At 40.4% G+C, this 115,343-nt stretch carries 95 protein-coding genes, 3 tRNA genes and 1 pseudogene (1 of these 99 running past the window's edge); 36 read left to right on the plus strand and 63 right to left on the minus strand.

The features are described 5' to 3' along the window. The 4 genes and pseudogenes from DRF67_RS10205 to DRF67_RS21790 form a co-directional block, all read right to left on the minus strand. Positions 1–1,344: pseudogene (locus DRF67_RS10205) on the minus strand (hypothetical protein); the annotation flags it as partial. Beyond that, positions 1,302–1,547 (minus strand): hypothetical protein, encoded by a 246-nt coding sequence (locus DRF67_RS10210; RefSeq protein WP_115928208.1) that lies wholly within the window; start codon positions 1,545–1,547, stop codon positions 1,302–1,304. The gene DRF67_RS10210 and the pseudogene DRF67_RS10205, both read right to left, overlap by 43 nt. A 2-nt stretch (positions 1,548–1,549) precedes the next feature. Then, positions 1,550–2,188: a T9SS type A sorting domain-containing protein gene (locus DRF67_RS21785; RefSeq protein ID WP_228435778.1), complete on the minus strand. Its 639-nt coding sequence runs from the start codon at positions 2,186–2,188 to the stop codon at positions 1,550–1,552. A 149-nt stretch (positions 2,189–2,337) separates the two neighbouring features. Beyond that, on the minus strand, positions 2,338–3,171 hold the full coding sequence (locus tag DRF67_RS21790; protein ID WP_228435779.1) for a hypothetical protein: 834 nt from the start codon (positions 3,169–3,171) through the stop codon (positions 2,338–2,340). A gap of 337 nt (positions 3,172–3,508) precedes the next feature. Between DRF67_RS21790 and DRF67_RS10220 the strand changes: the two genes are divergently transcribed. Continuing rightward, on the plus strand, positions 3,509–3,889 hold the full coding sequence (locus tag DRF67_RS10220) for a helix-turn-helix domain-containing protein (RefSeq protein WP_165851777.1): 381 nt from the start codon (positions 3,509–3,511) through the stop codon (positions 3,887–3,889). An 804-nt stretch (positions 3,890–4,693) separates the two neighbouring features. Here the strand turns inward: DRF67_RS10220 and DRF67_RS10225 are convergent. From DRF67_RS10225 to DRF67_RS10260, 8 genes are all read right to left on the minus strand, one after another. After that, positions 4,694–4,778: transfer RNA gene (locus DRF67_RS10225), tRNA-Ser, on the minus strand. 217 nt (positions 4,779–4,995) lie between these two features. Next, entirely contained in the window at positions 4,996–5,490 is a 495-nt protein-coding gene (locus DRF67_RS10230) for a hypothetical protein (protein ID WP_115928210.1), read from the minus strand. A gap of 227 nt (positions 5,491–5,717) precedes the next feature. Continuing rightward, the gene (locus DRF67_RS10235) at positions 5,718–6,311 is read right to left on the minus strand and encodes a hypothetical protein (protein WP_115928211.1); all 594 of its coding nucleotides are present in this window, start codon (positions 6,309–6,311) and stop codon (positions 5,718–5,720) included. Between the two features lie 3 nt (positions 6,312–6,314). Continuing rightward, positions 6,315–11,111 (minus strand): RHS repeat-associated core domain-containing protein, encoded by a 4,797-nt coding sequence (locus DRF67_RS10240; RefSeq protein ID WP_115928212.1) that lies wholly within the window; start codon positions 11,109–11,111, stop codon positions 6,315–6,317. Between the two features lie 18 nt (positions 11,112–11,129). Beyond that, positions 11,130–12,383 (minus strand): tetratricopeptide repeat protein, encoded by a 1,254-nt coding sequence (locus DRF67_RS10245; protein WP_115928213.1) that lies wholly within the window; start codon positions 12,381–12,383, stop codon positions 11,130–11,132. Between the two features lie 5 nt (positions 12,384–12,388). Further along, complete coding sequence (locus DRF67_RS10250; protein ID WP_115928214.1) at positions 12,389–14,551, minus strand: type VI secretion system Vgr family protein; 2,163 nt, start codon at positions 14,549–14,551, stop codon at positions 12,389–12,391. A 232-nt stretch (positions 14,552–14,783) separates the two neighbouring features. Then, the gene (gene tssD, locus DRF67_RS10255) at positions 14,784–15,197 is read right to left on the minus strand and encodes a type VI secretion system tube protein TssD (protein ID WP_115928215.1); all 414 of its coding nucleotides are present in this window, start codon (positions 15,195–15,197) and stop codon (positions 14,784–14,786) included. A 351-nt stretch (positions 15,198–15,548) separates the two neighbouring features. Further along, the gene (locus DRF67_RS10260) at positions 15,549–16,052 is read right to left on the minus strand and encodes a DinB family protein (protein WP_115928216.1); all 504 of its coding nucleotides are present in this window, start codon (positions 16,050–16,052) and stop codon (positions 15,549–15,551) included. Between the two features lie 186 nt (positions 16,053–16,238). On the opposite strand from DRF67_RS10260, the gene DRF67_RS10265 reads away from it, so the two are divergent. Beyond that, positions 16,239–17,390, plus strand: a complete 1,152-nt coding sequence (locus DRF67_RS10265) for a tetratricopeptide repeat protein (protein WP_115928217.1) — start codon at positions 16,239–16,241, stop codon at positions 17,388–17,390. Between the two features lie 769 nt (positions 17,391–18,159). After that, entirely contained in the window at positions 18,160–18,501 is a 342-nt protein-coding gene (locus DRF67_RS10270) for a nuclear transport factor 2 family protein (RefSeq protein WP_115928218.1), read from the plus strand. Positions 18,502–18,573: 72 nt separating this feature from the next. Here the strand turns inward: DRF67_RS10270 and DRF67_RS10275 are convergent, their stop codons facing one another. From DRF67_RS10275 to DRF67_RS10305, 8 genes are all read right to left on the minus strand, one after another. Then, positions 18,574–19,134 (minus strand): DUF6624 domain-containing protein, encoded by a 561-nt coding sequence (locus DRF67_RS10275; protein ID WP_115928219.1) that lies wholly within the window; start codon positions 19,132–19,134, stop codon positions 18,574–18,576. Between the two features lie 4 nt (positions 19,135–19,138). Beyond that, positions 19,139–19,564, minus strand: a complete 426-nt coding sequence (locus tag DRF67_RS10280) for a GNAT family N-acetyltransferase (RefSeq protein ID WP_115928220.1) — start codon at positions 19,562–19,564, stop codon at positions 19,139–19,141. A 56-nt stretch (positions 19,565–19,620) separates the two neighbouring features. Next, on the minus strand, positions 19,621–20,172 hold the full coding sequence (locus DRF67_RS10285) for an AAA family ATPase (protein WP_115928221.1): 552 nt from the start codon (positions 20,170–20,172) through the stop codon (positions 19,621–19,623). A 26-nt stretch (positions 20,173–20,198) separates the two neighbouring features. Next, entirely contained in the window at positions 20,199–21,203 is a 1,005-nt protein-coding gene (locus DRF67_RS10290) for an MsnO8 family LLM class oxidoreductase (RefSeq protein WP_115928222.1), read from the minus strand. Positions 21,204–21,396: 193 nt separating this feature from the next. Continuing rightward, positions 21,397–21,561: a bacteriocin-like protein gene (locus tag DRF67_RS21530; protein WP_165851778.1), complete on the minus strand. Its 165-nt coding sequence runs from the start codon at positions 21,559–21,561 to the stop codon at positions 21,397–21,399. 95 nt (positions 21,562–21,656) lie between these two features. Beyond that, positions 21,657–23,153 carry a sodium/proline symporter PutP gene (gene putP / locus DRF67_RS10295; protein WP_115928378.1) on the minus strand — a complete coding sequence of 499 codons (1,497 nt, stop codon included), beginning with the start codon at positions 23,151–23,153 and terminating at the stop codon, positions 21,657–21,659. 121 nt (positions 23,154–23,274) lie between these two features. Continuing rightward, positions 23,275–25,842 (minus strand): M1 family aminopeptidase, encoded by a 2,568-nt coding sequence (locus DRF67_RS10300; RefSeq protein WP_115928223.1) that lies wholly within the window; start codon positions 25,840–25,842, stop codon positions 23,275–23,277. A gap of 123 nt (positions 25,843–25,965) precedes the next feature. Then, a complete protein-coding gene (locus tag DRF67_RS10305) occupies positions 25,966–27,261 on the minus strand; it encodes an Ig-like domain-containing protein (protein WP_115928224.1) in 1,296 nt (431 codons plus the stop codon). A gap of 235 nt (positions 27,262–27,496) precedes the next feature. Here DRF67_RS10305 and DRF67_RS10310 point away from each other — a divergent pair, with 235 nt between their 5' ends. Further along, the gene (locus tag DRF67_RS10310) at positions 27,497–28,381 is read left to right on the plus strand and encodes a cupin-like domain-containing protein (protein WP_115928225.1); all 885 of its coding nucleotides are present in this window, start codon (positions 27,497–27,499) and stop codon (positions 28,379–28,381) included. Between the two features lie 873 nt (positions 28,382–29,254). Next, positions 29,255–29,803 carry a TetR/AcrR family transcriptional regulator gene (locus tag DRF67_RS10315; RefSeq protein WP_115928226.1) on the plus strand — a complete coding sequence of 183 codons (549 nt, stop codon included), beginning with the start codon at positions 29,255–29,257 and terminating at the stop codon, positions 29,801–29,803. A gap of 2 nt (positions 29,804–29,805) precedes the next feature. Here the strand turns inward: DRF67_RS10315 and DRF67_RS10320 are convergent, their stop codons facing one another. Further along, positions 29,806–30,405, minus strand: a complete 600-nt coding sequence (locus DRF67_RS10320; protein WP_115928227.1) for a hypothetical protein — start codon at positions 30,403–30,405, stop codon at positions 29,806–29,808. Between the two features lie 161 nt (positions 30,406–30,566). On the opposite strand from DRF67_RS10320, the gene DRF67_RS10325 reads away from it, so the two are divergent. Continuing rightward, positions 30,567–31,139 carry a Crp/Fnr family transcriptional regulator gene (locus tag DRF67_RS10325; protein ID WP_123912722.1) on the plus strand — a complete coding sequence of 191 codons (573 nt, stop codon included), beginning with the start codon at positions 30,567–30,569 and terminating at the stop codon, positions 31,137–31,139. A gap of 67 nt (positions 31,140–31,206) precedes the next feature. After that, positions 31,207–31,590 (plus strand): nuclear transport factor 2-like protein, encoded by a 384-nt coding sequence (locus DRF67_RS10330; protein WP_115928229.1) that lies wholly within the window; start codon positions 31,207–31,209, stop codon positions 31,588–31,590. A gap of 95 nt (positions 31,591–31,685) precedes the next feature. Here DRF67_RS10330 and DRF67_RS10335 read toward each other — a convergent pair whose 3' ends face one another. Then, entirely contained in the window at positions 31,686–33,944 is a 2,259-nt protein-coding gene (locus DRF67_RS10335; protein ID WP_115928230.1) for an excinuclease ABC subunit UvrA, read from the minus strand. A 50-nt stretch (positions 33,945–33,994) separates the two neighbouring features. On the opposite strand from DRF67_RS10335, the gene DRF67_RS10340 reads away from it, so the two are divergent. Continuing rightward, on the plus strand, positions 33,995–34,417 hold the full coding sequence (locus DRF67_RS10340) for a MarR family winged helix-turn-helix transcriptional regulator (RefSeq protein WP_115928231.1): 423 nt from the start codon (positions 33,995–33,997) through the stop codon (positions 34,415–34,417). 126 nt (positions 34,418–34,543) lie between these two features. Here the strand turns inward: DRF67_RS10340 and DRF67_RS10345 are convergent, their stop codons facing one another. The 8 genes from DRF67_RS10345 to DRF67_RS10380 all read right to left on the minus strand — a co-directional run bounded on the left by DRF67_RS10345 (position 34,544) and on the right by DRF67_RS10380 (position 44,930). Beyond that, positions 34,544–35,260, minus strand: coding sequence for a sterol desaturase family protein (locus DRF67_RS10345; protein WP_115928379.1), 717 nt, complete (start codon positions 35,258–35,260; stop codon positions 34,544–34,546). A 168-nt stretch (positions 35,261–35,428) separates the two neighbouring features. Then, a complete protein-coding gene (locus DRF67_RS10350; protein ID WP_115928232.1) occupies positions 35,429–35,698 on the minus strand; it encodes a hypothetical protein in 270 nt (89 codons plus the stop codon). Positions 35,699–35,776: 78 nt separating this feature from the next. Beyond that, a complete protein-coding gene (locus DRF67_RS10355) occupies positions 35,777–37,123 on the minus strand; it encodes a S41 family peptidase (RefSeq protein ID WP_115928233.1) in 1,347 nt (448 codons plus the stop codon). A 6-nt stretch (positions 37,124–37,129) separates the two neighbouring features. Further along, complete coding sequence (locus tag DRF67_RS10360) at positions 37,130–37,873, minus strand: hypothetical protein (RefSeq protein ID WP_228435780.1); 744 nt, start codon at positions 37,871–37,873, stop codon at positions 37,130–37,132. 161 nt (positions 37,874–38,034) lie between these two features. Further along, the gene (locus DRF67_RS10365; RefSeq protein ID WP_115928235.1) at positions 38,035–38,958 is read right to left on the minus strand and encodes a T9SS-dependent choice-of-anchor J family protein; all 924 of its coding nucleotides are present in this window, start codon (positions 38,956–38,958) and stop codon (positions 38,035–38,037) included. A 75-nt stretch (positions 38,959–39,033) separates the two neighbouring features. Further along, complete coding sequence (locus tag DRF67_RS10370) at positions 39,034–40,326, minus strand: hypothetical protein (RefSeq protein WP_115928236.1); 1,293 nt, start codon at positions 40,324–40,326, stop codon at positions 39,034–39,036. 316 nt (positions 40,327–40,642) lie between these two features. Further along, positions 40,643–43,933, minus strand: coding sequence for a TonB-dependent receptor (locus DRF67_RS10375; RefSeq protein WP_115928237.1), 3,291 nt, complete (start codon positions 43,931–43,933; stop codon positions 40,643–40,645). A gap of 55 nt (positions 43,934–43,988) precedes the next feature. Then, a complete protein-coding gene (locus DRF67_RS10380) occupies positions 43,989–44,930 on the minus strand; it encodes a FecR family protein (RefSeq protein ID WP_228435781.1) in 942 nt (313 codons plus the stop codon). Between the two features lie 251 nt (positions 44,931–45,181). On the opposite strand from DRF67_RS10380, the gene DRF67_RS10390 reads away from it, so the two are divergent. After that, positions 45,182–45,805, plus strand: coding sequence for an RNA polymerase sigma factor (locus DRF67_RS10390; protein WP_115928240.1), 624 nt, complete (start codon positions 45,182–45,184; stop codon positions 45,803–45,805). Positions 45,806–45,846: 41 nt separating this feature from the next. Here DRF67_RS10390 and DRF67_RS10395 read toward each other — a convergent pair whose 3' ends face one another. After that, a complete protein-coding gene (locus tag DRF67_RS10395; protein ID WP_115928241.1) occupies positions 45,847–46,467 on the minus strand; it encodes a helix-turn-helix transcriptional regulator in 621 nt (206 codons plus the stop codon). A gap of 194 nt (positions 46,468–46,661) precedes the next feature. Here DRF67_RS10395 and DRF67_RS10400 point away from each other — a divergent pair, with 194 nt between their 5' ends. The 6 genes from DRF67_RS10400 to DRF67_RS10425 all read left to right on the plus strand — a co-directional run bounded on the left by DRF67_RS10400 (position 46,662) and on the right by DRF67_RS10425 (position 50,266). After that, positions 46,662–47,291 (plus strand): superoxide dismutase, encoded by a 630-nt coding sequence (locus DRF67_RS10400; protein WP_115928242.1) that lies wholly within the window; start codon positions 46,662–46,664, stop codon positions 47,289–47,291. A gap of 32 nt (positions 47,292–47,323) precedes the next feature. Continuing rightward, entirely contained in the window at positions 47,324–47,824 is a 501-nt protein-coding gene (locus tag DRF67_RS10405) for a DUF2480 family protein (protein ID WP_115928243.1), read from the plus strand. A gap of 6 nt (positions 47,825–47,830) precedes the next feature. Then, a complete protein-coding gene (locus DRF67_RS10410; RefSeq protein ID WP_115928244.1) occupies positions 47,831–48,400 on the plus strand; it encodes an NADPH-dependent FMN reductase in 570 nt (189 codons plus the stop codon). Between the two features lies 1 nt (position 48,401). Continuing rightward, positions 48,402–49,454 (plus strand): NAD(P)/FAD-dependent oxidoreductase, encoded by a 1,053-nt coding sequence (locus tag DRF67_RS10415; protein WP_115928245.1) that lies wholly within the window; start codon positions 48,402–48,404, stop codon positions 49,452–49,454. Positions 49,455–49,459: 5 nt separating this feature from the next. Beyond that, on the plus strand, positions 49,460–49,783 hold the full coding sequence (locus DRF67_RS10420) for a 2Fe-2S iron-sulfur cluster-binding protein (RefSeq protein WP_115928246.1): 324 nt from the start codon (positions 49,460–49,462) through the stop codon (positions 49,781–49,783). 135 nt (positions 49,784–49,918) lie between these two features. After that, on the plus strand, positions 49,919–50,266 hold the full coding sequence (locus DRF67_RS10425; protein WP_115928247.1) for a 4Fe-4S dicluster domain-containing protein: 348 nt from the start codon (positions 49,919–49,921) through the stop codon (positions 50,264–50,266). A gap of 174 nt (positions 50,267–50,440) precedes the next feature. On the opposite strand, the gene DRF67_RS10430 is transcribed toward DRF67_RS10425, so the two are convergent. The 4 genes from DRF67_RS10430 to DRF67_RS10445 all read right to left on the minus strand — a co-directional run bounded on the left by DRF67_RS10430 (position 50,441) and on the right by DRF67_RS10445 (position 54,918). After that, positions 50,441–51,382, minus strand: coding sequence for a ketopantoate reductase family protein (locus DRF67_RS10430; RefSeq protein WP_115928248.1), 942 nt, complete (start codon positions 51,380–51,382; stop codon positions 50,441–50,443). Positions 51,383–51,446: 64 nt separating this feature from the next. Beyond that, entirely contained in the window at positions 51,447–52,028 is a 582-nt protein-coding gene (locus DRF67_RS10435; RefSeq protein ID WP_115928249.1) for a Crp/Fnr family transcriptional regulator, read from the minus strand. 131 nt (positions 52,029–52,159) lie between these two features. After that, on the minus strand, positions 52,160–52,966 hold the full coding sequence (locus DRF67_RS10440) for a class I SAM-dependent methyltransferase (RefSeq protein WP_115928250.1): 807 nt from the start codon (positions 52,964–52,966) through the stop codon (positions 52,160–52,162). Positions 52,967–53,256: 290 nt separating this feature from the next. Next, on the minus strand, positions 53,257–54,918 hold the full coding sequence (locus tag DRF67_RS10445; RefSeq protein ID WP_115928251.1) for a GIY-YIG nuclease family protein: 1,662 nt from the start codon (positions 54,916–54,918) through the stop codon (positions 53,257–53,259). 155 nt (positions 54,919–55,073) lie between these two features. Between DRF67_RS10445 and DRF67_RS10450 the strand changes: the two genes are divergently transcribed. Beyond that, positions 55,074–55,631, plus strand: coding sequence for a GNAT family N-acetyltransferase (locus DRF67_RS10450; RefSeq protein WP_115928252.1), 558 nt, complete (start codon positions 55,074–55,076; stop codon positions 55,629–55,631). A 74-nt stretch (positions 55,632–55,705) separates the two neighbouring features. Here DRF67_RS10450 and DRF67_RS10455 read toward each other — a convergent pair whose 3' ends face one another. From DRF67_RS10455 to DRF67_RS10500, 8 genes are all read right to left on the minus strand, one after another. Continuing rightward, the gene (locus tag DRF67_RS10455; protein ID WP_115928253.1) at positions 55,706–56,245 is read right to left on the minus strand and encodes a hypothetical protein; all 540 of its coding nucleotides are present in this window, start codon (positions 56,243–56,245) and stop codon (positions 55,706–55,708) included. A 316-nt stretch (positions 56,246–56,561) separates the two neighbouring features. Further along, entirely contained in the window at positions 56,562–59,600 is a 3,039-nt protein-coding gene (locus DRF67_RS10465) for a reprolysin-like metallopeptidase (RefSeq protein ID WP_115928255.1), read from the minus strand. 1,582 nt (positions 59,601–61,182) lie between these two features. Next, positions 61,183–62,607 (minus strand): tetratricopeptide repeat protein, encoded by a 1,425-nt coding sequence (locus DRF67_RS10475; RefSeq protein ID WP_123912723.1) that lies wholly within the window; start codon positions 62,605–62,607, stop codon positions 61,183–61,185. A 112-nt stretch (positions 62,608–62,719) separates the two neighbouring features. After that, positions 62,720–64,153, minus strand: a complete 1,434-nt coding sequence (locus DRF67_RS10480) for a tetratricopeptide repeat protein (RefSeq protein ID WP_123912724.1) — start codon at positions 64,151–64,153, stop codon at positions 62,720–62,722. A 934-nt stretch (positions 64,154–65,087) separates the two neighbouring features. Continuing rightward, positions 65,088–65,160 (minus strand) — tRNA-Lys (locus DRF67_RS10485). Between the two features lie 367 nt (positions 65,161–65,527). Further along, entirely contained in the window at positions 65,528–66,508 is a 981-nt protein-coding gene (locus DRF67_RS10490) for an alpha/beta hydrolase (RefSeq protein ID WP_115928380.1), read from the minus strand. A 242-nt stretch (positions 66,509–66,750) separates the two neighbouring features. Further along, a complete protein-coding gene (locus DRF67_RS10495) occupies positions 66,751–67,548 on the minus strand; it encodes a glucose 1-dehydrogenase (RefSeq protein ID WP_115928259.1) in 798 nt (265 codons plus the stop codon). 24 nt (positions 67,549–67,572) lie between these two features. Next, positions 67,573–68,292, minus strand: coding sequence for a dihydrofolate reductase family protein (locus DRF67_RS10500; RefSeq protein ID WP_115928260.1), 720 nt, complete (start codon positions 68,290–68,292; stop codon positions 67,573–67,575). Between the two features lie 111 nt (positions 68,293–68,403). Between DRF67_RS10500 and DRF67_RS10505 the strand changes: the two genes are divergently transcribed. After that, positions 68,404–69,225 (plus strand): helix-turn-helix domain-containing protein, encoded by an 822-nt coding sequence (locus tag DRF67_RS10505; protein ID WP_115928261.1) that lies wholly within the window; start codon positions 68,404–68,406, stop codon positions 69,223–69,225. A gap of 90 nt (positions 69,226–69,315) precedes the next feature. Here the strand turns inward: DRF67_RS10505 and DRF67_RS10510 are convergent. The 4 genes from DRF67_RS10510 to DRF67_RS10525 form a co-directional block, all read right to left on the minus strand. Then, positions 69,316–69,388, minus strand: a tRNA-Lys gene (locus tag DRF67_RS10510). Between the two features lie 407 nt (positions 69,389–69,795). Next, positions 69,796–71,388 carry an efflux MFS transporter permease gene (locus tag DRF67_RS10515; protein ID WP_115928381.1) on the minus strand — a complete coding sequence of 531 codons (1,593 nt, stop codon included), beginning with the start codon at positions 71,386–71,388 and terminating at the stop codon, positions 69,796–69,798. Then, positions 71,381–72,445: an HlyD family secretion protein gene (locus DRF67_RS10520; protein ID WP_115928262.1), complete on the minus strand. Its 1,065-nt coding sequence runs from the start codon at positions 72,443–72,445 to the stop codon at positions 71,381–71,383. Before DRF67_RS10520 ends, DRF67_RS10515 begins: the two co-directional genes overlap by 8 nt. A 5-nt stretch (positions 72,446–72,450) precedes the next feature. Continuing rightward, complete coding sequence (locus DRF67_RS10525; protein WP_115928263.1) at positions 72,451–73,773, minus strand: TolC family protein; 1,323 nt, start codon at positions 73,771–73,773, stop codon at positions 72,451–72,453. Positions 73,774–73,906: 133 nt separating this feature from the next. Between DRF67_RS10525 and DRF67_RS10530 the strand changes: the two genes are divergently transcribed. The 7 genes from DRF67_RS10530 to DRF67_RS10560 all read left to right on the plus strand — a co-directional run bounded on the left by DRF67_RS10530 (position 73,907) and on the right by DRF67_RS10560 (position 79,713). Next, the gene (locus DRF67_RS10530; protein ID WP_115928264.1) at positions 73,907–74,719 is read left to right on the plus strand and encodes an AraC family transcriptional regulator; all 813 of its coding nucleotides are present in this window, start codon (positions 73,907–73,909) and stop codon (positions 74,717–74,719) included. Between the two features lie 88 nt (positions 74,720–74,807). Continuing rightward, a complete protein-coding gene (locus DRF67_RS10535; protein ID WP_115928265.1) occupies positions 74,808–75,239 on the plus strand; it encodes an RrF2 family transcriptional regulator in 432 nt (143 codons plus the stop codon). Positions 75,240–75,296: 57 nt separating this feature from the next. Beyond that, positions 75,297–75,752, plus strand: coding sequence for a hypothetical protein (locus tag DRF67_RS10540; protein ID WP_115928266.1), 456 nt, complete (start codon positions 75,297–75,299; stop codon positions 75,750–75,752). Then, the gene (locus DRF67_RS10545) at positions 75,749–76,171 is read left to right on the plus strand and encodes a c-type cytochrome (RefSeq protein WP_115928267.1); all 423 of its coding nucleotides are present in this window, start codon (positions 75,749–75,751) and stop codon (positions 76,169–76,171) included. Before DRF67_RS10540 ends, DRF67_RS10545 begins: the two co-directional genes overlap by 4 nt. A 42-nt stretch (positions 76,172–76,213) precedes the next feature. After that, on the plus strand, positions 76,214–76,939 hold the full coding sequence (gene ric, locus DRF67_RS10550) for an iron-sulfur cluster repair di-iron protein (protein WP_115928268.1): 726 nt from the start codon (positions 76,214–76,216) through the stop codon (positions 76,937–76,939). A 12-nt stretch (positions 76,940–76,951) separates the two neighbouring features. Further along, on the plus strand, positions 76,952–79,195 hold the full coding sequence (locus DRF67_RS10555; protein ID WP_115928269.1) for a nitric-oxide reductase large subunit: 2,244 nt from the start codon (positions 76,952–76,954) through the stop codon (positions 79,193–79,195). A gap of 65 nt (positions 79,196–79,260) precedes the next feature. After that, on the plus strand, positions 79,261–79,713 hold the full coding sequence (locus DRF67_RS10560) for a hemerythrin domain-containing protein (RefSeq protein WP_115928270.1): 453 nt from the start codon (positions 79,261–79,263) through the stop codon (positions 79,711–79,713). 68 nt (positions 79,714–79,781) lie between these two features. Here the strand turns inward: DRF67_RS10560 and DRF67_RS10565 are convergent, their stop codons facing one another. From DRF67_RS10565 to DRF67_RS10620, 11 genes are all read right to left on the minus strand, one after another. Then, positions 79,782–83,267: a glycosyltransferase family 117 protein gene (locus tag DRF67_RS10565; protein WP_115928271.1), complete on the minus strand. Its 3,486-nt coding sequence runs from the start codon at positions 83,265–83,267 to the stop codon at positions 79,782–79,784. Positions 83,268–83,552: 285 nt separating this feature from the next. After that, on the minus strand, positions 83,553–84,341 hold the full coding sequence (locus DRF67_RS10570; RefSeq protein WP_115928272.1) for an SDR family oxidoreductase: 789 nt from the start codon (positions 84,339–84,341) through the stop codon (positions 83,553–83,555). A gap of 95 nt (positions 84,342–84,436) precedes the next feature. Then, the gene (locus DRF67_RS10575; RefSeq protein ID WP_115928273.1) at positions 84,437–84,826 is read right to left on the minus strand and encodes a RidA family protein; all 390 of its coding nucleotides are present in this window, start codon (positions 84,824–84,826) and stop codon (positions 84,437–84,439) included. A gap of 105 nt (positions 84,827–84,931) precedes the next feature. After that, on the minus strand, positions 84,932–85,495 hold the full coding sequence (locus tag DRF67_RS10580) for a Crp/Fnr family transcriptional regulator (protein WP_115928274.1): 564 nt from the start codon (positions 85,493–85,495) through the stop codon (positions 84,932–84,934). Between the two features lie 69 nt (positions 85,496–85,564). Continuing rightward, positions 85,565–86,380 (minus strand): DUF3347 domain-containing protein, encoded by an 816-nt coding sequence (locus DRF67_RS10585; protein ID WP_115928275.1) that lies wholly within the window; start codon positions 86,378–86,380, stop codon positions 85,565–85,567. 52 nt (positions 86,381–86,432) lie between these two features. Then, positions 86,433–86,921, minus strand: a complete 489-nt coding sequence (locus DRF67_RS10590) for a hypothetical protein (protein WP_123912725.1) — start codon at positions 86,919–86,921, stop codon at positions 86,433–86,435. Positions 86,922–87,081: 160 nt separating this feature from the next. After that, positions 87,082–87,690, minus strand: a complete 609-nt coding sequence (locus DRF67_RS10595; RefSeq protein WP_115928277.1) for a TlpA family protein disulfide reductase — start codon at positions 87,688–87,690, stop codon at positions 87,082–87,084. Positions 87,691–87,880: 190 nt separating this feature from the next. Next, on the minus strand, positions 87,881–89,602 hold the full coding sequence (locus tag DRF67_RS10605; protein WP_115928279.1) for an ABC transporter ATP-binding protein: 1,722 nt from the start codon (positions 89,600–89,602) through the stop codon (positions 87,881–87,883). Next, entirely contained in the window at positions 89,599–90,342 is a 744-nt protein-coding gene (locus DRF67_RS10610) for a DUF6796 family protein (protein ID WP_115928280.1), read from the minus strand. The genes DRF67_RS10605 and DRF67_RS10610 overlap by 4 nt, the downstream gene beginning before the upstream one ends. Before the next feature lie 79 nt (positions 90,343–90,421). Beyond that, positions 90,422–91,234: a siderophore-interacting protein gene (locus tag DRF67_RS10615; RefSeq protein WP_165851779.1), complete on the minus strand. Its 813-nt coding sequence runs from the start codon at positions 91,232–91,234 to the stop codon at positions 90,422–90,424. Positions 91,235–91,321: 87 nt separating this feature from the next. Next, positions 91,322–93,076 carry an ABC transporter ATP-binding protein gene (locus DRF67_RS10620; protein WP_228435782.1) on the minus strand — a complete coding sequence of 585 codons (1,755 nt, stop codon included), beginning with the start codon at positions 93,074–93,076 and terminating at the stop codon, positions 91,322–91,324. Positions 93,077–93,214: 138 nt separating this feature from the next. Between DRF67_RS10620 and DRF67_RS10625 the strand changes: the two genes are divergently transcribed. From DRF67_RS10625 to DRF67_RS10640, 4 genes are all read left to right on the plus strand, one after another. Beyond that, complete coding sequence (locus tag DRF67_RS10625) at positions 93,215–94,195, plus strand: helix-turn-helix domain-containing protein (protein WP_115928282.1); 981 nt, start codon at positions 93,215–93,217, stop codon at positions 94,193–94,195. Between the two features lie 660 nt (positions 94,196–94,855). After that, on the plus strand, positions 94,856–97,186 hold the full coding sequence (locus tag DRF67_RS10630; RefSeq protein ID WP_115928283.1) for a TonB-dependent receptor: 2,331 nt from the start codon (positions 94,856–94,858) through the stop codon (positions 97,184–97,186). A gap of 3 nt (positions 97,187–97,189) precedes the next feature. After that, on the plus strand, positions 97,190–97,993 hold the full coding sequence (locus DRF67_RS10635; protein ID WP_115928284.1) for a DUF4249 domain-containing protein: 804 nt from the start codon (positions 97,190–97,192) through the stop codon (positions 97,991–97,993). A 253-nt stretch (positions 97,994–98,246) separates the two neighbouring features. Then, positions 98,247–98,642 (plus strand): VOC family protein, encoded by a 396-nt coding sequence (locus DRF67_RS10640; protein ID WP_115928285.1) that lies wholly within the window; start codon positions 98,247–98,249, stop codon positions 98,640–98,642. A gap of 542 nt (positions 98,643–99,184) precedes the next feature. Here DRF67_RS10640 and DRF67_RS10645 read toward each other — a convergent pair. Then, positions 99,185–99,838 (minus strand): response regulator transcription factor, encoded by a 654-nt coding sequence (locus tag DRF67_RS10645; RefSeq protein ID WP_115928286.1) that lies wholly within the window; start codon positions 99,836–99,838, stop codon positions 99,185–99,187. After that, entirely contained in the window at positions 99,838–101,523 is a 1,686-nt protein-coding gene (locus DRF67_RS10650) for a sensor histidine kinase (protein WP_228435783.1), read from the minus strand. Before DRF67_RS10650 ends, DRF67_RS10645 begins: the two co-directional genes overlap by 1 nt. A 694-nt stretch (positions 101,524–102,217) precedes the next feature. On the opposite strand from DRF67_RS10650, the gene DRF67_RS10655 reads away from it, so the two are divergent. Both DRF67_RS10655 and DRF67_RS10660 read left to right on the plus strand, forming a co-directional pair. Then, the gene (locus tag DRF67_RS10655; protein ID WP_115928383.1) at positions 102,218–103,357 is read left to right on the plus strand and encodes a vWA domain-containing protein; all 1,140 of its coding nucleotides are present in this window, start codon (positions 102,218–102,220) and stop codon (positions 103,355–103,357) included. Positions 103,358–103,433: 76 nt separating this feature from the next. Continuing rightward, on the plus strand, positions 103,434–104,888 hold the full coding sequence (locus DRF67_RS10660; RefSeq protein WP_115928288.1) for a sigma 54-interacting transcriptional regulator: 1,455 nt from the start codon (positions 103,434–103,436) through the stop codon (positions 104,886–104,888). Between the two features lie 180 nt (positions 104,889–105,068). Here the strand turns inward: DRF67_RS10660 and DRF67_RS10665 are convergent, their stop codons facing one another. Then, positions 105,069–105,863, minus strand: coding sequence for a helix-turn-helix domain-containing protein (locus tag DRF67_RS10665; RefSeq protein ID WP_115928289.1), 795 nt, complete (start codon positions 105,861–105,863; stop codon positions 105,069–105,071). A gap of 131 nt (positions 105,864–105,994) precedes the next feature. On the opposite strand from DRF67_RS10665, the gene DRF67_RS10670 reads away from it, so the two are divergent. The 6 genes from DRF67_RS10670 to DRF67_RS10695 all read left to right on the plus strand — a co-directional run bounded on the left by DRF67_RS10670 (position 105,995) and on the right by DRF67_RS10695 (position 113,243). Further along, positions 105,995–107,323 carry a TolC family protein gene (locus DRF67_RS10670; protein WP_115928290.1) on the plus strand — a complete coding sequence of 443 codons (1,329 nt, stop codon included), beginning with the start codon at positions 105,995–105,997 and terminating at the stop codon, positions 107,321–107,323. A gap of 11 nt (positions 107,324–107,334) precedes the next feature. Continuing rightward, positions 107,335–108,378 carry an HlyD family secretion protein gene (locus tag DRF67_RS10675; protein WP_115928291.1) on the plus strand — a complete coding sequence of 348 codons (1,044 nt, stop codon included), beginning with the start codon at positions 107,335–107,337 and terminating at the stop codon, positions 108,376–108,378. Positions 108,379–108,383: 5 nt separating this feature from the next. Further along, positions 108,384–109,973, plus strand: coding sequence for an MFS transporter (locus DRF67_RS10680; RefSeq protein WP_115928292.1), 1,590 nt, complete (start codon positions 108,384–108,386; stop codon positions 109,971–109,973). A gap of 208 nt (positions 109,974–110,181) precedes the next feature. After that, the gene (locus DRF67_RS10685; RefSeq protein ID WP_115928293.1) at positions 110,182–111,006 is read left to right on the plus strand and encodes an AraC family transcriptional regulator; all 825 of its coding nucleotides are present in this window, start codon (positions 110,182–110,184) and stop codon (positions 111,004–111,006) included. 69 nt (positions 111,007–111,075) lie between these two features. After that, positions 111,076–112,197, plus strand: coding sequence for an agmatine deiminase family protein (locus tag DRF67_RS10690; RefSeq protein ID WP_115928294.1), 1,122 nt, complete (start codon positions 111,076–111,078; stop codon positions 112,195–112,197). A 101-nt stretch (positions 112,198–112,298) separates the two neighbouring features. Continuing rightward, a complete protein-coding gene (locus DRF67_RS10695; protein ID WP_115928295.1) occupies positions 112,299–113,243 on the plus strand; it encodes an MBL fold metallo-hydrolase in 945 nt (314 codons plus the stop codon). Positions 113,244–113,329: 86 nt separating this feature from the next. On the opposite strand, the gene DRF67_RS10700 is transcribed toward DRF67_RS10695, so the two are convergent. Next, the gene (locus tag DRF67_RS10700; RefSeq protein WP_165851780.1) at positions 113,330–115,138 is read right to left on the minus strand and encodes a serine hydrolase; all 1,809 of its coding nucleotides are present in this window, start codon (positions 115,136–115,138) and stop codon (positions 113,330–113,332) included. Between the two features lie 67 nt (positions 115,139–115,205). Further along, positions 115,206–115,343, minus strand: the end of a protein-coding gene (locus DRF67_RS10705; RefSeq protein ID WP_115928297.1) for a DUF2071 domain-containing protein. Its footprint extends 582 nt past the window's final position; only the last 138 of its 720 coding nucleotides appear in the window; its start codon lies beyond the right edge, outside the window; its stop codon occupies positions 115,206–115,208.

Here is a 115,343-nt window from a genome sequence, read left to right on the forward strand (position 1 = left end):
TATTTTATGCCGATTTCCCATATTCGGAGAATCAGTACAATCCCTTGAATTAAAACTCCCAAAGCCTTCTATTTTTATTTGTTGTATAGTCGGCGTTTGAATGGAAAATGTTTTGGAAATTCCCGATTCCTCACTCTTAAGAACAAGTCCTTGATGAATGTTTACAGGATCAGGTTGTATTGTGGCCCAGTCATAATAGGAGTTAGGTTCGTATTCTATTAAAGTATATCCTTTAGTTGGATAAATAATTTTACTTAAAACCCCATAAACAGACTTGGTGTGATCAGGTTCCCGATCTGCACCACCATAGCTGATATTATCTAAATAATGCAGGTTTTTTGGTAATATATTGGTATTGGATTTTCCATTAAAATATCCCCAATGGTCCTGCGAAAAAGACAGTCTTGCTGGAAATAAATTGGCCTGTATATACTCAAATTTATAATCTTTTGACTTAGTAAGAGAATTTATTGAATTCAGAAACAGTCTGTTATTTGCAGTCTTGTTAAACTGAAAAGTAAGTTTTTCAATGATTTTTGCATTATAATAATGAGTGAGTACAGTTTCTCCAATGTTAAAATCAAATTCAATTTTTTCATTGTGCCGGTTACTGGTTATTCTTTTGAGTTTTTTACCGTTAATGCTGATTACATTGGATAGTATTGGTCCTAAATTTGGTGATTTTGCATAGGTTTTAGGTACAATATCTCCCGCTGGTGTATAGTCACAATCTTCCTGCATTGCGGGTTCAGAATACGATAAGGTTTGTGATTTTGATATGGTATATTCTTTTCCATCAGTCTCATATTCAAATATAAGCTGTTCCCCGTTAGCATCTTCAATTTTTGTAAGAAACCATGCTGTTATGGATAGTGGAGAAGGAAGCGAATGTGTGCCGCCACCGACTTTCGTATAAGTTTCTTCAATGGCTTTAAAATAATAGGTAATCCCCTTGGAATCCTTCATGACAAAATAGGGATTATATTCAATATCATGTAAAATCTCAAACTTAAGATTATCTTTACTCAAGAGTTCTATTTGGCCTTTGTTATTAATAACAAATTGTCCACTTATATTTCCTGCATTGAAGGAAAATAAATCGGCTTCAGTATCTTTATTAAGGTTACCTGCATCATAAAAAAATTGGGCAACTTTCGGATCAGAAGATCCAGCATTAAGATTTTCAGGAATTGGTAACTTAGAATATGCAAAATCATCCTTATGCCGTACTATTCTATTAATCACACCTCCCGCAATCAATGCCCAGCCAAGTCCAAACTGTCCATCTTTTTCATCGACCCTTATCCCACTCGTGGTATAAGATAGGGACAAGTCTGTTCCCAAATTGCTCCTTTAAAATGCAGTAGAGGAATACTTATATTGGGAGATCCTGTGAACTCTCCAACTTCCAAGCCCCCAAAACTACCTAAAGAATAGGCTTCAGGTGATGGTGGGGTAATATTGGGCAGTAAATTTTCATCACCTAATTGAGCCGTATAGGTATGAGCCACCATTAATGCAGCGGCTAAAATTATTTTCTTCTTCATGGTTATTTTTTAATCAGTTTAGCATTTGCTGTTTTATTCGTATCTGTTTTTATCGTCACCAGATAAGCCCCCTGCACTAAAGCCTGAGTATTTATTTTAGTCACTTTATTCTTGGTCTTCAAGTTCTGTAGCTGTCTTCCGCTCATGTCATACACCAGGATGTCTGCTTCTTTAAAATCGAAGCCGATTTCTACGTAGGCGTAGTCGGATACAGGATTCGGGTAGATCTTAATGTCATATTTAACGATCAGGTCATTCACCTGTTGATCACCCAGTTTCACGATCTTCCAGTTTTCTTTACCCAATTCTTCGGCACTGGTGCCGGCTAGGATAATGGAACCGTCACGATTTAATTTCAAGTCTGAAAGCCTCTCTTCTTTTTTTCTGGACTCGCCGCTTACGTGTTTTCGCCACTGCTCGTTTCCATTTCCATCCACATACAGCATCCAGAACGTCTCATCATCTTTTTCTATTCTTCCTTCTGCCTGGGTATAGCCGCCCAACAAAAACCCCTTTGTTAAGTCTTGGTTCCTGGCGCTTGTATCTTGACTCTGAATTACACTCATTCCCATCAGGATATCCCTGTTTTTGAAATTGTAGGATTTCTGCCACTGCTCCTCGCCTCGTTCATTTAAGGCCATCACCCAAAGGTCGGTCCCTTCTTCGATGCCTACGGATTTATTGCCGGATCTTTCGGATCTGGATTCGCCACCGATGATAAAGCCACCAGGGGTTGAAGCTAAAGTTCTGATATGGTCATCGCCTTTTCCGCCGTAGTTCTTTTCCCATTCTACTTTGCCAGTTTTGTCCAGCTTAACGATCCAGTAGTCTCCTTCGCCATAGTTTCTGTAGTTTTTTGTACTGATGTAAAATGTCGGGTGTCGGGTGTACCTGAGTTGCCGGTACTTTGCACATTGGACATTGTACCTTGTACAGCCGAGCTCCTCGAATAGATCCCCAACAACGCTCCGCCATCTTTCGTGGGAATCATTTTCTCTACTTCATCCAGTCCTTTTCCTCCTAGAATCAATTGGGACAGTTCTTTTCCGTCTTTGTCAAGCCGGGTAATCCATACGTCTTTGGAGCCATAGCCTTGGGCCGAGTTTTGGATGTTTCCGGCCACAAAGAAACCAAGGTCTGTGGTTTGGATAACGGCTTTAGCTTCTTCATCGGCAGTGGAGCCTAAGGTTTTCTGCCACAATTCATCTCCGAATTCATTGATCCGGATCAGCCAGATGTCGGATCCGCCTTTGGAATCGTCTTTTTTATCGAGGCCCTTCCCTGAATACGAGGTGCCGGACACCAAAAATCCACCGTCCTGGGTAGCTACCGTAGAAGACAGGTAATCATGATTTTGGCCAGAGATGTACTTCTCCCACATCCCATTCCCTTGTTGATCAAGCTTAATCAAATGAAAGTCGTAACCATTATTCTGTTTACCAGCTTGTTTTTTGTTACTTTGTATCGAGCTACCAGTTATAAGATACTGCCCGTCGATGGTGGTCGTGATTTGACTTAGAAAATCCTGTGTGTTGGACTGGATGTCTTTTTGCCAGACAATTTCCTGACTATAGAGATTTATTATGGTGCATAGCATTAGCGCACCGATGTAGTGTTTTTTCATGAGCATTTTGTTTTTTAGTTGTGGTAAAACTAAAATAAATTTTAGATAATTATATGGGGGATTTCCCCATATTTATTTGAAAGGATGTATTTGTTTAATAAGTTTCTCTAATTTTTGAATCTATTACAAAGCTACAAGTCCGTAACGACAGAAGTTGTCGTGTTATCTTATAAGTTAGTTTTTTGGTTACAATTACTTATGGCTAATGTATCAACTATTTCTGCCAACTGTGAAATGTTTTGGTTATAAATTGGTTATAAATTTAATAACCACAGGTTATAATTTTAGGATACATCATATTATATATTTTCATATTTTAGCTTTTGAAAATATATCTATGACATCACTTGGAACCAAACTGGCAAGGCTTCGGCAAAAAAAAGGCTACTCACAAAAGGAAGTAGCTGATTTACTCCATATCTCACAACCCGCTTATCACAAATGGGAAACAGATGCTACGAAACCAGGAGCAGAATCAGTTACGAGGTTATGTGAGATTTATGAAATTGAAATAAGTGATCTAATGGAAGATATACCTACATTCAATATCACCAATAATGATTGTACAATCCAAAACATTGGTAATCCAAATTCAAATTTTTATGCTGAATCACCTGATCTGATAAAAGGAGTTTTAAAAAATCAGGAAGCGATTACAAGCTTACTAAATGTACAAAATCAGTTAATTGAAGCGTTAATAGACCGACTAAAAGCATAAAAAGAGACTTAAACTTTTGTTATTTATTATCGTGCCGATATCAAGGCAGGTTTATACTTTGAATAGAATTTATTATTCTTCATTTAATAATTAACTAAAGACTAAAAGACATTAAATGCTTCAATCATATCCAACTAGAAACGGCACAGGAATTTCAATATTTGGACATTATGGGAATTTTAAGATCTGCAGAACACGAAAGTAAGGACCGATATAAAGGTAAAGAAACGTAGCCGTTATAAATGTGACTCGATTGGAAGAGATGATGAGGAAGAAATTTCAATTTAGGTTTTCTATTTTTTTGCAACTTCCTATAAACAGCATTTTTTAAACGAAGGATATCTGGCTTTACCAACGTACAGACCACATTATTAATCCAAAATTAAATAGCAAATCATTCTATGAAAGCAATACAAAATCCCGGCTGCTTGTGACAATCGGGATCGTATAATATATTATCTTATTTTAAGCTATACTTTAAAATTTACTATTATTATTTTTCCATGTTGTAATTTCTTCTGTTTTTTGTTGGGTAAGTTGTGCTTTCTCAAAAGATAAATTAAGCATAATAATAAATTTTAATAATTAGCTTCTTTGAACCGACCTATCTCTATTCATTTGAAAAAAGATAAAACAGTTTCAATTTTGAGATTTTTTGAATGATACATCAGTCAGCTTTGACCTAAAATTTGCCAAAGTGGAGATGATTCAGGAAATTATTATCCCATTATATAAGAAATCCAGGGAAGAAAATTTTAATAAAAAAAACCTACTGGTAATCAGTAGGTTTACATTTAGTACTTGCGGAGAGTGAGGGATTCGAACCCCCGGACCTGTTACAGTCAACAGTTTTCAAGACTGCCGCAATCGACCACTCTGCCAACTCTCCTTCAACTCCGGTCATCCCGTCGTTTTCAGTGGTGCAAATATAGAAAGTTTTTGATAACTGACAAAATATTTTTTTAAAAAAAGTAGTATTTCTCCCACTTAACAAGGAAATTAATTATTCTGAAAACCAGAAAACCCTACAGGAGTATCTATACCTCAACATTTTAAATACATTGCGTTTCATGTTTTGCATCTGAAAAAATGATCAACCTGGGCCTTTAAGCGTAATAATATTCAGTAGAGAGGTCACCACTGAAGTCCGGCTGACTTTCTTTTTTCTGCATATTGAGTTCAAAAAGCTTTTCGTCATCCTTATTTCCCCCTTTTATCTGTAAAGAATACCATCCATTTTCGAGGTTGAGTGTGATGCTGTTTTCGTCATTAATAGACGTCAGATCCTGTAAATAACCAATACCCACTATTTTCATTTGATTATTGGTGGTTTGAAATATCCATCCCCGGGACTCAACCGCTACCTCGCTATGATGCAGGGCGTGTTCACCATGCACGGAAATACGAAATGCATAATAATCTTCTTCTACGCCTATAATGGGGATGGCAATTCCCTGCTTTGTTATTTCATCTCCATGCTCATTTTCTACAAAATATTTTAAAATGTTATCACCCGGGAGGTGATGTTCCTGTAAATATTGTGTTAAAAGTTCCGGACTGTAGATCACAAAACCTTTACGTTCAGAGAATATTTTCTTCATAGTATATGATATGATTTGATTGGTTTATATTTCTGCATCATTCGGGACCCTTACAAAAACGGTCCATTTGTTCTGGCAAGGTTTTGCTGATATTTTACACCAGAAACGCGACCCGCATAGCCTATCACAAATGACGGGTCCACAAATCTTCAGTCCTGATCTTTTGTGATGTTCTTTAACAGCTGATCTTGATCGCGTATCTTTTGACACCACTACTTCCGGTATGTTCAGCTTATTGCATTTTCAGCATTAAAGGCTATGAATTCTTCTCTTGACAAGCCTTCGATCCTATTCAACAGGTTATCTTCTGCGTTGAGCTCTCTCTCGTAAAATTCGTCAAGGTAATCTTCACTTTCTTCGTCGGAACTGTCCGGATTATTGGTGAAAAACTCCTCCGATTTCAGATAATTAATAATATCAAGCGTATAGTCAATCGTTGATTTCACCTTACTTTCATCTCCCCTGATTATTTTAATGCTATTTAAGCTTATTAAAACAATATTAACTGCAATGGCAGCCTGATAACTGCTGTACTCATCATCTTCAGGAGCAAGGCTTTCTACGTTTTTTTCAAAAGTGTCCAACTGCGTAGCATCAAACGTACCATTAGAGAATATCGTATTGAGGATATAGCCTGAAAATTCAGTAAGAACAGCACTTCCATTTTTAAAACGCTGGGAATAATCATAGGTATCATCTTTCAATTCTTCTTCAAATAGAGCGTATAAGCTTTTGCTTCTGTTAAGGCATGATAGATTAAATTTTATTTTATTCGCTGTGCTTAAGTTTAATGCTTTTTCTTTAATGGCATTCTCGTTCATAGTCTATTTATATTTTGGTTGATATTTACCACCAGGTACATGGTACTTGCCACCCTCCTGTCTGTTTTTACTAGGTTTACCTGTGGTTCCTTGTTCAAATTTAACATTATTATTTTTCATATGATGTTCACAATCTATACAAACTTTGGTACTCGGTTCTATGTCTTTAATCCCTTTGTTAGCATTAATGAGGGCTTCCTCGGCGTGAACGTCATCCATTTTACTTTGAATGACTGTTACCCCCATATCCTTAGCCCATTGTTTTATCTGTCTGGGTACATAAGGCTTGCTGGATGAAACATAGTAGTTTCCATCTGCATCTACCCCTACAGCCGTCACACTGAATCCTTTTCCGTCTCCTAAGGTACTGTGTGCATCTCTTACCAGTTCCTGTAAAAAGTTAACAGGATCATTGTGTAATCCTAAAATATCTACCCACGTATTGCAATCGTTTACATACGCATACAGGGTGTCATTATTTCCCTTTAAACCGATAGGATCTTTAGACAGATATATACCGGAAGCGGCATCATAATATCTCCATCTGTTATAATAAAGTCCTTCCAGCTCCTGGTCTTCATATTGTCCCAACTGCCTGAACGGAATAAAATCCCTGCGTCCTTTTACATTGTTGAGATTTCCATAGATATCAAATTCTGCACTCCAGATCAGCTCGCCACTATCGGTGTAGGCCTGTACCGGTCTGCCAATATAATCTGATACAATACTGTAGCGCTCCCCATTTATAATTTTAGCGCACGGGACATAGATTCCTCTTTCATAGATCCAGGTTACCACATTATCAGTCGTTTCCTTTTCAGAAACAAATTGATTATCAGCATTAATGCTGTTTTTAGGAACATCCTCTATATCATAACTCCATTCATGCAGAAGGAGATTGGCATCCCAAACATAACGGGTTATTTTCCGGAGTCCGGTTTTTGAAACCCTTCTTCCCAATGCATCATATTCGAAGCTTACCTCTCTGCCGTCCGGGCGTTTTACAGTGGCCAGCATTCCCTTGGCATTCCAGGAATAAGCCCAGTCTCCGGATTCCCATTCGGGATTTTGGAGGTCTGTGGAATTGTCTTGTAGTACATCCGGTAATGCTGCCCCGTCCCGTAGTTTGGGACCGTTCAGCCAGTCTGAAGCAATAGTTTTATAGTAAGGATGGCTGCTCTCCCGGTCATCTGTTTTTTCTGGTTTGAAATTATTAATCTGCCGTTTGCTTTTTAACAATAGGTTTCCTTCTCCATCATAATGATAAAACCAGTTTTTATCCCGTATCAGCTGCCCTCCTTTACCATACACGCGGTCGGTCCTTCCGGCACTTTCATATACACATCCGGTAGCATCGGGATTTTTAAACTGTACGTCGCCGTTTGAATGTTCCGCAGCGATCAGACTCCTAAAAGCATCATAATCGAATCTGGTTTTTCTGCCACTCACTCTGTCCAGTACATGCAACAACCGGCTGCCAGCTCCCCAGTCGTACTCTTTGTGGAAAGCGGTATTTGTTTTGTTGACGTTAATTTTCTGGCTTACCGGCATTCCTAAATGATCAAATTCAAAGGTACTTTCTATCCCACCCGTCATTTCGCGGGAGTACCTTTGTCCGTTACGGTCTATATTAATATTCAGCTGCCATGGCATTTGAACATGCTGAGCTGCCGCGGTCACTGTCTCGAGCTGGCCAAGATCATTGTAAGTGTAATCGACTTCTGCGCCCAGGCTGCTCCTAAGTCCTGTAAGGTTTCCCTGGCTGTCATATTCATAATGAATCGACTGTTCCCCTTGTTTCTCGCTGGTGACCAGTCCCAGTTTATTTCTCTGGAAGGCAACGCTGCTGTTTTCGTTGTCTGCCTTTATGAGAAGCCCGGAAGTATCATACTGATAGGCCTCCCAGGTTCCGTCAGGATAATGCGTCTGCGTCAGTCTTCCACTCAGATCATATTCATAAAAGGTATCATTTCCGTGAGATGTTCTGCTTTGTGTAACCCAACCGTCTTTATTTCTTACAAAGAATTTTTTCTGGCCGTCAAAACCTGTTTCTTCAGTGATCTCGTTATTAAGGTTTCTTTCAAATTGGTAGATTTCGCCTTTTTCATTGGTAATACTCATTAAATTTTCATACGCATCATACCCAAAAATTAAGGTTTCTTCTTTTTTATGGGTTTGGGAATTCCGGCGGACCTGGCGTTTCAGGGTTCCCATTGGGGTATAGCTCATGAGCCATTCTGCGTGGCCATCGGTAGCATATACAGGTAAATCATATGCATCGTAACGGAGCTTTAACGGTAACTGTCCGTTTTCATTAATCTCTACTGCCCTTCCCATCTTATCTCTGCTAATCAGGGTTCTGATGAGAGGTTTCGGACTGAACAAGAGCAGCCTTCCATAGTCATCATATTTCCAGTATTGCTCAGGTCCGGCATTACTGATCAGCTGGATAAGCTGTCCCCTCTGATTATACTGGTAACGCGTGATAAGATCTTCTCTGATGCTTCTTTCGGGAATTCTCTCCCCGTCAGCATATTCATAATGAACGCTTTCTTCCGTAGGATCGGTATAGCTGATCAGCTTTCCTTCATCATCATAATTCCATTTTTCTGAAGCACCCGATGGTGAAAAGCGTGCGGTTATCTGTCCGAATTCATTGTACTGATAATGGTATTCTTCACCATCTGCGGTGTGGAAGATTTTGATATTTCCCATCTCATCATAGGTATATCCTTGTACTCTTCCTTCCGGAGTGCCGGCCATTTTCAGCTCGTTGTGCGCGGTAAAGTCATACCAGCTTTCACCACCTTCTCCATCTACGATTTTATAGACCAGAAAATTTTCATCATAATGATACTGTTCGGTCTTGTTGTCCTGTTTCGGATAGATCACTTCTGTAAAACCTTCTTCTTCGTCATAACGAAGTCTTCCTTCCATGTAGCCCTCCATTCCTCTGGTATGAACTACCCTTCCCTTTTTGTCATACTCCCAGGTGTAGATCATTTCATTCCTGTTGGTCCTTCTGACCACACGATTTTCATCGTCATAGGCGAAGACAATGGCTTTTTTATGAATATCCCATACATGCGTAAGATTTCCCCGTTCGTCATAATGGTAACGAACCTGCAGATCTCTCTGATCTTTATAGCAATAGTATACTTCCGTTACTTTTTTGAGCTCGGGATGGATCACTGTTTCTATTCTGAATCCACTTCTGACATCTTTAATGCTTTTCAGCACAATGCTTCGGTCCTGATATTCATAATCCCTGATTGTTCCGTCACCGTATTCGATACGGATGACTTTATAGAGAGGGCCTTCTGTAGGATGAAGAAAGCGTTTGTAGGTATAGACATCCGTTCCTTTGCGGATCACCCAAATACTGCTATCAGGTCTGTACTGCCATATTTTCTGGTCCCTGAAATAGGTCATTTCCTCTCCGATCTCCGGTGCCGGAATCAACATGGCTATATTTTCATCAGGATGCATCCATCCGGCAAACCGGTTATTTTCTTCGGGTAGAATAAACAAGTCATGATTGCTGAACACCCCATTTCCTAAGGGACCAAAATCGTAGGGCCTGTCGCTGTGCCACCTGTTTCTCCAGGATAAAGGAGTACTTCCATGAATTTCAAAATCATCCCACTCGAAAACCATTGCTCCGGTAGCAAAATTGACAGGTTCAAAGCCCCAGTGACATAGCTTTTTAGACAATGCATTGGCAAATTTAAACTTGCTGAAAGGCGCTTTTTTAAGAATACTGTTATTGAATTTTTTTAACCCTGATGCTCCTAGTTTTCCCATTTTTTTGGTTAAACTTCTCATCAGGAACATTCCTGCAAGGCGCATCAGCATTTCCCCGGCAGTATATACATGCGGCACAAAAGCACCGCCCACCAGTACAGGACCACCCGTATTGATCTGAATATACATGCTGGAAAAATTATTATAGAATGCAAAATAGGCAAGCGGATTTTTCTTTGGCTTATTCGGCATCGCCGGCAGCATGGTCATTCCAAAGGGAAACCCCATACAGGTAAGCACCTGCTGCGGCTGGTTTCCACTCATTTTGCTTCCCTGTGCCAGTACCGTTTGTGATCCGTAATAGACTTCACCTTCATGAGGAGCTTCCTGGAGAAAAGGAATCAGGTAAACGGGAATCAGGGAGGTAACATGACGGAAAGGAATCACCACCCCCATGACACTTGTCGTCGTGGTTGCCTTATGTCTGCCATGGACAAAAATAGAGCCTCCCATTGGGATACTTTCAGGAAGGGACGGAAATGCATCTCTCGCAAACTGCGGAATCGGAATGGTGATGGTAATATAATCCATCACATCAAAAACAATCCCGATAAACGGATGAGGTAACGGCAATGGAATAAGCATAAATGAAGGTGGCGGCGGAATGAGGGTCCAGTGGATATCAATCGCCAGCACAATATCAAAATGCTTACTGGTATGCTGGATGGCAGTAGAAGCAAGCGTTGGGGTATTTACCTTAATCAGCTTTACCTTACTTTCCGGGGTGGCCTTTTCTGCGGTGACAGCTCCGTCTCCACCTCCTCCACCACTGCTTTTCTGTGCCTGCCCGCTGTCTCCTCCTCCGGTTACAGATTTTACCATAGAAACAGGATTCAGGGAATCGAAATTATTCTTCATTCCGTTTTTCCATCCCTGGGTGGTTTTGTCCCCGCTTACTGACGTAACGTCAGCATTTACCTTCCAGGAGCGGTCCGGGTTCATATCCGGCTTGGCTACCTTTATGGGCTTAACTATTTTTTTATTCTGATCGGCCATGATGTTTTTAATTTGAGATTACCCTGCTTTTGGTCGCTCCACACTCACCCTCCAGTCATTTCCAAAATAAGTATTCATTTCGCTTTCCAGCGCTGTTTTTTTATCATTATCACCTTCGTACTTCAGGAAAAGCAAAGAAGCTACAAACCGTATACTACTCTGTTCTCTGGCTGCAGGTTCCATCAGTCTTGCTATTTCAAGGCATTTTTCGAAATACCTGATCATTTTATCTTTGGTCAGGACCGTATCACTTAAGGTCCCTATGATTCTGTAACATTCAATCGCCATGGCATGTTCTCCAATGGACAAAGCTCCTTCTGCAGCTTTTTCAAATGCTTTTTCAGCTTTTGTTTTTTTTGAATTTCCCAGCAGATAGCTTCCATAGTTCATTTGCATCTGAACTTCCAGCGGTGAGTTGGGTTCTACTTCTTCAAAAAGGATTCTGTAGGTATCTTCAGCCCTGTCTTTCCTTTTATCGGCTACATACGCCTGAATCAGCATAAAGTAGGCGGAGATCTCCCCCTGCTTGTTTTTCTGCTCTTTTGCAAGTTTTACGGCCGTTTTAAGAGCGTGTTCTGCTTCCCTGAACCTTCCTTTACTTAAGTGATTGCTTGCAATGAGAATCTGCTGCTGAAAGTCTGTATCTGCACTATTTTTTTTGCGGTTGGTATGTGCCGCTGTATTCTGCATCAGCTGATGAATATCCACATCTACTCTGAAGCTGTACGCTGAAGAATTCTGAGGTAAGGTTTTATAGGTATGATGTTCCGTCCACACCAGTTTTATATCTTTATTTCCTGATTTTTCACAGATTTCACACCATTCTTTCACCCAATGGGACAGTTCGCCGATATCACTGATCCTTACGGGAGCGATATAGAGATAGATCCTGGAATCCTGAATGCCGGGAAAGTTCTTTTTCAGCTCGAGTAATGGATAAAATGCTTTATAGGCATCAGTTTTCAGCTTCTGATCCGGAACACTGAGGTCCCAAGCCGGCATACTGCCCTCACTTTTTGCCAGAATTTCATAATATTCTTTCCATTCGTCCCATAATGTTTGCCCGAAGGAATCCATTCCGTTAAACTCCTGGTAGTGAAGCAAAAAAACATCATCTTCATCATCAGACAGTTTCGATTTGATGAATCCATCAAAAAGATCGGTTTCATGTTTTTCGCCTATACAGATGAGCATAGGTTGGTCTTCACTTTTTGAAACTACTTTCTGCCATTGTCTTTTCAGTTTCACGAGCTCCAAATCTACAGGATTCATCAGCTTTAATTTAATTTTACGGTTCCACTTACAATATTGGTTTCACTTCCGCCTCCAATATTGATTTTACTGCCGCTGCTGAGATTGGCTTCGGTATCGCCTCTCATAGACAGTGTTTTGGTCCCCACATCGAGGGTGTCGGATTTAATTCCGACTCCTGAAGTGGGATCGCCATCTTCAGGGCCAACGCCGATCCCGACACTCGCCGTTCCGCCCACACCAATATTATCACCCTGTACAAAAATTTCTTTTCCTTTGATCTGAATATTTCCATCTTTGTCCATAAAAATAGAGCTGCTTCCACACGTAAGGGTGATCGAAATTTTGCTGTCTACACTTATGTTTCCTGCTCCGTCCAGAAAAACACTGTTTTGATCTTTATCTTTTACAGTAATCCCTCCTGCATCGTCCAGGCTCATCGTATGGCCGCTTTTGCTGCTCAGACTTTTGATATTATTTCCGGAGCCACCGCCACCGCCTACTCCCCCATGAAACATGCCACCCATGACAAACGGCCGGTCGGGATGCTGGTGTGCAAAATTGACCACTACCTGGTCTCCCTCTTCAGGGATTGCCATGAACCCCCGGTTCTTACTTACTTTTTCACTTCCACCCCCGTCCGGTGTCATTACCCGGATGTATTCCGTTGTAGTGGAGCCATTCTGCCAGTCAAACTGAACTTTCACCCGCCCTTGATTGAGAGGGTCCGTATTGGAAATAACTTTGGCAAACTGGGCATCTGCTTTCGGGGTATGAAATTCCGGACGCGGAATAAATCCTGTATCTGAGGCTATTGCATCAAATGTTCCCGTATAATATCCACGGGCGTCCACTTCATGGTACATATCGGTAATCATGAGTTTGGTAAAGTAGGTGGTCTCATTGCTTTCGGCTTTACGCATTTCAATATCAGCGATGCAACCTGGATAAAGGAATGGAACTGTGGTAGTTCCGGAGATAACAAATACCTCCGAAGCTTTGCTTCCCGCCGTTCCTTTTTGTGAAGTTTCCACATCCATAAAAGAGACAGCCTTGATGGGAGCGACTCTTAACGAAGGGGTTGTAAAAGTTTTTTCTGAGATTTCATAAGCCCGTCTGGCAATATTCGACGTATGATTAATCTTTGAGTTTCCAGCGGTTAGTTTTTCATTTTTACTGCTGTTGTATCCGTAAAATGAAGGATTTACGTGCTGGGCTTTCATTTTTATTTTTACATCGCTTACACTGCTGCCATAGGTAAGCTTTACCGGTTTTTCCTGAGGAGGAAGTTTTCCGAAATGAAGCACTTCCCCATCATAGTAAAACTGTTCTCCATACGCTTCTGCAATTCTTGCCAGATAGTTGTAGTGGGTTTCTTCATATTGGGAACTGTACGAGATATTCCCGTGGTTAGAATCCACCCTGAAGTCAAATGAATTCTGGCCCAGACCTTCTTTAATCACCTGATCGGCAATGCTGTTCAGGCTGATTTCCTGTGCTCCACCAAAGCTCTGAATGTGAGGTGCGGCATCTAAAAGAACAGTAGGACTGGATCCTGTAAGAATAATATTTCCCAGGCTTCCTTTTTCCTGGCTGAAGCCTACTTCGGTGATGACTCCTACGAAATTTCTTTCAGGACCGTCTTCCACATCTTTGTATCTGAAAATAACGGTTATTCTTTTTCCAAGAAAATTCTGGGCTTCTTCAAGATTATGGTTTTCAGAGCTGCCCAAGGTATCATGAGCCAGCAGCAGATCAAATTCATGATGTTTTACAGCACTTTGTTTCAGCTTGAAATGTTTGAAATGCCTGATCACTTTTCCATCGATAACGATCTCAAGCTTTACAACACGGTTGATTCCTGCCACCTGGTTCCCGGGTATGGTATTCGCATTGTAAATTCCGGATGTGGGCTGCTTAGCCCATACTTTATCTTCTACAAGCGTGGGAGTATTAGGCTGTCTGACCTGGTTCATAAACATCTGGGATGAATTTTGCATCATTCCCGTATAAGCCTGGGCCTGAACCATTTTTTCCGTTGCTTTCTTAACTGTTCCAGAGGATTTCTCCTGTAATTTCTCTGTTGTTTTACCTACAGCCTGCTCTGTAAAAGCTTCCTGAACTCCTTTTACAGCAGATATTTTATCTTTGGAAACAGGCATTTTGGGTGAATGTTCATCCTGAAACATAATGGTAATATTTTGATTGATTGGGGTGTCAAATTTTTTAATGCTAAAATTGACCTGAAATAAAGCTCAGATCTATTTTTCAAATTTATATTTCACGTCCGGTACTGGTACGTGGAATACAGATCATGATATCAGAAGCTCTGATATCAGTATAAGCAAAAAACAGAATAGCACATTCAATGGGAGCGGGCTATTCTGTATCAAATACTTATTTATGGGAAATTTATCAAAATTACATCGCTACTGCCGGCCACAGACCGTCATACTCAGAATTCGCGTAGTTGATCTTTTCTGCGCTTATGATAAAGCTGATCAGCATACTATTGCTGTCTACCGCATCAAAGTCAACTTCATGCTGGATTACGTAACCATTTTCCCATTTCAAGGTGGTTAATGTTCCTTCTTCATGGGATTTGTTGAATGTAACCTCTCCGCTTGTCGGTTTGTACTTTCCGTTCAGCAGGGTTTCAAGGATATCAGACTTCTCAGTAGCTTCTACTGTAAGTTTGATCAGTGCATTGGAAGGATCAGATGCTACCCGCCCGGAAACATCCGTAGATCGGGATACACTGTAGTTTAATTTTAATAGTTTCTGTCCTTCTCCGCCGTTGAATTTTAAGATTCCTCTTGAATTTTGTTCAGCCATGATCAGTAAATTTTAATGTTAATAATATTTTGTAATTGGGTGATTGTATTAGCAAAGATAAAGCGGTTCCAGATATCCAAAAAATTTTCAGACCTCAATTTGAAATTTTGTCGTAGTTCTACGACTTTTAGTGTTAAAAAAATTAACAAAAAAGATAAACAACCTTCACAAAACACTACATAATAAGCCAATACAATTAAACAAAAATTATATTTTGAGACTAAATTTTACACTTAAATGGGAAATACTAACCATTAAAAGCGTTGAAAACAGCATATATCGAACTATTTTCTAAGGAATAGACAAAGCTCTTTTTACGACCTGAAAGCCCTGTGTTTTTATTCAAAAAAACTATAATCTAATGCTCATGTCCTGCACCTCTTCTGCAGAGAACCCATAGATCTGGGGTGTTTTTACGTCCAGCATATTCAGATAAATATACAGCTCACCTCTATGATGGATCTCATGCTCTATCATGGCCCGGAGCCATTTCCACACCGAAATTTCGTTGTTGGCCGGGGTAAGGCATTTTCTATGCAGGTCCTCATCAGAAAACCCGTTAATGATCCCCAGGGTCTGGCTGTGCATTTCATTAAAGAAGGCTATCGTATTTTCAAGGCCATCTGCCAGGTCTTTTCCGCATCCGGGATAAGCACTTTTTCTTCCTGAAATTGTTTCACCATACATATATCTTTCAATCGATGCAATATGCCTTATCTGGTCACCCACAGTAAATTTGCCCGGTTTATAAGAAAAATTGAGATGTTCGGGGCGAACTACTGCAATCAGTCTGTTTGTTCTGGCTCTTATCTTTTCATAGTAATCAAGGAACGATTGTACGGTGCTTATTTCCATTATTAATATTTTTTTTACAGTGCTATACAGATGTTTTTCTCTAGTGTGAAGATAAGAAATCTTGGAGATGTCGTACTGATTTTTTAAAGAGTTAGGTATTAGAAATACTAAAAGGTCATCAGTGACCGATTAAAAAACTTGCCAGGTCAGCAAATAACTGATATTTTAGTAAAAACGATAACCTGCATGAAATTATATTTTCTTTTATTTCTGATTGTATTCAACTTCAAAAACACGCACGCTCAATCTGCAAAAATGGATACCAGAAAACTGCTTGAATTTTACGAAACGCAGCGTTACGGAGATGCTGCAAGATATTTACAAAGTATATATCCTGAAGACACCGGGGATGTCAAAGTGCTCACTAAGATCGCTTACTGTAATATGATGGCTGGAAAACTGCCGGAAGCAGAGAAAAATTATCTTAAAGCATATGCTATTCAACCTGACAACCTGCCTATTCTGTTCAGTTTGGCTCATATCAATTCAAGAAGAGGGAATATTGTGAATGCAAAATCTTACCTTCAAACAATCATCGGGCTGGACAGTCTTAATTTTAATGCCTATAAACAGCTTGCCGCCTATGAAAATAAACCCGAATCTAAAGTAAACCTATTAAAAAAAGCCAATAGCCTGAATAATGCTGATCCGGATACTGCTTATGACCTTGCGATGGCTTACCATGCTCTAAAGCAATATCAGCCGGCCTACGAGGTTTTGAAAACGGCAATTGCTTCTGATCCCGAAAATTATACTCTGCAACAGGCTCAACTGTCTGTATCCAACCAGCTGGGTAAATATCAGGAGGTTGTTGATACAGGCGAAAAACTTGTGAAAAATAATACTGATCCCAATATCATCAATGAAATGGGAAAAGCCTATTTTTATCTGAAAGAGTATCAGAAATGTGCGGATGCTTACAAAATGCTGGAAGAGCTCGGTATTCAGAATGAAGGAACATTATATTATATAGCATTAAGTTACCGGGAACTGAAAGATGATGATAAAGCTGCTCTGTATGCCCAAAAGACAATTGACGAAGCTATTTCAGATTATACCCCAATTTATTATGCTACACTGGCAGGTATTTACGAAAATAAAAATCAGTTCAATGATGCTTTGGAGGCATATAAAAGAGGGCTGACCTTCGGAAATAATACTCTTATCTATTATCGCCTTGGACTGCTTTATGACCTTCACATAAAGCAGCCTAAGAATGCACTGACCTACTACCATCTTTATCTTAAAAACAAACCGGAACAGGAAAAGGAAAAAGAGCAGATTGCTTATGCGAAAGCCAGAATCGCTTCTTTAAGCGGTGTAAAACAGACGCGGTAATAAATATTCTTTATTAACTGCGCTTCATATGGATACTGCTGAAATAGGATCAAGTACAAAAGTTGTGGAGAAACGATTTTTTTCCTATTATACTTTTGCCTTGAAATCGAAGATTCGACGGAGTCAAACAAAAGTATACAAAAATTCAAGACTGGAATCATCCGCTAAAAATTGACCTTGCCTCCTAAAATTTCCAAACTCGCATGGATTCTACATTGGTTATTCGACTCAATAAAGTGGCCATGCTCAGATACTGGAAATTTTTTAACGGATTCAAGATCAATTTTGCCTCTGACTTTTTATTTTTTATTTGTATCGGCGAACCTTAAAAGGTTTATTAACGCTCCTGATTCCTAGGTCGATTAAAGAATACTTACAACTATTTTTCATCGTTCTTATTGGGTTGAAAGCCGATTAGAAAAAAAACCGAAAATATCCTCAAACATCTGTGGAAATTTGTTCCATCTATGGTTATTTTTTTACTTACACATTAAAATCGAAGATCACCTCCCTTGAGTTGATGAACGTTATTTCTACTGAGTAAAACAGTGATTGGTATACAATCCCAATATAATTTTCTATTCATATTAGTTCAACTTTTTGCTTGCCCCACAACTTTTGAGACTGATCCTGAAATACAAGATTTCCATTTTAAAAATCTTGCGTCATCTATATAAAGTGAGAAATAAATACCAGATATTTTGTGATTATAGTCACAAGTAGGCAAACCGGATATCCCTTAATTTTGGATAAAACAAAAACCGCACTTATGGACAATGCAACCAATACCGTAGTAGAACAGTTTATTCAGTATTTGAACGAAGAAAGCTTCGACCATGCTGAGAAATGCCTGAATCCTGATTTTAAATTCATTGGAGTAATGGGGAAAAGAGAGGGTGCTTCCGTGTACATTCAGGATATGAAGAAAATGAAATTTAAATATGAAATCCTGAAGACCTTTACGTCCGGGGAAGATGTGTGCCTCTGGTACCATATTGATATGGGCCGTAAAACCCTGCCTGCATCGGGATGGTATGAAGTGAAGGAAGGAAAAATTCATTCATTAAACGTACTGTTTGATCCCAGACCCTTATTGAGTGATGATGTATAATTCATACCCATAATGAAGCGGCCGATCCAGAGGATCGGCCGCTTCATTTAGCAGTATTAACAGTAAAGCGTTTTATACAATCCACCCTACTTTGCACCGCCATTCATTATACGCAGGATCCCTGTTGTCAATCTGAGCAATATCTTCAGACTGAGGAATTTTATTGAGCTCATCCGCAGATATAGCGGGCAGGCCAACCTTTTCACGCTCTTCATTCAGTCTTTCTTTGTTTTCTACCGGGTAAATTCCCTCCGGGATAAGCTGTGTTCCATATTTCTGCGGCTTACTTTGGAAAACCATGATCCTGTCATATAGATAGGCTTTATGAACAGGGTTGATATCCTCAGTATTCTCCTCCATCATCCGCAAACATGCCATCATAAAATCCGGTTCGCCAATAGAATGCTGTATGATCAGCCATGCAGCATCACTGCCCTCTTTTCCTACTTTCGACAGGGTCGGAAAGCCGATCTCATCGATCACTTCTCTCAGCCGTTTTGCATTCGCTCTGTGCACCTCTTCCATTTCAGGATGATAGCCACCAGCCAGCTTGCCGCCGGCTGCAAGTTTTTCCCTCACCGAAAGGTCATGGGCTGCAAGGTCTGTCAGCTCTTTTGCCAATTCAATATTCATAATGCTAAAGTATTTTCATGAGGTATTTCGGTGATTCCGTATATCCTTGTCTGTCATAAAACTGATGGGCTTTTTCACGATTTGCATGGCAATGCAGCTCTATCCGGTTGCAGGCGCGTTCTCTAGCTATTTTTTCACAATATTCTTCCATAAGCCTGCCGGTTCCAAGACTCCTGTGATCTTTATCCACCGAAAAATAGCTGATCCTTGCAAAATCCCCTTCCACAGCAATCTGTGGAATAATATGAACGGATATAAAAGCGATGACTTTTGCTTCAGAATCTTCTGCTACGATAAGGTATTCATCAGGATCCTCCAAAAGTTTTTTTATTTTCCCGGACAGGAATTCTGTTGTATCAGGATAGCCCAGCTGGTCGAGCAGATCTGCAATAGCTTCCTGATCTTCCTCTTTCATTTTTCTGAGATTCATTGTTTGTTTTAGAATATATTTTAACCCATTTAATTAATAAGCCTGATCAGCCCTCTCTACCGGATCCTGTCAAGAATAAACCCGGCTCTCACACCTACCTTCGCCTTGGGAACTTCTACGACAGTATAACCATAGTCGGTATAGATTTTTTTCATGCATTCAAAAGTGGATACTGCCACTTCAAAAGTCTGTTTTCTTTCCAGATCATTTTCGTAAATGTCTTTCCACGGGGGAAGGATAAAAATGACTTTGTTGTAAGCCATTTCACGCGCCCTTATTTCCATTTCCTGTGGTACCGGAATATTTTCGAGCTGAAGATAGCCAATGGTATCCAATATTCCCCGGTCAAAGAATACCGTTTCTGTGCCGGCGATCTCTTTTAGTTTCCGGTAGGAAGTCACAGAAGCATCAAACATAAGGTCAGCAAAAAGCTTTTTATTAAGCCATGGCAAAGCCTCTCCACCTGCCGCCGCCTGCTCTATGATGATTTTCCGGCCTTCTTCGGGCACAATCCGAAACCCAAGTCTGCTCAGTTCTTCCACTAATGTAGTTTTACCAGCTCCAGGGCCTCCTGTAATAACATAAAATTCTGAACTTGTACGTTCCATTAATACTATTGTTTACTATAAAAAACTTAATGAGATAATTGGTTATGAAGGATTATATTTTTAAACGTGTTCATACGGTCTTCTTCACTATACATATTGCATAATATCAGAAGATCACGGGTGTTGTATTTTTCTGAGATCTGCTGTAATCTTGGGTAAATAGTCTGTGGAGTTTCTATGATAATACGATCTAAAACAGTAAAAAACTCTTCCTCATCCTTGCTTCCCAGAATTCTCTGTTCTACGATTTCAGGAGGGAGTACCACCTCCGGGCTCACCAGCTGCCTGGACTGTAAAAACTGATAGGCCATCCCGTACGCATTCCGTCTTGCTTTCTCTATATTTTCTGCCACCGACACGGCTACTGTAACCTGTAATGAGGCAGTGGAATGCAACAGGCTTTCTTCAAAATCAGCAATATAGGCATCTGTATTTTCACTTCCGTATTCACTGTTCATAAAGGCGGCAAAAGAGTATCCCACACCGTGCCTGGCCGCTTCTTTTGCAGAAGTCATTCCGGAGCCCAGCCAGGTAATTTCGGGTAACTTCTGAAGGTTCACTGGTTGAGCAATAAGTCCTTCATACTCTCCTTTTTCTTCCTTCAGATATCTGATAATTTCTTCCAGCTTGGTTTCAAGGTTAGATAAAACAACCGGCTTATGGTTGTTCAATGCCATTACTGCATCTTTTAATCCGCCGGGAGCTTTACCCAGACCAAGGATAAAACGTCCGGGATATAAGGTGGTCAGGAATTTGGTCCACTCGGCTATTTTATAAGCAGAATAATTCCTCATCATAATTCCTGCCGTTCCCACTTTGATTCTTTGGGTCCTGCTCAGGACGGTCGCAGCCAGGAGCTCCGGGCTTGAACTTCCATAGGCCTCTACGCCATGGTGCTCAGAGTACATCACACTATTGAATCCTGCTTCTTCAGCCCATAAGGCAAGGTTGATAGAATTGGCCAGTGCAGCGGCTGACGTGCTGCCCATTGTGACCGGTGACTGATCCAAAATGCCTAATTTCAGCTTCATATGTTCAAATAGATTTTCCCAGTGAAGGTATGAAAAAAGCGTTAATGACTACTCTAACTCCAGTTTTTAGGTTTTTGCATAGTCTCTGATACTTTGATCGTAATGAAAAGCCGGTCTGTAATCAATGCTGATTTCATTTTGTATACATAAAAAAATCCTTCCGCAAAACTGGAAGGATTATTCTGTAAGAAGGTTATGCACACAAAAGATCTCCACAACCGCCTCCGCCGCCGTTTCCGTTCTTGTAATAGCATATGGGTGTAGGACATCCGCAGTCCTTACACTCACTTGCTGCAGGTGGGCGACCCCCTGTGATTGATTTTAAATTTTCTCTTCTGATTTTCTTTAAATTTTTCATAATAAGTTAGTTATAATTTGAAGAGGTAATTTACTAAAAATATATCACGGTCAATGAAAATATGTTATTATTTTGCCGTACGGGTAAAATACAGTTTATTCCTTCATTATTGTATTGACCTCATTAAATTCGTTTTCAATAACCGGATCCGGTTTATAAGTCAGTAGAGAAACGATAATATTGGTAAGCAGGGAAAGCGTGAACCCCGGGATGATTTCGTACCAGTCTTTCAACGGATGCTGAAGATACACCCATGCCAGCACGGTGATTCCACCCACCAGCATTCCGGCTAACCCACCCTGCCAGGTTGTTTTTTTCCATAAAAGGGAAAGAAGGATCAATGGTCCGAACGCCGACCCAAAACCTGCCCAGGCATTTCCTACCAGATTGAGAATACTGTCTTTCGGATCTAATGATAAAAGTACGGCAATCACAGCTACCAGCAATACAGAAAGCCTGCTGGCGATCAGCAATTGCTTAGAGGTTGCTTTTTTATTCAGGAAAGCTTTATAAATATCTTCTGTCAATGAACTGGAAGTCACCAATAACTGGGAAGAAATAGTACTCATCACGGCCGCCAGAATTGCGGTAAGCAGGAACCCGGCAATAAACGGATGAAATAAAATACGGGAGAAGTAGATGAAAATAGTCTCTGCCTCCGTTTTTGACCCGTCAAATTTCACCATAGTTTCCAAATCAAATTTTTGCAGATAAGCAATTCCTACCAAGCCTATGGCTAAAGCTCCGGCCACAGTGAAAATCATCCATGTGATTCCAATTCTTCTTGCTTTTACTAGATCTTTCGGATTATCGATCGCCATAAAACGAACCAGAATATGCGGCTGACCACAATACCCCAGCCCCCAGGCTAATAGCGAAACGATGCTTACCGTAGTTGTACCCCTGAATAAATCAAGATATTTGGGATCTTTAGCTTCAATCAGTGAATAGGTTTCTTCTACCCCTCCAATCTGGGTGATGGCCACGATAGGTACAATCACCAATGCCAATACCATAATGGTTCCCTGAACAAAATCGGTAAGACTTACCGCGAGAAACCCACCTAAGAAGGTATATAAAACCACGACCAGGCTGGTCACCAACAGTCCCAGTGTATAATCCATTCCAAAAGCTGATTCGAACAGTTTTCCTCCGGATACCATCCCTGCTGAAGTATAGAGGGTAAAAAATACCAGAATAAAAATAGAAGATGTAATTTTTAGCAGATGATTTTTATTCTTGAATCTGTTTTCGAAAAATACGGGTAAGGTAATGGCATTCTGGGCCACTTCCGTATAGATCCTCAGTCTTGGAGCGACAATAATATAATTAAGAAATGCCCCGATCGTTAACCCAATTGCAATCCAAGAACTGGAAATTCCGGATAAATACATCGCTCCGGGAACTCCCATCAGCAACCAGCCGCTCATATCTGCGGCACCGGCTGACAGCGCTGTAACTGCGGCACCCATTTTGCGTCCTCCAATTAAAAACTCTTCTGAATTACTTGTTGATTTTCTATAAGAATATATGCCTATCCCTATCATTAGCAACAGATATAACCCCACAGAAATCCCTTCATATACTTGCATATCATTTTTTTTATGAGCCCGAAGATAGTTATTTTTTAAAAAACAGAATCTGTCTAAGGCACTCATATGAGTATCTCAAAGCCCTTCCTGTAATAAAGGACTTTGAGATTTTGATATCCATCTATTTCACCAGCTTTTGAGCCCTCTTCAGATTATCCGTTGCCTGCAGAATTTTATTTTTCAAAATTGGATTATAGTCGGGATGTTGTGACAGGAACTGATTCACCACTTCAAGAGCTTTTGGATCCTGATAACTGCTGAATGTGGAGCGCAGCCAGTTATCTGGGAAGAAGATATCACCTGTTTGTTGTATTTCCTGCAACAGCTCCAAAGTCTTCGGAAGATACTGCACAGAGGTCTGTTGTCTCAGCGGATGGTGCAAGTAGCCCAGCGCAGCTCCTACCGCAGATTCATTGGCCCTGTTCTGCCTTTGTATAAGACCGTTGAAAAAATCGTCACGTGTCTTCTGATCTGATGAAGCCGCCTGCATAATGATTTTAAAACGGTTGATACGATCCGGATTCTTGATTCTGGTCAGTTGTTCCTGCAATAAACCACTATTGTCCGGATTTCGTAAAGATAAGGAAAGAGCAAGGCTTGTAAAATCCTCATCATTGAGCGACACCTCTTTTGGCGGAGTCTGGGATTTCCAGATGGTATGCAGGTTATCATACGCCTGCCGGGTTCTAAATACCCCCTGATAGCTGTCAAATAGAATTTTCTTGTTATTTTTTGCCGTTTGAGTCTGGATTGCTTTCCAAATAACGTTTTCCAGACCTGCCGACTCTTGCAGCCGTATATTTTCAGGTAAGAAATTCCAATATATTGCAGAAATATATCCGGTAATCAGTCGCAGGTTCAGCTCGGTAGTTTCTTTTGATATTTGTTCTGCAAGGAAACGGAATGTATCCTGTGGAGTCGTTCCCGAACCGTTAAGCATATTTTCATACAGCGAAATATAGGCACTGGCACGGGCTATCGGATCTTTTATCGAAGAGAACTCAGGCATCATGGCTTTATCTGTCTTAAACACGCCGTATCCTGTTCCTGATGAGTTTTGCAGGACAAAAAGCGGTTTTGTCTTGCCTTTCAGTTCTGCTATTTCCTGATGTTCTCCAGATAATTTTACCTTTACTTTTTCTACTTTATCTCCATAGAATAAACTGATCTCAAACTCTTGCGGCCAGATCTTTTGTTCTTTTCCATATTCAGGATGTTGAGAGACCGTAAAACGTTTAATGGTGTTGCCATTGTATTGTACATTATAATCAATAATGGGTCTGCCCGGGTCATTCACCCATACTTTATTCCAGCTCTGGAGATCTTCCGGGGTATGTTTATCCAGAATGGCAATCAGATCCGGCCATGTGGCATTGCTGTAGGCATATTTTTTAAGATATTCGCTCACTCCTTTTTTGAAATTTTCTTCGCCTGTCAACAGTTCCAGCTGACGCATCATAATAGGAGCTTTATTGTAAATAATAGGGCCGTACATCATACCTGCATTTTTCAGGTTATCCAGGACCTGCCGGATCGGATTGGCTCCTAATGTACGGTCTACCCCATAAGCGGCAGGAAAATGAGTCGTTAAAAATTTCAGACCATATACCGTCTGATCAGAAGAAGCTCCGGTACTTTTATCCGCCATAAAATTGGCAAAGACTTCTTTCATCCATACATCATTGAACCAATCCATCGTTACCATGTCCCCGAACCAGAGGTGGGCAACTTCGTGGGCAATAAGATTGGAACGGTTATTCAACTGATTTTGGGTCGCATTCTGATCTAAAAACAGGGTGGAATTCTGAAATAAGATGGCTCCGGGGTGCTCCATTCCTCCGAACTGAAAATCCGGGATGACCACCATTCCGTGCTTTTGGAAGGGATGTGTGATTCCTGTCCATTTTTCATAATAATCAAGAGAATTTCGATACAGGGTAAAAATAGAATCCATGCTGTTTTTGATCTTCACGGAATCGGTTTCGCGGTATAACATTCTGGAATCCTGCTGGCTGATTTTTTCTGTAAAATTTTTAAAATCGCCGGCAGCAAAAGAAAACAGATAGGTGGGAAGCAGGTCCGACTGGGCAAACTCCAGGGTTTTCTGTCCTTTCTGAATCGTTGTTTCTTTAAGTTTGCCATTGGCAATGGCACTCCATTTTTCAGGAATCGTTAACGTTAAAGAATACTTCGCTTTCAGGTTAGGCTGATCGAAACATGGAAACATGGTTCTCGCGCGATCCGGCACAAATAAAGCATACAGGTATCCGTCACGTCTGTTCAGGGCGCCGTTTCCGGCAAGAAAATTAAAATGAATCTGGTTGGCTCCGGATTTCAGATATTTTGCATCAATGATGATATGTTCGTTTTCAACTACAGGTTTTATGGATTGACCGTTCACCGAAACAGCAATCAGAGAAGAAGGATCTTCTTTAAAATCAATCTGCAGCGGAGCATTATTTTGTTTCTTAAAATCGAAAGAGAGAACCTCTGTTCCAGAGATTCTTTCTGATTTATTTTCAGGAATTTTCAGCTGAAGATTATATGTAATTTCACTGAGTGTATTTTTTCTGAATTGAGCAAGCTCATAAGAAACTCCGGCTTCTGTTTGAGGTAAAGATTTCATTTGGGCATGATATCCACTATTGAAAGCGACTAAAAATACTGCGAGTATACCTGTTTTTTTCATAATTCAAATATAAGGATTGGAATTGTGATGCAAAACAAAACCCTTGCAATAGCGAGGGTTTGTTTTTATGACGGGTACCGGTATCACTGAAAGTGATTGATCTTCCTGTTTTTGTACACTCATTTACTTGGTTCTGAATTTCACATGGACCTTCTCTTCTTTCAGAGGATATCCGTCTTTCGAGCTGAATTTCTTATTGGTCAGTATAAATTCATATTCTTTGTCAGCTTTAAGATCAGCTCCTAAAACAAGGGTTTTATCGTTATTTTCCAACCCGATTATCTTAGTGATCGGAAAGTTTTCTTTTCCTTTATCAGAAAAACTGATCGAGTACTGGTTGGGAATGATTTCTTTTGAGAAGGTTATTTTAATTTCTTTGGTGTCCGCATCTACCTGTAGAGAACCATTCGCAGGTTCTGTTTTTACAATATCTACACTATTTTTACGGTATGCGGCGATCAGTTTATTCTTGTCAATTTTCTCTTTGAAAAATTTCGATTTTTCAAGAAAGTTTTCAACGGCATGATCATCACTGTAGTTCAGTTCAATAATATCTTTTACCGCCTTTTTTTTATCAATAGCATGGTGATAATACGATTTGCAGATTTCATATCCTATATAATATCCCAAATCTGCGCGCTCCCCTTTTTCTTTTCCATTGTAAAGCCAGTTGGCAAAACTGTTTCCAAACATTTCTTTTTTGAATAAAGCTTTAGTCTCCTCTGCATGAGCCGTTCCATATGCCATATATTTGGTCTGAAGAGGTTTCTGCATAACGGTTTCAGCAATGAAATCACAGGACCCTTCTTTTATTGAGTGATTCAAAAGCCTGTTGCTGCTCCCGTTTTGCTGGGTATGGATATATTCATGAATGTTCAAAAAGACAATATTATCGAGTGACTGGTGGGCAAAAAATCCATCGAGCCAGCTTCCCCGGAATTCCGAAACATCAGTATCTGGAGTGCCTGTTGCAATTTCGGTTCCTACCAACACCTTGTTGCCACTTACCGTCCCACCGGAATTGAGTGCGCCAATAGTAAAATACATTTCGGCTTCTTTGAGATCGGGATAAAGTTCTTTGAGCTTGTTCACTGAGCTGTTCATTTCGGCAGCTTTATCCTTTACACTCAAGGTATTCGGCCTGATTGAATTCCAAAACTTCGGATAGCTGTCGATCGTCTTCACAAAAACAGTATCAGTATATGCTCTTGCCTCCATAAATGCTTTGAGTCCTTTTGTTCCTTTGCCGATGTAAAGCTTATTTATCAGACTTATTTTTTCAGAAAAATCATCTGTTTTATTAATATGGTCATAGGCATTCCAAAAATTGTCTATATCAGAGGTGAAAACAGCAGTGGAATTCTGAGCGTACATTCCCGCAAAAGCAAGGGAAAAGATAACAGTAATGATTCGTTTCATGGAAATTATTAAAGGCGACAAGTATACGCACAATTCTATGATTTTACAACACCTATTGTTAAAGGGCAGGTCTTTAATTTTTCGTATAAACAAAGGAAAAAATCATTTTTATATAATAATAGGCATCAGGGCCGGAGTTCCTGATTTTATTTATTTATATTAATTCCAAATAAATCATATCCTACTTTATCAATTTTCATAAATATTTAATAATTTTGTCTGATAATTTAAACGAATGGGAATATTCCTTAAACCAATTGATATTGTAGATGACATTTCACAAGAAGATTTCCGTGAAAAATATCTAAAGCCATGTAAGCCAGTGGTAATCAAGAATATGGCAAAGAAGTGGCCGGCATATCAAAAATGGACAATGGAGTACATGAAAGAGGTGGTGGGCGATGTAGTGGTTCCTTTATATGACAGTGCAAAGGCTGATCCTGCAGCCCCCATCAATACCCCAACCACACAAATGCCTTTTGGAGACTATGTCGATATGATCCAGCGGGAGCCAACTGATCTGAGAATCTTCTTTTTCGATCCGATTAAATTTGCCCCGAAACTACTGGATGATTATATTCCGCCCAAGAATCTGATGGGTGGATTTCTGGATAAGTATCCAAGCATGTTTTTTGGAGGTAAGGGTTCTGTGACATTCCTGCATTATGATATTGACATGCCTCACATCTTCCATACTCACTTCAACGGAAGAAAGCATGTTCTCCTTTTTGAATACAAATGGAAAACCCGTCTGTATAAGCTTCCTTATGCAACGTATGCCCTGGAAGATTACGATATCTCTAATCCTGATTTTGAAAAATTTCCTGCACTGGATGGTATTGAAGGTATTGAATGCTATCTGGAACATGGCGATACTCTGTTCATGCCTACCGGCTGGTGGCACTGGATGAAATACCTGGATGGTTCATTTTCTATTTCTCTTCGGGCATGGGATAAAAGCTGGGCGGTAAAGGCACATTCTCTATGGAATCTGACTGTACAGCGTAACTTTGATAACTTCATGAAAGCCCGGTACAAAAAAAGGTATATGGACTGGAAAGAAAGAAAAGCTGTTGAAAAAGCCAATATTGCTTTAAAAAGAGGACTTCCGAAGAAATAACGTCCATCATATTCACCGTGACGTAACACCTTATACTATTCACCGGCTATATAAATTTACTCATATCAATAAATTTTCTTACCATAGCCGGTGAATATTTTCAAAAAACGCATACTGGGTTCTTGATGGAGTCACCCGTTAAAATTCGAGATTAAGTCCTAAGATCTCAAAAACTTCCTCTTTTTTCACACAAATAGTGTAACTCTGCTCAGACGCTGGATTTTTTAACGGGTTCAAAACAAATTTTATTAACGCTCCTTATTCCCAGGTCAACCAACGGTTTACTCACTGCCGCTTTCTTACGATCGACCGCCAAAAATCTTAAGCAAAATATGCTAAAAAATCTGTGAAAATCTGTGAAATCCGTGGGAAACTTCATTTTTATCGCTTATATTTTGCCTTGAAGTAAAAGTATACAAAAGTTCAAGACTGGAATCATCCGCTAAAAATTGATCTTGACTCCTAAAATTTCCAAACTCGCATGGATTCATATTTAGTTCTTCGATTCAATATTCCAGCCATGCTCAAACACTGGAAATTTTTTAACGGATTCAAGACCAATTTTGCCTCTGACTTTTTATTTTTTTATTTGAATCGGCGAACCTTAAAAGGTTTATTACGCTCCTTATTCCTAGGTCAACCAAAAGTGTACTTACGGCCGCTTCCTTACGATCGACCGCCAAAAGTATTAAGCAAAATATGCTCAAGAATCTGTGAAATCTGTGAAATCCGTGGGAAACTTCATTTTTATCGCTTATATTTTGCCTTGAAGTAAAAGTATACAAAAGTTCAAGACTGGAATCATCCGATCGTATACAATTGGCAATTTTTTCCTTTTTATATTTTATTTACATTTGTGCAAATCTTTACCTTATGCCCCGACCCCGCGAACGGATACTAGACACAGCAATGATCCTCTTTCACCAACAGGGTTACAACAATACCGGCATCAACCAGATCATTGAAGATGCTGCTGTTTCAAAAGCAAGTTTTTATCAGCACTTCAGGTCTAAGGACGATCTATGTATTGAATTTCTGGATAAACGATATGCATACTGGGTTTCAGAACTGCAAAACTTTATATCTGATGCTGAAACCGTTGAAGAAAAGTTTTTGAAATCCTTTGATTTTCTGATCCACATGAATAAAAAAGAAAATTTCAGGGGCTGCAGCTTTCTGAACATTTTATCTGAAATACCGGTTGAGAAGACAGACCTTCATCATGTCATCCGGCAGCACAAAAAAACGTTGCGGGATGCCTTTAATACAGATATTAAGGATGATCTGATCTCAGACCACATCTACCTTCTTTTTGAAAGCTGCATCCTTACGAGCCAGCTCTACAGATCTAATGAACTTATTGAAAAATCTAAAACCATTGTCAAAGATATTCTCCACGATTCACTAAGGAAAAACGAATAGACTCACATTTTTTGCTGGGCAAAAAAGGCTGCTATTAATTTTGAGCTTTCGCCGGCAGTTCTCAGATTGATGATTTCTCCTTTTTCATCAGTTGTAAAATGTCCTTTAAAGGCTTCGGGCATTCTTTCATATTGTTTATCTGCCTGCTCCATCAATTCTTTAAGTGAGGCATAATGATACTGCTGAACCAGAAAAGGCAGAGCATTTTTTCCTCTGAGCAATTCATATTCCTGATAATTGTAGGGAGTAGTCTCTTCCCTCTTGGCCAATACTGCTTTAAGCTTACTTACTAATTTTTCTATTTCTTTCTCTTCAGCAAACTGAGCAAGCCCGCGCAAAGCATATATTTTCATATCCAGGAACCTTTCCTTTTTATAGGCGGCTTCAAAAAAAGCCTTTAGTTCAGGCGCTTTATGGTCATACAGGAGTTTCAGTATTTTATTGCGGTAGTCAATCTGTTTCGTTGCGCCGTAGAGTTTCATTAACGTCTGAATATGCTCCGGACCGATAGTATTCTGATCCAGTTCAAAGAGCGCGTTCCTGAAATCAATATGGCGTTCATTTACTTTTTCATCGGTTAAGATCTGCGGAAATAAGCTCATACAGGGTAGAAATTGGAATCTTTATTGTTTACTTATGCAAATTGGGAAAAATATTTAAATCGACCTATTGTAATACTATATAATTTAGATAATGATTGAAGTCCAGCCGTATTAACGTTTAAACGCGAGAGATCTTATTATTAAGTCTTTAATTATTCTACTTGGAAAACTGTTTTATTATCTTTGTCATTATCATTGCCATGCATATACCAGATCTTACTGCCTTGTTAAAAACTCACCTTCATGTACTCCCTGAAGTTCAGTATCCTGCAAAAAAAATTCTCCTTAGCGAAGGGGAAATTTCTACCACCCTGTTTTTTGTAAAAAATGGTGCCTTGAGAGAGTTTTTTATTCACGATGGTAGGGAACTGACCTTGGAGTTCATTACGGAAAATCAGGCCGTAGCTTCTTTTGACAGCTTTCTGAATGAAAGCAAAAGTGAATTTGTCATTGAAACACTGGAGCCTGTTACAGTGTACGAACTAAAAATAGGCACATTCCGGAAACTGCTGGAAGATCCAGACTTTCAACAACAGTTTAATATCCTTTTTTACAGACGTTTCGGGGAGCTCAGTAAGCGGCTGGTTTCCTTTATTAAAGATTCTCCCCAAAAACGGTATGAAAATCTCCTGAACAGCCGGCCAGAGCTTCTTCTGCGTTTCCCACAGCATTATATTGCCTCTTATCTGGGTATTACCAGTGTTTCCCTGAGTAGAATCCGGAACCGAAGGTGATTTCTTTACAATTGTTATCGTTTAACGATTGTTACCGGCTATAACTTTGCATCAAATTACATACAATATGATCCATTTTATCCGTCAGGTATTCACTCATGTTTTAGAAAATCCTGTATTTGACGAGTCACTGATTGAACAATACTTTTCAAGAGATTACGTCCAAACCGTCGACCACCAGCAATTGCATTATGAAGAATTTGTTCTGCACATCAAAAAGCTGAAAGAAAAAGTTGCAGAACAGCATATCGACATCGTAAGCTATGCAGAAAACGGAGATTCGATTTTTACCCGGCATATTGCCAAATCATTCCTAAAGGACGGAAGCTATGCTCTGCACCAGGTGATGGCAGAATTTACCATCCGGGACCAAAAAATTGTACGATGCAATGAACTCACTCTTTTATTGGAAGGAAATCACGCTGAAAAAAATCTGGGATCTGAGATATAGAAATAAGAATCTTGTCATCAGCTGATATTAGGATCAATTGGTTTGAAAAAGATGATGATGCATCTACTTCACCCATGTCAATTGATCCTAATGGTTTATATATCATGTTCCATATGTTTTCGCAGAAATTCAGCAGTGGATGATTTTTTATCGGTAAGCAACTGTTCAGGAGTTCCTTCAAACATAATTCTGCCTCCGTATTTTCCTGCCTCCGGACCGATATCTATAATCCAGTCTGCCTGGGCAATAATATCAAGGTTATGTTCAATGACAATCAGGGTATTGTCCTGGCTGACGAGGGTATTAAAAAAAGAAAGCAGCTTTTGGGTATCCTTCGGGTGCAGTCCCGTACTGGGTTCATCCAGAACAATAATCTGGCTGGTATTTTTAAGCTCTTTGGTCAGCTTCAGGCGTTGTCTTTCTCCACCTGAAAAGCTGTCCAGCCTTTGGCCCAGCGTAAGATAATCCAGTCCCAGTCTGATCATCGTATCTAAGCTTTTGAGAATAAGCTCATCAGTAAAAAAATGTACCGCTTCTGAAACGGTCATATTCATAATTTCCACAATAGTTTTTTGATGATAGAGGTAGTCTAAGACTTTAGGATCAAAACCGGAGCCGCCGCATACTTCACAGGGCTGCTCGATGTCGTCCATGAAGGCAAGATCTATTTTTTCGACACCTAATCCTCTGCAGTTTTTGCAGCCGCCCTCGCTGTTCCTGCTGAACAGCTTGTCTGAGACCCCGTTCGCCTGGGCAAAAAGCTTTCTTATGTAATCAGATATATTTAAATAGGTCAGCAGGTTGGAGCGGATACCCGCTGCAAAAAGAGACTGATCTATAACTGTCAGGTCATCATAAAAATCTGGCAGCACACGGTTGATCAAAGTACTTTTCCCCGAGCCGGCCACTCCTGTCACTACAGTCATCACGCCTTTCGGGATTTCCACACTGATATTTTTAAGATTATAAAGACTGGCATCTTTTATTGTCAGATATCCCTTTGCTTTCCTGCTCTTTTTCTTAATAGATGGTTTTTCTGCAAAATAAGCCCCTGTTTTTCCGGCCGAATTTCTAAGTCCTTCAAATGTTCCTTCATAAACTACTTCCCCGCCATTTTTCCCTGACCCCGGGCCCATATCGATGATCCAGTCTGCCATTTTGATGATATCGGGGTCGTGTTCCACAATTAAAACAGAGTTTCCTTTATCTTTAATCTGCTGAATAATGGATACGATCTTCTGTAAATCTTTAGGATGAAGACCGATACTGGGCTCATCGAAGATATACAGCAGATCAACAAGGCTGTTGCCCAGGTTTCTGACCATTTTTATACGCTGGGATTCACCTCCGGAAAGCGTGTCCGTCCTTCGGTCCAATGTCAGATACTGAAGACCGATCGTAACGATATTCCTGAGTTTCGTGAGAAGTTCTTTGATGACGGTTTCATAGGTTTTTGATTCCAGACCTGCAATGAATTCTGTAAGCTCTTCGATAGAAAGGGCCGTACAGTCGGCAATGTTCTTTCCTTCAATGCGGCATGATAATACTTTCGGATTCAACCTTTTTCCTTCACATGAGGGACAGGTTTTGGTAACCACCACATTCTTCAGCGCGTCTTTCCTTGTTATATTTTCTTTAGAATCTTTGGTAAGAAATGCCTTTTCAATTCGTGGGATAATTCCTTCATATTTTACGGTTTTTCCCCAGTCTTTATCAGGATGTCTGGGTTTATGTTCTTCGGCATGCAGCAGCATCTCCCACTCTTTGGCAGTATAATCCTTTATTTTTTTGTCGTTATCAAAATATCCTGACATGGTATACCTTGTGAGGCGCCATCCTCCCGGCTGGAAAGTCGGAAATCTTACGGCGCCTTCATTCAGAGACTTTGCCTGATCGATCAGATTATCTATATTCAGGGTCTGGATGAATCCCAGTCCCTCACATTCCGGGCACATTCCCTGAGGATTGTTAAACGAAAATACATTGGAATATCCTACAAAAGGTCTTCCCATTCTTGAAAAAAGCAGTCTCAATGCGGCATAAACGTCGGTAGCAGTTCCTACCGTAGATCTTGCATTTCCGCCCAATCTCTTCTGGTTGATAATGATGGGAACATTCAGGTTTTTAATTTTATCCACATCAGGAATACCATAATGCTGCAGACGGTTTCGTACAAAACTGTTCTGGGTTTCATTGATCTGCCTCTGGGCCTCCGCTCCAATGGTTTCAAAAACCAGAGAAGATTTGCCGGAACCGGATACCCCCGTAAAAACCACAATCCTGTTTTTTGGAATTTTTATGGAAATATTTCTGAGATTATTTTGCCTGGCATTGGTAATTTCTATATTTTCCATTTTAAAATGATTAACTTTATTAATTATTAACTAAGTTAAGTAAATATTTTATGAAACCTATTGAAAAAGAGTTTTTTAACACGTTTACAGAATTTCAATGCCTGATTCTGGCTCATATGAACAGAGGTGATATCAACGGGGTAACGGCAGCCCATTACAATATCATTGAGTTTATTGCCCGGAAAAATAAAGTGACCGGAACCGAAATATCATCAGCCTTTAAGATCAGCCATGCAGCGATTTCGAAACAGTTAAAATTTTTACTCGCCCACGATTTTCTTACCCAGCATCAGGATGAAAAAGACCGCAGAAAATTTAATCTGTCGGTGACTGCAAAAGGAAGGTTCCTGGTAGAAAATTCTGAAACGTTCAGGGAACATATGACCCGCCAGACCTCCGCAATATTGAGTGCTGCTGAACTGAAGCAGCTTAATGATTTGCTGAGCAAGGTTCTGACGCATATACAATTTTAACTATTCCAGCCTTGTCTCCCATTCCAATCTTTATGACAAAAAAGAAACAAAAAAACCAGGTAAGTTGGATGTATTAGAAGTTAAGGTTTCCTTTAAACATCCATACAAAATAATCCCCGGGGTTTCTTACTTATAGGTTCCAAATAAGCGATCCCAGATAGAAGTGTAAAATCCGAAATTCTTTGTTTCGTCCAGGTGGTGCTGATTATGAAACCGGGTCGTTCCGATTAATAACCGGTCAAAGGAAGCCGGAAAAAACTCTCTGTTCAGATGTCCTATGGTTCCCCAGATCAGGTTAAGCAAAAGATATATTGAAATAGAAATCACAGAGAAGTTATAGCCCATCAGCAAAATAAGCATCATCATTCCAAAGCCCAGGGTTTCGAAAGGATGCAGAACAAAAAGACTTAAAAAATTGGTACTTACATGCTCATGATGCTTTCCATGCAGAAGTTTATATACAAAAGGCGAATGGGCGGCGTAATGAAAAAAATACATCAGCAGATCCATCAGTAAGAGGAATGCTGCAACTTCAACTATGATCCATCTTACTTCCTGATTTTCGCCAAGCATAATCCATCCGTTTTTCCATAGGAAAACGCCGGCCAGCATGACCAAGCTGTTGCAGACTACGGTAAAAAGACTGAGATAAAAATCTGACCAGGTAACAGGATGATTCTTATCCTGAAGCTTTATTTTGCGGCAGGTTGTTTCAATAAAAATATAGAGCCCTATCGAAAACAGATACAAAGCAATGTTGATCACGAGACTCAGCGCAATCCACTGTGGCCACGAAAACTGCCAAAACATGAGCAATAGATCGGAAACTGTCGTCTCATTCATAAATGCATGATCTTTCAACTTGATGTCATAAATGTATGAAAATTGTTGTAAAATCCCATAAAACAAAACTTTGTAAGGAAGTAGAATGGTGCCTCATAACTGGCCGAACGACCTTAAGCTGCTGACTCATTGGTGATCCCTCAATCCTTTATTGTATGCATCCTGGTTTTATCTCTGTCTTTCTTTCCGTCTCAGCTCCCGGAGCCTTACCGTAAGTTTTTTTCTGAGGTCGTTATGGTAGGCGCGGTAATTTTTAATGCTTTTCTCAAGATTCTTTTTATTAAGCAGATATTCTTCGTAGAGATCTCCCAATTCTGAAATCTGCGTAACTACATCGGTAGAACGGCTTTCAGGATCATCTGCTGCTTCGATCAACAGCCGGTAATATTCGATGCGGCTGGTGAGGCTCATATGAAGTTTTGGTTCTATTCCCTGCATGGTTTTAATGTATTTTATGATTAATCTGGTGTTTGATTATGGTGTTGACGAGAAGTGAATTTTCCGGAGATCTTCAGCCTACAAAGACTGTTTTCCAACTGCTGCCGAAGGAACATCGCTCTGATACAAAATTTTCACGCTGCTGCTTCCTGGTTCTTTACCTGCTTTTACAGATCCGCCGTTCAGGGCTGAGGATATCAAAGTTTCCTCCGGATCTCCCAAAGGCAGTAATGGCAGTGATCCATATTCATTGACAGTGATCTGTGGCGAGATTCCATTGCTGTACTCACCCACGCCGTCGGCATTAGCAACTTTATAAACGACAGGATGAATCTGCCACGAAATTTTCCTTGGTTTGCGCCGGTCTTCGATGGTAAACCCAGCCATATCTTTACCCAAAGTAACATCTCCGATCTGAATTACCTGCAAATAAGGTTTGAGATTATTGATAACAATCTCAGCTGCCGACGCCGTACTGTTGGAAGTAAGAACGTACACCTTAGATAATCCTAGCGCATTCATTCTCAGATCAGCAAAATCAAGCGCTTTGGGATCATATTTAATCTGCCGGGCAAAGGTTCTTTTCACTTCACCCCCATTTTTATTGCCTTTGAAGATGATAAATGGAGAATCTGAAGATATCCCTGATGGGATCAGTGTACAGAGAGCGGCTGCAGAGGATACCGATCCGCCATAATTGTATCGGAGGTCAAGGATCAGCTCCTGTACACCTGCCGACTTAAATTCTGCAAACTTCTGATTGAGCACCTGCGTCATACCGTCGGGAAAATCATAGATATAGAGGTATCCTGTTTTTTTTCCGTTTTTGGAAAATATTTTAGACAATACCGGCTGTTCAAAAGAAAATCCGTAGTATACGGTAATCGTCTTTTCGTTTTCAACAGCGCCGTTATTCCAGTTTCCGACAGTGAGTTCCACGCTGGTCTGGTCTTTAATCGCAGATGCCAGCGCTTCCGCATTCGATGCTGTGATCAGTTTACCGTTGATTCTGGTAAGGACCATCCCTCTTTTTAGCCCGGCATTGAATGCCGGAGAGTTTTGGAGCACCAGCTTAACAACGGTAACGACAGTACCGTCTGCACGTTGAACAATGGTATAATCGAAGCCGTACATATTCCTTATGGAACGCGGATATGTAGAAGAATCTTCGGTATTGACGATAAAAGAAAACCGGTCTTTGGGAGCAAGCAGGCTCTTGAAAAAATCTTTTACCGGAAGGTGGTAATCCGGTTTGGCAGGCATCTGATCTGCCCAGTAGTAATATCTTTTCATGCTGTCCTGAACCCATACATTCACAGATTCTGTACTCCCGTCAGGAAAAACAGGTATGTTATCATCATTATTTGTGCATGAGATGAGTAGTATGGTGATGAACACCAGCTGAATCTTAAAAAAATAGGTCATATCTGATCAAAGGTATTCGGTCACATCAATATCTCCTTTAACGGTCCATACTCCGTTTTCTTTTTTTTCCTGGAGAACGATCAGGTTGGCGCCCATATGCTGCTTTATGGTCACCTTAATAGCGGAAGCACCGGCGTACGGTTCCAGAGTTCCCGGCTTGTACAGCTCCAGATAGACAGGCGCCGTTGAGCTGAAGAAGCTGTAGATTTTCACTTCTGAAAAGCTGTCCTTTCCGATGACATCAAATTCTGCGAGAACCATTCCGTTTTCCCGTTTTAAAACGCCTTTTACGTTTTTCAGAGCCGATCCTGAATATTCGCCCAGATTGGGAAAAATAAATTCAAAGCCTACTTTTCCCAGATTCACCTGCGGTTTTACCACGTATGTCTGCAGGAAAATTCCAGGAAGATTAAAGAAATATAGATTTTTATAGTCATCAATATTGTCATAGGTAATGCTGTATTTGGCGATTTCGGCCCCTGTTTCATGATTATATATTCCCAGTTTGTTGGTCTCGCCCTGATCCAGGACAAACTGAAGCTGTGTTTCTATTTTATTGGTGTATGAGGTCTTACCATCAATAGATACCGGCTCTCCGTTGAACCTCAGTTGAAGTCCGTCAGGTTTTGAGTATCCTTTGATATTAACAACTCCGGGTTTCTGTGACCGGTCATACAGCTCCATGCTATTTTGGTCTGTGCATGCAAGGATGAGGGTACAAAACAGTAGTAATGCAAAGATCTTATTCATCTTTCTTATTTCATTTTTAGAAATATTGCCCCACCCGATAAGCAGGGCAATACATAATTATAAAAAAACTAGTTGGATATGTTCTGAATAACCTTCAGGTTACCCATTATTGTATATTAAATTTCATGGTGCTTCTCAATCAGTTTTAAAGGGTACAGCCGTTATTTCTTAATAAACTTCAGCTTTTCTGCAGTTTTCCCGTCTGTAATTTCAGCAACATACATTCCTGATGCAAGACCTGCAATATTGATCCCTCTGGAATACTGAGTGGTCAGTACTTTCTGTCCTGTCGTACTGTAAATGTTGACTATCGTTGTATTTTCTTTCAATGCCGGATTAAGCTGCAGCTGCAATAATTCTTTTACCGGATTTTCTCCTATTTGTGTTAAAACTTTATTTCTCTTTACCTCGTTTGTTCCTAAAAATGACGTCGCGAAAATACCCATTTCATCAATATTGATGTTCTGTATATTATTACCGCTGGATTTTCTGTTGGCCCACATTCCGATGTATATTTTCTTACCTGCGAATGCAGAAAGGTCAACAAGTGATTCTACAAACTGGGTAAGGTCTGCAGGGAAAGGGTTGGCAGAATCTCCTACCTGTATTTTGTAAGGGCTTGGAATATCATTTCCACCGGCATCTACAGTCATTGCCTGAAAATCAGCCAATGCAGGAACCTCTTTCTGAGGAGTACTTACAAAGATGTAAAGATCTCTGGCTACAATGGTATGTGTCGTTCTCTGTCTTCCGATATAGGCTGCTAAAGTAATGGTTCCGGCAGCAGAGGTAAGATCTATCGCGGGAGAAATGATCCAGTCGTTTTCAGCTATAAACCCTGTAGCGCTTCCAGTAGGAACCACGCTGATAGAATGGCGCAGTACTCCGGCAGTTCCGTAAGCCAGAGATGTTCCGTTGTGGTAGATATTCTGTCCCTGTACCCAACCGTTGCCGTTGTTATTCAGATCATGGAAAGTCCAGTCCTGGAGATCAGCAGGAGTGTCAAAAGAATTACCCCACACCATAGTCTGCGCTGCAGCAAAGTGAGATAAGAAAAGAACAGATGATAAAATTATTTTTTTCATAGCACTGATTATTAAAATTTTTGAATAATAAAAGCAAGGAAACAGCAGATGCCGTTTCCTGCTTTTTAAAGTTTTTTATTCTACAATGGAAAAATTGTATTTCGTCCAAAGTCCCTGGAAGTTTCCACAGTTTCTTGGCGATACATTCCAGCTTCCTTCGTTGAAGAACGGCTGGTTCATCCCCCAAAGTGATGCAGGAGTACCCGTCAATAGGTTGGCTGCAGGAATTCCTGCTGTACCTGTACCGGTAACCGAAGTATTGAATCCATGAATCTTGATCGTGTTGTACGTTGAAGCTGAAGAAAGTTCAGAACCTGTTCCTTCCACTTTGATTCCTACAGGATATCCTGTAACCACAGCATTGTTTAGTGTCAATCTTCCGTGTCTTCTGATGTGGATTCCGTTTTCATACAAAGCCCCTTTCGCTGTGTTTTTAGCACCAATAATGGTAAGGTTGTTGATCACAGGGTGTGTTAGCAATGATGTAGAAGAACCGTCTGCGTTGTTATCAAGCTCTATACCGTTAGAGTCCGGGCTTGATCCACTAAGACTGTGTGTAGAATTGTAATCTGCCAACGCCAATGCGCAGGTAATAGTTCCTGTGTATCCGTTATCGAAATCAAAATTATCATCATCCGCTGCAAAAGAAACCAGGTTGGAAGCATTTACGGTTCCCCCGAAGAATTCGAAAGAATCGTCTTTACCGAAAGATACCTGAATGTGATCCAAAGTAGTTCCGTTTCCTACTCCTCCTAAAGTAAGACCATTGATTTCGTTTCCTGAGTTGGGAGCCAAAAGATCATATCCGGCAAACTCGATACGTACATATTTCAATGTTCCCCCGTTGTGAGAAGCATTGGTACCTCCGTAATAGAAATCAGGACCTGTTAATCCCTCTACAGTTTTTGTAGATGGAGTGTTGGTAGGAGCATCTCCCAAGATAATAACCCCTCCGAAATCACCGGGAGCTGCAGTCGTATCCTCATTACCGTCAAGCAATTTGTAGCTTGTGAAAATGATTGGCTGTGCTTCTGTACCTGCTGCATTGATTTTTCCTGTCTTAGAAATTACCAAAACTCCGGTAGCGGTATTGCTGGTGTTTGGTTTTGCTTTAATGAAAGTCCCCGGTTGGATCGTTAAAGTAGCGCCGTTCTTTACGGTTACAATTCCATCTAATTCTACTACTCCACTCCATGTAGTATTGGAGGTAATAGCACCGCTTACGCTGGTTACAGGAAGAGCCGAAGCGGTAAGGTATTCAGCAGAAGTAGGCTTCATTTCGAATGGAGATGATGAATCTGCCAGGTGATCGTTTTGACAAGCTGTAAGAGATAATGCTGCCACTGCAATTAGAGTTAGTCTTTTCATTTGTTATAATTTTTAGTGAATCCGGCCGTGTTATTTTTTGGGGCCTGATCAGTTTTTTAATATTCAGGAATATCTGCCTCTATCCCTTCGATTTGGTTTTTTAATAGTCTTCCATCGCCACAGGAGGAGCTGCATTGCGGAAGTTCCCATAAGAGCCGTTAATACCCGGGAAAAGCTATTAACGTCCGGTTTTTTCTGAACCGTTACTGATGGGCGCCATATCAGTACTTTTCCGATTCATGATCAGGTTTCCGAAACCTGTAGAGGTCTATCTATTGAGAATTCTTTCTTATATCACGATCTCCGGAAACCTTTTCTAAAAGGTATAATTCACACTTACACTGAACATTCTTCCACTGTAAGCCCGGAACATAATTTTGTCAATATTTTTATCATATCTGTCTGTTGCTCCCGGAAGAAGCTCCCAGCCTTCTCTTTCTGTCCCTACTGTACTTCCCGGCCCATCTTTGGCGGCGAGGTATGAATTGAAGTTGTTATAGTATTCTTTTACTCTATTGAAGAGATTCCGCACATTGAATTTCAATTCAAAATTTTTGTTGCGGAGGAATTTATAGGAAATCTGGGCATCTGCTACCGCATAAGGGCGCTGGATCTCCTCTCCTTTATAGGCGTATCCTACGGTGATGTACTGATCCCCTTTGGCATTGTACAAAAAGCTTAATCCCAGCCGGTCACCGTCGTAGATCAGCCCGAGGTTATACGCATAAGGAGTCTGTCCGTACAGTGGCCGCTTTACCTCATAGGTTTCGTCATGATCTCCTGTTTTATAAAGGTCTCTGAAAGCCACTACTTTCGTATGGTTATAGGTGAAATTCCCGCTTACGAACAGTTTTTCCAGGAAAGGAGACTCCGCGATAAAGGCTAAATTCTTTCTGACCTCGGCTTCTACACCGATCAGTTTTGCATTTTTGGAGTTCCCATTATACAGATACAGATTTCCTTCACTGGAAATATGTCCTTCCCGCTCAATAGGCCGGTCTATATTTTTGTAATACAGCCCTGCTGAGAATATTTCTCCCAGTCCGGGAAACCATTCAAATTTAAAATCATAATTGTTAATCACTGAGGAGGTCATTTCCGTATTATAGATCAATCCGTTAGCAATAGGATCAAAATAAGGCAGCCCCGTTCTTTCATTAAACTGCGGTCTGATCACCGATTTGTTGTAGGCAAGCCTAAGGTTCATTTTATTGGTAGGGCTGTATGTAAAATTCACAGACGGCATCCATTGCCAAGGCTTTTCCTCTATTGTTGTCCGGGTAATATATTTTGAATCTGCGGGATCCAGCTGCTGGGAAATCATATCGTACTTGAAGTATTCTGCACGAAGTCCCCAGACGAGCCTTAATTTGTTTTTCCAGCGGTTGTCAAACATGATATAAACCGCATGCTGATTCACTTCTCCTTCGTACTTGTCATTTTTATAAAGTCCTTTGGTTTCCCATCCAATACCACCCGGAACATAATGAGATCCATTAAACCAATCGGCAAGAGAACCATACATCGTCAAATAATTCTTCTCGCTATTGGGAACGTCCCGGTTTTCATCCACCCGAAGAAAAAACTTCTGCTGTTGATTGGTATTGGTTTTTATGGTTCCTGCATAGCCTGTCTTAAGGCTATTCTTAAAACTTCCGGCATCCATATCCCATTTGAAAGAAGCTCCATAATTGTAATCTGTTTCTTTGTTTTCTATATATCCCCTGTAGAAATCCGCTCCGGAATTGTAAATCTTATGAAAGGCCAGAATTTCATTTCCGATAAAATCATACCGGGTGATGTATTGCGTATAATCCTTGGTATCCGATGCTACTCCCGTACGGGCTGCAAACCAGCTGACCTCCGTATTTCCTATTTTATGATTTCCCTCCAGTTTGTTCTGAAGAAGGGACTGAAAAACGGGATAATTGATATTATCAGTGTACGGGCGGTCCAAGTTTTGAATCTGCGAAGGATCATTATTGGGAATAATCCCATGATAAAAATAATTATAGGCTAACTCTGCATTGGACGCCATTCCGCTGCCGGTGGTATATTCATTCCAGCCTGTTACCCTGGTGAGGGTATTATCAAAAATATGGGTATAGGAATTACGGAATGACACCCTGTTTTTTCCCCACTGCAAACCGAAATTCAGCATTCCTGCAAGCGTAGAATTATAATTGTAGGAACCTCCACTGTTTTTGAAATTATAAAACGGAATCTGTCCGTTGGCATCAGGCATTCCTGTCGTATCCAGCCAGTTTCCTCTCCCCGTATGATCTATATCCAGTTTATTCTGTTCATTTCTCAGGATCAATGCTCCGGCAAATCCCCATTTGTTATTATTTTTCAGGGCGTAGGTTCTTCCCAGGGCAAGCTGAAGATTGGATCCCATGTCCCCTCTGGTTCTGTACGTACTGAAGTTGTCATTCGTAAACTGTTTAGACTGCTCAAAAAACCTGGGGTTATTCCAGTCCATGGCTTCCAGCCCTCTGGGAAAATCACGGCTTCCGTCATCATATCCGAAATAATCATACTTCCCCCGCTTCCGGGTCAGGAATTCTTTGAATGCCGTCTGATCATTATAGGATGTTCCTGTACTTATTGTGGTGAAATTCTCATTGGGAATATCTTTGGTCCGTACTTCTACATAACCACCTGCAAAGCTGGCATTCATGTCCGGGGTGGCCGATTTGCTTACAATCACACTTTCTACCATTGCCGTAGGAATGATATCAAAAGAGAAATTCTGGTTATAAGCTTCCGTGCTGGGCAGATTGATTCCGTCCATGGCTGCGGTATTCCAACGCTCACCCATGGAACGTACCACCACATATTTATTATCGATTGTGGTAATTCCCGTTACTCTTTTCAGTGTTCCCCCTACGTCATTATCAGGGGTTTTAGAAATCTGTTCAGCCGAAATACCATCGCTCATCTGTGCTGCTTTCTTCTGTAATGCGAGCAATCCGGCCTGGGTATCTGCTTTACGGGTTGCAGTCACTACAACTTCCTGAATATCTGTTATTTTATCTGAAGCCCGGTTTAAAGCAAATGAAACAGTATTTGTTTCTCTCCCTGTAACGGGGAGCTTTTCTACCCGGAGGGTATTGTATTTAGGTGCCCGTATCGTGAGCTGGTACGTTCCTGATGGAAGATCTAAGGTAAAATCGCCGTTATTATCCGTTACCGCAGTTCTGCCGGCAATATGAACTTCCGCTCCAACGACAGGGCTTCCCACCTCATCAACTATTTTTCCGGAAATACGGCCGTTTCCCGGTGCTGCAGCCTGAGTACCTTCATATTTTATTGAAATAAGATCCCCATGCAGGCGGAATACAACCGGAAGTCTGCCGATGATATCTTTCAGACAGTTATTTACAGAAGTGTTTTCACATTTTACCCCTTTTACCTTCAGCTCCTTAATGTCTACTTGTGAATAGGCCAGCCGCATTCCGGTTTTTCCTGCAAATTCTTCCAATACTTCAATTAACGGTCTGCTGGCAGGCACAGAAAATGATACTTTCTGAACCAGTTCCTGAGCTTCGGCGGCTACCGTAAAAAATAAGGCTGCAATGGTAAAACCACATTTCATACTTTTCATACTTGAGTGTTCTCTTTTTGTTTATAAGGTTATCTGATTATTATTTTTATGTTGGCTATTTCAGGATATAGGTATTTCCTTTTTTCTGTATTTCGAGACCCAAGATAAAGGCCAGCGCTTCGATATTCTCCCCTACGGTTCCCCCTGTAAAATCTGCGGTGATTTTTTTATCTTCTGTTTCCTTCGGGTAGTGAATTTCTGTGCTGTAATTGCTTTCCAGCACTCTGATCACTTCTTTTACAGGCACATCATTAAAGCTTAGTGACAGCAGTTCCGCAATTTTTTTCCCTGAAACCTTGCCCGAAACCAATGAAATGACCGCTGCAGTGTGAGGCACCCCGAAGTTGGTCCATTTCTGATTCGGTTGAAGCACAGAGACAGGAACTCCGGGGGAGGACACAGCCACCTTTCCTTCATAAAGGTCTACGGCCTTTTTCTTCCCGGACTGCGAAATTTTAAATATGGTTCCCAGCACCTTAGTGCTGAACCCTTCTGCATGAACAATGAAAGGGTGTTTCTTTGATTTAGCGACAGAAAACAGAGCATCTCCCTTTAAGTCCACTACCCTGGTAGACCCGGGAAAAGATTTTGCTACAGTAAGTTCCGCTCCGGGAAGTAAGGTAACGGTAGACCCATCCTTCAGGTGAACTATTCGGTCCCCGGATTCTGCAAGGTAGACATCAGGCCTTATAAATTCCGTGTAGGTAAAAATACCTCCCAGCGATAAAAGCAGAATAATAACAGCTGCTATTTTATATGCATATGTTCTGAAGCCCTTTACAGCTTTTCCGGATACAATGGCTGACGCCTTCCAATACGATTCAAGTTCCAATAAAACCTTTTCTCTGGATTCTTTCAGATGAACTTCATCCAGCTCCTTTTCTGCATGGATCTTCCATTTTTGTAAAAGCTCATTTTCTTTTTCAGAGATTGGACCTTCGGAAACTTCCCGTTCCCAAAGTCTGAAAACAAAGGCTTCCCTATTTTTATATGACATACGTTTCATAGCGTCTTTCATGATATTCACTGATACTTCTATCTATAAGACAGTGAAAATGAAAAACTTCCCCGGAGGATTCTTAATATTCTATTCACATACCCAACATTTTGCGTCGCACTTTCAACCTTTTTTACAATTACTAAACATTACATTCATATTTATGTGCTGTTTTGAAGAAATATTTAACCTTAGTATAACCAAAGTTCACAAAAAGTTAATTTTCCTTTAGGTAATTTTGCTGCAACAATATGAGCGCAACAGACCATACCTTATTAAAGAAAATAAAATCAGGCGACCGTCCTGCATTTATGCTGCTGTATGACCGATACTGGGATTGTCTTTACCGTTTTGTATTTATACGGACCAAGGATAAAGAAATTTCAGAGGAGATCCTGCAAAACCTGTGGATGAAGATCCTGGAACATACAGACTCCATACAAACCGATAATTCAGAAAGTGCAAAAGGCTATCTTCTCCGGCATCTTCATTACCGGATTATCGACTGCTATAACAGTTATAAAAAAGCTCCACCCACATTACGCATCGATGAGTTTGATATTCCCGTGGAACTTGATATGGCAGATACAGATTATTTTGAAATACTGGAGGATCATGAGATTTCAGATTTGCTGTCGATGATTGATAAGGTCGTAGGAAATCTTCCTACTACAGAGCAACAGGTTTATGATATGAGAATCCGGAAGAATATGTCAGTTAATGAAACCGCAGAAGCGTTGGGAATAAGTAATAAAACGGTAAGCAATAAGCTAAGTAAAGCGCTGGGTGAAATCCGGGAACAGCTGAATCCGGAATATACCTCTTCGAAAAAGCTGGTTTCAATTCTATTGCTGATGGAGATCCTGACGAGATAGAGACTTCAGGATTAAACAATAATGAAATTACAGCCTATACATTACCGGCTGATTTTATAGACGCAGCGTTGACCGCCGGAAATAATATGATCTATTCTTTCTACGGTATAATCTTTACCGATGAGGGACTGGAAATTTGATAATTCGGCCCGACAGAACCCTTGACATTCAATGGCTGCCGCACAGATGGGGCAATGGTTTTCGATCAAGTAATAGTCGTTTCCTTCTTTTTTCCATTCGGCCATATATCCCTCCTGGCTGCGGGCCTCAGCTAAAACCTCCAGACGCTCTTCAAGAGATTCCGTATTGGAAATTGCCTTTTCGTAACGGTCGTGGGTATTCTTTTCCCGGTCGCTGATCAATAAATTCAACGCATTTTCGCCCAATAGATTTTTGACCGACTTCAGCAGCTGCACCGTTACCTCGGCATGGGTATCCGGGAATTGTGCAAAGCCCTTTTCAGTCAGGATATAGTAAGTAGACGGACGGCCCACCCCTTCGCTTTTTACAACAGGCTGGATCAATCCCTCGTGGGCAAGATTCAATAAATGCTTTCTCGCTCCCTCTTTGGTGATGGACAGTTCTTCAGAGATAAGAAGCGAAGTGGCTTCTCCTCTCATCTTTAAAAACATCAGAATGCGATCTGCTGCCGACTTCTTCATTTGACAATATTTAGGTTGTTTTATTTTTCAACAACAAATATAGTCATTTTCTATAATGTTTGTAATTACTTATTATATCAATCACTTACAACAAGTTTGATTGAATCTGACTAAAAATAATAAAACAACTATTAAGTTGTTTTATTTAAATATATTGTTACCTTTGCGATACAATAATCAAAAAAATAAACAGAATGAAACCATTTACATTACCTCAGCTTGCGTATGCGTATGATGCATTATCTCCTTTTATTGATAAAGAAACAATGACCATTCACCACCAGCGTCATCATCAGGCTTATATAGATAATCTGAATACGGCCCTGGAACAGACTGCTGAAACCAATCCTGATCTGGATTCCCTACTACAACGGGTAAGTGAATACAGTCCGGCAGTTAGAAATAACGGTGGCGGTCATTATAATCATTCATTATTCTGGGAAATTCTTTCTCCGCAACCCAAACTTCAGCCTGAAGGCAAGCTTAATGACGCTATTATATCTACTTTTGGAGGCCTTGAAGAATTAAAAGCCGAGATGAAAAAGACGGGCCTTGCGCAGTTCGGATCCGGATGGGTATGGCTGTACGTAAAATTCAATGGTTCCGTTGCAGTAAGCTCCACGCCCAACCAGGATAATCCAATGATGGATATCCTTTCTATGAACAGAGGCTTTCCTATTCTTGGTATTGATGTATGGGAACATGCTTATTACCTGAATTATCAGAATAAAAGAGCAGATTATCTTGATGCATTCTGGTCTGTCCTAGACTGGTCTTCTGTAGAGAAAAAATATGAGGAAGCTCTTGCCAAAGTAAGATCATAAACCAGCGTTTCAGCACCTAAATATTGCAACAAATGGACTCTCAAACTTTCGTCAACAAAGCTGCCGCTTCAGGAATTATAGCTTTTGACCTGTCAGATTATAAACCGACTACAGACATTGTAGAGCTGGATATCAAAGATCATCTTTTTATGGGCATGATCGTTAAAGAGAAAGAATTTAAAGAATCAATTGCCGCTACAGACTTTTCTGTGTATCATGAAAAAGCGGTCGGCATCGTATGCTCTACAGAAGCCATCATTCCTCCCTGGGCTTATATGCTGCTCATGGAAAAGCTATCACCATATGCCGTTTACACCGATTTGAATGATGCCCGAACGGTTCTTTTGGATCTGTGGAAAAGACGCCTCACCTATGCTGATCTGAAACATTATAAAGATCAGAAAGTAGTGGTTAGGGCAAAAGCAGAGCATGATCCGACACTGTACTTATTGGCAACGGGGCTTCTGAAACCTTTGGTAAAAAGCCTGATGTATGGTGAGATTGGACTTCCCAAAGTAATTTTCAAAAAATAAAACAGTATGAAAGCGATCATCTTCAATGGATCTCTGGAAAGACGAACCGAGTCTACTTCAGGATATATTTCCCGTTACTTTGCAGAGCATCTGGAAAAGCTCGGGATCAGGACTGATATTTTTACCCTTGCAGATTCCGGCATCCCTTTATTTGATGTCACCCTTACCAAAACACCGTTGGCGGTAGAACGCATGACGCAGATGTTTACGGATGCCGACCTCCATATCTGGCTGGCTCCTCTTTATCATGGAAGCATTCCCGGAGTCATGAAAAACTGCCTCGACTGGCTTGAGGTAACCGCCAACAGATATGAGCCTTACCTTACTGATAAAACAGTCGGTATGGTTTGCTGGGCAGACGGTTTACAGGCCATGCAGGGAATCAATGCGATGGATGCCATTGCCAAATCATTACGCGCATGGCCTGTCCCCTTTAGTGTTCCTATTGCACGGCCTTCCCTGTTCAATATCAACAGCACAACAGAAATTTCATCATTCTATGCTGATAAGTTTGATAAGCTTATCAGTATTGCAACCACGAAAAAAATTGAAAAAACGATAATAAATCACTCATAACATGATAGAAACAGATATACTGATCATTGGCGCCGGCCCTGCAGGGTTGTTTACGGTATTTGAAGCCGGCCTTCTCAAAATGCGCTGCCATATTATAGATGCACTGCCACAGATGGGAGGCCAGTTGTCAGAATTATATCCCAAGAAACCCATTTTTGATATTCCCGGATTCCCCAGTGTTCTTGCGGGTGAACTTGTTGATAATCTTTACGAACAGGTTAAACAGTTTGAACCGGGCTTTACTTTCAATGAAACCGCCATTCATTTGCTTAAGCTGGAGGAAAACCTTTTTGAAGTCATTACAGATAAAGGAACAAAACACAGGGCCAAAGCAGTCATCATTGCCGGAGGACTGGGAAGTTTTGAACCCAAAAAACCACCTATTGAGAATATTGGAGACTATGAAGACAAAGGAGTCAATTACTTTGTGAAACATCCTGAAGATTATGCCGGAAAACGTATTGTCATAGCAGGCGGCGGTGATTCTGCACTGGACTGGACAATACATCTTGCCGAAATTGCCTCTTCCCTCACCCTGATTCACAGACGGAATGAATTCCGGGGAGCTCTGGATTCGGTTGAAAAAGTGAAAAAGCTAAAACATGAAGGTAAGATCAGCCTGATAACACCGGCCGAAGTTATCGGACTAAGCGGGGATACTCATCTCAGTGGGATTGTTGTAGAAAAAGAAGGGCTAATTCAGACCATCGAAGCCGACCACTTCATTCCTCTGTTCGGATTGGTACCCAAACTGGGCCCCTTGTCAGACTGGGGTCTTGAGCTGGAGAAAAATGCGATAAAAGTAGATAACAGTACAGATTTTCAAACGAATATCTCAGGGGTTTATGCTGTAGGTGATATCAATACGTATCCTTATAAGATGAAACTTATTCTTTGTGGCTTCCACGAAGCTGCCATTGCCTGCCAGAGTATCTACCAAAGACTGAATCCCAATAAGAAATTTGTTTTAAAATATACGACGGTCAGCGGTATTGAAGGTTTCGACGGGTCCAGAAAACAGGCAGAAAAGCAAGTTGTAGCCACCATTGACTGATTCGCATGAAAGATGAAATTACAATCACAGTAACGGATCAGAATGGTGATGAGCATATCCTGATCTGCCCCGTGGACATGGGACTGACTTTAAAGGATATCTGCAAAGCTTATGATCTTCCAATGGAAGCGATGTGTGGTGGAATGGCTATGTGTGCCACCTGCCACTGCTTTATCAATGAGGAAACGATTGCACTGCCGGAGAAAGGTGATATAGAGGAAGCACTGCTCTCTGAACTGTTCAATTCCGACGCCACCAGCAGGTTAGCCTGCCAGATCTACCTGACCGCCCAGATGGATGGGCTTTCTGTAAGAATAGCAGGTCATTAGCAGGTCAAAATAAAAGTTTGCACAGTTTATGATATCTATAAATTGTTGAAACTGCTTTAATTAAGTTTGGTAGGGATTTCTTCAACATGTTGTTTTTAGAAATCCCTTTTTTAAAACCCTCTAAAAACAAATACTATGGCTATAAAAATAACGGAGGACTGTATCAACTGCGGAGCCTGCGAACCTGAATGCCCCAATTCAGCCATTTATGAAGGAGCCATCGACTGGCGGTGGCAGGACAAGACAAAGCTTACAGGAAAAGTAACTTTTCCTGACGGCACTGAAGTAAATGCGGATGCATTCAATGAAGCGATGTCGGATGAAGTATACTATATTGTTTCCGGAAAATGTACGGAATGCAAAGGATTCCATGAAGAACCGCAGTGTAAGGCCGTATGTCCTGTAGACTGCTGCGTAGACGATCCGGATCATCGTGAAACCGATGAAACCCTGTTTGCCCGGCAGAAGTTTCTACACACTTAAGTTATAATGATACTGTCTTTTGAACACATACATATTCCATTGCAAGTAGATATGGTGTGGGCAAGACTATTTCAAATTTTTTCTTTTTTATATTTAAATGAACATAGCAAAATAGTAACAGAGAGACCGTCTTAAAAGACAGTCTCTCATTTATTTCATCACCATTCTTGGATTTCAGCTTATTTTTTCTTTGATCTCGTTGTAGATTTTCAGCGTAAAAGGAGTCTCAATACCAAGTGCTTTGCCATAGGCTATTATGGCTCCCGCAAAAAGTTCCAGTTCATTGTCCTTTTTTCGCGAATGAATATCCAGCTGAAGCGATGTTGGCGTTTCAAAAGGAAATGTAGAAGCTTTCTGGAACGTTTTCCCGATGATATCTTCCTCTATCTTAATTCCTTTTTTATGGGCAATCTTCTGTATTTCTTCCATAATTCCTGAGGCTTCGTGCTTTTGCCGCTCATCAGTGCATACAGTACCCATCGATGAATTGTGCTTTGCGGTGACCAGACCAAAGCTTGCAATAAAGAAAAACTTGGTCCAGATATCTGATAATGAATTGTCTTTAAAGTCAAAATCTATAGCACTTTCTTTCAGGACCTCCATTATCCAGTCAACATCGGCAGAAAAATGTTGCGGGTCTCTTCCTATAATCATTTTCCCTGCCTTTCCCTTGTGTTCTACCACCCCTTTCTCTTTAATGTGAGAAGCCACATAAATACAGGTCGGAAGCACCACATGATCAGGGATTATTTTGCGGATTCTGTCATAGATATCTGCACCGTTCATCATCGGAAGCAGCACAGTATCTTTCTGAATCACCGGTGCCAGTTGTCTGCACACATTTTCAAGATCATATTCCTTTACACAAATCAGAACCAGATCAGGTCGTTGTATACTGCTGATGTTTTTCTCAAGGATATCGGGATGAGTTGTGTGAGCCTCATGTTCCGGAGAAAGCAAAATCAATCCGTTTTCTTTTACTCTGTCATAGGTTTCGCCTCTGGCTATAAAAGAAATTGTGTATTTCGCTGAAGCTTCATTAGCCTGGCTTATTTTAAATCCAAAATATCCGCCTACACCGCCCAGTCCTACTACTGCAATATGTTTCTTATTCATGACTAATTTTTTCAGCAAAGATCAGGGACAACCTTCAAAGTATCACTTGACAAATGAAAAGAAATTACAGTTTATGGATATCTCTTCTGATTCTGCTCAGGGAACTGTCTTTAATTCCCATATAAGAAGCTATAATCTTTAATGAAACATGCTGAAAAATATCCGGGTCTTTCTTCATCAGATTAGAATACCGCGTGGAAGCTTTCTGACTTGCCATTTCTATGAGCCTGTCGTGAATATTGTAATAGTTAAGAACAAACAACAGCCGACTAAATTCTCTGAATTCAGGAATCGTATGGAAGTTATGCTGTACATTATCTAATCCTGTTTCCCAGAAAAAACAGTCGGTAATGGTCTGGTATATTTCTTTGGTAGGCTGCTGTCTGAAAAACGATAGAAAATCATTGACAAAGCAGGGCGCAGCATAAATATTGGTGGTGATCTCCTCATTATCTTCATTCAGAATGTAGGAACGGACATACCCTTTTTCCAGAAAATAGGTTTTGGTACTGATCGTATTCTGATCCAATACCACAGCATTCGCCTTCAGCTCAAAAGAAGTGAAGGTTTCTGTGATCTTTTCGACAACCTCATCCTGAATGGTAAACAGGGAGTGAAAATAAGTATTGATTGAAGTTTTATCCATTGAAATAATCTGATGCCAACGAATATGTATGATTCGCCAAACAGCAAAATTAATTTTTTAAGCTTCACTTAAAACAAAAAAGCACAATATCATTGACCAGGAGTAAGAATCCTGAATCACGACCGGCATCACTAAGAGTTTTCCCGGGTTAGTTTTACCGCCTTTGTTGCCATAAAAGTTGGCAGATACCGATCTATTAAAAATCTTGGGTTTGGCTGCATTTCCTCTGTATAATCTTCAATCAGGAAACCGGCACGCAGCTGACCGCCAATCAGATCTGAAAGACTGTGCCCGAAAACTAGAGCTTCCCTGTTTTCAAGCTTCCTGTCGATCTGCTGCTGATCCAGATCTTTGAGATCAGCATACGGCAAAGTATATCTGGGCCGGATAATTCCTTCTTCTATATCTTTTGGATTTCTATCCGCCACAAATACAACAGGATTAAAAAAGCTGGCCAATAAAACGCCTCCTTTTTTTAAGACTCTGTAAGCCTCCTTCCAAACGGGGTTTACATTTTCTACATAATGATTAGAAATAGGATGAAATACGATATCAAAAGATTCATCTTCAAAAATGCTCAGATCCGTCATATCACCCTGAACGGTCTTCAGAAGCAATCCATCACGTTCTGCTACCCACTCATCCTGTTTCAGCTGTTCCTCAGAGATATCAAAAACAACCACTGAAGCACCTGCTGCTGCCAATACAGGAGCCTGTTGACCCCCTGCAGAGGCAAGGCATAAAATATTTTTGCCCTGTATGTCACCCAGCCATTCTTTATTGAGGGGTTTTGGAGTAAGGTGCACTTCCCATATTCCTTTTCTGGCATCATCAATAAGCTCTGTACTTACGGCCTTGGACCATTCATTCTGCTCCAGCGCCTGTTTGTTCCAGGCAGACTGATTATGATGTAAAAAATCTATTTCTTGATTCTGCATATTCTGTTCTTTTCATTTTCGCATTATAAAACCAATTACAATGCATCATACAGATCAAATATAAGGACTTTATCCATGTATTGAAGTACTTTTCGTTCTGAAAAACAGGATTATTGATTGTTTTATCTTTTTTTATTGTTTGTAAAGACCTAAACCGCAAACAATCATTATTTAAACACTATGATTGTCAATACATTAAATCAACCAACACTTATTAAGAAACAAAATATTGTCCGCCTTATTTGTATTTCTGGCTGGGAAAAGCTTTGGGTATCTACTGCTTTACAGGCCTACTCTTCAGAAACCAGTTCATCATAGGTAACCGGATCAGCAATTTCCTGATATTGCTCCCATTCTGCTTCCAGTTGTTTATTGGTTTTCATTTCTTCATTAAGCTTGACGGTTTCGCGATATTGCTTTGCTTCAGCTGTAAGTGTCCACTTACAGCTTATCCCCATGGAATCAATATAATTTCTGATGTCATGAATATTCAATTTGAAAAACTCTTTTCGAGGATTGATTTTGTTTAGCTGGCTTTTCAAAAACTTTCTGTGCAGTTGTTTTTCTAAGGCGGGAGCATCTTCAGAATAGATCATTGCATGAACATCAAATTCAAATGGTACGCTTGCGTCACCCAATTCCCGAACGCGGTCCAGGGGTTCTAAACGTCTTGTCATACCGATTTTATAAACATCTTCTCCAAACGACCCGATATTGGAGATGACATAGACATTTCCGGTTCTGGTCTGCTGTGCCATAGATAATGCCCGTTGATTTTTCTCCTCAGCCTGCTCTAGTTTTTGCTGTAATTCTTCCAGCTTATGCTGAAGCAACATTTTTTGTTCCTCATTCGCTCTTGCCACCTGTGCTTCCGCTTTTTCTATCAATCTTTTTAAGATCTGTTCTTCCTTTTCCGCTTCTTTTATAGCTTTTTCATAGTCTTTTCTTGCTCTCTCTTCTTCACGGATCTGCTCCCGGATCTGTCTTTGTTCCTCCTGTTCCTGCCACTTCAGTTCCTGAGCAACAACAGCCCACTTAAGCTCTTCCAGTCTTGCACTGTGATATATTTCAGAAATTCGCGCGTTCCTGAAAGCCTGTCCATTAAAATTAACAAGCTGGAAAGCATCGTCCATTTTTTGCTTCAATATTCCGAAGTTGTCTTTTTTTACATAGGACAAAATAGAATCCACTTTTCCGTTATAAGCGTCAATTACAAAATCAATCGCCGTATTTCTTCTTGCTTCATCCATATAATCACAGATTCCAGCCTGCCTATTTATAATCAGCAGCTTATTGTTCTGACGTAGTTTTTTAAGGCTTTCCCCGGCTTCTTTATGTCCAAAATCTTCTGCAAGCTCATCCAATAAAGTGTATGTCGGAACTAAATATTCGTTACCATATCCTTTAATTACATTTTTCATAGCCTTTATTCTGTCTGCAATCTGATCTGCTTCCCTCAGGCTTCGATAGGCATCACCTCCAATTGATTCGGCCCTCACTTCTGCATTGCCTACAATTCGCCCGGCCTCATTCACTGCACTTTCATACAGCAGTTCTATTTCCCTGGATTTTTTCTCAGTCAGTTCTTTGATATTCCTACGGATTTCCCTTGCTTCTCCCTGGGCATCTGCCAGTTCCTGCTCCCCTTTTATACGCAATTTTATGTTGTCCTTCTCCGCTTTTTTCAGCAGATATTCACACTCCACTTTAACATCAATGATATCCTGATATTTTCGCAAAGCATCATTATGACTCATTACTTCTGCAATCTTCTTGCTTAAGGTGATTTTATCTGCCTGCAATCCTGTAAGCTCAGTTTTCAGCAGATTATTCTCTTCATGCAGTATTGCAATCTTTTTGTCCTTTTGTAGTAATTCCTTTTTTAATTGTCTTGATTTATTGAAGGCATAAATCATTAAAAAAAGCAGGACCATGATCAGTAAAATTTCCATAGTAGATGTGGGATTATATATACCACAATATTAGATAAAACCATAAGCTATTCATTGCGGGAAACCGTAATTATCATAAATAATATACAGGCGGTATTCTGATTTTTCTTTATATATTGCCCTAATTTTCACTTAAACTTCAACATACCATAAAAATGAACGATCTTACTTTAGAATCAAAACGGCTAACTCTTCGACCATTTAGCAAAAATGATGTTTCTAATGTGCATGAAATGCTGCTAAGACCGGAAAGCACCACATTCAATCCAACCACCTATTCCGAGGATAAGAATGAAACAATAAAACTGGTTAATGCCTGGCAACTGGAATCTGAACAGGGAAAAAATCGCAAAAAATTTACTTTTTTAATAGAAGACACTATCACCCGTACATTTGTAGGAATTATCGGCATTGATATGATTAAATTGCATTATAAAAATGCTGAAGCATGGTTTAAATTGAGCCCTGAAATATGGGGAAAAGGCTATGGAACAGAGGCACTTGGCAGAATTATTCAGTTTGGCTTTGAAGATCTAAAACTGCATAGAATTGAGGCAGGCTGTGCCATTGACAACATTGCATCCTACAAGGTCATGGAAAAATCAGGGATGATACGAGAGGCACACCGGAGAAAACTGCTGCCACTAAAAAACGGATGGAGCGATAATTATGAGTATGCTATTCTTGAGGAGGATTATGAGTCAAAAATCTAAATAATACAATAGTCCTACAAAAATTTCACTAACAATAAACTTTAAGTCTGTGTTTTTGGTGACTTGATCTCTCGTCAGGCTGAAGGAGATGGTAAGTATTCTGCTTTATTAAATACTTTTCCCGTTTTCACTTCTTTTATTCTGATGATTTTATTTTCTTTTTTAATGTAGTCCAATGTAATTCTCTCTTTTTTCGGATCTTTTTTATCGGAGATCAAAATTTTATTTCCTCTTACTTCGACGGTATCATAATCTTCAAATTTCATTGTATAGCCGAAAAGAGCATTTTCCGGATCATTTTTCCCTGGTTTTTTATAGCTTACTGTTTCAGTTGGATAATTGGAAATAATACGCACGCTGTATTTACCATTAAATCTGTATATTTTTTCTATAAGATCATCCGGAGTAAATGTTGTCGGTTTTTCAGGTTCATCTTTCCAGCGAAAAGCATCGTTATCTCCCAGCAATGGCTCTGAAGGAGCAGCTTTAACGGCATTGGTATACGCTGCTTTCTTAGGCGGCGTCAATATCTCTTCGCTTGTTTTCTTTTTCTGTGCGGATACTGCTATTGTCGTTAGCAGTACCATCAATACAAACTGGTATCGGGTCATCATCTTTTTATTGATTAAATGGTTGGCAGGTCCTTTTGAAAACCGCCTTATTCAAAAATACATTTTTATGCTTTACAAAGTTCCTGGTAATTATTTATTTTTTTTGAATAACGCTTTATTTAAGCAGATAATATCATATTTCGAAAATAAATTAAAGATCTTCACTTCATTCTTAGGGATTACTGGAAATGATGCTAGCCTTCTTTAACAGTCATCAGGGCTGAACAAAAAAAAGAGCTGTCTCAAATTTGAGACAGCTGCTTCCCTATAGATAAAGAATTTCCTCTTCCTTAGATTCTGTTAAGGAGATTCATTTGTATTATTTCTTAATCAGTTTGGTGTTGTAATTATCTTTATCCCCTTTAATAGCAATAACATACACTCCTTTTACAAGAGAAGCTACATTGATTCTCTGCCCGTTAAGCTGGCCTTCCTGCACCAGTCTTCCGTCTGCACTGTAGATCTTGTACTCAGCTTTTCCTTTAAGGTTTTTCACTTCTACAAAACTATCTGCAGGGTTAGGATAGATAGCGATCTCTGATGTTTTTGTATTCTTTATTTCATTGACAGCCAGTGCCGCATTATCTGCAATCTTTACCGTAAAATCTCTGAATGACCCTACTGAAACTACACCCCCACCATTCACAGGAACAGAAGGACTTCCACATGGACCTGTTGCTGCATTAAAGAAAGTACTTGCTACTCTCATCCTTAAAGTTTTATCACCAAAATAAGCGGTATCGGGCACAGTAAATGTCACACTACCATCTCTAAGATAAGCCTGAGCAGCAGCAACATACATAGGGACAGCACTGCTGGAAGCTACTTTTTCCGAATTTTCAAATACACCGTTTCTGTTATAATCGATCCATATTTCAAGCCAGTCGTTATAATTCCCACCTGCCAAATTTCTGAAAGATGCCGTGTATTGAGTACCTCTGGTCAGGTTAACCACCTTATTGGCATCCTCACTAAAATCCAGATACGTTTTATACACATCTAATCCTGTAAAGACATAATTAAGGTTTGACAAGGTCAGTCTGACAAGACCGCTGTTGAAACTTCCTCCGTTTCCACCGGTAGTCATCAAGCAGTAATCTCCTGATCTTAATCCTTTGGTTTTAAAAGTATAGTTGCTGGAGAATGCTCCAGGCACCGTATTTACGACAGAAGCTACCTGAACTTCATAATTGGTCTCATCCTCCAGATTATTCAGTACCACAGAATTGGTCTGGCTGGTTGCATTGGACCAGTTGGCAGTCCCTGTTTTCCTGTAATTAACAGAGTAGGTTGCTCCGGGAACACGATTCCAGGACACTCTTGCCGTTGTTTTGAAAATTTCAGTGTCCAGTGCAGAAACTCCCACAGGGGCAGCCACAGCAGAAGTAGGCGCAGATCCCACTGTAACTGCCGGAGAAACTGCGTAGAATATATTTCCTATCGCAGATATTCTCAGTTTTATGGTTCCATTCAGATTACCTGGCAATTGAGCAGAATAACTTCCGCTGTTGGGTGTTGAAGCCACAAGGTCCGTCCATGTTACCCCATTGTCTGAAGTATAATCTATTTTAATATTCGCTACGTTATAAGGTGCTGCATTGGTATTCGCTCTATCCCAATAAATAATGTTGGAAGCATCATTGTACAGAACAGATGATGCTGTAAGTCCATTGAATTTGAATGGTCCATCATTTCCTACGGTTACAACTGTTTCCGAGGTAGAAGTCATAGGTCTTTGTGCATTCTGATCTCTGGCTGTTACCGCGTAATTCAATACTCTCGGAATATAGGAAACCGTTTCCCACGCCTGCTTGTCTGTCAGGACACCGTTCATTACACTTGCCAACTTAGGAAAGTACCTTCTGCTGTTGGCGGTTCCCGGCAAGGACCTTGCAATAGCGCCTTCGGCATTATACCCCCAGCCGCTGTCTCCGGATATTGTATTTCTATCTCCCACGCTGTTATACTGCTCCCAGGTATAATTAATTGCGTCATTTTCAGCATCTACAGCTACCGCATCCAGATAATACGCAGTTCCTTTCGGAATGGAATAATTAGCCAGCGGTGTAATAGCAGGCGCCGTATTGTTTGCGATTTCTGTACCTATACCGCATCCAGGCTTACTTTCAAGTACATTGAGAACCTGGGAGATCGATTTGTAATGGAAATATCCATCCATATTGGCCTGAATATTATCCTGTGTAATTCCCGGGTACCCCATAATTGTTGTTCCACCCCAAGGCTCTACATTGGCGCCACTTCCTTCCGTCCTCATGGAAAATGTATGATTGGCTCCCAACTGGTGTCCCATTTCGTGGGCTGCCATCAGGTCAAAGACTTCTCCTCCCGGATCCGGACTCATTGAAAAAGCAGATCCTTTTGCCAAAGAATTATTATTGGCCGGGCTTGTACAAATGATTCCTATGCCCCCGGCATTTCCGTTTCGACTACCTCCTGCATTGCGGTGAAACACATGGCCGATATCATAATTACCGTCCCCAACCTGGCCTGTCAACAGCCTCTGAAGCTGTAGATTAAGGGAGGGATCTGCCTGAGCCGCCGGCGGGGTATAAAAATCATTCGCCGGATCTGTATAGATAATTCCGGGAAGATCCTGAACAATAAAATGGGCGCCAAAATCTTTTTCAAAAACCCCGTTTATTCTGGTCATGGTATTGTTAACCGCTGCAAGGGCTCCTGCTGCTGTACCTCCGTGATACTGTGCATATTCTCCTGTTACAGCCATTGCCATTCTGAAAGTTCTGTACCTCGTATTGGTAGGCCTGCTGGCAATTCCCACATTGGAAAGGTTTTTCTTTCCATTAGCCTCCAACGCTTTGATGCTTTTAAGGTCATGTTCTTTTGTCTCGCACTCAAAACCATGTATTCCGCCCTCTTCTTTTGTTTTATAGAATACACCGTATGTTTCTTTGTCCATACTGATAGGTTCTATAAACTGAAAAACACCATCTTTGATGATCATCGACTGCATATCCGTAGGTGAAGTACTGAATCTCAAATACTTTGAAGGATCATCTATGCCTATTCCTACATACGAACCCAGCTGATATTTGTCTGCCAGGGATTTTTCCATTACAGGATCGCTATACACGGCAAATTTTTCAATTTTTCCTTCTGCAGTAGGTAAAGAGATCACTACAGGCTTTGCATTTTTTCCTGTTTCTACAGCATCATTTAATAAGCTTCTGAGAGATTGCAGATTTACTCTGTAAGAATACAGCACCTCTGTTCCTTTTTTGATCTGAGAGGTTCTCTGAGATGCAGCTTCCCATCTTTGAGCTTGTAAACCGGCCAGGCCAGAAGCCAATGCGCAAACCAATAAAATTGTTTTCTTCATAAATTTTTAATTAAAATATTTTAAGTTAAGTGGTTGATCTTATTAATAATACATTTTTTACCTTTTAGATTACGAACATTACAAGACAACAACGATATTATCCAAAAACAAATCAATAAAATAAAAGATAAACTAAGAATTAAATAAATAAAATACGTGAACAGCATTTATCCAACAAATCTATTGTTTAATTCAAAAAATAAAAGAAAACTACCTACTACATAGATACACTATGAAAATAATAACCTAAAAACCAAAATGTTAGAGAAAAGATATTTTCAGGGCAACCTCAATAAGACCCGGTATATTCATGATAAATATGGATTAAAATTAAATTTTTCTTATGCCTGAATTATTAAACAAACTAAAAATTTCAAGGTCTGTTACAGGCAATGTAAAAAGTAAATAATAGGTTTCAATGGAGAGAAATGAGAGAGATTTTAACAATTAATTGCTGATCTACCCTTTTGTCATAAATTTTACCCATAATTTGAAACCAAAATATAAACAACTGATAATAAACAGTTTGAAAATAAAAAATCAATAAAAAAAACCGGTGTAGTACCCGTGTAGTATAGATTTTCTTTCTCATTTGGGTAAATTTATTCATATTTGGATCACAAGATCACCAAAAAATCCGAGTGGTGAAAGGAGAATATTTCGAATGCTGTCTGATATACATCAGGCAGTTTTTTTGTAATGTCAACTTTATGGACTGACCGGCAATAAAATCATGCAAATTCTCTGGCAGAGAAATTAGGACCATTTTTAAATTCCCCCTTCTTGTATTGTTGGAGCACTGTATATAAAAATTACAGAAGGAACTATTAATATAATTTCTTAATCTCACCCGTTTTCAAGTTTGTATCATTGGTCCTTATTCCGGATCAGGTACAAAAGTTGTGGAGAGACGAATTTTTTTTTCCTATTATACTTTTGCCTTGAAGCAAAAGTATACAAAAATTCAAGACTGGAATCATCCGCTAAAAATTGACCTTGACTCCTAAAATTTCCAAACTCGCATGGATTCAACATTGGTTCTTCGACTCAATACGGTGGCCATGCTCAGACACTGGAAATTTTTTAACGGATTCAAGATCAATTTTTTTAACGCTCCTGATTCCTAGGTCGATTAAAGAATGCTTACAACTGTTTTTCATCGTTCTTATTGGGTTGAAAGCCGATTAGAAAAAAAACTCCGAAAATATCCTCAAACATCTGTGGTTATTTTTTTTACTTATACCCTAAAATCGAAGATTAATCTCTCTTCAGTTGATAAATGTTACTTCTACGGAGTCAAGCAGTGATTGGTATACAATCCTATATTATTTTTTCTATTCATATTAACCAAACTTTTTGCTTAGTCCCACAACTTTTGCGCTTGATCCCTTATTCCTCAAGGAGCATCAGAGGCTATTGTACTGCACTCAACTTTTTAAGTTGATGAGTCCTGTATGTAAACAATACCGGACTCATCAGAACCTTTTCTGCCAGATCCTTTATAACCAAGGCAAAAGCGAACTTCTAACAGATAACAAAGTTCTTGGCCTTATGATTGGTAAAAATTAAAAGTGTAATCGTTTTATGACAGTTTATCAAAAAAATCATAAATATCCGTTTCTCCGGGAATATTAAGTTTTTTTCTGATCCTGTATTTTTTCTGTTGCACGGTTCTGTGCTGGATAAGAGTATAGGCTGCAATTTCTTTGGAAGTGAAATGTAATTTGAGCATGGCGCAGAAAGCCAGTTCAGAGTTTTCCAGATCAGGATTTATTTTTAAAAGACTATTGATCAACTCAGGATAGGCATCTCTGAAATGGTTCAGAAATTCGGGATCATTATTTCTGGCCAGATCCATAATTTCCTCCTGTCTGTTATCATTGATCCGGTTTTTCAGGTGTTCAGCTTCCACTTTAAGAACTTTTTTCCTTTTTCTGAGCTTGCGGATGATGCTCCAGGCATACAAACCAAGCAGCAAAAGACCTGCAACAGACAGCAGGACCAGCCACCGTACATACTTCAGATGTTCTTCGGAATCTTTTTTAGTTTCTGTCATAAAGGATTCCATATCCTGATTGATGGTAGCCAATAAAGAGGTATTGGTCCGGCTTATTGCTTCTGAATAGGCCTGTAAATAAAAATATGCCTTTTCTTTATCCCCTTTTCGTTCATATACCTTCCGCAGATCATTATAAATATATTTGGAATAGTAGGCATAGATCCGTTTTGTTTTCTGATCAATCTTCAGGGCATGTATCAGTACTTCTTCTGCCTTGTCATATTGCTTATCCGCAATATAGTACTCCCCCATTATGGTATTGGCATATAGGGCGATTCCGTCTTCTGTTTTTCTTTCATTGGCTTTTTGATAGGCAATGGTGATGTATTTGTAGGCAGAATCCTTATTTTTATTCATATAGATATAATCACTTATCGCACATTCTGCCAATCCCGTATCATTAAGTTTCCTTGCCTTCTGAAGGTAATCAAGCCCCTGGGCATATTGTTTTCTATGGATGAGATAAAGGGCTTGCCTTAAATAGATATTGAAAAGCAGATTATTTTTCGCTTCTGATCCTTCGGTCTTTCTGATGTATTCCAACGCCTCACCATTGTATTCAAAAGCTTTGGCAACCCTCCTTAGCTCCATATTGAAACGACCATAGACATTATAAAACCTCGCCTTATGCATGCTGTTGTCCGAATCATCCAAAATTTCTTTCGCCTTATCAAAGAGAACCTGTGATTTCTGATAATTTTCCAATGAAATATTAAGCTCGGCCAGATTGATATAGCACAGGGCCTTTCCGTCTCTGTATTTTATTTTATCTGCCTTCTGATAATATTGTCTGTTCAGATTAACCAATGAATCATACTCTCCTGAAAGCCGGAATTGCTCATTCTTTTGAAGTAGGGAAACATCAAATTCTTTCTTATAATCATCCTTAGAATGGGGATTACATGAAAATAAAAATATAAGTACAATAGAAAGAAAAATACGCATCATAGGCTTTCTAAACGCTAAGATTTCTGTATAATTTACTGTAAAAATTTGGCTTTTTGCATCCTTTCATATTACATATTTCTTAATTTTTCAGAGTCATTTTTTAATTTTATGGTCAAAGGTTATCAAAAAACTCATAGATATCTGTTTCACCGGGGATATTAAGCCTTTTCCTGATCCGGTATTTTTTCTGCTGCACAGACCTGTGCTGCACAAAGGTATAATCTGCTATTTCCTTAGAGGAGAACTGAAGTTTCAGCATGGCGCAAAAAGTAAGTTCAGAGTTTTCAAGATCCGGATTAATTTTGAGCAATGCGTTGATAAAGTCAGGATAAAGTTCTTTAAATTTCAGGAGAAAAGAAGAGTCATTTTTCCGGGCAAGTTCAATAACCTCTTGCAGCTGCTTATTGTATACATGATTTTTCAGCTCATCGGTCTCCTTTTTAAGGTTCAGCTTTTTCATATTCATCTTATGAATCACTTTCCTTACATACACCCCAGAAACGGTCAGTACCGTGATGGACATTGCAATTAGAAGAGGGAAGTCACTTTTATGCCAATCCGACTCTTTTTTTATTTCTGAGATAAAATCTTCAGTTGCTTTATTCATTGTGGCAAAGCGTGCCGTATCAATCCGCTTCTCTTCCTCCATGTATTTATTCAGATAATAGTAAGCTCTGCCACCGTCGTTCTTTTTTTTATAAAGATCTGCCATGGCTTTATAGACGTCTTTGATATGGCTGGAATAGGTACGTCTCGTTTTGATATTAATTTCAAGTGCTTGCTTAAGTGCTTTTTCAGCGTCGTCACTATTGTTTACCTCATTATAATAATATCCGGTGGTATAATACACCCACATCGATTCTGCATCACTGGTCTTTTGGCTCTCCATTTTCTCTTCTGACCTCTTGATATAAATTCCGGCTGAATCCGGCTGATGTACAAACAGGTAGTATTGTGCCACCATACAGTTTGTATATGCAGAATTTTCCAGCACATTCCCTTTTTGAAAACTTTTCAAAGAAGTTCCACGCCACCCTTTCCTGGCATAATAGATCCCTTTGTTTACATACAGTCTCGGAAGAAGTTTACTGCTAAGCATCGTCTTTTTAGAAGCTTTCAGGTAAGCAAATGCTTTATGATTGTATTCAATCGCTTTATCATATATTTTGAGGTGAGCATAATACTGGCTGTAATCATTATACAATTCAGCCTTATGATAAGGATTTTCAGAATTTCCCAGATAATCTTCAGCCTTGTTAAAAAAGAAAAGAGCTTTCTGATAGTTTCCGGCAGATACGTTTACGCTTGCGATATTGAGGTAGCAAAGCCCTTTTCCAGCGTGATATTTCATTTTGGCAGCCTTCTTCAGATAGGCTACATTTAGTTGGATAAGAGATTCATACCGACCTGAAAGCTGCAATGCAGCGCTTTGCGTCAGTAAAGAGAGGTCAAAGTTCTCTCTTTCATTATTATTGGAATCACGATTACAAAAAATCACAAACAATAATAACCCAAAGCAAACTGGATAGGTTATAATTTTCTTCATGATCATTGCAAATATTTTTGTTACTTTTAAAAATGGTAAGGCCTGAGGTAGTATTGATGGTGTTTAGATGCCTACCTAAGCATATTTCCCAATTCAAAACATCAATACAACCGTAAATCAATTGCTATTTCAACAATTTATGTGATAAATATACATAATTTATGATGTAAATCATGAAAAACAACATGAATATGTTAAATCCATAAGAATAATATTAATCAATGATTTTACGCAAAAAAAATCTTATCATTTATATTTTAAAGTAAAATCTAAATTTTAAAGTAAAAAAAAAGTTAAATTAATTATAAAATAAATACTTTTTACACAACAAAAAAAACAATTGTAGTTGAATTTTTTTTGTAAGGTGCACAACTTTCTTTAAGTCAATGATAAACCAACTCATCATAAAGCCCATCACCTTTATCGTAAAATAGGATTTAAAGAATTCAATAGCAGTAAAGAAGCTGGACATAAATATAGAACTGGACATACACATACATATAGAAATGGAATATTGCAGATCCCTTTAATGCAGAATTTTGTACGATCAGGTATAAAATATTTGGCAAATTAAAATCAATTTTCTTTAACAATCCTGATTCCTAGGTCAGCCAATACATCCGCTTACACCTATTTTTTCTAGTCATGCATTGCTGTAAATCGATTCGGGAAAAAATAATGTACTCTAAAAACATGCCCAAACATCAATAGGGACGGACTATAGTCCGTTCATATATCAGGCTAAAATCCAATTGGCTTTTAGCCAAAACCTATTCTATTGTATTAAAGAAAACTGTGTTTACGTTGTGTATTACAAGTGATCAGAAAAAAGCCCTCTGAAAAATATACTTAAACATCTGCGGTTAATTTTTTATTTGCCTCTATAAGAATGAAAATAAAAAAAGAACTACATAATTGCAGTTCTTTGTGTTAGTGACCCGGCTGGGATTCGAACCCAGGACCCATACATTAAAAGTGTATTGCTCTACCAGCTGAGCTACCGAGTCGGTCACTTACTTTTTTTAAGTAAATCCCTTTGTTTAAGGGACTGCAAAGATAGAAACTTTTTCTTTAAATACAATATTTTCCGGTAATTCCCCACCCTAAATTCTTTAACGTTTACAGTATCAGATATAAAAATTTAAGTGCGATAGAGCTTTTCTTATAAACAAGTGTCTTAAAGCAGATCCAAGTTCCCGACGGATCTTTAATTGAGAGAGATACTATAAGCAAAAAAAGAACTACAAAATTGCAGTTCTTTTTATTGGTGATCCCGCTGGTACAAAGTTCGAACTCTTTATTGGAAGACCTGAGACGGTTATGTGCACTTGACAACATAGTTTAGGTCTTTGCATGTATGCTCGAAACCCTAATTTATTTAAGATACTGTTTAAAGAATGCTTCCAATTTGTCAAAAGGCGCCTTACCTGTAACATTGTCGTACAAATCAATGTGATTTGCATCTTTCACATAAAATAATTCTTTTGGCTGTGCCGCTTTTTGGTAAGCATCTTCACTAAACTCTCTGGAGTGCGCCTTGTCACCTGCTATAAACAGCATTGGGCGCGGGGAAATGGTCTCGATATCGTTGAACGGATAGAAATTATTAAATTTCATTTCACCTACCAGGGTACGGTTTTGCGTTGTTTCCAATGTTCTTCCTTTGGGAATATGGATACCGCGTTCTGTCCTATAGAAGCTGTGATACATAGCGGTAATGGAGTCGGCGTCTTTGGGAAGTTCAATGGGCAAATAGTTCATAAAGATCTGCTTGCCTGTAGTGTACTCTTCATAACGTTGCTCGGCAGCTTTAGCAATCAGTTCCTTACGTTGCTCCACTGAACGGGTTTTGCCATATCCATTGCGGGTGACAGCCCCCATGTCATACATGCTAATGGTCGCAATAGCTTTCATCCTTGGATCTATTTTTGCCGCACTGACTACAAAGCCACCGCTTCCGCAGATTCCTAAGATACCTATGTTGTCTCTGTCCACAAATGGTCTGGTGCCTAAAAAATCAACGGCTGCGCTGAAACTTTCGCTGAACATATCAGGTAAGATCGCATTCTTCGGTTCTCCATCACTTTCGCCCCAATACATTTGGTCAATGGCCATCGTGATAAATCCACGTTCTGCCAGAGCAGAGGCATAAACATCGGCACTTTGCTCCTTTACTGCACCCATTGGATGCCCTACGATAACAGCAGGGTGCTTTTGTTGTTTCTCAAAGTCTCTTGAAATGAACAAATGGCCCACAACTTTCATATTGTACTGGTTCTTGAAAGATACCCTATACATTTCTACATTATCACTTACCTTAAATGTGGTAAAGTCTTTAGCTGATACTTTTTCCATTGTTTCTGTTTTTTTTGTTTGTTCAGTATTTTTATTTTGCCCGTTTGCCTTTTGCATATAGGCTTGCCCTAAAAGCATTAGAGCAATTGTTCCAAGAACTGCTAATTTTTTCATTTTTTATATTTTTGTTTGTTGTTTGAGACAAAAGAACAGTTCCTGTGGCAGACTTAAGCACTTCAATGTCTTAATATGCCTAGACTACTGTTGTATTTGTCTTTCTTTGATTGAGTTTGCTGTCAAAACTAATTTTCAACATTTTCATTTCCGATGCCCACAGTTTGCCCTCCATCAATAACAAGGGCGTGCCCAACTATGAATCCTCCGCCTTCAGAACACAACCACAATACTGCCGATGCTACTTCTTCAATTTTGCCCAATCTTCCTATAGGCTCTTGTGCTATCATGGCTTTGTAACCCTCTGCAGTACCTCCCGAAAAACGCTCAATCATTTCTGTATCTATTATACCCGGACAAATTGCATTGATACGGATACCAGATGAGGCGTAATCTAAAGCAGCTGATTTTGTAAGACCAATTACACCATGCTTGGCAGAAACATACGTTGAACCACCTTTAAAGCCAGCTATACCTGCGCTTGACGAGTTATTTACGATTGCACCGCCGCCATTTTTCAACATAAGCGGGATTTGGTATTTCATACACTTGAATATGCCTGTCAGGTCAATATTGATCAAACGGTCAAATTCTTCTTCGCTAACTTCGTGCAAGGGCTGTACTTTATATTCAACACCAGCATTGTTAAAAGCAAAATCAAGTTTCCCAAATGTCTCGATTGTCTTTTCAAGAGAATTTTTAATGCTTTCTGAATCGGTCACATCGACTGTTATCGCAAGAACATTACCTCCGATTTCTTCAATCAGCTTGGCTGTTTCTTGATTTGCTTTTTCGGAAATGTCGGTTACTACTACATTTGCGCCTTCACGAGCAAAGGCGATTGCCGTTCCACGACCAAGTCCACCGCCTGCTCCGGTAATAAATGCAACCTTACCTGTGAATTTTCCACTTATTTTATTTTCCATTTTTTTATTGTTTGTGTTTAATACTTATATCTGATTCGCTATGAAACTATATTTGAGCCACAAGACATTCTCAATCAATTTTACTGTATCGATAAGTTTCAGTGATTGTGTTGGCGTTTTGGAAAGGTATTTGCTTACCTCGAAAGTAGTCGGTGCACCTCCAGTTCCATCCACGACGGGCAATAGCAAAAGCGAAAGCTCATCAATCAGTCCCTCATTCAAAAGAGAACCTTTGATATGCCCGCCACCTTCCAGCATAATCGTTTGTATGGGAAACAAACTGCCTATCTGCTCTAAAGCAACCTTAAAATTTACTTCATTCTTTCCTGCAAAAACATATGATATACCGACCCTCCGCAGGTAATGAAGATGACTATCGCTTATGTCTTCCGTTAAAATCAAAATGATGTGGTCACCGTCAATCTCATTGCTTTTCCAACCCAACTTACCTTTATTGTCCACTCCAATGACAAATGAGGTTGCATTGCTATCTCCAACAAATGCTTCTCGTCCAATAGGTGTTTCCGGATGTATGAGTTCTGGAGGTGATCCTTTTGTAAAGTCCTTTTCAAGGGTTGCTCGCCCCACCATCCATGCCTGACTCTCAAACGAATTGTGGCAATGTTCATAAAGTGTAGAATACTTATTACGCTGCTCGGCATTGCCCCAATTGACTGAAATTATCCTGCCATTGACCGTTGATGCCATATGGCAGATTATATATGGCTTACTGTTTCTATTCATACAGATTGGATTAAAGCACAAAGTTATCGACAGAACACAAGTCTTATGTTACATTTATGTCCATAATAATGTCAAATAGTACGTATCTTTGTTAAAGATTACATTACTGAAATGAATATGGTGAAAAATCAAAAGGTTATCCTCTATAAAACCGCTTCTACTGAGCAATTCCCTGAAAACTTTCAAACCCGGTTTCATACGCATATTTATTGCCAGCGTGGAAGTGTAGAGTTTGTGTTCAATGGTCAGTCATACCATTGCAAAAAGGGCGAATTCATCTTTTGGCTTGCCGGAATTGATGTTTCAGAGTTATCTTTCTCTGCAAATTTCACAGCCGCTGTATTGTTTGTAGATAAAGATTTGTTGACAGAAAATTTTCCAAGTTTAAATAGAAGTATTGATTCAATTTTGCATTCTAAAGAAAACCCAATATTGCACCCCAAAAAAAAAGACAAGGAGAAAATCTTAAAAAACTTTCAATTATTATACGATATATTCCTAGAGACGAACCACCGCTTTTATGAAGAAGCATTGAAGCTCCAAATGCAATTGTTCCTTTTGGAAATGTGGCATATTTTTGCAGACGAACTCGATAGGCGTAAGCGTAGCTTACAAAGCGGCACATTGTATGAACGATTTATGCAATTGGTACAGGAACACTGTATGAAAGAGCGGGAGGTTCGGTTTTACAGTGAGAAGCTTCACATCACCCCTAAGTACCTTAACTATATTTGTAAAGTCAATACCCGTATCACTGCATCGGAATGGATACAGCGATATGCGAAAGAGCGGATAATACTTTTATTGCAGAACAGGAACCTGAATATTTCGGAAATTGCAGACGAAATGGAGTTTTCGAGCCGTTCGTTTTTTACCCGCTATGTAAAAAAACTATTGGGTGTAAGTCCGAAGGAATATAGAGAGCGGATGTAAAAAACTGCTTGGTTAAATAAAGTATCTTATGAAGAATATCATAAATAAAACTGGCGCCATTTGTCTGTCAATGGCGCCAGTTGTCTTTTGTGACCCGGCTGGGATTCGAACCCAGGACCCATACATTAAAAGTGTATTGCTCTACCAGCTGAGCTACCGAGTCGGCCACTTACTTTTTCAAGTAAATCCCTTTGTTTAAGGGACTGCAAAGATAGTAAAAGCTCTTTTAAATCCAAATTTTTCGAGACATTTTTATCAGAAATTCAGCCCGTTTCCAGACAAGCATCTGTTAATAAATTATTTACGATCATAGGTTTTTTTATATAAATAGCCTATCTCGCAAAAAAGCCTACAGATAAGCTGTCTCATTCCCATCATCATGCATAAGCGTCCTATTCATCAAACAGGAACATTTTCTCAATTATTTTGCGTATTCATCGACATGACTTTTGTTCACAAAAAAGGGACTGCTTTATCATGCAGTCCCCAATCACTCTAACTATAAAATAAGCTGAAACAGCTACACTCTTTTACTATTTGATGAAAATACGACACTTTTCCCCATCCATTTTATGCAGGTGATAATCTGCGGGACTTTAAATAAAGAACGGTACGGTTCAGATAGGGAAAAAGAAGAATTAAAAGTAATGAAGCGGCCAGCAGCCACATCATCATTTCATAATAATCCATTGCGAAACGCACATGATCCTGAACATTCATTCTTTCAAGCAGTAATTTATTAGCAGCTTTCACTGCGTGGTCTTCAGACATTCCTTTGGCCATGAGCCTGGCTACCTGCTGATGAAGAAAACTTTTTACTGCCGGATCTACAGCGGTTAGATGATCCTGAAAAGCGTTGTAATGGCGGCTCTTCTCAAAAAGTTCGAAAAAATTAATCAGCGCTATGCTGGCGCAGAATCCCAGATAGCGTATTGTAAGTGCCGCCGCCGCTGCCGAAGGTCCGATAGATGCCGGAACTGAAGATATAATAAAAATAATGGTGGGAACCATAATCAATCCTACACCCAGCCCCTGCAGGAACAAGGGAATAAAATAATTGAATTCATCAGCCTGGATATCAAAAGAGAAATACATGAGCAGATGAAACAGAAAAAGCAGCAAAAAGCCAGGTACCCAGATGTACTGTATTTTCTTTTTTTGGAGCACCATGCAGCAGGCAACAATAACTCCGAAAATAAGTCCTGAAAGATTAAAAATATTGATATAAGAAATGTAAAAAGGATCCAGATGGAGCTCTGTTGCAAAGAAAGTATTGGTAATTCCCGAAGCAAAACGACAGATATACATGATAAAAAGAATCAGCAGACCCACCCTGAAATTCCGGTATCCGAAAATACGCAGGTCAATATAAGGCCTTTTGATGGAATGCTGCCGGAAGATGGATACTCCTGCTAAAATAACAATGATGATCACGCTCCCCAAAATCCGGAAATCTTCCAGCCAATAATACTCCTGGCCGTAAATGGCAATATATCCTGTAAGCAGCAATATTGTACTGAATACCACAAAGCTTTGCCAGTCGAGCTTATAAAGGTGAAATCTGGCATGGGTTCTGTAATTGCTCATGGCGAGCGTCAGAAAAAAGAGTCCGGGCAGGTAGGAAAAAATAGCCGTTTTATAAACGATATTGAAATTGTACGAATCTATCAGCTCCGCTGTAATCAGATTATTGAAAGGCAGCGCACAGATCAGGATTCCGAAGAACACAGAAAAGCTGATTTCCCGCCCTCGCTCGCTGTTCAGGCGAGTAAAAATTAAAGTCAGCGACAGGTTAACGTTTCCTGCGAATAACATTCCCTGTATAAAACGTACAGGAAAAAGGATATAAATATCATGGGTACAATAACATATCAGGCAGGCCAATATTTGTAAAGTGGTGAATAACAGGAAGTATTCTTTAGCAGCCAGGAAACTGAAAAATCTTCTTTCCAGGCTGTAAAACCCAACATATCCGGCATAAAATAAAGCCACTGCAAACTGAATGTCAGCAGGTTCACTCCCATAATATCCTGCCGCAGCATTGAGATTGGCCAGGGGAAGAAAAAAAATAATAATCCCTGGCAATGTCATCGAAAAGAGGATAATCTTAATCAGCCATTCCGGTGCCCACCGTTTGAAAAACGGCATTTTTCTTTTAGCCATTGGAGTGCTTTTTATGAGCATATACATTGACATTCATTCCCAACTTTAGAACGTCAATATCTTTTCGTTTTCCATCCACTCTGATTCTCACAGGAATACGCTGTACGATTTTCACATAGTTTCCCGTGGAATTATCCGGAGGCAAAAGCGAAAAACTTGATCCGGTCGCTGGTGAAAGGGATATGATCGTTCCCTGAAATTCCCGGTCCGGGTAGGAATCGGCAATGATCTTCACGTGATCACCAATCTGCATATCCTTAATCTGTGTTTCCTTATAATTGGCCACTACCCATTTATCGGTTTCATTATTCACGATAAATGCAAGAGTATCTCCGGCATCGATCATCTGACCGACCTCTACGGTTCTCCGTCCCATTCTTCCGTCATATGCCGCAATCACTGCGGTATAGCTGACATCCAGCCGATGGCGGTCCAGTAATGCCTGCAGCCTGGCTATCTCTGCCTGTACCACAGTTTTTTCTGCCTGAATATCATGTATTTTTGAAACAGAGGCAGCATAGGTATCCTGAGAAGACCGGTACTCACTTTCATTGACATCCAGGGTTGCTTTTACATCTTCAAGCCGTTGTTTTGTAGCCGATTCTTCATGGTACAGTTTTTCGTACCTGTTATAATCGAGCTGCTGTTTCCATACTTTTGCCTTACTGGCATCTACCTGAGCCTGTGCTGCGGCCGCTTCTTTCTCTGTAGTGCCGGTGTTGCTTTCCAGGACTTTAAGCTGTGCCCAGGTTTTCTGAAGGGCAGCCTGAGTCTGCTTTTGCTGAAGAACATATTCCCGGTTATCGATCAGCAAAAGGGTATCCCCTTTTTTCACTTCCTGATTCTCCTCAAATCTGACGGCGACAATGAATCCGCCTGCTCTTGAAATGACAGGATTGAGGTATTCCTGAACCTGAGCATCATTGGTCTGCTCGTACTGATAATAATTCTTAAGACTAACGCTGCCCCATACAGCAAGTGCAGCGACGATACATACGGCGATCCAGCCTGTAATTTTAGTAATCAGCCGGTCCGTGGGGGTATATTTTTTTTTCATTGTTTTTATAAAGTACCTGTTATATTTTGTAGTAAATAGTAATTGTTGCGGGCCATGATTTTGGCGGCCTCCAGTTCAAATTTTGTCTGAAGAAGCTGTATATCAGCATCCAAAAGCTCCGTAATAAGAGAAGTCTGACTGAAGTAGGTATTTTTGATAATCCTGGCATTTTCTTTAGCCTGCGCAACATTAGTTTCAGCCAGCTTTATCTGTTCCAGCGTCTCCTGATATCTGAGATACGCTTCTTTCACCTGCTGCCTTAACTGGTCTTCCGTATTTTTATGGGCTTCTTCTTCCTTTTCAAATTCCAGGGTGGCTGCTTTTACCTTTTGGGTATTGTGGTACAGAGAGGATAGGGAAAAAGAAGCCTTCACTCCTACAATCCCCAATGAGTACCAATCCGGATTGTATGGATACAGGAAAATCTGTGGATTGGCATAGTAAAATTCTCCATACATCCCGATTTTGGGTCGTACATTAGCTTTTACCTGCTTCAGTTTAATTCTGCTGAGCTCAGATTGCTGTTCGGAAACGTGATAATCGAAAGAATGCTGTAATGCCTGTTTCAGAGACTCTTCATAGGTGATGCTTTCATTCCAGTCACTGAAGGGAGCTTCAGGAATCACTACCTCACCATCGGGAATCCCTAAGATTATATTCAGCTTCTGCATAGCAATAAGAATATCATTTTCTATGGTGATCAGCGTCATTTTCCGCTTGGAAAGCTCAAGTTCAATCCTTAATACATCGCTTTTCAGGACCACTCCATTCTTATAGAGCGCCTTTATTTCTTTCACCTGTACCTCCTGATCAGCAATATCCTTTTTGATAAGATCTCTGAAAATAAAAGTCTTCTGCAGTTCAAGATAAAGGGTTGCTGTTTTGTAGTGAATATCCGATACGGCCTGTTCTTTTCTTATTTTGTATACCTTCTGAAGGGTCTGATTCTCTTTGATTTTGAGGTTCAGTTTATTTCCGTTATAAATATTCAGATAAAAATCGGCTCCGGCCCGGTAGAGGGTATGAATAACCTCATGCTGAGTGGGTTTGGAAAAAATTCCGTTTTCATAAATAGGGATGTTGGAGGCTTTTTCTACAGATCCTTTCACGCCTATCTCAGGCAGCCGTTCCCGCAGGGCATCTTTTACTTCAGCTTCTGCAATGTCTACATTGATTGTATTGATTTTAATATGACGGCTGTTTTCTTCCGCTTTTTGCCATGCTTCTTTTAGAGAGAGCCGGATGGTATCATTTCGGAGACTGCCTGTCTGGGCTTGTGCAGCATAGGTAATTCCCAGTACCAGCAATCCGGTGATATAAATTTTCATCAGAATTTTTCGAATTATTGCAGTGCAAATTTATTCTCAATCTTGAAAATATTTTTATCTAAAATAGTCAAGTTTTACATGATTCCGGCCAAATGATTATATTTGCATTTTCATTGGATTCAATTCTTTTTTTATGGGATTAATTGCTGCACTTCCTCACATAGATGAACATGCTAAAAGTGTCTTTGTCATGCATGAAAAATCAGAAAAATTGATCCCTTTTCATAAGCATACGAAAGGACAGCTGAGCTATGTAGAAGGAGGTATTGCCTATATTACCATCGATAACCGTACGTATGTAGTGCCCGCGAGACATTTTTTCTGGATTCCCCAGGGTATGGAACACATTTTAGAAGTCGGCCACTCCGCAACGGTCCTGCATTCTCTATATTTTTATGCCCATGATGACGGTTCAGATCCTTTCTATGGAAGACTCGGGATCTACCCCGCGTCTGAGCTTCTGATCCAGATGATTAAGTATACGGAAATATGGGATGAAAAGCATATTACTGCTGAGGATGAAAATTTTGAATTTCTAATCGCTTTAAAAAAGATCCTTCCCAAAACCCACAAACAGCCTTTACCCATCATCCTTCCTGCTACCCACAATAAGCAAATGATGAGAATTGTCTCTTACCTGGAATGGAATATCGGGGAAAAGCATACGCTGGCGAATGTAAGCACAAGATTTGGCCTTAGTGAGCGGTCGATGTCACGCCTCTTTAAGGCAGATATGGATATTTCTTTTCTTCAGTATCTTAAGACATTGAGAATCATTAAGGCGATTGAGCTGCTTTTAAATACTGACAAATCGATCAGTGAAATTGCTGATGATGTCGGGTACAGTTCCGTCAGTGCATTCAGTGATACGTTTCATGAATTTACCCGGTCCAGACCTTCGGATCTCAGAAAAAGCAGCAAAGCTTTTAAAAATACCTCCACCTGATCTTTGTCAGCACAATAAAAAAATAAAAGAGTTTTTTATCCTTTATTAAAAATAACTTTATATCTTTGTAGTGTAAAAGTATAAAAAAATGTTTTCCAAAACCTGTGAATACGCTCTACGCGCTTTAATCTATATTGCCCAGCAGTCGAAAAATGACAGCAGGGTCGGGATTAAAGATATTTCAAAAAGCATTCATTCTCCGGAACATTTTATTGCTAAAATTCTTCAGGACCTGAGCAGGAAAGGATTTGTACAGTCTGCTAAAGGACCGAACGGAGGCTTTTATATGGACCAGAAAAACCTGGATACTTCTATTGCTGATATTGTAAGGGAGATTGATGGTGACAAACTGTTTTCAGGCTGTGGACTGGGGCTCGATCAATGTTCTGAGCTTCATCCCTGTCCGCTTCATGACCAGTTTAAAAGTATCAGACAGGATCTTCGCGTGATGCTTGAAAACTCTAGGATACAGATGTTTGTTGATAATCTGGATTTAAGATTAACCCATCTGAAGGTTTAAAAAAAAATTTACTCCAATAAAAGATAAAAAGGTCTTAATATATTTAATACAAAAATTATGAAATTTTACCTTAAAAATCCTTTGGTGCTGACGGCCTTCTGTCTGATGACAGGAGTCTTTATAACCATAAGTTTCATAGAAACGCCTTTGAAGTTTCAGGTTGAGGGAATCACTCTTCCCATAGCCCTGGGGCTGGGTAAACTGATGTTCGGAGTATCCACTGCCCTCCAGTGGTTTTTCCTGGTTCTTATTTTGGGCCTTATGCTGATCAGCCGGAAAAACTATACAAAATCAGATTTTTATATCATGACGTTTTTGTTCCTGCTCCAAGCTTCAGAGCAGTTTTGGATGCTGCCGGTTCTTGATGCCCGGGTTGATGCACTTTCCTCCGGAAAAACACTGGCCCCTACTGCACTGCATGATTACTTCATCAACACTGAAATAGCGAAAGCTATTCTTATGATAACCGCTATTGCATTACAATTTAAAAAAAATAAAAAGTATTCATTATGAAAGCACTGGTAATCCCTACAGCAATGATATTGATCTGGGTACTGATCTCCATGTCATGTTCCGGCAAAAACGAAACAACGCCCATTCCCATCCCTGAACCGTCCACGGGACAACAGGCTCCACAACCGGTTGTTACTCCCGAACCTGTTGCTATAACTCCTGTTTCAGATGACCCCGGATTTAAGCTCATTGAAGGCGCCGACTGTCTTGCCTGCCACAAGATCGATGCAAAAGTAATAGGACCTTCTTACCAGGATGTGGCTGCAAAATACACAGAATCGGATATTGATCAACTGGCTCAGAAAATCATCGAGGGAGGAAAAGGAAACTGGGGAGATATTCCCATGACGCCTCATGAAGGATTAAGTAAAGACAATGCTAAACAGATGGTGAAATATATTCTTTCACTAAAAAAGTAATTAAAAAATTTAAAATAATAAAAGACAAAAAAGTATTATATTATGAACACAAAAACAGATTTTATCGGAGATATGGTAGCAGAAGACTTCAGAACAGCTGCTATTTTTAAAAAACACGGAATTGACTTCTGCTGTAAAGGCGGAAGAACCATTGAAGATGCATGCAGCAACAAAATGCTCAATCCTGAAGACGTTTACGCAGACCTCGGATCTCTCCCCGACAGTTCAGATTCTGTGATCGATTTCAACAGCTGGCCGTTGGATCTTCTAGCTGATTATATTGAAAAAACACACCACCGGTATGTAGAAGAAAAGACCGCCGTTCTTCAGGCATTTTTGGATAAACTATGTCGAGTGCATGGGGGAAGACATCCGGAATTGTTTGAAGTAATGTCCTTATTTAACGAATCAGCTCAGGACCTCTCTGCCCACATGAAAAAAGAGGAACTCATCCTGTTTCCTTTCGTAAGAAATATGATGAAAGCCAAAATATCCGGAACACCTGTTCCCCACCCTGTTTTCGGAACCGTTGAAAATCCGGTGGCTATGATGCAGCATGAGCATACCGTAGAAGGCGACCGGTTCCGGAAAATTGCTGAGATCACTAATGAATACCTACCGCCCGCTGATGCCTGTAATACATATAAAGTAGCATTTGCCACGCTCCAGGATTTTGAAAATGACCTGCACAAACATATCCATCTGGAAAACAACATCCTCTTCCCAAAGGCCATCCGACTGGAAAAAGAATTAAATACCCCATCTTAAAAACTGACCTGAATGACACCTAAAAAACTTTGGATATGGCTTGCAGCAGTGATGGTTGTATCATTTGCCGTTCTTATATTCTACGGAACCGAGATTTACAGAAAAGTGCCTCCTGTTCCCGAAAAAGTAATCTGTACAGATGGGACCGTACTTGCTACGGGACAGGATATCAAGGACGGACAGAATGTCTGGCAGTCTATTGGTGGTCAGACGGTGGGAAGTATCTGGGGCCATGGTGCTTATATCGCCCCGGACTGGACCGCCGATTATCTTCACCGGGAATCTGTACTCCTCCTGGACGAACTGGCTAAAAAAGACGGAAAAATCTACACCGAACTTCCTGACGAGGAACAGGCCCGGTATCAGGTATTGCTGAAAAAGGAACTTCGTACCAATACATTTGACGGGAACGATAACGCTATTGTTTTTTCGCCAGAGAGAGCAAAAGTGCAGAAACAGCTGGCCGTTTATTATTCTAAATTGTTTATGAATGACTCCTCTATGGCTGAGTTGCGTGACCAGTATGCCATTCCCAAAAATACCATCAAAGACACAGACAGAATGGCTAAAATGAATGCCTTCTTTGCCTGGAGCTCCTGGGTGTGCATTACAGAAAGGCCTGGGGATCATGTAACCTACACCAACAACTGGCCGCATGATGAGTCTGTGGGAAATGTTCCGCCGCCATCGCTTCATTTATGGTCAGGGTTCAGTGTCTTGCTTCTTCTCGCCTGTGTAGGTCTTCTGGTCTTCTACCATGCAAGAAATAAAGAAGAAGAAATAAGTGAAGCTTTACCTCTCGAAGATCCTATGCGGAATATGAAGCCTACTGCTTCCATGAAAGCCACATTGAAATATATCTGGGTCGTGGCATTACTAATCCTGGTCCAGATGCTTGCAGGTGTCGTCACGGCCCATTATGGCGTGGAAGGAAGCGGATTTTATGGGATTCCGCTGGATGAGTTTCTTCCGCAGTCGGTTTCCAGAAGCTGGCACGTGCAACTGGCTATCTTCTGGATTGCTACCTCCTGGCTTGCTACGGGGCTGTACATTGCTCCTGCTGTTTCGGGACACGAGCCTAAATACCAGAAGCTGGGTGTGAATGTCCTGTTCGGAGCTTTACTGATCGTTGTATTGGGATCTTTGACGGGACAGTGGCTTGGCGTTATGCAAAAGCTGGGTCTGGTGGACAATTTCCTGTGGGGACATCAGGGTTATGAGTATGTGGAACTTGGAAGAATCTGGCAGATTTTATTGCTGACCGGGCTTATTCTATGGCTGGTACTAATGGTGAGAGCTCTACTTCCTGCCTTGAAACGTAAAGACGGAGACCGGCATCTGCTGTTGTTATTCACCCTTTCTTCTGTAGCTATTGCAATGTTCTATGGCGCAGGGCTAATGTACGGAAGACAAACCCATATGGCTATTGCAGAATACTGGAGATGGTGGGTCGTACACCTTTGGGTAGAAGGATTCTTCGAAGTCTTTGCAACGGTTGTGGCGGCTTTCCTGTTTACAAGGCTGGGATTACTGAGATTAAAAGCAGCAACAAATGCCGTCTTATTTTCAACTATCATTTTCCTTGGTGGAGGTATTCTGGGAACATTCCATCATTTGTATTTCAGTGCAACACCTACCGCTGTACTGGCATTAGGAGCCACTTTCAGTGCCCTGGAGATTGTACCGCTTGTCCTCATAGGGTATGAAGCGTATCAGAATTATCAGCTCAGCAAATCTACCCGTTGGATCAAAGCATATAAGTGGCCGATCTACTGTTTCATAGCCATGTGTTTCTGGAATTTTCTGGGAGCAGGGATTTTCGGATTTGCCATCAACCCGCCTATTGCTTTATATTATATCCAGGGACTGAATACCACAGCTGTTCACGGACACGCTGCCCTCTTCGGGGTCTATGGAATTTTAGGGATCGGACTGATGCTGTTCGTCCTGAGAGGGCTGTATCCGGACAGGCAATGGAACGATAAGCTGATAAGCTGGGCATTCTGGCTCACCAATATTGGCCTTCTGGTCATGGTAACAATAAGCCTCCTGCCGATAGGAATCATGCAGTCTGTAGCTTCCATTAAGGAGGGCTATTGGTATGCCCGTTCTGCAGAATTTATGCAGACTGACATCATGCATTTCCTGAGATGGATGCGTGTTCCCGGAGATATTTTACTGGCTGCCGGTGAACTTTTGCTTGTTATTTTTATCATAGGGCTGAAGTTCGGATGGTCTTTAAAAGAAAAACGGTAGAATCCCGACCTGTACCATCAGTTCATGTCTAAAATTTTATTTTCCATTAATTTTAATCAGAATATATGAAACGTAATGACAATATAGTACATCTTTCCCGGGATCATCATTTCGGATTGCTTTGCAGCTGGAAAATCAGGCAGGGTTTGAAAAAGCAAGTGGAAGCTGCCAGAATTAAAAATTATATCTTTTATTTCTGGAAAAATCATCTTGAAGAACATTTCCGGAAGGAAGAAGAAATCCTGTTTCCCTATCTTGAAGATGAGTATACAGTTCGGATCCAATCGGAACATACACGGCTAAAAAAGTTAATTTCCCAGATCGAAAATTATGGGGATTCCGGTCCGTTCCAAGATTTTGCAGATCTTCTGGAACAGCATATCCGTTTTGAAGAGCGCAGCTGGTTCCCACATCTGGAAGAAAAACTAAGTTGGACTACCCTGGAACAGATTGGAAAAGAACTAGACAGGATACACTTCGACGAAAAAGACAATCATCCTGATGAATTCTGGAAATAATGTTATTACTAAAAACCCTTCTGATCTGAAGATCCGAAGGGTTTTATTGGTCATCACGACCGGTTTACTTACTGCGTTGCCTTAATGATTTCTGTTGTAATCTGAACCTCTTTCTTTTTTGAATAGGCAGAGTCGAATGGCTGCATTATATCAAATAAATACTGATAAAAAGGAGCGATCTTCTGAATTTTTTCAGATTCTTTCACTGCCTTCTCCTTTCCCACCCTCTTAAGCATTTGGATAAAAGCATTGAACTTCTTATCAACCGGCTCTATGGATTTGATCAGATAGGCATAGGCTTTTTCATTTTGTCCTAAGGTTTTATAAGCTTCTGTAACTGCCGAAACTCCTAAAGCGTATTCCATCGGCTTGGTCCGCATCTGTTTTCCGGATGCCGACTGAAAGGCTGGTGAAAGACTCAGGTAATACTCATACTCTTCAAATATTTCTTTTTTAAGATTTTCTGCCAGGTCAAGCCCTTTCTTTTCTTCACCGGCTACCATATATGCGGTTACGATCGAGCTCAGAGAGCGCGGGTCATTATATTTTCCGGCTGGGATTTCTTTGGCAGCAAGATCCAGCAGCTCTCGTGCTTTACCTGGCTCTCCGCTGGCAACAAGTGCTGAAACAGCCCTGCTCACAGACATTCTGTAGCCTATAATATTGGATGTCGCTGTTTCATCATAATAAATGCGCTGATCTTTAAAATTTCCCCATCTGAAGTTCTTCACAACCTGATACAGGGAATGAGCATCCACTCTTCCTTTATCACCCTCCGGACTTTGAGGGGTATAGATGGGAACCAGGCGGTAGCTGAAGCCGTCAAACTGCAGGTAGTCATCGAGATAGAATATATTTTCGCTATCATACATGCCGCCTGACGAGAAATTAATCGGGCGTTTCCAGTCAAAGCCTGCCAGCATATCCAGCATCATGAGATTACTTTTATAAAGGGTACTGGCCTTGTAGCTGATCGTAATATGATCCACGGTATCCGGAAGATCTGCCTGGCTGATTATTCCGGCTTTTACAGCATTTTCTTTATTAACAGGAAGAATAAATTTGTTCACCGGAAGGATATTAAACTTCTCATATTTTTCTTCCCCAAAGTACATTTTTAGCAATTCATCTTTTTCAGGAGATTTGAATTTGATGAAATCTACAGCTTCTTTCAGGGTCATGGAATCCTGGGTCAGGTATTTTCTGAATTCGCTGAATGCCGTGTCCGGGGCGCCCTGCTCTTTAAGGGTAGAAAAAAGGCCTTCCCATTCTTCTTTATTCATGACGTACACCTGATCATTTACCCCATCCCTGTAATCATCATGGGTTAGCTGTCCGGGAATTCCCATTGCATTGTAGGTTTTCCTTTTTACCTGATCAATGCTCCATGGCATAGCCAGAAGGGTAAAATTGACTGTTTTCACATCATCACGGAAACGTTCTGTTTCCTGGATCGCCCAGACCGGAAAAGTATCATTATCTCCATAAATAAAAACAATATCGTCTTTTGGCAGTGATCTCAGAAATGAGTAGGCATAGTCACGGGCAGCAGTCTTACGGCTGCGGTCATGGGAATTATAATTCTGGAATCCCATCATCAATGGAATTCCCAATAACACTGCTCCAATTATGAGAATGGTACCTTTTGACTTTAGTTTAGATTGAAGAAACCACAGGATAGCCCCCGCCCCAAGACCAATCCAAATAGCAAAAGCATAGAAGGAGCCCACCATCGCATAATCTCTTTCTCGTACCTCAAAAGGTTTTACCCCTGTATAAAAAACGATTCCTACACTCGTCAGGATAAATAATGACAGTATAGCGTAGAATCTTCCAAAATCCCTGTTAAGATGGAAAAAGAATCCAATCAGTCCTAAAATAAACGGCAGGAAAAAAAATCTCACCGTGCTTTCATTCCTGAACTTAGCCGGCATATGGTCCTGATTTCCCAGTAAAGCATTGTCAATAAAAGAAAATCCGGAAATCCAGTTACCTTGTGTATTTTCCATATGTCCTTGGAGGTCATTCTGTCTTCCTACAAAATTCCACATCAGATACCTCACAAAGTAATACCCGTTCTGGAAAGAAATAAAATAGTTCATATTCTGTGCAAACGAGGGACGCTGCACATTGATCAGGTCGTAAGGCTTTACCTTCAGATAATCCTGTGCCGTTATCGAATTATTTTCGTATTTGGCCTTCAGTTCCTTAAAAATCTGCTGAGCCTGCGGATTGTCAGCTGCTTCTTCATTATCATAATTAAAGGTAAAGTCGGGAGCTCCGTATAAGGCTATATAATTGGACATTACATCTTTATCTTCATTAAACATTCTTGGCATCAGACTGATATGAGATTTACTGAATATATAGTTGAACCGCTCACCTGTTTTTCGGTAGGTTCCGGTTTTTTCATCTTTCTCATAAATATCTCCTGTCTTCTCCGTTTTATAACTTCCATCGTCATTTTTCTCGATCCCTTTTTTATCGAGAAAGGCAGTATAATTCTGTCCGTACATCGTGGGCCAGTCACCATACTGTACCCTGTTGTAATAGTCTCTCATCCCGATGGCCGTATCAGGATCATTAAGGTTCATTGGAGGATTCGCGTTCGCCCTGATCGGAATCACCAGCCAGCATGAAAAGCCGACCATCATGTATACGAGTGACAGAACCGCAGTCTGGTAGACCTTTCTCTTAGATTTTCGGGCATATTTTACCAGTAAATAGCAGATCACTGCCATGGCAATAAATGCAGCCACCGTTCCTGAATGGAAAGGAAGGCCTAGTCCATTAACAAAGAAAATCTCCAGTCTTCCGAATATCGTCATCACCAGAGGAAAAATAATTTTGAAAACAAAAACCAGAATTCCCAGAGTAATGAGATTCGCTACGATAAAACTCCTCCAGGTGAACGCATAGTTTCTGGCATAATATACCAGACAGATCGCCGGAATAGCAAGCATACACATCATGTGCACCCCTACAGAGAGTCCGATAATGAAAAATATAAGAATGATCCATCTTTCACTGTCTGCAGCCTGATATTCATTTTCCCATTTGGTAATAAGCCATACCAAAAGGGCAATAAACAGGGATGCCATAGAATATACTTCTCCTTCTACCGCAGAAAACCAAAAAGTATCTGAAAAGGTAAAGCATAACGCTCCAACAACTCCTGCAGATAAAATGGCGATTTCCTGATGCCTGGAAATGTTTTTAAAATCTTTGTTTAAAAGCCTTCTTAGAAAATGGGTAATCGTCCAGAACAGAAACAAAATGGTGAGCGAACTGAATAATGCAGACATCGCGTTGATGACAATGGAATAGTTCTCTGTGTTACCCAATGCAAAAATACTGGCTACCGCTCCTACAATCTGAAACAAAGCCGCTCCGGGAGCATGGGTTACCTCAAGCTTAACTGCCGAAGAGATATATTCGCCACAGTCCCAAAAACTCAGAGAGTGCTCTATCGTGGATAGATAGGTAATCAGTGCAACAACGAAAAGGAACCAACCCAGTATGGTGTTCCGTTTTTTAAAGGACCCGTTTTTCATATGATATTTTCCAATATTAATAGGACAACTGATGAAAAGAACTTATTACATTAATACTAAAAAAAAATGGATAAGGCGAAAAATTTGAGCTGAAACAATTTTTTAAGCTTTGCCTTGAAATTGAAGATGATTTCTTTTCAGTCGTGAATTTTATTTCAACAGAGACAGACAAAAATGTAGAAAATTCATCATCGGATCTACTGATACCATTGTACCTCTACTATATAAGAAAAGCCTTCAGAACAGTGATCTGAAGGCTTTTGTTTTTATGAAAAGATTCTTTATTTAATAGGTATTGTTCAATCCTCCATCCAAAGGAATACTTGCGCCAGTGAGATAAGAAGCATATTCTGAAGCCAGAAAGGACACAAGGTGACCGTATTCTTCGGGTTTCCCCAATCGTTTCATAGGAATTTTATGCTCTCTGCCTGCTTTGATCTCATCAGGAGATTTACCGCTCTGCTCTGCTTCATGCTGAATCAGATTCTGTATTCTTTCAGTATCAAAATATCCCGTAAGAATATTGTTAACGGTAATCTGATGGTGCGCTATTTCGTTGGACAGTGTTTTTGCCCAGGCAATGACCGCGGAACGGATAGAATTGGAAAGTGCGAGACTGCCGATAGGCTCTTTTACAGACAGGGATGAAACATTAATGATCCTGCCACTTCCCTGCTGTATCATATGAGGCAGAGCGAGCAAAGTGGTCTCACAAACTGTTTTAAAAAGCAGATCAAATGCCCTCTGATAGTCTTCAACATCTTTTTCCAGCGCAAGGCCAGGTTCCGGGCCATTGGTATTATTGACCAGAATATCGATGGAGTGATCTTTAAAAAAGGCAGCAATGATTTTTTTATAGTTGTCAAAATCTGAAAAGTCTGCGACAACATATTGATGTTTCTGATCAGGATGAATGAGAGGCAATAATGACACACTATTTTTTAGTTTTTCCTCATTCCGGGCCATCACCGTTACATTGGCCCCGCATTTTGCCAGCTCTGTGGCAATTCCGGCTCCGATTCCCTGGGTAGCGGCCCCTACCAGCGCATTTTTTGAAAAAAGTTGGATATTCATAGATCTCGTATTGATTACAGATTGATTGCTATCAAATGTAAGAAAAAAACCTCCAAAACAGGCTTGAAGGTTGTGGCTTTTTAGTTCAGAATGGTTTAACGGACCACCGTTGCCTCCAGTTCTACTGTCAGGGTTTCAAACAGCCCTGTTACTTGCAGCATCGTTACAGCCTGGGTGATCTGATGTTTTGCAATCCATTCCTGAAGAATCGGAAAATGAGGCCATAGTTCTTCTGTTGAGGTAGTATAAATATTCAGTCTCACAATTCCACTGCAATCATAGCCTGCCGTCCTGATGACTTCTTCCAGGTTGGCAATAGCCTGCTGCAATTGAGATTTCATATCTTTATCACTTGATGTCCCATCTGGATCGATCGCTGCCTGACCTGAACAATACAGGGTACTTTCTACATTTTTTACTTCTACGGCCTGGGCATAACTGCGCCCGTCCTGCCATGTCCACGGATTTACTGTTCTTTTTTCCATTGTCGCTGTTGATTTTTATTAAACATTTACTCTGCAAAGTTGCAGAATACCGACGGCAGATCTGTGTGACCGGAATCACAATTATGCAGTGAGCAAAATCACATTTTAAGGATAAAGACGGCTTAAAGTTTCCCTGGAAACGCCCAGATAGGCTGCAAGAAGAGACTTTGGAACTCTCTGCACCAGAGAAGGATATTTCGACAAAAGTTGTTCATATCTTTCTTTGATTCCCGTTGTCATGGTAGAAACAATACGCTGTTGTGCAGCGATATAGCCCAGATAGGCTTTTTCAAGAAAGAAATGTTCCAGTTTCGGCAATGCTGCACATAGTCTTCTGTAATCTTCCAGCTTAAGGCATAGAACTTCTGTATCTTCCACACATTCAAGCGACATTGTGGCTTTTTTCCCCAGGTAGTAGGCTGGAAAATCAGTTTCCCACCAGTCTTCCATCGCAAATCCTACGATATGTTCTTTCCCGGATTCATCGGTATACACCAGTTTCAGTAGCCCTTTCAACACAAAATAGTTGTACGCTACCGCCTCACCTTCCTGAATTAAAAACTGATGCTTTTTGTATTTCCTGTACGTGAAGCAGGATGCGATCAATTCAAATTCCTCTTCTTCCAGAGGAACCACTTTTCCGATATGGGTTCTTAGCTGCTCCAACATGCTCTATTCAAAATTATATGTTTGCTTTGAAGTAATGTTCTATAATGCATCTGTGTTTTTGCCAGAGGTTTACTTTATTGTTTCTATCGTGCTTCCGCACGTACGCATCTCGCTTCCATAGAAAGGATTTTTAATCTCCTGATCTTTGCTCAGCCAGTTTGACCCACCCTTAAACATGGGACAGCTCTGGTAATAAACGGGATAATCCAATGCTGCTGTTTTTACCAGTGTATGAATCATCACAGAGAGATCAGCAAATATTTTGCGCTGCTTATCAATATCTTTTTCCTGGGAAATATTCTGGGTCCTAAGCTTCATCAGCGAAACTTCTTTAGCGGTCATGATTCCGGTGATCAGTGAGTTTCTTTGAAGGTTGACCATCGCAGCCAGCAATTTTTCTGCCTCATCTGCCGCTTTTCCCTGATGAGTCTCTACAAAAGCCTCTTTCATCCCAAAATATAAATCGAAGATGGTTCTTAACTGGTTTTTATCTTTTGGAATATCAATCTTTGTCCTTGCTTTTTTTTCTTCTGGAGTAAGCTCCCTGGGCATTTCCAGCTGGCGGCTGTACCGGCAGCCTTCGGGCAATTGTCCGTAGGCCTTATTGGGTGCAAAGTATTCATCATTATCGAATCCTGCGTCTGCGATTCTTTTCAGTATTTCATTAGCTGTCGTTTTACTACGGTCATAGGCTATGGCAATGGTCTTTGATGAGGGATCAAACTGTACTTTTGCAATATCTTTCCGGTTTCCTGCCTGCTCTATCAAGCGTTTTGCCAGACTGCATTCACCTTTTACCCGGAAAGTTCCGGTCTGTTCATTTTTGATTTGTGCGCGAGTGGCTATGACCATCAAAAACCCCGATAACCATATACTTTTCTTCATATTTTAATTTTGAATATCATTTTTGTAACCTCCTTATTGCTAAGCAAATTTATTATACCATAAACGGATATTTTTCAGCCAACCCTTCCTGAATGGTATTCAGAGCTTTATAGAATGCTTTTCGTACAGACTCGGAGATCTCATCGTAATCCTCCAGGCAGGTATCCAGATCACTGATAAGATAAGCCATCTGAAGCCATTGTTCAAATGTAATGTTCATAGGTATTAGAGTTTCATCAGCATCGTGATCATAGAAAAAAACGGCCCCTTCCATGTTCAAAAACCAGCGGTCTCCCTGTCCGTTTCCGGCAAAGCACCAGTACTCCTTCAGCTGGAATTCTTTATTTTCGTTAACTGCTTCAGCCACGCTGTAAAGAAATGTTTCTGAAGAGATCTCCATCGTTTGAATAGAGGCCACCAGTTTTTTATATTTTTCAGGACAAGGAAAGTCAACCGTCACAGGGAAATTCCGGAAAGTTTTTATTTCCTTTAAAATGCTGGCTTCTATTGTTTCAACCGGCATGGGTTTAAAAGAAGTCATAGCAATGTTTATTCATGGTTATTATTTTCTATTTTCTGTCAATGCGATCAGTCACCGGAGAACAAATTTACAGGATATTGGTGATCGTTGTAATAGGGGAATTCAGGGATATTACAGTAAACGGATTAAAATTACTTCCTCGTGAGATATCGCTCCAACGTTAAAGACCCGTTTCCTTCACCAGTACATCAATATCTGTATAAAAAGAATCTTTACTGTAGTCTGCAAGTCCTTTATGATGCAGCCTGATTTTCCCTTTTTTATCCAGCACTACCGTCGTAGGTAGTGTACCATCATATAGCGTTTTCGGAACTGCGCTTGCAGGACGCAGAAAGGGAATGGTAAATCCTTTTTCTTCCATATATTTCTGACCCAGCACAGGATCATCATCAAGGTTAACGGTTATAAAAGCGACATCCGGATGACTCCTGTATTTTTCATAAAATTTCTGGATAGATGGAAATTCGGCACGGCACGGAGGGCACCATGAAGCCCAGAAGTTGATAAAAACCACTTTCCCTTTCAGATCATACAAATGAACCTTTGTACCTGAAGGGTCTTTTAAAGTAAAATCAGCATACGAAAATATGGCAGTGGCTTCGTCGTCTTTTATTTCTGACCTGGACATACCGGAGTTCAGTACACCTGTTGAGGCCACCTGTCTCATCAGCCATGCTTTGGCATCCGGGCTGACCAGTAATGTCACAAACACAATAACAAGGATCAGCGTTGACCAGTTGCTGCTGCTCCATTTTTTCACATTTTCCATAGGTTTCCGGCAATTCTTTAAGGCAATATAAGATAAATATTTGGATCAAATGCAGAGCCGGGCACGTTCATATCAAAAAAGGCCTTTAAATCTTCGGATTTAAAGGCCGCCACTACATCAGGTGATGCTTTTCCAAAGGTAAAGAATCCCCTCCATCCATCTTTAGCATAGTTAAATATAAATTTGTGTTTTATTTTACTTTCCAGCCATTTGACTGCTGCTGGAGATCCCACATTGTACGGTAGATTCCGTTTTTATGTAAAAGCTCTTTGTGATTTCCTCTTTCTGCAATTTCACCTTCTTTGAGAACGAGAATCTGTCCGGCGTTTTGTATGGTAGAAAGCTTATGAGCAATAACAATGACCGTTTTAGACCTTACCAGTTCCTGAATGGCGCGCTGGATGTGGATTTCATTTTCTGGATCAAGGCTGGCCGTTGCTTCATCCAGCAAAACAATGGGAGCATCTTTCAGCAGAGCCCTGGCAATACTGATCCGCTGTTTCTGGCCTCCTGAAAGCCTGTTTCCTCCCTCACCTACCCTGGTGTTGATCCCATCCGGCAATTCACTGATAAACTCCAGGCACTGCGCCTGTTCAACAGCACAATATATCGCTTTATCGGTAGCCCCGGGATTTCCGATCTTAATATTGTTATAGATGGTATCATCAAAAAGATATACTTCCTGGAAAACTTCACTGATCATGCTGTAAAAAGTATCCTGATTGATATTTCTGATATCAGTGCCGCCCACGGTAATGCTTCCCTCATCAACATCCCAAAATCTGGCAATCAGCGATGCAACCGTTGTTTTCCCCGATCCCGAATGTCCCACCAACGCAAGCATTGAATTTTCCGGAACGGTAAAATTAATATGCTGAAGAGTCCTCTTTTCCTGATAGCCGAAATTCACATCCCTGAACCTGATTTCATAATTCAGGGGAAGTTCATTCTTTTCGGTTTCCATAGTAGGTTCCTCCAGCACCCCTATGATCCGGTTCAGGCTTTCATTCATATATCTCAGGACCAGATAATCTACCATAACCACTTTTAGCGGATTGTAGAGGTTGTATCCCATAATCAGGAAGGTGATCAGCACCGGTACCGTGACCGACTGGTGAAGCAGGAAATACAGTCCCAGAGCTACCATTGAAATAAATCCTATTTCAAATACAATGGCTGCAGTCACAATAAAAGGTCCGGGTACTGCTTCCAGACGGATACATTCTCTCCGCAGCTTGTCGAACGCATCTTCCAGACTCTTATGCTTCTGCCCTGTTAATCCATAAGACTTGAGGTGGCGGATTCCCTGTACATATTCAAGAAACCTGGCTCCCACGGTATTGCGGGCAGCGATCTGCTTTCTTCCCAGACGGCTTACGAAATAATTGGCGATCCTTAAAAAAGGATAGATCAATGGTAAAGCCAGCAACAGGCAAAGGGCCAACCTCCAGTCATAGATGAGTAAGAATACGGATAACACAACCGTTCCAAAGGCTGCAGAAGCGAGGTTCCCGATACTGTGCCCGAATATTCCTTCGAAATTCGCCACATCCTGCAGGACCACCGATGCAATCTCCCCCGGATCTTTCTGTTTGAAGAATCCCAAAGAAAATTTCTGAATATGGTTTCCCAGCTTAATACGGAGTTTTGTGGAAAGGTCATAGACCAAAAGATTGGACCGCACCATAGAACGGGACGCTACAAAGAATTGCACCATGAGCATTACCGCCATCAATGCTACCACCGTCCATATTCTTCCCGTATCTGGTCTTTCTGAGAACAGTTCCCAAACCACAATCAGCAAAATCCCTGACGGCGCAGCAATGAAAAGGCTGTGTATGATTTCCATAAAAGCTACATTCCTGGTATCTTTTGGGTTAAAGGAGGTCACGTATTTCAGGTTCTTTATCATGCTAAGGTTCTTTTAAGCATTACATATTCTTTCAGCAGCTTCTTTCTGAAGAGGAAAAGCAATGAACTGAAAAATATCAGATATGCAATATTGAATATCGCTCCGCCAACCCACCCGGAATAAGGAAGCGGTAAAAAGCCTTTCAACGGAATAATAAGCAAGGTGAGGATAAACGGAGTCACTAAAGCCATCCACCTCGGAAGCAGGGTTTTATTTAAAAGAATGCATACCGCAAATGAAATCCAGCCGATCGCTAAAACACCTATGGCCGCACCCCATGCGATATTCAGCATTTTCATAAAACTTCTTCCTGTTTCCAGAAGATAGGGATGGGAAGCAGCATCTGTGTGATATACCGCTTTATAAATCTCACCCACATAAAAAAATCCTGCATGCCCCAAAGGAGACAGCACCGCTCCAGCCAGCAGCACCCAATATACAGAGACGGCATACCATTTTTGGGTGTCTTTAAAAAACTGATATACCAGCCATGTCGCAGGAAGCAGCAAAGGACCTGTAAGTGCCCCTATTAGCGCCCCGAACATCAGTCTGGAAGTAGATCCTTCGAGCATTAAAGTGGCAAATTCCAAATCAGCCTGCCCGGCGTATGTTTTTGAAAACAACGGATAATCAGCCGGATTGGGATCGAAACCGGCTACAAAAATATCGCCGATTAACCAACATACCGATACCATAATGGCCGCTGCAAAAGACCAGTTTATTTTTTTTGAATAGTTCATTTTCTAATAATTATGTGTCATAAATTCGGGTCCTGAATTTACCTTATACAGGACATCATTGAGCTGTATTTTATTGTGCTTAACTGTTTGCATTTTCCCGGTGTCTGTCCATGGCAGATTTATCTTCGGCCACCCCTGCTTTCCAATAGGAATAAGCATACAGCTCTTCCTGTTTCCAGTGTTTTTCTTTTCTTAGGTAGCTCCTGATCTCTTTTACTGTAGAAAATTCTGCAGCCACGTAACCTGAGCGTGATTCTTCAGGCAGCTGCTGCTGATGTACCGCTTCAGCCAGTTTACTGCCCCGTTGGGGGCGTTTATTGTGAAGCCATATAAAATTGATATCTGCAGCCGTTTCCAGATCCTGTTCATCTTCCTTACCATGAACCTCAATGATGCAGGTACCACGGGCGGTATCCGGAAGATCTTCCAGAATGGCAGCCAATACCGGAATTCCTGTTGCGTCGGCCACCAAAAGATAATTTTCCGCTTTGCCATAAAGTTCAGTTTTTCCATCTTTCATCATGACTCCCAGCACATCGCCTTGTTTGCAGTTTATTGCCCATGCCGACGCAGGACCTTCATCACCGTGTGCCACAAAATCAATCCATATTTCATTGTTTTCAAGATCAATGCCTCTGTGGGTATAGGTTCTTATGCTTGGACGGATGTCTTCGGACTGGGGTTTCCATGCCATTTTATCATAATCGAATTCAGGAAAGTGAATGGTATTGATTTCTTTAGGCGGAATCAGGATCTTATTATTTACTCCCACTGTGGTATTCGCTATTAAAGGCACATCATCGCCTGTCAGAAAAATTCTTATATAATGCGGAGTTATGTATTCTTTTCTGCTGACACTGAGTGCAGCCTGGATGGTTTTAAAATTTTTCATACTTAAGTTATTATCGGGGAATTCCCCTGTTATCATTTTTTCTTCGCATAGGAGTGATGACGGATCCCATGACAGTCTTCATTATCGTTATATGACAAATTCTTTAGCACGGACATGAGCGTTCCACATTCTCTGATACATTTCACTTTCTTCGAGAAGTTCTTCATGGGTACCTTCGCCAATAAGACTTCCTTTGTCAAAGAGCAAAATTTTATCAGCATCGGTAATGGTACTCAACCTATGGGCAATAACCAGCACGGTTTTATCCTTAATGAGGCGGCTGAATGCCTGCTGGATCTTATACTCATTTTCAGGATCTGCGAATGCAGTAGCTTCGTCCAGAATAAGGATCGGTGCGTTTTTAAGAATGGCTCTTGCAAGCTGAAAGCGCTGCTGCTCTCCTCCGCTCAGATGTACTCCCGACTGTCCAAATAAGGTATTGTAACCGTTGGAAAGATTCATGATAACCTCATGGATCTGGGCAGCTTTTGCAGCTTCCTCCACTTCTTCCCGGGTTTTATCCATCCCCATTCTTATATTTTCATACATGCTTTGCTGGAACATAAAACTGTCCTGGAATACAAAGGAAACCATTTCCATCAGCTGTTCCTGAGGGAAGTCCATAATGTTCACACCCCCTATTTTAACCGTTCCTCTACTGGCATCCCAGAAGCGGGCTAAAAGCTGTCCTACCGTACTTTTACCTGCTCCTGAAGGGCCTACCAGCGCTGTAATGGATTTTTCTCTGATGACAAAGTCAACATTATCCAGTACAAGGTTATTCTCATCATACGCAAAGCTCACATTTTCAAATGCTATGCTCAGGTTTTCCGGCTGATGATCTTCATGGTTTTCTTTTAAATATTGATGATACAAAAGCGCATCAATCTGCTCTACTCCCCGGTTGATCACTGAAATCTGGATTCCCATATTACTCAGCACAAAGAGAGGTTTGATGTAGCCTGTTCCCAGGATCAGGAACAATAATAAAGTGGCCAGCGTTACCCCATTCCTAAAGTACAAATACAACCCCAACGCCAATACCGGAAGCATGGCATTGCTGATAAAGCTCATGAATACTGCAAAAGCGGGTGTACTCGACTTTACCCAGTCATTGACAAAGCCATTGAATCTCTTCACTGTATTTCCATATTTGTCAAATGTTTCTGCAGACTGTCCGAAGATTTTCATCACCGGCATAGCCCTGACATATTCTACAATACCGGCATTCATATCTTCCAATGACTGATGATAGTTTTTCATTAGTACTTTTGATTTTTTGCCACCAAACATCACGGGGATCCAGATTCCGAGAATAATCAACGGAACAAAACTGATCAGCGCGAGTCTCCAATCCTGAGAAAAAAGGAAAGCAATTGTCACCACAGGCAGCGCGACCCCTTTTACAAAATCGGGGATCTGGTGGGCTATGAAGTTTTCAATTCTTTCCACATCATCAGACAGTATTTTTTTCAGCGCTCCTGAGTTTCTGTTGTTGAGATAGCCCATAGGCAACCTTCCGACTTTGTCTACAATGAACCGTCTGAGCTCAAACAGAATATTGTATGCCGCTATATGAGAGAGAATTCCTGAAAAGAAGAATACCACCATACTTGCCACCGCGGCAATCACAGCATATATAATATAGCGCTTTGCCAGACTGAAATCCACTGTTTCCAGCGTCAGTTCCCGGATGATGTAAAATACCAGAATATAAGGGACCAGGCTCAGCAGTGCATGGATTACCGCCAGAAAAGCGGAAAGGAATAGCATCATCTTTCTTCGTCCTGCGATTTCCAGCAGCCGGGCAATTCCATTTTTTCTTTTCTTGGATTCTTTCATAAAAAACAACTTAGTTATTAAGAATGATTCTAAATAATCATTACCTTTGTGCAAAAGTAGCACAGACAGTCAGCAGTTTGGGTATGTGAGACGGAATAAAAAGTCCGCAAAAAGGAAATTCTAACGAAAGGAAATGACATGACATTACGATTATACGATGAAAGCTTTGGAAAAATACTGATGGAAAGAAGTTATCCCGATACCTATTATGTAAGTGACGGGGACATACAGGAATGTGTCACCCGGCTTGTTCCGCCTTATGGGGACGGGTTTTATCATGAGATCTGTTTCGGGAATGTGCATATAAGCTTTGGAAATATCTCATTAACCAACAGGCTCCAGCTGTATTTTGAAAGTGACTTCGATACGGTAGAGATGCATTTTGCCCTTAAAGGAAAAAGTAAAGCCACTTCCGGTAATTTTCAGAAAACCGTAGCGTTTGACAGCTATCAGCACAACATTATTTATGCTCATAAAATGCAGGGCAAAATGGAGTTTGACGGACCGGATATGCATGTCCTGGAAATCAATCTGGCTCCGGACTTCTTTAAAAAATTTCTTCCTGACCATTCCGGGTTATTTGAAACATTCAGAAATGCTATAGAAAAGCAGAGCTCATCTCTTATTCATCCTGAGCACAACCGCATCAGCCTCGAAATGTACGGGATCCTGAATGACATCATGCACTGCGACAGAAAAGGGACTTTCAAACGGATCTACCTGGAAGCAAAAGTCACCGAGCTGCTTCTGCTGCAACTGGAACAGCTTTTCGATGATGGGGCCTCAGCATCCTCTCTTGCTAAGAAAGATGAAGAAAAGATCTACGCTGTCAGGGATTTTATCCTCAGCAATCTCAATGCTGAACGTTCATTGAATGATCTTGCCCATCAGGTTGGAACCAATGAATTTACCTTAAAGAAAGGATTTAAGGAGCTTTTTGGAACTACGGTTTTTGGATTCTGGAATGATACCAAAATGGAGCTGGCGAAAAAAATGCTTCTTGACAGTGACCTGAATATCAGTGAAATTTCAGATCTTGTTGGATATAAGAATCCACGCCATTTTTCATCAGCATTCAAAAGAAAATACAATATATTGCCCAGCAAAATCGGAAAATAAGTTCATAAGGATATGGATGCCGCTTCATCAAAGATATTGTCATTGTGTAGCTCTCCTACCCAAAATGGTCTGTACCAGCCTTTGTATTGAGTATACCTAAGTATGCTATTCAGAAATTGAAAAGAGACCGTATTTTTATAACTTTAAGACTATGTTATTTTAAATTGTAAGCAAAGGAGCCAGTATATGATGTTGTAGTTATCCATCTTATTTTTTCTTTCATGCAATATTTTACGCTTTAGCTTGTTTTAGTATTGGCCCGGAAGAAGAAACCGGGTTTTAAAATAAGTCATCATGAAAACGAAAAAAACATCCCTGAGCCTACTTGTTTCCCTGACCCCATACTCACTCAGTCCTTTCTATGGGCTTCCGACTTATGTTTTGAATTAAAATGAAAAAAAATGCGCATAAAAAAGGATAATAATTTATTCTATTACTATTTTACATAAACAAGCAAATAAAATCAATATACAATGCATAATATTATTTTTTATGTAATCATTTCAGATTATTTTTACTTCCTGTTTTTCCAGAAAAGTCATTTTTAACGGATTTACTTCATAACTAAAGCTTTAGATGTAACTAATCTCCTTTCTATTCAACTAATCCAACAAACTGTAACCTATATTAGAAAGCTCTACTACTGTAAAAAATAAACTAATGCAAACATCTTTTTTAAAAATTGCTGCTGCTTCAGCGGCGCTCTGTCTCAGCAGTTGGGCAATAGCGCAGCAAAAGTATCAGGTAAGCGGAACGGTCAAGGACCAGAAAAACGGCGAGCTTCTGATTGGAGTCAGTGTAAAAGTTGCTGAGGATCCTTCTATTCATGTAGTCGCAAATGAATATGGTTTCTACTCCCTGTCATTACCCGAAGGAAATTATACGGTAGTCATTTCTTATCCCGGATATAAGGATTTTGAACAACAGATCACTGTTGATCAGAATATTAAGCTGGACCTTCCCCTTAGCCAACAGGAGCCGATGGCCAACACCATTGATGAGGTAGTGATCACGGGAATCAGAAAGGACAAAAATCTGACTTCTGCCCAAATGGGTACGGAAACCCTGAGCATCAAAAATATAGAAAAGCTCCCGGTTCTTTTCGGAGAAAAGGATGTGATGAAAACCATCCAGCTCCTGCCGGGTATTAAAAGCAGCGGCGAAGGAAGCAGCGGGTTCAGTGTGAGAGGAGGTGCCACGGATCAGAACCTTATTCTGTTGGATGAAGCACCTGTATACAATGCTTCCCATTTACTGGGATTCTTCAGTACCTTCAACAGTGATGCGCTTAAAGATGCGAGTATCATCAAAGGAAACAGCCCTGCACAGTACGGGGGCCGCCTTTCTTCTGTTTTGGATGTCAAAATGAAAGACGGAAACAACAAAGATTATAATATCAATGGAGGAATCGGACTGATCAGCAGCAGACTGAGTGTAGAAGGACCAATTCAGAAAGAAAAATCATCATTCATTGTATCCGGGAGAAGGACCTACGCTGATTTATTTCTTAAAACGTCTAATGATTTTAAAGACAATAAACTGTACTTTTATGATCTGAACCTGAAAGCTAATTATCAGATCAATGAAAACAACCGCCTTTACCTGTCAGGATATTTCGGAAGAGATGTACTGGGACTGGGAAACACGTTTTCTACAGACTGGGGGAACACGACAGCTACCTTGAGATGGAACAGCATTATCAACAGTAAGCTCTTCTCCAATACCTCATTTATATACAGCAATTACGATTATAAAGTAAGCCTGAAAAGCAATGACAATAATTTCGGATTAAATTCCAAAATACAGGACTGGAATCTGAAACAGGATTTCACATGGTTTGCAGGCAACAAGCATTCGGTTCGCTTCGGACTTCAGTCTATTTATCACACCATCACCCCAAGCAGTGCTTCCGGGACCAGCGTAAGCAGCTTTCCCCGAAATCCTAGGAAATCCTGGGAAAATGCACTCTACATCAATGATGACTTTAAGGCAACTGAAAAACTGACCATTAATTACGGCGCCAGGCTTTCGATGTTCAGTGTTTTAGGCGGTGATACTTTTAATACCTATGAAAACGGAGTCCTTACCGACAGCAGATTTCTGGAGAAGGGGCAGTTTGGTAAGACCTATGTCAACATAGAACCGAGAATTACGGCCAATTACAGAATCAATGAAGTAAGCAGCATCAAGGGTGGGTATTCCCGCAATACTCAGAACCTTCACCTCTTAAGCAATTCCAGCAGCGGAAATCCTACCGACCAATGGATTGGAAGCAGCTACACGGTAAAACCCGAGATCGCAGACCAGATCAGTATGGGATACAGCAGAAACTTCAACAACAACAATTACGAGCTGAATGCTGAAATTTATTACAAATCGATGCAGAACCAGATCGATTTCAAAAACGGTGCGCAGATCACCTTCGATACGGCAGCCGATGTGGAAAGTGAACTGTTGTTTGGTAAAGGAAGGGCTTATGGACTGGAACTGATCGCCAAAAAGAAAAGCGGAAAACTTACAGGATGGATCTCGTATACTTTATCTAAAACAGAGAGAAAAATAAACGGAATCAATGATAACGAATGGTATAATGCCAGAATGGACAAAACACATGACCTGTCCGTTGTAGCGACGTATCAGCTGAATCCAAAATGGTCTTTATCAGGACTATTCGTTTACAGCACAGGAAATGCAGTGACCTTCCCGACCGGGAAATATGAACTGAACGGCCAAACGGTTTTCCAGTACAGCAACAGAAATGCAGACAGAATGCCGGCTTACCACAGAATGGATTTGAGCGCGACATACGAGCCATCTTCCAATAAGCGTTTCCGGGGATCATGGACTTTTGGAATCTATAATCTCTATGGACGTGAAAATGCTTACACCATCACCTTCGAAGACAATCCGAACAATCCGGGAACCACCCGTGCCATGCAGACCTCACTATTCCGCTGGGTTCCTAACATCACTTACAATTTCAAATTTTAAATCATGAAAAATACTTTTCTAATTATATTATCCCTGTTTGCAGTCACATCATGTCAGAAAGAAATCGATCTTGATCTTGAAGATCAGAGTGGAAAAATAGTCATTGAAGGCAATGTGACGGATCAGGCAGGTCCTTATGTGGTAAAGATTACCAAATCTGTACCATTTACACAACCCAACCAATACCCGGCAGTCACCGGTGCGCAGGTCGTTTTGAGTGATAATACCGGACAGACTGAAACTTTACATTATATAGGAGATGGTCAATATCAGACCACAGCATTTGTAGGGGCATCAGGTAGAACTTATACTCTGAAGATACAGGCGGAAGGACAGCAATATACTGCCCAGAGTACGATGCCTGAACCCGTTGATTTTGAAGGTCTGGCCCAGGATTCCTTTAAGTTTGGAGATAAAATTAGCTATACTCTTTTGCCAATTTTTACTGATCCTTCAGTATTGGGAAACCGGTATCTGTTTTCTTTCACCGTTAATAATTTATCTAAAAAATACATTAATGTATTCTCAGACAATCTCAATAACGGATTACCGAATCAGCGTCCTTTAATGATGCCTAATGATGACAGTGACGGAGCAGATCATGAGGTTGTACCGGGAGACAGCATCCATGTAGAAATGCAAAGCATAGATAATAACGTATTTACATTTTACAGTGCTCTTCTCGATATTTCCGGTGGCGGAGGCAGCGGCGTAACTCCTGCTAATCCTCCGGGTAATATCAGCAACGGGGCATTAGGCTACTTTTCAGCACATACGCAAAGCAGACAGAGTTTTGTGATCCAGTAGATAACACAACCCTATAGATAAGGCATTCCAAACATAAAGGAATGCCTTTTTTGTTGACCGTAGAAATAAGGTTTGTCCTCAGGATAAAAGTGGCCTTTTGAGCGATGAATGCATTTCTGCAAATGGATGGATGTTGTGAAAGATCAATTCTTGAAGGAAGGAGCCGTTTTGAATTATCGCTTTTGGAATAACCTGCTGACATACTCTTGTCACTACTCTGCCGTAGCTTTGTCTAAATTAAAAGCAAGACAAAATGAAATTAACATCATTAAGAATTATTACCAAAGACATCAGGTCATCTGTGTCGTTTTATGAACAAATAACCGGTTTAAAAGCCCAATGGTATACGGAAGATTTTGCAGAACTTTCCATGCCGTTAATCACCATCGCGATTGGAAGTACACAGACGATGAAGCTTTTTGGTGAACATATGACAGAATCCGAAAGCACCCAAAGTACCATTATCGAATTCCTGGTGTCAGATGTAGATGGAGAATACGAAAGAATTAAAGAAGTTACTGATCACATTGTTCAGGAACCTACCACCATGCCATGGGGTAACCGATCGCTTCTGTTTCGGGATCCGGACGGAAATCTAATCAATTTTTTCACACCGGTAAGTGCAGAAGCGGTGAAAAAATTCAGCTAAAGTGCTCATGACACTACTATTCAATAGGAACGGACTTTAGTCCGTTCACCTATAATAAACCTTCAGGATTGAATTTATAATCTGGAAGGGAAAGGAAAATCTGATCGGAACAAATAAAAATAAAAAAGGAGGGGGAACCCTCCTTTTTTGTTTGTAATAATAACCTGTTAATTGAACTTCTTTATATGTATTTGTGTTTTATTTTGATCATTTGCTTTTTCAGGAAGCCCATTACAGGTTATTCATACACTTCAATTCATCAGTTGTCGTATGAATTTTCATCATTTTTGTGTTTTTTATAATTATAGTTTATTATTTTTCCACTATAATCATTTGTGTTTTGTATAAAATTTTAAATTAAAAAAGCATTTTGTGTTTGGTTATGCAATTTTTCAATCCCTTAATTTTATACTGCAAAGTAACGACATTACTGAATACTAATCACAATAAACACCGTCGATACATATCGGGAGCGCCATAGATATTTATCGACACTTTGGTGTTTTTGTCGTATAGAAGCGTAAAAATATCTTTTAGTGAGTCTAAATTTTATGGTGTGTTTTGATCAGATCGATCAACTCAACAAGGTTTTCTATTTTTAATTTTTCAAAAATATTCTTTTTGATAGTACTTACTGTATTTTGCTTTATGTTTAAATGATTCGCAATTTCCAGATTTCCAAGCCCGTCTGCGTACATTTCTGCGATTTGTAATTCTCTTTTCGTTAAGGGACTGAGTGGGCTTATCAGGTCCGGATTAAAGACGAACTGTACCATTAAGCTTCTGGAAAGATCGGAGAAATACTCTCCTTTTTCAATGAAATTCAGGATGGCCGCCCTTACCTCCTCTTCTTCACTCAATTTACTCAGGTATCCGTTCGCTCCTGCCTTAATGAATTTAAGAGCATGCAGATCCTCTTCCAGACCCGTAAAGATCAGGATTTTGAGATTCGGATTAGCTATCTTCATCTGTGGTAAAATATGTAAACTGTTTCCGTCCGGGAAATGAGCATCAATAATGGCCATTTCGATCCCTTTGGATTCCACCAGCTCCACCACCTGCTGTAAAGACGAAGTATGATACACTTTCGCATGGGGAGCAATATCATCGATGATGATCTCAATTCCCTGTCGTACAATGCTGTGATCGTCCGCCAGAAGGAATACAATCTCTCTGTTTTCAACCGGTAGTTCCATTATGTATTAGTTTTTAAAATGATTCTGAATGTTATTGTTGTTCCTTTATGAAGCTTGCTGGAGACGGATATATCACCATCAAAAAGCTCTACAATCTCCTTGCACAGATTCAGACCTAAACCTGCGCCCAGATTGTCCACTTCATCAGAAACCATTCCCTGATAATAGGGATCAAAAATTTTCCCAAGGTCAGATTCCGATATTCCGATACCGGTATCGCTTACCGTGGTGATCAGGGTGACCTTATTTTCATCCACAGGCTCAGTAACCATGGTAAGATCGATCTGCCCGTTTTCTGTGAACTTGTTGGCGTTCCCGAGAATATTCATAAAAATCTGATTGATTCTTATATTATCCGAGTTGACAACAACATCTTCAGGAATTCTGTCTGTTACGACAAATCTGTTATTCCGGGTTTCAAGATAAGGAGTAATCACCTCCACGATGGACCCAATCTCATTTTTAAGATTAAAAACAGACTTTATAAGTTCCTTCTCAGCGTTTTCATTCTTGGTATACTCCAGGATCTGGTTAGATTGCAGCAATAAGGTACTGTTGGTAAATTTTATGGATTTCAGGTAGTCTTTTATCGTCTCGTCCTGCGTGGTTCTGTGAATTTTATCAATAAAAATATTAATGATCTTGAGTGGTGACCTCAGATCATGGCTCAGCATTCCCAGAATCCTGTTTTTAAAATTAAGGTTCTTTTTAATTTCGTCATTGGCAGCATTAAGTTTCCTTTCATATATAAAAGCCACGCGGGTAAAATACATAATCAAAATAGAGACGATGAACATCAGTACCATAAGTCCCAATACCAGATAGGTCCTGATCCTGTTATTGCTTGAGCTTTGTTCGCTATACTCTTTTTCAAGCTGTGATTTGAAATCGTTAATCGCACTTTCGTACACCTCAATCAGTCCGTTGCTGTACACCAGAAGTTTACTGAAATTACTGTAAAACTGCAGATTATCTCTCTGATTTTTAGCAGCAATGAGCTGAGCCTTCTTTACCTCCGCTGCATAATGCCTGTTCATGGATTTAATGGTATTGTCGATTTCCGACTGTACGTTGGAAATATCTACTGTTTTATCATTGGAGAGGGTAATGACTGTATTTTCTTTCTGCACATTCACTTTTCCTGTTATGGCATCTTTTAAGCGCCCCATAAACCGTTTCTTCTTAATGGTATCCGTATAGGTACGCGTCTGTATTTTGAGATTTTCAAAATCTCCTTTGTACTTTTCGGGTTCATATTGTTTGTCCTGGATTTTGGCAGGAGGGTTCATCGAAGACTGATAAACCGAATCAATCAGTACTTTCAGCTTTGTGATCTTTACTGTATCCTGCTTATGAAGTGCAAGATTCTTTTTCAACCTTGGACTTGAGTTTTCGTATTCACCAATTTTGTCAAAATTGGTTCTTAGCTTTTTCAGTGACTGAAAATAAAGTTTAAGATCTTTATCATCCTGGCTTACCATATATTTCTGAAGATGTTCCTGGGCATCGAGGAAGTCTTTCCTTGAGTTATCGGTCAGCCCCCCCAGCGCCCTGCTTTCTTCCAGCTGGTTCTTGATGAAGTTTAGCTTCTTTTCATTAACGAATTCAGTATAAAAAAATATGGCAATAATTACCTGTATCAGGAGAATACACAGGATCAGTGAGTAATGAACAATTTTCCTCAATTTAAAATTTAAAAATTTATATTTCATATGTATTTATCAGATAAAGTTAATTTCCTAATGACTTATCTTCAAGGCATGAGGCATTAATGATACCATTCAAAATTTTGTGTTCTTTGTTTAGCATTTAATTAGCAAAGTTAAAGTAATTTTTGGCTTGTTATAAAAGTAAATTCGTGATAAAATTCCGATGATTTAATTTTATTTAACATTAAAACAGACCGTAAATTTCAGTTTTTGCTTGTGTAAAACTTTTTTTTTAGATCAACTGCAAAAACCAAGGCCTTCAATAAAATATTTTACAAATGTGTATTTTTTAAGGATATGGTCCCGATATTTATCCCTCTTCCTCAACTCTTTACACGCAGAACTGCCATCTTCTGCCAGCAAATGCTTCTTCTATAACAAAAAATATTCACTTTGAACCTTATCGACCGCCGATGTATACGAACTATTTAGCTATTGATGATGTTACGTTTTATGAATCTATACTGATATCCGGTTTTCATATCGCGATCATTAGTTTTTTCTATTTTCCTTCCCGGATCATACAATGATATTTTCCTAACTTGTCCTGTTTAAAAAATATTAATCACACCCCAATCCTATCTGAGCCGCAACACTTACAGTTCGAACATCATATCCGTCTCAGATGGTGGTATTGGAAAAAGATAACAGTAAAACAGCTTCATATCTTATGAAAAGTAAAGATTTAAATTCTCAGAGAGGTTTTACGTTCAGTAAGCATACACCGGAAGAAGTATCCCATTTTGACCGGGTCTTTGATGTATTCAAAGATCTGTTGACCCATACTTCTGGTGATATTGAAGAGGCGTTCGAGTGGCTGGACATGCTCGACAGGGAATATGACATTTTCAGCGCTGAATATACGCTTCAGGATTTTGAGGAAGACCTGAAAAAACGCGGCTATATTAAGGAAGAAGAACCTGAAGAAGGTAATTCTGGAAAGGGAAAGGGGAAAAATCTCCTTACCCCGAAGCTGGAGGCTGCCTTACGGGAATATGCATTGGACCAGATTTTCGGAAAACTTAAAAAAAGTGGCGCTGGCAATCACCGTACCGCAAAAACAGGAACCGGTGATGAACGCGAAGGCGAGAGCCGTTCTTTTCAGTATGGGGATGACCTATCCTCTGTCAATATGACTGAAACCCTAAAGAATGCCCAGATCAATAACGGAATTTCAGATCTGCGTCTTACAGAAGATGACCTCATTGTAGAAGAAACGAAACACAAAGCTCAGATGAGTACGGTGCTCATGATTGACATCAGCCACTCGATGATCCTGTATGGTGAAGACCGCATCACTCCCGCCAAGAAAGTAGCTATGGCCCTGGTAGAGCTTATTAAACGGAAATATCCAAAAGACTCCATAGACATTATTGTTTTTGGAAATGAAGCATGGCCGATCAAAATCAAAGATCTTCCTTATCTAAAGGTGGGACCTTACCACACGAATACGGTCGCGGGACTGGAACTGGCCATGGATATTCTCCGTAGAAAAAGAAATACCAACAAGCAGATCTTTATGATCACAGATGGTAAGCCAAGCTGTATTCAGCTGCCGACCGGTGAATTCTACACCAACAGCTACGGACTGGACGAAATGATTGTTACCCAGTGTCTCAACAGGGCGGCACAAGCCCGGAAACTGAAAATTCCCATTACCACCTTTATGATTGCCCAGGATCCGTACCTGCGTCAGTTTGTGGAAGCATTTACAGCCCAAAATAAAGGAAAAGCTTTTTTAACTGGTCTTTCCGGTCTGGGACAAATGATTTTTGAGGATTATGAGAAAAACAGAGTCAAGCGGATATAGAGAACGTGAGTTTCAACCTGATCGTTAAAACTAACGATAAGTATTTGCATATAAATAGTATTATTACCTAAAGAAAATGAAAAACGATATTACATTCAAAGAATTAAAAGAATCCGGTTATACTGATAAAACAATCAATGAAGAGATCCAGGCCAACCTGATTGCCCGGATCAGGGCTAAAGAACCTGTATTTGAGGGTCTCTGGGGCTATGAAGATACCGTAATTCCCCAACTGAAAAAGGCTATCCTTGCCGGCCATCACATCAACCTTCTGGGGTTAAGGGGCCAGGCTAAGACCAGGATCGCCAGAAGTATGGTAGATCTTCTCGATGAATACATGCCCGTTGTAAAAGGCTCCGAAATCAATGACAGCCCGTTTCGCCCGATATCAAAATTCGCTAAAGATCTCCTGGCAGAGCTTGGTGATGAAACTCCGATTTCGTGGGTACACCGTTCGGACCGGTTCTTCGAAAAGCTGGCAACTCCTGATGTGAATGTTGCTGACCTGATCGGTGATATAGATCCTATCAAGGCCGCGACTCTCAAGCTTCCTTATTCTGATGAGCGTGTATTGCATTACGGAATGATCCCCCGCTCCAACCGTTCTATATTTGTATTGAACGAGCTTCCGGATTTACAGGCAAGAATTCAGGTATCGCTGTTTAACATCCTGCAGGAAGGAGATGTTCAGATCCGGGGATTCCAGCTGAGAATGCCCCTGGATATTCAGTTTGTATTTACAGCCAATCCGGAAGATTATACCAACCGGGGAAGTATTGTAACACCACTGAAAGACAGGATAGGTTCACAGATTTTTACCCACTATCCCCATACGATTGCCCTTGCAAGAAAAATAACGGAACAGGAGGCCCTGATCTCAGCTGAAGACAAATCGAAGATCAAGGTTCCTGATCTGGCCAAAGATCTTTTGGAAGAAGTTGCTTTTGCAGCCCGTGTCAGCGAATATGTAGATGCGAAAAGTGGGGTAAGTGCCCGTCTGACCATCAGTGCAATGGAGAATCTGATGGCGGCAGCAAAATTGCGTCTGATTGAATCCGGAGCTGAAAAAACAACAGTCCGTCTGCTTGATTTTATGTCTATCGTCCCTTCCATTACAGGAAAGATTGAGCTGGTATATGAAGGAGAACAGGAAGGTGCAGACTTTGTTGCCAAAATGCTTATCGACAAAGCAGTCATGAGGCAGTTCGAAGAGATCTTCCCCCGTATTCCGAAGCTGGAAAAAGAGGGAATCAATACCGCCTACACCGAACTCATCAGATGGTTTAACAAAAATCATCTGGAACTGAATTACAATGATTCGGATGAAGAATTTTATGCTAAACTTAACAAGATTAACCCTTTGGTGACTGTGGTTGAAGAAAATGCATCGGAATTTAGCTTGGAAGATCAGAATTTCTGTAAAGAACTGGTGCTTTGGGCATTGACCATCAGCAATAAAATTGACAAGTCTGAAAATCAGAATGCTTTTACTTTTGATTCGCCGGGTATTGGACAGTTTTTGCGTAATTAGAAACAGACTATACAAAGTTTGAAATTTAAAATCAGAATAGCCTCTTCTTATGCTGTTCTACCTATACAAAACCGCTTCACAATTGATGAGGCGGTTTTTTATACCTTTTCTGATAGGCATGGTCTCCCAAATTTATACCCATGAATTAAATTATGAGGAGAATACGGATAGCACAGCTTTCTATTTTGAAGACATCAGTTTAAAGGCGGTAGGACGCATATTGGTCAGCTGCTGAAACATATTGCTGAATGCAGAGATATTGGAGTATCCGATCTGATAGGCAATCTCACTCATACTCAAATCTGTTTCCTGCATTAATTCCATGGCACGGATGATCCTGATCATTTTGAGATACTGCACAAATGAGACTTGTAGCTCATTACTAAAAAAGCGGGTAAAGCTTCGCACGCTCATGGCAAACCGCATGCTCATGTATTCCAGTGTAAGGGGACTTTCCAGGTTTTCCCTGATGAAGGTTAACATTTCATTCAGCCGCGGGTGGTCGGTCACAGGAAGCTGAATAGAGAATTTCTTCAGATCTTCCCGCGGAAGCAGATGCTTCAGGGTCAGCAGATATTCATATTCCCATGAACCCGGAAGAAAATCTCCATTCCATTGGCTGCAGAATTTCAGAAGCTCTGAGAGTAAACTGCTGACCGGATATATTCCCAGATCGTCATAAAAATGATGATCCGCCTCCTCGTGATCCGGAAAATAGATGTTGATAATATGCAGATTTCTGGAATTGAACATCAGGTTATGGGCATATTTTTTAGGCATCCAGATATAGTGATTCAAAGGAACATAAAGGTCCTTTTCTTTGGTGCGAAGATTGGCCATCCCATCAGTTACCAGCAGCAATTGTCCTTTCTCGTGCTTATGCATCGGGAGTTTTTGTTCCCATTGCGTCCTTATGACGGATATCGAGGCAGGACAGCCATCTACCCTTTCTGCCAGTTCTTTTAAAATGCTCATTGATTCAAATTTAATTAATACCCTAGTAGCTGCCTTTCGAAATTTTGGCCTGAATTAACAAAAATAAGGCTAATAATACAAAAAGTATGCTGGTCTTACCAGATAATTTTGCTGGTACAAATAAGTTACCCATGAAAGAATACGTATATGCGCTTTGCCTTATGATATTACCGATGGCAGTATGGGCTCAGATACCGGAACCGGACAGTCCTGAACTGCTGACCCTGGAAGAAGTATGGAAAATAGCAGCAGCCCAAAACAGGCACCTTCTGCTGGCTGATCTTAACCGTCAGGAAAGCAAAATTGCCATTCTTGAGGCTAAAGATAAACTTTTGCCAGAACTTACTCTTGCCGGAGATTTCAGACTGAATTCAAAATTTCTGATTTATGACAATGGTCTTTTCTCGTCACCGCAGGATGTTCCCATTTCAAAATATGGATATGCAGCAGGTTACCATTTTAATCTCAATCTTTATAACGGAGGAAAAGACAGGCGAGCGGTCAGAATAAAAGAAGAGGAAGAGCTTCACAGACAATATGAATTTGACCTTCAAAGGAATAATGTAAACTACGCCATTGCTGTGGCATATTATGATTTGTATAAGTTTCTACAGTTCAGAGATTTTATTACTGCAGAAATAGCTGCAGAAAAGAAACAGCTATCAACGATAGAAAGTCTTAACAGGAACGGAATCGTTCTGAAAAGTGATGTATTACGTACTTCTTTAAAACTGTCTCAGATGGAACTCAGTTTTTCGGATGTATCAAAAAAAATAGAGATCGCCAGCCAGAGACTCAATACGCTGATGGGAAGGGAGGCTGAACAGTCGGTTGCAATTCCTTACCGGGAATTATTGCTTACAGACTCAATAAAAAATACTGGATATCCGGAGTACATGGACGTGGCGCTCAATAATTCTCCTGAATTAAAAATAGCCTCCAGTGAAATCCGGATCAGTGAGCTGACCGAAAAACAGACGAGATCCGCCAGACTTCCCAAAGTATCCCTGTATTCCGATTATAATTACACCTATCCGCAGGTTTCGTTTTATCCCTATTCCAATGCGCTGTGGGGATATGGGCAGACCGGAGTAAGAATGCAGTTTTCTCTGGACAATCTTTACAAAAGCAAACATTCCATTGCCCATGCCCGCACGATAAGTCTTCAGCAAAAAGAAAAAGCCGGCATAAGAAAGGATGAAATAAGCCTTCAGGTGAAGGAAGCCTACCTGCAACAGATACAGGCCTCCGAGAGTGTAGAGACAGCGGAAAAAAACATCGCACAAAGCACAGAAACCGTCCGCGTTATCCGAAACAGTTACCTTAATCAGGAATCATTACTTACTGACCTTCTGGATGCAGAAAATGTACTGCTCGAGGCCAGATTCAGCCTCACCTCTGCCCTTGTCAATCTGAAACTGAGCCATATCAGATTATTGGCTATCACAGGAACACTTTAATATCAACATGTATGAAAAATAACAGAACAGATAAAATCGTAGCCACTGCTACTCAATGGTTTGGAATCGCCTTATTAATTGTCCTGATCTCATGGACAGGATTGTATTTCTGGAAAGGAACACGGTATGAAGAAACCAATGATGCGCAGATAGACGCATACCTCTCCCCCATCAATGCAAAGGTAGGCGGCTATATCAGCAAGATCAGCTTTAGAGATAACCAGGAAGTACAAAAGGGAGATACACTGGTCGTCATTGAACGTGAAGAGTATGGATTGAAAAAAGAAGCCGCCCTGGCAGAACTTACAAGCTCCCGGGCAAAGCTTGGCATACTTAGTGCCAATGAGGAAACACAGCTTGAAAACATTGAGGTCAGCAGAGCTCAGGAGGCAGGATCACGGGCGAGACTCGCACAGCAGCAGAAAGAATACCAGCGTTATAAGAGTCTTCTGGAGGATGAATCTACCACCCAACAGAAATTTGATAATGTACACACCTCTTTGGTGATCAATCAATCCGATTACGAGCAGGCCCGCGCGTCCTTACGGGTAGCTGAATCTAAGCTGAATGATGTGAGGGCACAACGTGCAGCCGTGAATGCAGAGATCAGCATAAAGGAAGCTTTACTGAAAAGACAGAATCTGGATATCCGGTATACAGTTATTACCGCTCCTTTTGACGGCAAGATAGGAAAGAAATCCATCCAGGAAGGACAGTTGATACAGCCCGGACAAACCCTGGCATTTGTGGTCAATACATCTGAGCAGAAATGGGTAGTGGCCAACTTTAAGGAGACTCAGATCAGAACATTCACTATCGGACAGAAGGTCACCGTAGAAACAGATGCCTATCCCGGAGAAAAATTCGGAGGAATTATAGAGTCTCTGTCACCTACTACGGGATCCCGGTACTCTCTTCTGCCGCCTGATAATGCAACCGGAAATTTCGTGAAGATTACCCAGCGCATCCCGGTACGGATCAAGCTGACCGACAGCAGCATGAAGCTTGCCAAGCTTTCTGCAGGAATGAATGCCAATGTTTATGTTCTAAAATAGCAGATATGCAGATTCATCTTATTCCCGTTTTTAGAGAATGGATCCCTGAGTGGCTCGCACGAACACTTATTTTTGGGATCCTGATGACCTCTCTTTTTAGTTTTGCAGCGTACAGCAGTCCCGCGGCGGTAATGGGCTATTATGGTGTAGAGCCCGCGGATGTACAGTATGGTATGGTGATTACCTATGGCTCAGCAGTTACTTTTTTGGCCCTGGATTTCCGTATTGTGAAGTATTTTACTTCGCGAAAATATCTTCTGACAGGCCTTATCCTGAATTCGGTGTCTTCACTGGCCTGCTTTTATAGCAAAAGCTGGATTCTTTTCCTTTTGAGTGGATTTGTTCAGGGAATCGCCTGTGCCCTGCTCTGCAGCATTGTTCTCCAAATGACATTTCCACGCCTGCATTCTACCAGAGCCAGGATCATAGGCTACACTCTGCTGTATGCAGGAATACAGATCTCGGTTCCTTTTTATGCCATCTATTCCAGTATAATGCTCCAATTTTTTGACTTCAATTGGTTGTTTTACGGACAGAATGTTGTATTGATGGCTATGGCTGTTATTGTCTGGGTCACCATGAATGCAAAAGCCAGATTTCATAAAAAATTCCCGCTTTTCCAGGTAGATTGGGCCGGATACTTCTTCTATACCCTATTCTGTCTTACACTGGGTTATATTTTAGTTTATGGACGGCAATCCGGATGGTTTGACAGCTCTGTTATTACGGTACTGAGTATTTTTGCGGTAGTACTTCTGACGATTTTCATCGCCAGAGAAATGTCTGTAAAGCGCCCGCTTATCAATCTGCGGATTTTCAGGACCGGCAATTGTATCATAGGCCTGCTCTTGCTTGTTGTTTTCTACATTTTTAAGGGAACAACAGGGCTTACCTATGCCTATGTGGAAACCATTTTAAAAACTGATCCGCTGCACACGATTCCTATGTGGATCTCTGTTATTATGGGAACCGTTCTCAGTATGTTTGTAACTTCAAGGTTACTATTATCCGGGACACCTCTTGTACGGCTGATCCTTTCAGGTTTTGTCATCATGGCTTTGTATTATTTTTATATGCTGGAATTTGTTTCAGTAACCGGGGATTCCACAGACTTTATATTTCCCTTGTTTATTTATGGGGTTGCTACAGGGGTTCTGTTTGTTCCCATCGTTACCTTTACCGCATCTGCAGCCCCTCCGTCAATAGCATTCAACGCATCTCTTATCGGTATTTTCTCACGTTTTGTTGGGTTTTGTATCAGTATCGCTATTAATAATCAGGTACAGTTATTGACAAAATCTTCTGCGAGAGAACAAATTCGTGAAAGCGTGGAAGCAACCAATTCCCGGCTTCCCCTCGTTTTAGAGGATATCAGGAGCTCTTATCTGAACGCAGGCAACGATGTATACAACGCACAGGAGGCATCACAAATTCACTTCAATAGCCTTATCAAAGAACAGATCCTGATAAGAGCAACCCGTGATTATTACTATATTATGCTGGCCGGATTGTTGTGCATCCTTCTTATTCTTTTTCTTTTGCCTAAAATCCGGAAGGTTGTATTGAACCTTCGTAAAGGGAATATCCCCTATTAAGGCAGGTATTAGGTTACCACCAAGTTGATTTGATGAACTGGGCTAAAACCTTTATACTATTTAAACCATTAAGTTTTTAGGTGGTAAGATAAGGTAAGAATATGGCTAAAGCTACTATGGAATGTTTCATTAAAATCCTGTGGAGACAATTATTTATTTCTTTTATTTGTATTATAATATCGTCTGCAATCCTCAGACTTTTTGACTTATGGAAGACCATCTTACTTGTATCTATAGAGTGATCAATTTTATAGAACAGAATTACGATCAGCCGATCTCTGTAAAGGAACTGGAAGACATATCCCACTATTCCTACAGAAATATCCAGCGTATTTTTAAGTACAGCTGTGGTGAAACCATAGGTGCATTTCAGCAGAGACTTAAGGTAGAAAATGCCTATAAGCGCATCCTTTATACCAAAGAAAATCTCACTTCTATTGCCCTTGAAGTTGGATTTGCCAATATTGCCTCTTTTTCCAAAGCTTTTAAGTTGCATTTCGGTATTTCTCCGAAAGCAGCAAGGCTCAGCAAGGAGCAGCTTCTCTCCAGGGAGAATCTTATCCCGGTAACCTCTGAGGTACTTCTGGAACCCGAAATTGTATATCTCAAACCCTTACAGGTTTATTATCAAAGTACGACAACCTATTACAACAACGAGGAGATTGAAGTCCTTTGGGAAAAGTTTATGAAGAATGAATTTCCGGACTCCGGCACAGGATATTTTGGTGTGATAGCCGATGAACCCCTGATCAAGACTGAGATAAACTGCAGGTATGACGCATGTGCTACCCTACAGGCCCTCCATAAAAAACTACCAGCAAAAAAGATCCTCGGTGGCCGGTATGCCCGATTTACCCATACGGGCAGCTATGAAACAATAGATGAAACCTATACTAAAATCTATTCCCGATGGATTTTTAATTCCGGTCTTGAGTTTTCGCATACCCCGATTATAGAACATTATGAGCGGCATAGTCTCCATCCGGATCATCTGGATGAACAGCTTACTTATATTTTACTGCCATTAAAGTAAGTTGTCAATTCCGGACAAGTCTTTCACCATGCCTCTTACTAATTTTGCCCTGTTAAAAATAAATCAGTTATGCAAAAAAAGAAAATCATGTCCCTTTTGTTTCCTGCTCTTTTACTTTCATGTTCTCCCACAGACTTGCCTGAAACACCAGATACAGGAAATCCCGGATCTATAGCGTATACAATGCCGGAAGAATCTGCACCGCACGAGGGAACCTGGCTTCAATGGCCCCATGCCCACCAATATGGAGTGACCTACCGAAACCGTCTGGATGCTACATGGGTTGCAATGACCAGAGAATTGGTACAGAGTGAAAAAGTTCATATCATCGCTTACGACAATACTGAGAAAGAGCGTATTTTAGGACTGTTGAGCAGTGCCGGAGTACCGGTTGCCAATATTACGTTTAAGCTGTATCCAACTGATGATTTCTGGGTGAGAGACAACGGGCCTATCTATGTAAAAGATCAGAACGGCCAGTTATTCATCCAGGATTGGGGGTTTAATGGATGGGGCGATAAAGCCGAGTACAGCAACTGTAATGCTGTACCTTCTAAGATTGCTTCAGACACCAATATTCCAAAAATCGACCTCAACTCGGTAATGATCAATGAAGGCGGAAGTGTCGAAATTGATGGAAATGGTGTTTTAATGGCCTGTAAAAGCTCTATTCTGAACAGCAACCGTAATCCTGGGATGACGCAGCAGCAGGCTGAGGCCATATTCACAAAAAATTTAGGGGTAACCAAATTTATCTGGCTGAACGGTAAAGCCGGCCTTGATATCACTGACATGCACATTGACGGCTTTGCAAGATTTGCCAACAAGTCTACCATTATTACGATGAATTCTGATGATCTGGCCTACTGGGAGGTTCCGGACAGCGATATTGACAAGCTCTATGCTGCCACAGGAAAAACGGGTGCTGCCTATCAGTTTGTAAAAGTCCCTCTGACCCAAAATGAAGTGGTAACGACCTATGGGGAGAATGTTGGCCGTGCTTCTTACATCAATTATTATATTGCCAATAACCGCGTTCTGGTTCCTAATTATAACGATCCGAATGATGCCGTTGCCAACCAGATCATTCAGCAGCTGTATCCCGACAAAAAAGTAGTTGGAATCGATTGCCGGAATTTATTTGCCAATGGCGGTATGGTACATTGTGTAACGCAACAGCAACCCAAGTAAAATCATCGCAAAAAAGCTGGTCCCAACCGGCAAAGAGTCGCGGAAAAATAACGTAAATTTGCCCATCCATCTTTAAGGATGGGCTTTTTACTTTATATATCATGAAAAAAACAGCACTTTCTTTATTGGCCCTTTGTATACATATCATTTCTCAGGCTCAGAATTTTGAGGTCATTCCATTAGGAATCTATGGTGGCGAGCAGGAAGATAATTTATCCGCGTATTTGGTAGGTGCGCCGGAAGAGCAGGCATTTCTTTGTCTTGATGCGGGTACCATAAACACCGGAATACGAAAGGCCATTGCCATGAAAAGCCTTACTGCATCTGAGGAAACCGTACTGCGGGATCAGATCAAAGGTTATTTTATTTCGCACGGTCATCTGGATCATGTATCAGGACTTATTATCAATTCGCCTGCAGATTCTAAAAAGGATATTTTCGCAATAGCACCGGTGCTTCAAATCCTTCAGAACCACTATTTTATCACAGATACCTGGATTAATTTTGCCGATCAGGGTCAGAAACCTATTTTGGGCAAATATCACTATAATGAACTGAAGGAGGGAACAGAAATTCCGGTTCAGAAAACCTCACTTTATATCACCGGATATGAACTGAGCCACGTAAACCCATACAAAAGCAGCGCTGCCCTGGTAAGGAAAGATGATCATTACCTGCTTTATCTGGGAGATACAGGCGCCGACCGCATCGAAAAGGCTGACCGTCTGAATATGCTTTGGAATACAGTAGCTCCGCTGATCAAAAAAGGACAATTAAAGACCATTCTGATTGAAGTATCCTTTCCTAATAAACAGCCGGAACATCTCTTGTTTGGTCATCTCACACCCAACCTTCTCGTGGAAGAGCTGGGAAAACTTAAAGAAAAAACCGGCCTTAAAAGCCTGGAAGGTCTAAATATCATGGTGACCCACAGAAAGCCCACGGGAGATAATCCTGAGATCATAAAAGAAGAACTACTGAAGAACAATTCTTTAAAAGTCAACTATATTTTCCCTGAACAGGGCAAAAAAATCAGTTTACCGTAAATAATGCAAAAAGCTGAGACCCTAAGGGTCTCAGCTTTTTTTCTTACCAGGGCGAAAGAATAGAATTTTTCGATGCTACGCCCTCTTTATAAAGTCTGTAAAACCTTCGCTGCATTTTCATGCTTAGGATTGATTTGCAATACCTTTTGATAATTTTCTTTAGCCTTATCTTTCTGTCCCGCATTCAGATAGGCTTCGCCTAAACTATCATATACATTATCACTTTTAGGGTACAACAGTGTATTCACGCGCAAAACGTCAATAGATTTAGTGTAATCTTTTTTTCGAAGCAAGTCATAGCCAGCTTCGTTGATGAACCTTTCTGACAGCTGCTCATGATCAGGGTCCGCAGTTTTAGCTTTCTGATAGGCAGCAAGGCCTCGATCAAATTGTCCTTCCAGAATCAGCTCCAAAGGCACTTTTTCATCTTTGCTCATCAGATCACCTCTCAAGCGGACCGTTTTCTTATCAGGCAAAAGCTGAATGAGCTCTTTCTTCTCTGTTTTATCATTTTTCGTAAACTTTACCTTATAATCCCAATTTCTCAGAGCATAGAAGTTCTCTCCTACTTTAATCAGCTCTTCCGGATTTTCTACATTGTTGACCATCATCAGTTTCCCTTTCTCCTGATAAATTCTGCAAACCCCATATTGATTGAGATGGTAACGACCCACATGGTCTTTCAGATCATTGGAAGTTAAAGGTAAAATTTTATGGACAGGTGCTACATAATTTGGCCATTGATATACAGCAGCTACTGACCGAAGAAGCTCGCTGACAAATTCGGGCTTATTGGTATTGGTTAAGATCACGACTCCATCACCGCTTGTTGTACTTCCGACAAACTGGGTGGAGAATCCTTCATTCCAACCGCCATGACCAAAGTATCTTTGCCCATCCTTATTTTCAAGGAAAATGCCCAATCCTGTAAATGGTTCGATAAACGGACTTGTAAATTCCTCTGCCATTTTTTTGGAAATAACGGTATGGCTTTTACCGCTCAATGTGTTTTGGATATCAATGATAAACTTAGCATAATCTTCAGCAGTAGTCCACAACCCGGCAGGTGCCTGCTCGGGGTAGGTATGGTACCTACCTGGAACTTTAACCCCACTCTGGTCATAGGCTGTAGCAGCTGATGAAGCTAAAGCTTCCGGCAGTGGCTGTGCAAACGTACTGTTTTGCATATTTAAGGGATCGAGCACGCGTTCTTTCATGAGGGTAGTAAAATCTTTGCCTTCAATATCAATAAGCATCTGCTGCATCACACAATATCCACCCCCGGAATAGCGGAATGGCTTTCCTGGTATTTTATTGACAAAAACCGCAGGCGTATTAGCAGGACTTTGCCCATTTAAAAGCTGAATCAAACCTGGTACCGGTCGACCGGCTTCATATCCCGGAAAGCCTGATACGGTAAGGCCGGCTGTATGGCTTACCAAATTTCTGAGCGTCAATTTTTTATCTTTTGTAAATTCGCTATCGGGAATTTTCCAGGATTTTAAATAGGTATTCACCTCTGCATCTGCATCTATTTTCCCTAGCTCCACTTCCTTTAATGCTGCATAAGCGCTTACCGGTTTACTCATTGATGCTACCTGAAACAGAGTCTGGGTAGTGGCTGGCTTTTTACTTTCGATGTCAGCAAAACCATATGCTTTACTCCAGATTACTCTGGCATTCCTGATCACCGCAATACTGACTGCAGGAATTTTATAATGCTTCATTCTCGATTCAATAGTCCAGGCAGGTTCGCCCTGGAAGCGGACAGCAGGCGCCAATCCTGATTCTACCTGAGCCATCTCATTCTGTATCTGAGAATCTGTTTGTGCGGATAAAGGATTGCTTATCATGCCCAATAAAACGATAGTACAAATAGGTATTTTGGTTTTCATATTATATATTAGTTTAAATTCGATTATTGAAAAATAAATTTTGTGGATGGTGGAAAAAACCATTTTTTTACTTTGTCAAAGATTTTTCAGGCATCATTTTCCACGTATGTTCGATATTGAGCATGAGCAGCGCATGATCGAATACTACAGAACCTTTCGGAAAAAGGTTCTCATTTTCATAAAAAGTTGACTTTAGATCTACCAC

The organism is Chryseobacterium pennipullorum (assembly GCF_003384725.1).
In the GTDB taxonomy this organism is placed as follows: Bacteria; Bacteroidota; Bacteroidia; order Flavobacteriales; family Weeksellaceae; genus Chryseobacterium; species Chryseobacterium pennipullorum.

What these genes read in the sequence shown, in the direction of transcription:
- DRF67_RS10555 (WP_115928269.1), top strand. Translation starts at nt 76,952, where the DNA reads ATGACACCTAAAAAACTTTGGATATGGCTTGCAGCAGTGATGGTTGTA.
- DRF67_RS10660 (WP_115928288.1), top strand. Translation starts at nt 103,434, where the DNA reads ATGAAAAACGATATTACATTCAAAGAATTAAAAGAATCCGGTTATACT.
- DRF67_RS10480 (WP_123912724.1), bottom strand. Translation starts at nt 64,153, where the DNA reads ATGAAGAAAATTATAACCTATCCAGTTTGCTTTGGGTTATTATTGTTT.
- DRF67_RS10575 (WP_115928273.1), bottom strand. Translation starts at nt 84,826, where the DNA reads ATGGAAAAAAGAACAGTAAATCCGTGGACATGGCAGGACGGGCGCAGT.
- DRF67_RS10455 (WP_115928253.1), bottom strand. Translation starts at nt 56,245, where the DNA reads ATGATGACCCGATACCAGTTTGTATTGATGGTACTGCTAACGACAATA.
- DRF67_RS10300 (WP_115928223.1), bottom strand. Translation starts at nt 25,842, where the DNA reads ATGAAAAAAACAGGTATACTCGCAGTATTTTTAGTCGCTTTCAATAGT.
- DRF67_RS10680 (WP_115928292.1), top strand. Translation starts at nt 108,384, where the DNA reads ATGCAGATTCATCTTATTCCCGTTTTTAGAGAATGGATCCCTGAGTGG.
- DRF67_RS10530 (WP_115928264.1), top strand. Translation starts at nt 73,907, where the DNA reads ATGGGATTAATTGCTGCACTTCCTCACATAGATGAACATGCTAAAAGT.
- DRF67_RS10355 (WP_115928233.1), bottom strand. Translation starts at nt 37,123, where the DNA reads ATGACCTATTTTTTTAAGATTCAGCTGGTGTTCATCACCATACTACTC.
- DRF67_RS10620 (WP_228435782.1), bottom strand. Translation starts at nt 93,076, where the DNA reads ATGAAAGAATCCAAGAAAAGAAAAAATGGAATTGCCCGGCTGCTGGAA.
- DRF67_RS10380 (WP_228435781.1), bottom strand. Translation starts at nt 44,930, where the DNA reads ATGTCATATAAAAATAGGGAAGCCTTTGTTTTCAGACTTTGGGAACGG.
- DRF67_RS10305 (WP_115928224.1), bottom strand. Translation starts at nt 27,261, where the DNA reads ATGAAACGAATCATTACTGTTATCTTTTCCCTTGCTTTTGCGGGAATG.
- DRF67_RS10235 (WP_115928211.1), bottom strand. Translation starts at nt 6,311, where the DNA reads ATGAACGAGAATGCCATTAAAGAAAAAGCATTAAACTTAAGCACAGCG.
- DRF67_RS10625 (WP_115928282.1), top strand. Translation starts at nt 93,215, where the DNA reads ATGACATTACGATTATACGATGAAAGCTTTGGAAAAATACTGATGGAA.
- DRF67_RS10525 (WP_115928263.1), bottom strand. Translation starts at nt 73,773, where the DNA reads ATGAAAATTTATATCACCGGATTGCTGGTACTGGGAATTACCTATGCT.
- DRF67_RS10260 (WP_115928216.1), bottom strand. Translation starts at nt 16,052, where the DNA reads ATGGAAATAAGCACCGTACAATCGTTCCTTGATTACTATGAAAAGATA.
- DRF67_RS10535 (WP_115928265.1), top strand. Translation starts at nt 74,808, where the DNA reads ATGTTTTCCAAAACCTGTGAATACGCTCTACGCGCTTTAATCTATATT.
- DRF67_RS10595 (WP_115928277.1), bottom strand. Translation starts at nt 87,690, where the DNA reads ATGGAAAATGTGAAAAAATGGAGCAGCAGCAACTGGTCAACGCTGATC.
- DRF67_RS10220 (WP_165851777.1), top strand. Translation starts at nt 3,509, where the DNA reads ATGACATCACTTGGAACCAAACTGGCAAGGCTTCGGCAAAAAAAAGGC.
- DRF67_RS10565 (WP_115928271.1), bottom strand. Translation starts at nt 83,267, where the DNA reads ATGAAAAACGGGTCCTTTAAAAAACGGAACACCATACTGGGTTGGTTC.
- DRF67_RS10360 (WP_228435780.1), bottom strand. Translation starts at nt 37,873, where the DNA reads ATGAATAAGATCTTTGCATTACTACTGTTTTGTACCCTCATCCTTGCA.
- DRF67_RS10700 (WP_165851780.1), bottom strand. Translation starts at nt 115,138, where the DNA reads ATGAAAACCAAAATACCTATTTGTACTATCGTTTTATTGGGCATGATA.
- DRF67_RS10375 (WP_115928237.1), bottom strand. Translation starts at nt 43,933, where the DNA reads ATGAAAAGTATGAAATGTGGTTTTACCATTGCAGCCTTATTTTTTACG.
- DRF67_RS10695 (WP_115928295.1), top strand. Translation starts at nt 112,299, where the DNA reads ATGAAAAAAACAGCACTTTCTTTATTGGCCCTTTGTATACATATCATT.
- DRF67_RS10590 (WP_123912725.1), bottom strand. Translation starts at nt 86,921, where the DNA reads ATGACTTCTTTTAAACCCATGCCGGTTGAAACAATAGAAGCCAGCATT.
- DRF67_RS10685 (WP_115928293.1), top strand. Translation starts at nt 110,182, where the DNA reads ATGGAAGACCATCTTACTTGTATCTATAGAGTGATCAATTTTATAGAA.
- DRF67_RS10370 (WP_115928236.1), bottom strand. Translation starts at nt 40,326, where the DNA reads ATGAAAAGACTAACTCTAATTGCAGTGGCAGCATTATCTCTTACAGCT.
- DRF67_RS10420 (WP_115928246.1), top strand. Translation starts at nt 49,460, where the DNA reads ATGAAAGATGAAATTACAATCACAGTAACGGATCAGAATGGTGATGAG.
- DRF67_RS21790 (WP_228435779.1), bottom strand. Translation starts at nt 3,171, where the DNA reads ATGAAAAAACACTACATCGGTGCGCTAATGCTATGCACCATAATAAAT.
- DRF67_RS10250 (WP_115928214.1), bottom strand. Translation starts at nt 14,551, where the DNA reads ATGTTTCAGGATGAACATTCACCCAAAATGCCTGTTTCCAAAGATAAA.
- DRF67_RS10430 (WP_115928248.1), bottom strand. Translation starts at nt 51,382, where the DNA reads ATGAATAAGAAACATATTGCAGTAGTAGGACTGGGCGGTGTAGGCGGA.
- DRF67_RS10495 (WP_115928259.1), bottom strand. Translation starts at nt 67,548, where the DNA reads ATGGAAAATAAAATAAGTGGAAAATTCACAGGTAAGGTTGCATTTATT.
- DRF67_RS10270 (WP_115928218.1), top strand. Translation starts at nt 18,160, where the DNA reads ATGGACAATGCAACCAATACCGTAGTAGAACAGTTTATTCAGTATTTG.
- DRF67_RS10395 (WP_115928241.1), bottom strand. Translation starts at nt 46,467, where the DNA reads ATGAAGAAGTCGGCAGCAGATCGCATTCTGATGTTTTTAAAGATGAGA.
- DRF67_RS10320 (WP_115928227.1), bottom strand. Translation starts at nt 30,405, where the DNA reads ATGAGCTTATTTCCGCAGATCTTAACCGATGAAAAAGTAAATGAACGC.
- DRF67_RS10405 (WP_115928243.1), top strand. Translation starts at nt 47,324, where the DNA reads ATGGACTCTCAAACTTTCGTCAACAAAGCTGCCGCTTCAGGAATTATA.
- DRF67_RS10435 (WP_115928249.1), bottom strand. Translation starts at nt 52,028, where the DNA reads ATGGATAAAACTTCAATCAATACTTATTTTCACTCCCTGTTTACCATT.
- DRF67_RS10520 (WP_115928262.1), bottom strand. Translation starts at nt 72,445, where the DNA reads ATGAAAAAAAAATATACCCCCACGGACCGGCTGATTACTAAAATTACA.
- DRF67_RS10505 (WP_115928261.1), top strand. Translation starts at nt 68,404, where the DNA reads ATGAATATGGTGAAAAATCAAAAGGTTATCCTCTATAAAACCGCTTCT.
- DRF67_RS10670 (WP_115928290.1), top strand. Translation starts at nt 105,995, where the DNA reads ATGAAAGAATACGTATATGCGCTTTGCCTTATGATATTACCGATGGCA.
- DRF67_RS10655 (WP_115928383.1), top strand. Translation starts at nt 102,218, where the DNA reads ATGAAAAGTAAAGATTTAAATTCTCAGAGAGGTTTTACGTTCAGTAAG.
- DRF67_RS10240 (WP_115928212.1), bottom strand. Translation starts at nt 11,111, where the DNA reads ATGGCCGATCAGAATAAAAAAATAGTTAAGCCCATAAAGGTAGCCAAG.
- DRF67_RS10640 (WP_115928285.1), top strand. Translation starts at nt 98,247, where the DNA reads ATGAAATTAACATCATTAAGAATTATTACCAAAGACATCAGGTCATCT.
- ric (WP_115928268.1), top strand. Translation starts at nt 76,214, where the DNA reads ATGAACACAAAAACAGATTTTATCGGAGATATGGTAGCAGAAGACTTC.
- DRF67_RS10585 (WP_115928275.1), bottom strand. Translation starts at nt 86,380, where the DNA reads ATGAAGAAAAGTATATGGTTATCGGGGTTTTTGATGGTCATAGCCACT.
- DRF67_RS10425 (WP_115928247.1), top strand. Translation starts at nt 49,919, where the DNA reads ATGGCTATAAAAATAACGGAGGACTGTATCAACTGCGGAGCCTGCGAA.
- DRF67_RS10560 (WP_115928270.1), top strand. Translation starts at nt 79,261, where the DNA reads ATGAAACGTAATGACAATATAGTACATCTTTCCCGGGATCATCATTTC.
- DRF67_RS10365 (WP_115928235.1), bottom strand. Translation starts at nt 38,958, where the DNA reads ATGAAAAAAATAATTTTATCATCTGTTCTTTTCTTATCTCACTTTGCT.
- DRF67_RS10275 (WP_115928219.1), bottom strand. Translation starts at nt 19,134, where the DNA reads ATGAATATTGAATTGGCAAAAGAGCTGACAGACCTTGCAGCCCATGAC.
- DRF67_RS10475 (WP_123912723.1), bottom strand. Translation starts at nt 62,607, where the DNA reads ATGATGCGTATTTTTCTTTCTATTGTACTTATATTTTTATTTTCATGT.
- DRF67_RS10645 (WP_115928286.1), bottom strand. Translation starts at nt 99,838, where the DNA reads ATGGAACTACCGGTTGAAAACAGAGAGATTGTATTCCTTCTGGCGGAC.
- tssD (WP_115928215.1), bottom strand. Translation starts at nt 15,197, where the DNA reads ATGGCTGAACAAAATTCAAGAGGAATCTTAAAATTCAACGGCGGAGAA.
- DRF67_RS10285 (WP_115928221.1), bottom strand. Translation starts at nt 20,172, where the DNA reads ATGGAACGTACAAGTTCAGAATTTTATGTTATTACAGGAGGCCCTGGA.
- DRF67_RS10280 (WP_115928220.1), bottom strand. Translation starts at nt 19,564, where the DNA reads ATGAATCTCAGAAAAATGAAAGAGGAAGATCAGGAAGCTATTGCAGAT.
- DRF67_RS10490 (WP_115928380.1), bottom strand. Translation starts at nt 66,508, where the DNA reads ATGGAAAAAGTATCAGCTAAAGACTTTACCACATTTAAGGTAAGTGAT.
- DRF67_RS10500 (WP_115928260.1), bottom strand. Translation starts at nt 68,292, where the DNA reads ATGAATAGAAACAGTAAGCCATATATAATCTGCCATATGGCATCAACG.
- putP (WP_115928378.1), bottom strand. Translation starts at nt 23,153, where the DNA reads ATGCAAGTATATGAAGGGATTTCTGTGGGGTTATATCTGTTGCTAATG.
- DRF67_RS10515 (WP_115928381.1), bottom strand. Translation starts at nt 71,388, where the DNA reads ATGGCTAAAAGAAAAATGCCGTTTTTCAAACGGTGGGCACCGGAATGG.
- DRF67_RS10415 (WP_115928245.1), top strand. Translation starts at nt 48,402, where the DNA reads ATGATAGAAACAGATATACTGATCATTGGCGCCGGCCCTGCAGGGTTG.
- DRF67_RS10390 (WP_115928240.1), top strand. Translation starts at nt 45,182, where the DNA reads ATGAGCGCAACAGACCATACCTTATTAAAGAAAATAAAATCAGGCGAC.
- DRF67_RS10410 (WP_115928244.1), top strand. Translation starts at nt 47,831, where the DNA reads ATGAAAGCGATCATCTTCAATGGATCTCTGGAAAGACGAACCGAGTCT.
- DRF67_RS10210 (WP_115928208.1), bottom strand. Translation starts at nt 1,547, where the DNA reads ATGAAGAAGAAAATAATTTTAGCCGCTGCATTAATGGTGGCTCATACC.
- DRF67_RS10445 (WP_115928251.1), bottom strand. Translation starts at nt 54,918, where the DNA reads ATGGAAATTTTACTGATCATGGTCCTGCTTTTTTTAATGATTTATGCC.
- DRF67_RS10310 (WP_115928225.1), top strand. Translation starts at nt 27,497, where the DNA reads ATGGGAATATTCCTTAAACCAATTGATATTGTAGATGACATTTCACAA.
- DRF67_RS10665 (WP_115928289.1), bottom strand. Translation starts at nt 105,863, where the DNA reads ATGAGCATTTTAAAAGAACTGGCAGAAAGGGTAGATGGCTGTCCTGCC.
- DRF67_RS10315 (WP_115928226.1), top strand. Translation starts at nt 29,255, where the DNA reads ATGCCCCGACCCCGCGAACGGATACTAGACACAGCAATGATCCTCTTT.
- DRF67_RS10450 (WP_115928252.1), top strand. Translation starts at nt 55,074, where the DNA reads ATGAACGATCTTACTTTAGAATCAAAACGGCTAACTCTTCGACCATTT.
- DRF67_RS10615 (WP_165851779.1), bottom strand. Translation starts at nt 91,234, where the DNA reads ATGAAAAATTTTAAAACCATCCAGGCTGCACTCAGTGTCAGCAGAAAA.
- DRF67_RS21785 (WP_228435778.1), bottom strand. Translation starts at nt 2,188, where the DNA reads ATGGCCTTAAATGAACGAGGCGAGGAGCAGTGGCAGAAATCCTACAAT.
- DRF67_RS10580 (WP_115928274.1), bottom strand. Translation starts at nt 85,495, where the DNA reads ATGTTGGAGCAGCTAAGAACCCATATCGGAAAAGTGGTTCCTCTGGAA.
- DRF67_RS10350 (WP_115928232.1), bottom strand. Translation starts at nt 35,698, where the DNA reads ATGCAGGGAATAGAACCAAAACTTCATATGAGCCTCACCAGCCGCATC.
- DRF67_RS10400 (WP_115928242.1), top strand. Translation starts at nt 46,662, where the DNA reads ATGAAACCATTTACATTACCTCAGCTTGCGTATGCGTATGATGCATTA.
- DRF67_RS10570 (WP_115928272.1), bottom strand. Translation starts at nt 84,341, where the DNA reads ATGAATATCCAACTTTTTTCAAAAAATGCGCTGGTAGGGGCCGCTACC.
- DRF67_RS10290 (WP_115928222.1), bottom strand. Translation starts at nt 21,203, where the DNA reads ATGAAGCTGAAATTAGGCATTTTGGATCAGTCACCGGTCACAATGGGC.
- DRF67_RS10630 (WP_115928283.1), top strand. Translation starts at nt 94,856, where the DNA reads ATGCAAACATCTTTTTTAAAAATTGCTGCTGCTTCAGCGGCGCTCTGT.
- DRF67_RS10545 (WP_115928267.1), top strand. Translation starts at nt 75,749, where the DNA reads ATGAAAGCACTGGTAATCCCTACAGCAATGATATTGATCTGGGTACTG.
- DRF67_RS10465 (WP_115928255.1), bottom strand. Translation starts at nt 59,600, where the DNA reads ATGAAGAAAACAATTTTATTGGTTTGCGCATTGGCTTCTGGCCTGGCC.
- DRF67_RS10340 (WP_115928231.1), top strand. Translation starts at nt 33,995, where the DNA reads ATGAAACCTATTGAAAAAGAGTTTTTTAACACGTTTACAGAATTTCAA.
- DRF67_RS10540 (WP_115928266.1), top strand. Translation starts at nt 75,297, where the DNA reads ATGAAATTTTACCTTAAAAATCCTTTGGTGCTGACGGCCTTCTGTCTG.
- DRF67_RS10345 (WP_115928379.1), bottom strand. Translation starts at nt 35,260, where the DNA reads ATGAATGAGACGACAGTTTCCGATCTATTGCTCATGTTTTGGCAGTTT.
- DRF67_RS10330 (WP_115928229.1), top strand. Translation starts at nt 31,207, where the DNA reads ATGATCCATTTTATCCGTCAGGTATTCACTCATGTTTTAGAAAATCCT.
- DRF67_RS10675 (WP_115928291.1), top strand. Translation starts at nt 107,335, where the DNA reads ATGAAAAATAACAGAACAGATAAAATCGTAGCCACTGCTACTCAATGG.
- DRF67_RS10335 (WP_115928230.1), bottom strand. Translation starts at nt 33,944, where the DNA reads ATGGAAAATATAGAAATTACCAATGCCAGGCAAAATAATCTCAGAAAT.
- DRF67_RS10635 (WP_115928284.1), top strand. Translation starts at nt 97,190, where the DNA reads ATGAAAAATACTTTTCTAATTATATTATCCCTGTTTGCAGTCACATCA.
- DRF67_RS10440 (WP_115928250.1), bottom strand. Translation starts at nt 52,966, where the DNA reads ATGCAGAATCAAGAAATAGATTTTTTACATCATAATCAGTCTGCCTGG.
- DRF67_RS10605 (WP_115928279.1), bottom strand. Translation starts at nt 89,602, where the DNA reads ATGATAAAGAACCTGAAATACGTGACCTCCTTTAACCCAAAAGATACC.
- DRF67_RS10245 (WP_115928213.1), bottom strand. Translation starts at nt 12,383, where the DNA reads ATGAATCCTGTAGATTTGGAGCTCGTGAAACTGAAAAGACAATGGCAG.
- DRF67_RS10265 (WP_115928217.1), top strand. Translation starts at nt 16,239, where the DNA reads ATGAAATTATATTTTCTTTTATTTCTGATTGTATTCAACTTCAAAAAC.
- DRF67_RS21530 (WP_165851778.1), bottom strand. Translation starts at nt 21,561, where the DNA reads ATGAAAAATTTAAAGAAAATCAGAAGAGAAAATTTAAAATCAATCACA.
- DRF67_RS10230 (WP_115928210.1), bottom strand. Translation starts at nt 5,490, where the DNA reads ATGAAGAAAATATTCTCTGAACGTAAAGGTTTTGTGATCTACAGTCCG.
- DRF67_RS10610 (WP_115928280.1), bottom strand. Translation starts at nt 90,342, where the DNA reads ATGAACTATTCAAAAAAAATAAACTGGTCTTTTGCAGCGGCCATTATG.
- DRF67_RS10690 (WP_115928294.1), top strand. Translation starts at nt 111,076, where the DNA reads ATGCAAAAAAAGAAAATCATGTCCCTTTTGTTTCCTGCTCTTTTACTT.